Source organism: Streptomyces sp. LaPpAH-108 (genome assembly GCF_000373625.1).
Lineage (GTDB): Bacteria > Actinomycetota > Actinomycetes > Streptomycetales > Streptomycetaceae > Streptomyces.
The window spans coordinates 969,334-1,082,612 of record NZ_KB891988.1; the positions used below are offsets into that span (position 1 = coordinate 969,334).

Annotated in this window: 105 protein-coding genes, 2 pseudogenes and 1 riboswitch (2 of these 108 only partly in view); of the genes and pseudogenes, 50 read left to right on the plus strand and 57 right to left on the minus strand. The window is 72.1% G+C overall.

Annotation, left to right across the window (positions count from 1 at the left end):
• The 5 genes from B079_RS0110495 to B079_RS0110515 form a co-directional block, all read left to right on the plus strand.
• Positions 1–946, plus strand: partial view of an ABC transporter substrate-binding protein gene (locus B079_RS0110495; protein WP_026248554.1) — the 3' portion only. It extends 314 nt beyond the left edge of the window; only the last 946 of its 1,260 coding nucleotides appear in the window; its start codon lies off the left edge, out of view; its stop codon occupies positions 944–946.
• A gap of 146 nt (positions 947–1,092) precedes the next feature.
• Positions 1,093–2,706 carry a glycoside hydrolase family 13 protein gene (locus B079_RS0110500; protein WP_078495897.1) on the plus strand — a complete coding sequence of 538 codons (1,614 nt, stop codon included), beginning with the start codon at positions 1,093–1,095 and terminating at the stop codon, positions 2,704–2,706.
• Positions 2,707–2,745: 39 nt separating this feature from the next.
• Entirely contained in the window at positions 2,746–4,074 is a 1,329-nt protein-coding gene (locus tag B079_RS0110505; protein WP_018545757.1) for an ABC transporter substrate-binding protein, read from the plus strand.
• Between the two features lie 8 nt (positions 4,075–4,082).
• The gene (locus B079_RS0110510) at positions 4,083–5,444 is read left to right on the plus strand and encodes a carbohydrate ABC transporter permease (RefSeq protein WP_018545758.1); all 1,362 of its coding nucleotides are present in this window, start codon (positions 4,083–4,085) and stop codon (positions 5,442–5,444) included.
• Positions 5,441–6,280, plus strand: a complete 840-nt coding sequence (locus B079_RS0110515; protein ID WP_018545759.1) for a carbohydrate ABC transporter permease — start codon at positions 5,441–5,443, stop codon at positions 6,278–6,280. Before B079_RS0110510 ends, B079_RS0110515 begins: the two co-directional genes overlap by 4 nt.
• Positions 6,281–6,354: 74 nt before the next feature.
• Here B079_RS0110515 and pgl read toward each other — a convergent pair whose 3' ends face one another.
• Genes pgl through tkt form a run of 5 tightly spaced genes read right to left on the minus strand, consistent with a single transcriptional unit; the run spans position 6,355 to position 13,047 of the window.
• Entirely contained in the window at positions 6,355–7,137 is a 783-nt protein-coding gene (gene pgl / locus B079_RS0110520; protein ID WP_018545760.1) for a 6-phosphogluconolactonase, read from the minus strand.
• Positions 7,134–8,246 carry a glucose-6-phosphate dehydrogenase assembly protein OpcA gene (gene opcA, locus B079_RS0110525; RefSeq protein ID WP_018545761.1) on the minus strand — a complete coding sequence of 371 codons (1,113 nt, stop codon included), beginning with the start codon at positions 8,244–8,246 and terminating at the stop codon, positions 7,134–7,136. Before opcA ends, pgl begins: the two co-directional genes overlap by 4 nt.
• A complete protein-coding gene (gene zwf / locus B079_RS0110530; RefSeq protein ID WP_026248555.1) occupies positions 8,243–9,781 on the minus strand; it encodes a glucose-6-phosphate dehydrogenase in 1,539 nt (512 codons plus the stop codon). Before zwf ends, opcA begins: the two co-directional genes overlap by 4 nt.
• A gap of 1 nt (position 9,782) precedes the next feature.
• Positions 9,783–10,925 carry a transaldolase gene (gene tal / locus B079_RS0110535; protein ID WP_018545763.1) on the minus strand — a complete coding sequence of 381 codons (1,143 nt, stop codon included), beginning with the start codon at positions 10,923–10,925 and terminating at the stop codon, positions 9,783–9,785.
• A 34-nt stretch (positions 10,926–10,959) separates the two neighbouring features.
• On the minus strand, positions 10,960–13,047 hold the full coding sequence (gene tkt, locus B079_RS0110540) for a transketolase (RefSeq protein ID WP_018545764.1): 2,088 nt from the start codon (positions 13,045–13,047) through the stop codon (positions 10,960–10,962).
• 365 nt (positions 13,048–13,412) lie between these two features.
• On the opposite strand from tkt, the gene B079_RS0110545 reads away from it, so the two are divergent.
• From B079_RS0110545 to B079_RS0110555, 3 genes are all read left to right on the plus strand, one after another.
• Positions 13,413–14,366, plus strand: a complete 954-nt coding sequence (locus B079_RS0110545; protein WP_026248556.1) for a heme o synthase — start codon at positions 13,413–13,415, stop codon at positions 14,364–14,366.
• Positions 14,367–14,459: 93 nt separating this feature from the next.
• Complete coding sequence (locus B079_RS0110550; RefSeq protein WP_018545766.1) at positions 14,460–14,774, plus strand: hypothetical protein; 315 nt, start codon at positions 14,460–14,462, stop codon at positions 14,772–14,774.
• Between the two features lie 154 nt (positions 14,775–14,928).
• The gene (locus B079_RS0110555; protein WP_026248557.1) at positions 14,929–16,026 is read left to right on the plus strand and encodes an amidohydrolase family protein; all 1,098 of its coding nucleotides are present in this window, start codon (positions 14,929–14,931) and stop codon (positions 16,024–16,026) included.
• A 162-nt stretch (positions 16,027–16,188) separates the two neighbouring features.
• Here the strand turns inward: B079_RS0110555 and B079_RS0110560 are convergent, their stop codons facing one another.
• From B079_RS0110560 to B079_RS0110575, 4 genes are all read right to left on the minus strand, one after another.
• Entirely contained in the window at positions 16,189–17,202 is a 1,014-nt protein-coding gene (locus tag B079_RS0110560; protein ID WP_026248558.1) for a COX15/CtaA family protein, read from the minus strand.
• Between the two features lie 85 nt (positions 17,203–17,287).
• The gene (locus tag B079_RS0110565; protein ID WP_051095054.1) at positions 17,288–18,004 is read right to left on the minus strand and encodes an ABC transporter permease; all 717 of its coding nucleotides are present in this window, start codon (positions 18,002–18,004) and stop codon (positions 17,288–17,290) included.
• A gap of 98 nt (positions 18,005–18,102) precedes the next feature.
• Positions 18,103–19,026 (minus strand): ABC transporter ATP-binding protein, encoded by a 924-nt coding sequence (locus B079_RS0110570; RefSeq protein ID WP_078495898.1) that lies wholly within the window; start codon positions 19,024–19,026, stop codon positions 18,103–18,105.
• Between the two features lie 31 nt (positions 19,027–19,057).
• Positions 19,058–19,870, minus strand: coding sequence for an aminoglycoside N(3)-acetyltransferase (locus tag B079_RS0110575; RefSeq protein WP_018545771.1), 813 nt, complete (start codon positions 19,868–19,870; stop codon positions 19,058–19,060).
• Between the two features lie 183 nt (positions 19,871–20,053).
• On the opposite strand from B079_RS0110575, the gene B079_RS0110580 reads away from it, so the two are divergent.
• The 11 genes from B079_RS0110580 (at position 20,054) to B079_RS0110630 (ending at position 29,658) form a co-directional block, all read left to right on the plus strand.
• Positions 20,054–20,788: a helix-turn-helix transcriptional regulator gene (locus B079_RS0110580; protein WP_026248560.1), complete on the plus strand. Its 735-nt coding sequence runs from the start codon at positions 20,054–20,056 to the stop codon at positions 20,786–20,788.
• Positions 20,785–22,206 carry a Fe-S cluster assembly protein SufB gene (gene sufB / locus B079_RS0110585; RefSeq protein ID WP_018545773.1) on the plus strand — a complete coding sequence of 474 codons (1,422 nt, stop codon included), beginning with the start codon at positions 20,785–20,787 and terminating at the stop codon, positions 22,204–22,206. The genes B079_RS0110580 and sufB overlap by 4 nt, the downstream gene beginning before the upstream one ends.
• 57 nt (positions 22,207–22,263) lie before the next feature.
• Positions 22,264–23,451 (plus strand): Fe-S cluster assembly protein SufD, encoded by a 1,188-nt coding sequence (sufD, locus tag B079_RS0110590; RefSeq protein WP_018545774.1) that lies wholly within the window; start codon positions 22,264–22,266, stop codon positions 23,449–23,451.
• Positions 23,448–23,774, plus strand: a complete 327-nt coding sequence (locus tag B079_RS0110595; RefSeq protein WP_018545775.1) for a non-heme iron oxygenase ferredoxin subunit — start codon at positions 23,448–23,450, stop codon at positions 23,772–23,774. Before sufD ends, B079_RS0110595 begins: the two co-directional genes overlap by 4 nt.
• A gap of 7 nt (positions 23,775–23,781) precedes the next feature.
• On the plus strand, positions 23,782–24,546 hold the full coding sequence (gene sufC / locus B079_RS0110600; RefSeq protein ID WP_018545776.1) for a Fe-S cluster assembly ATPase SufC: 765 nt from the start codon (positions 23,782–23,784) through the stop codon (positions 24,544–24,546).
• On the plus strand, positions 24,543–25,799 hold the full coding sequence (locus B079_RS0110605) for a cysteine desulfurase (RefSeq protein ID WP_026248562.1): 1,257 nt from the start codon (positions 24,543–24,545) through the stop codon (positions 25,797–25,799). The genes sufC and B079_RS0110605 overlap by 4 nt, the downstream gene beginning before the upstream one ends.
• A 16-nt stretch (positions 25,800–25,815) precedes the next feature.
• Entirely contained in the window at positions 25,816–26,283 is a 468-nt protein-coding gene (sufU, locus tag B079_RS0110610; protein WP_018545778.1) for a Fe-S cluster assembly sulfur transfer protein SufU, read from the plus strand.
• Complete coding sequence (locus B079_RS0110615) at positions 26,280–26,612, plus strand: metal-sulfur cluster assembly factor (protein WP_018545779.1); 333 nt, start codon at positions 26,280–26,282, stop codon at positions 26,610–26,612. Before sufU ends, B079_RS0110615 begins: the two co-directional genes overlap by 4 nt.
• 121 nt (positions 26,613–26,733) lie before the next feature.
• Positions 26,734–27,720, plus strand: coding sequence for a 2,3,4,5-tetrahydropyridine-2,6-dicarboxylate N-succinyltransferase (dapD, locus tag B079_RS0110620; RefSeq protein ID WP_018545780.1), 987 nt, complete (start codon positions 26,734–26,736; stop codon positions 27,718–27,720).
• Positions 27,721–27,910: 190 nt separating this feature from the next.
• A complete protein-coding gene (locus B079_RS0110625; protein ID WP_018545781.1) occupies positions 27,911–28,471 on the plus strand; it encodes a SigE family RNA polymerase sigma factor in 561 nt (186 codons plus the stop codon).
• Positions 28,468–29,658 carry a hypothetical protein gene (locus tag B079_RS0110630; RefSeq protein WP_018545782.1) on the plus strand — a complete coding sequence of 397 codons (1,191 nt, stop codon included), beginning with the start codon at positions 28,468–28,470 and terminating at the stop codon, positions 29,656–29,658. Before B079_RS0110625 ends, B079_RS0110630 begins: the two co-directional genes overlap by 4 nt.
• Here B079_RS0110630 and dapA read toward each other — a convergent pair whose 3' ends face one another.
• Together dapA and B079_RS0110640 are read right to left on the minus strand one after the other, a co-directional pair.
• The gene (gene dapA / locus B079_RS0110635) at positions 29,659–30,555 is read right to left on the minus strand and encodes a 4-hydroxy-tetrahydrodipicolinate synthase (RefSeq protein WP_018545783.1); all 897 of its coding nucleotides are present in this window, start codon (positions 30,553–30,555) and stop codon (positions 29,659–29,661) included.
• 77 nt (positions 30,556–30,632) lie between these two features.
• Positions 30,633–32,453: an endonuclease/exonuclease/phosphatase family protein gene (locus B079_RS0110640; RefSeq protein ID WP_018545784.1), complete on the minus strand. Its 1,821-nt coding sequence runs from the start codon at positions 32,451–32,453 to the stop codon at positions 30,633–30,635.
• A gap of 267 nt (positions 32,454–32,720) precedes the next feature.
• On the opposite strand from B079_RS0110640, the gene B079_RS0110645 reads away from it, so the two are divergent.
• Together B079_RS0110645 and B079_RS0110650 are read left to right on the plus strand one after the other, a co-directional pair.
• On the plus strand, positions 32,721–34,145 hold the full coding sequence (locus B079_RS0110645; RefSeq protein WP_018545785.1) for a hypothetical protein: 1,425 nt from the start codon (positions 32,721–32,723) through the stop codon (positions 34,143–34,145).
• 62 nt (positions 34,146–34,207) lie between these two features.
• Positions 34,208–34,774, plus strand: coding sequence for a TetR/AcrR family transcriptional regulator (locus B079_RS0110650; RefSeq protein WP_026248563.1), 567 nt, complete (start codon positions 34,208–34,210; stop codon positions 34,772–34,774).
• 131 nt (positions 34,775–34,905) lie between these two features.
• Here the strand turns inward: B079_RS0110650 and B079_RS0110655 are convergent, their stop codons facing one another.
• The 7 genes from B079_RS0110655 to B079_RS0110685 all read right to left on the minus strand — a co-directional run bounded on the left by B079_RS0110655 (position 34,906) and on the right by B079_RS0110685 (position 42,409).
• On the minus strand, positions 34,906–36,087 hold the full coding sequence (locus tag B079_RS0110655; protein WP_018545787.1) for a TerD family protein: 1,182 nt from the start codon (positions 36,085–36,087) through the stop codon (positions 34,906–34,908).
• Between the two features lie 107 nt (positions 36,088–36,194).
• Positions 36,195–37,184 (minus strand): zinc-dependent alcohol dehydrogenase family protein, encoded by a 990-nt coding sequence (locus B079_RS0110660; protein WP_018545788.1) that lies wholly within the window; start codon positions 37,182–37,184, stop codon positions 36,195–36,197.
• Complete coding sequence (locus tag B079_RS0110665; protein WP_018545789.1) at positions 37,181–38,020, minus strand: carbohydrate ABC transporter permease; 840 nt, start codon at positions 38,018–38,020, stop codon at positions 37,181–37,183. Before B079_RS0110665 ends, B079_RS0110660 begins: the two co-directional genes overlap by 4 nt.
• Entirely contained in the window at positions 38,017–38,955 is a 939-nt protein-coding gene (locus B079_RS0110670; protein WP_018545790.1) for a carbohydrate ABC transporter permease, read from the minus strand. Before B079_RS0110670 ends, B079_RS0110665 begins: the two co-directional genes overlap by 4 nt.
• A 14-nt stretch (positions 38,956–38,969) precedes the next feature.
• A complete protein-coding gene (locus tag B079_RS0110675) occupies positions 38,970–40,343 on the minus strand; it encodes an ABC transporter substrate-binding protein (protein WP_018545791.1) in 1,374 nt (457 codons plus the stop codon).
• A 201-nt stretch (positions 40,344–40,544) separates the two neighbouring features.
• Entirely contained in the window at positions 40,545–41,315 is a 771-nt protein-coding gene (locus B079_RS0110680) for a DeoR/GlpR family DNA-binding transcription regulator (protein WP_018545792.1), read from the minus strand.
• Positions 41,316–41,587: 272 nt separating this feature from the next.
• Positions 41,588–42,409 carry an NAD-dependent epimerase/dehydratase family protein gene (locus B079_RS0110685; RefSeq protein ID WP_018545793.1) on the minus strand — a complete coding sequence of 274 codons (822 nt, stop codon included), beginning with the start codon at positions 42,407–42,409 and terminating at the stop codon, positions 41,588–41,590.
• A 248-nt stretch (positions 42,410–42,657) separates the two neighbouring features.
• Between B079_RS0110685 and B079_RS0110690 the strand changes: the two genes are divergently transcribed.
• Complete coding sequence (locus B079_RS0110690) at positions 42,658–43,824, plus strand: hypothetical protein (RefSeq protein ID WP_018545794.1); 1,167 nt, start codon at positions 42,658–42,660, stop codon at positions 43,822–43,824.
• Between the two features lie 149 nt (positions 43,825–43,973).
• On the plus strand, positions 43,974–44,576 hold the full coding sequence (locus B079_RS0110695; protein WP_018545795.1) for a TIGR03086 family metal-binding protein: 603 nt from the start codon (positions 43,974–43,976) through the stop codon (positions 44,574–44,576).
• A gap of 25 nt (positions 44,577–44,601) precedes the next feature.
• Here the strand turns inward: B079_RS0110695 and B079_RS0110700 are convergent, their stop codons facing one another.
• The gene (locus B079_RS0110700; RefSeq protein WP_018545796.1) at positions 44,602–45,786 is read right to left on the minus strand and encodes an MFS transporter; all 1,185 of its coding nucleotides are present in this window, start codon (positions 45,784–45,786) and stop codon (positions 44,602–44,604) included.
• Between the two features lie 56 nt (positions 45,787–45,842).
• Between B079_RS0110700 and B079_RS0110705 the strand changes: the two genes are divergently transcribed.
• The 3 genes from B079_RS0110705 to B079_RS0110715 all read left to right on the plus strand — a co-directional run bounded on the left by B079_RS0110705 (position 45,843) and on the right by B079_RS0110715 (position 48,722).
• Positions 45,843–46,238 carry a MerR family transcriptional regulator gene (locus B079_RS0110705; RefSeq protein ID WP_018545797.1) on the plus strand — a complete coding sequence of 132 codons (396 nt, stop codon included), beginning with the start codon at positions 45,843–45,845 and terminating at the stop codon, positions 46,236–46,238.
• A 56-nt stretch (positions 46,239–46,294) separates the two neighbouring features.
• The gene (locus tag B079_RS0110710) at positions 46,295–47,092 is read left to right on the plus strand and encodes an HAD family acid phosphatase (RefSeq protein ID WP_018545798.1); all 798 of its coding nucleotides are present in this window, start codon (positions 46,295–46,297) and stop codon (positions 47,090–47,092) included.
• A 175-nt stretch (positions 47,093–47,267) separates the two neighbouring features.
• On the plus strand, positions 47,268–48,722 hold the full coding sequence (locus B079_RS0110715) for an NCS2 family permease (RefSeq protein ID WP_018545799.1): 1,455 nt from the start codon (positions 47,268–47,270) through the stop codon (positions 48,720–48,722).
• A 64-nt stretch (positions 48,723–48,786) separates the two neighbouring features.
• On the opposite strand, the gene B079_RS0110720 is transcribed toward B079_RS0110715, so the two are convergent.
• Entirely contained in the window at positions 48,787–50,238 is a 1,452-nt protein-coding gene (locus B079_RS0110720; protein WP_018545800.1) for a peptidoglycan D,D-transpeptidase FtsI family protein, read from the minus strand.
• A 116-nt stretch (positions 50,239–50,354) separates the two neighbouring features.
• Entirely contained in the window at positions 50,355–51,128 is a 774-nt protein-coding gene (locus B079_RS0110725; protein ID WP_018545801.1) for an IclR family transcriptional regulator, read from the minus strand.
• A gap of 226 nt (positions 51,129–51,354) precedes the next feature.
• On the opposite strand from B079_RS0110725, the gene B079_RS0110730 reads away from it, so the two are divergent.
• A complete protein-coding gene (locus B079_RS0110730; RefSeq protein WP_078495899.1) occupies positions 51,355–52,911 on the plus strand; it encodes an aldehyde dehydrogenase (NADP(+)) in 1,557 nt (518 codons plus the stop codon).
• A 78-nt stretch (positions 52,912–52,989) separates the two neighbouring features.
• Positions 52,990–53,598 carry a DUF1349 domain-containing protein gene (locus B079_RS0110735; RefSeq protein WP_018545803.1) on the plus strand — a complete coding sequence of 203 codons (609 nt, stop codon included), beginning with the start codon at positions 52,990–52,992 and terminating at the stop codon, positions 53,596–53,598.
• On the opposite strand, the gene B079_RS0110740 is transcribed toward B079_RS0110735, so the two are convergent.
• Complete coding sequence (locus B079_RS0110740; RefSeq protein ID WP_018545804.1) at positions 53,558–54,943, minus strand: MFS transporter; 1,386 nt, start codon at positions 54,941–54,943, stop codon at positions 53,558–53,560. The two genes, B079_RS0110735 and B079_RS0110740, sit on opposite strands and share 41 nt — an antisense overlap.
• 70 nt (positions 54,944–55,013) lie before the next feature.
• Here B079_RS0110740 and B079_RS0110745 point away from each other — a divergent pair, with 70 nt between their 5' ends.
• The 4 genes from B079_RS0110745 to B079_RS0110760 all read left to right on the plus strand — a co-directional run bounded on the left by B079_RS0110745 (position 55,014) and on the right by B079_RS0110760 (position 58,445).
• Positions 55,014–55,991 carry a GlxA family transcriptional regulator gene (locus tag B079_RS0110745; RefSeq protein WP_018545805.1) on the plus strand — a complete coding sequence of 326 codons (978 nt, stop codon included), beginning with the start codon at positions 55,014–55,016 and terminating at the stop codon, positions 55,989–55,991.
• Positions 55,988–56,491: a GNAT family N-acetyltransferase gene (locus tag B079_RS0110750; protein WP_199779894.1), complete on the plus strand. Its 504-nt coding sequence runs from the start codon at positions 55,988–55,990 to the stop codon at positions 56,489–56,491. Before B079_RS0110745 ends, B079_RS0110750 begins: the two co-directional genes overlap by 4 nt.
• A gap of 78 nt (positions 56,492–56,569) precedes the next feature.
• Entirely contained in the window at positions 56,570–57,286 is a 717-nt protein-coding gene (locus tag B079_RS0110755; protein ID WP_018545807.1) for a DsbA family oxidoreductase, read from the plus strand.
• Positions 57,287–57,383: 97 nt separating this feature from the next.
• Positions 57,384–58,445 (plus strand): aminotransferase class V-fold PLP-dependent enzyme, encoded by a 1,062-nt coding sequence (locus B079_RS0110760; RefSeq protein ID WP_018545808.1) that lies wholly within the window; start codon positions 57,384–57,386, stop codon positions 58,443–58,445.
• A gap of 99 nt (positions 58,446–58,544) precedes the next feature.
• Here the strand turns inward: B079_RS0110760 and thpD are convergent, their stop codons facing one another.
• From thpD to B079_RS0110785, 5 genes are all read right to left on the minus strand, one after another.
• Positions 58,545–59,447, minus strand: coding sequence for an ectoine hydroxylase (gene thpD, locus B079_RS0110765; RefSeq protein ID WP_018545809.1), 903 nt, complete (start codon positions 59,445–59,447; stop codon positions 58,545–58,547).
• Between the two features lie 5 nt (positions 59,448–59,452).
• On the minus strand, positions 59,453–59,857 hold the full coding sequence (locus B079_RS0110770; RefSeq protein WP_018545810.1) for an ectoine synthase: 405 nt from the start codon (positions 59,855–59,857) through the stop codon (positions 59,453–59,455).
• 84 nt (positions 59,858–59,941) lie between these two features.
• Complete coding sequence (ectB, locus tag B079_RS0110775; protein WP_018545811.1) at positions 59,942–61,213, minus strand: diaminobutyrate--2-oxoglutarate transaminase; 1,272 nt, start codon at positions 61,211–61,213, stop codon at positions 59,942–59,944.
• A 24-nt stretch (positions 61,214–61,237) separates the two neighbouring features.
• Complete coding sequence (gene ectA / locus B079_RS0110780) at positions 61,238–61,756, minus strand: diaminobutyrate acetyltransferase (protein ID WP_018545812.1); 519 nt, start codon at positions 61,754–61,756, stop codon at positions 61,238–61,240.
• Positions 61,757–62,060: 304 nt separating this feature from the next.
• Positions 62,061–63,161, minus strand: a complete 1,101-nt coding sequence (locus B079_RS0110785; protein ID WP_018545813.1) for a pyridoxal-phosphate-dependent aminotransferase family protein — start codon at positions 63,159–63,161, stop codon at positions 62,061–62,063.
• Positions 63,162–63,357: 196 nt separating this feature from the next.
• Between B079_RS0110785 and B079_RS0110790 the strand changes: the two genes are divergently transcribed.
• From B079_RS0110790 to B079_RS0110800, 3 genes are read left to right on the plus strand one after another with little or no spacing between them, the layout of a single operon-like run.
• On the plus strand, positions 63,358–64,215 hold the full coding sequence (locus B079_RS0110790) for a transporter substrate-binding domain-containing protein (RefSeq protein ID WP_018545814.1): 858 nt from the start codon (positions 63,358–63,360) through the stop codon (positions 64,213–64,215).
• A gap of 13 nt (positions 64,216–64,228) precedes the next feature.
• Entirely contained in the window at positions 64,229–65,062 is an 834-nt protein-coding gene (locus tag B079_RS0110795; protein ID WP_018545815.1) for an amino acid ABC transporter permease, read from the plus strand.
• Entirely contained in the window at positions 65,059–65,859 is an 801-nt protein-coding gene (locus B079_RS0110800) for an amino acid ABC transporter ATP-binding protein (RefSeq protein ID WP_018545816.1), read from the plus strand. The genes B079_RS0110795 and B079_RS0110800 overlap by 4 nt, the downstream gene beginning before the upstream one ends.
• 143 nt (positions 65,860–66,002) lie before the next feature.
• Here the strand turns inward: B079_RS0110800 and B079_RS0110805 are convergent, their stop codons facing one another.
• Entirely contained in the window at positions 66,003–66,377 is a 375-nt protein-coding gene (locus B079_RS0110805) for a VOC family protein (RefSeq protein ID WP_018545817.1), read from the minus strand.
• 244 nt (positions 66,378–66,621) lie between these two features.
• On the opposite strand from B079_RS0110805, the gene B079_RS0110810 reads away from it, so the two are divergent.
• Both B079_RS0110810 and B079_RS0110815 read left to right on the plus strand, forming a co-directional pair.
• Positions 66,622–67,713, plus strand: coding sequence for an amidohydrolase family protein (locus B079_RS0110810; protein WP_018545818.1), 1,092 nt, complete (start codon positions 66,622–66,624; stop codon positions 67,711–67,713).
• Between the two features lie 156 nt (positions 67,714–67,869).
• A complete protein-coding gene (locus B079_RS0110815) occupies positions 67,870–68,946 on the plus strand; it encodes an SCO1860 family LAETG-anchored protein (protein ID WP_018545819.1) in 1,077 nt (358 codons plus the stop codon).
• A gap of 90 nt (positions 68,947–69,036) precedes the next feature.
• On the opposite strand, the gene cobC is transcribed toward B079_RS0110815, so the two are convergent.
• From cobC to cobM, 6 genes are read right to left on the minus strand one after another with little or no spacing between them, the layout of a single operon-like run.
• Complete coding sequence (gene cobC, locus B079_RS0110820; RefSeq protein ID WP_026248566.1) at positions 69,037–70,086, minus strand: Rv2231c family pyridoxal phosphate-dependent protein CobC; 1,050 nt, start codon at positions 70,084–70,086, stop codon at positions 69,037–69,039.
• Entirely contained in the window at positions 70,076–71,011 is a 936-nt protein-coding gene (locus B079_RS0110825; RefSeq protein WP_018545821.1) for a sirohydrochlorin chelatase, read from the minus strand. The genes cobC and B079_RS0110825 overlap by 11 nt, the downstream gene beginning before the upstream one ends.
• Positions 71,008–71,595: a precorrin-8X methylmutase gene (locus B079_RS0110830; RefSeq protein WP_018545822.1), complete on the minus strand. Its 588-nt coding sequence runs from the start codon at positions 71,593–71,595 to the stop codon at positions 71,008–71,010. The genes B079_RS0110825 and B079_RS0110830 overlap by 4 nt, the downstream gene beginning before the upstream one ends.
• Positions 71,592–73,286, minus strand: coding sequence for a precorrin-3B C(17)-methyltransferase (cobJ, locus tag B079_RS0110835; RefSeq protein WP_018545823.1), 1,695 nt, complete (start codon positions 73,284–73,286; stop codon positions 71,592–71,594). The genes B079_RS0110830 and cobJ overlap by 4 nt, the downstream gene beginning before the upstream one ends.
• Positions 73,283–74,521, minus strand: a complete 1,239-nt coding sequence (locus tag B079_RS0110840; protein ID WP_026248567.1) for a bifunctional cobalt-precorrin-7 (C(5))-methyltransferase/cobalt-precorrin-6B (C(15))-methyltransferase — start codon at positions 74,519–74,521, stop codon at positions 73,283–73,285. The genes cobJ and B079_RS0110840 overlap by 4 nt, the downstream gene beginning before the upstream one ends.
• A 23-nt stretch (positions 74,522–74,544) precedes the next feature.
• The gene (gene cobM, locus B079_RS0110845; protein WP_018545825.1) at positions 74,545–75,411 is read right to left on the minus strand and encodes a precorrin-4 C(11)-methyltransferase; all 867 of its coding nucleotides are present in this window, start codon (positions 75,409–75,411) and stop codon (positions 74,545–74,547) included.
• A gap of 110 nt (positions 75,412–75,521) precedes the next feature.
• Between cobM and B079_RS0110850 the strand changes: the two genes are divergently transcribed.
• Complete coding sequence (locus tag B079_RS0110850; RefSeq protein WP_018545826.1) at positions 75,522–76,256, plus strand: ZIP family metal transporter; 735 nt, start codon at positions 75,522–75,524, stop codon at positions 76,254–76,256.
• A 50-nt stretch (positions 76,257–76,306) separates the two neighbouring features.
• Here B079_RS0110850 and cobI read toward each other — a convergent pair whose 3' ends face one another.
• From cobI to B079_RS0110900, 11 genes and pseudogenes are all read right to left on the minus strand, one after another.
• Positions 76,307–77,038: a precorrin-2 C(20)-methyltransferase gene (cobI, locus tag B079_RS0110855; protein WP_086022359.1), complete on the minus strand. Its 732-nt coding sequence runs from the start codon at positions 77,036–77,038 to the stop codon at positions 76,307–76,309.
• Positions 77,035–77,637: pseudogene (locus B079_RS34900) on the minus strand (cobyrinate a,c-diamide synthase); the annotation flags it as partial. The gene cobI and the pseudogene B079_RS34900, both read right to left, overlap by 4 nt.
• A gap of 420 nt (positions 77,638–78,057) precedes the next feature.
• Positions 78,058–78,858, minus strand: a pseudogene (locus B079_RS34905) (cobyrinate a,c-diamide synthase); the annotation flags it as partial.
• Positions 78,858–79,457 (minus strand): cob(I)yrinic acid a,c-diamide adenosyltransferase, encoded by a 600-nt coding sequence (gene cobO, locus B079_RS0110865; RefSeq protein WP_018545829.1) that lies wholly within the window; start codon positions 79,455–79,457, stop codon positions 78,858–78,860. The pseudogene B079_RS34905 and the gene cobO, both read right to left, overlap by 1 nt.
• Positions 79,457–81,448, minus strand: coding sequence for a putative cobaltochelatase (locus B079_RS0110870; protein ID WP_018545830.1), 1,992 nt, complete (start codon positions 81,446–81,448; stop codon positions 79,457–79,459). Before B079_RS0110870 ends, cobO begins: the two co-directional genes overlap by 1 nt.
• Positions 81,445–85,092 carry a cobaltochelatase subunit CobN gene (gene cobN, locus B079_RS0110875; RefSeq protein ID WP_086022349.1) on the minus strand — a complete coding sequence of 1,216 codons (3,648 nt, stop codon included), beginning with the start codon at positions 85,090–85,092 and terminating at the stop codon, positions 81,445–81,447. The genes B079_RS0110870 and cobN overlap by 4 nt, the downstream gene beginning before the upstream one ends.
• The gene (locus B079_RS0110880; RefSeq protein ID WP_020573031.1) at positions 85,089–86,597 is read right to left on the minus strand and encodes a cobyric acid synthase; all 1,509 of its coding nucleotides are present in this window, start codon (positions 86,595–86,597) and stop codon (positions 85,089–85,091) included. Before B079_RS0110880 ends, cobN begins: the two co-directional genes overlap by 4 nt.
• On the minus strand, positions 86,594–87,535 hold the full coding sequence (locus B079_RS0110885; RefSeq protein WP_018545833.1) for a cobalamin biosynthesis protein: 942 nt from the start codon (positions 87,533–87,535) through the stop codon (positions 86,594–86,596). The genes B079_RS0110880 and B079_RS0110885 overlap by 4 nt, the downstream gene beginning before the upstream one ends.
• Before the next feature lie 100 nt (positions 87,536–87,635).
• Positions 87,636–87,767: riboswitch (cobalamin riboswitch) on the minus strand.
• Between the two features lie 222 nt (positions 87,768–87,989).
• Entirely contained in the window at positions 87,990–88,217 is a 228-nt protein-coding gene (locus B079_RS0110890) for a hypothetical protein (protein ID WP_018545834.1), read from the minus strand.
• Between the two features lie 24 nt (positions 88,218–88,241).
• The gene (locus B079_RS0110895; RefSeq protein ID WP_018545835.1) at positions 88,242–89,525 is read right to left on the minus strand and encodes an inorganic phosphate transporter; all 1,284 of its coding nucleotides are present in this window, start codon (positions 89,523–89,525) and stop codon (positions 88,242–88,244) included.
• 153 nt (positions 89,526–89,678) lie between these two features.
• On the minus strand, positions 89,679–90,452 hold the full coding sequence (locus tag B079_RS0110900) for a lysozyme (RefSeq protein ID WP_018545836.1): 774 nt from the start codon (positions 90,450–90,452) through the stop codon (positions 89,679–89,681).
• Between the two features lie 193 nt (positions 90,453–90,645).
• On the opposite strand from B079_RS0110900, the gene B079_RS0110905 reads away from it, so the two are divergent.
• The 3 genes from B079_RS0110905 to B079_RS0110915 all read left to right on the plus strand — a co-directional run bounded on the left by B079_RS0110905 (position 90,646) and on the right by B079_RS0110915 (position 94,859).
• Positions 90,646–91,329, plus strand: coding sequence for a class II aldolase/adducin family protein (locus B079_RS0110905; protein ID WP_018545837.1), 684 nt, complete (start codon positions 90,646–90,648; stop codon positions 91,327–91,329).
• A 57-nt stretch (positions 91,330–91,386) separates the two neighbouring features.
• On the plus strand, positions 91,387–92,520 hold the full coding sequence (locus B079_RS0110910; protein ID WP_026248569.1) for an alpha/beta hydrolase: 1,134 nt from the start codon (positions 91,387–91,389) through the stop codon (positions 92,518–92,520).
• Between the two features lie 932 nt (positions 92,521–93,452).
• A complete protein-coding gene (locus B079_RS0110915; RefSeq protein WP_199779895.1) occupies positions 93,453–94,859 on the plus strand; it encodes a hypothetical protein in 1,407 nt (468 codons plus the stop codon).
• A 27-nt stretch (positions 94,860–94,886) separates the two neighbouring features.
• Here B079_RS0110915 and B079_RS0110920 read toward each other — a convergent pair whose 3' ends face one another.
• Together B079_RS0110920 and B079_RS0110925 are read right to left on the minus strand one after the other, a co-directional pair.
• Positions 94,887–95,297: a VOC family protein gene (locus B079_RS0110920; protein ID WP_018545840.1), complete on the minus strand. Its 411-nt coding sequence runs from the start codon at positions 95,295–95,297 to the stop codon at positions 94,887–94,889.
• Between the two features lie 116 nt (positions 95,298–95,413).
• The gene (locus tag B079_RS0110925; protein ID WP_018545841.1) at positions 95,414–96,304 is read right to left on the minus strand and encodes a neutral zinc metallopeptidase; all 891 of its coding nucleotides are present in this window, start codon (positions 96,302–96,304) and stop codon (positions 95,414–95,416) included.
• Between the two features lie 590 nt (positions 96,305–96,894).
• Between B079_RS0110925 and abc-f the strand changes: the two genes are divergently transcribed.
• From abc-f to B079_RS0110940, 3 genes are all read left to right on the plus strand, one after another.
• Positions 96,895–98,493 carry a ribosomal protection-like ABC-F family protein gene (gene abc-f, locus B079_RS0110930; protein ID WP_018545842.1) on the plus strand — a complete coding sequence of 533 codons (1,599 nt, stop codon included), beginning with the start codon at positions 96,895–96,897 and terminating at the stop codon, positions 98,491–98,493.
• Positions 98,494–98,852: 359 nt separating this feature from the next.
• On the plus strand, positions 98,853–99,074 hold the full coding sequence (locus tag B079_RS0110935) for a helix-turn-helix domain-containing protein (RefSeq protein WP_004002281.1): 222 nt from the start codon (positions 98,853–98,855) through the stop codon (positions 99,072–99,074).
• Between the two features lie 128 nt (positions 99,075–99,202).
• Positions 99,203–100,006, plus strand: a complete 804-nt coding sequence (locus B079_RS0110940; protein ID WP_018545843.1) for an enoyl-CoA hydratase/isomerase family protein — start codon at positions 99,203–99,205, stop codon at positions 100,004–100,006.
• Positions 100,007–100,046: 40 nt separating this feature from the next.
• Here B079_RS0110940 and B079_RS31665 read toward each other — a convergent pair whose 3' ends face one another.
• The gene (locus B079_RS31665) at positions 100,047–100,799 is read right to left on the minus strand and encodes a hypothetical protein (RefSeq protein ID WP_018545844.1); all 753 of its coding nucleotides are present in this window, start codon (positions 100,797–100,799) and stop codon (positions 100,047–100,049) included.
• Between the two features lie 87 nt (positions 100,800–100,886).
• Here B079_RS31665 and B079_RS0110955 point away from each other — a divergent pair, with 87 nt between their 5' ends.
• The 5 genes from B079_RS0110955 (at position 100,887) to amaP (ending at position 103,241) form a co-directional block, all read left to right on the plus strand.
• Complete coding sequence (locus tag B079_RS0110955) at positions 100,887–101,363, plus strand: Asp23/Gls24 family envelope stress response protein (RefSeq protein ID WP_018545845.1); 477 nt, start codon at positions 100,887–100,889, stop codon at positions 101,361–101,363.
• Positions 101,364–101,432: 69 nt separating this feature from the next.
• Positions 101,433–101,627, plus strand: a complete 195-nt coding sequence (locus B079_RS0110960) for a hypothetical protein (RefSeq protein WP_018545846.1) — start codon at positions 101,433–101,435, stop codon at positions 101,625–101,627.
• Positions 101,628–101,632: 5 nt separating this feature from the next.
• Positions 101,633–102,043: a hypothetical protein gene (locus tag B079_RS0110965; protein WP_018545847.1), complete on the plus strand. Its 411-nt coding sequence runs from the start codon at positions 101,633–101,635 to the stop codon at positions 102,041–102,043.
• Positions 102,040–102,654: a DUF6286 domain-containing protein gene (locus tag B079_RS0110970; RefSeq protein WP_018545848.1), complete on the plus strand. Its 615-nt coding sequence runs from the start codon at positions 102,040–102,042 to the stop codon at positions 102,652–102,654. Before B079_RS0110965 ends, B079_RS0110970 begins: the two co-directional genes overlap by 4 nt.
• Before the next feature lie 5 nt (positions 102,655–102,659).
• The gene (gene amaP / locus B079_RS0110975) at positions 102,660–103,241 is read left to right on the plus strand and encodes an alkaline shock response membrane anchor protein AmaP (RefSeq protein ID WP_026248571.1); all 582 of its coding nucleotides are present in this window, start codon (positions 102,660–102,662) and stop codon (positions 103,239–103,241) included.
• A gap of 56 nt (positions 103,242–103,297) precedes the next feature.
• On the opposite strand, the gene B079_RS0110980 is transcribed toward amaP, so the two are convergent.
• The 5 genes from B079_RS0110980 to B079_RS0111000 all read right to left on the minus strand — a co-directional run bounded on the left by B079_RS0110980 (position 103,298) and on the right by B079_RS0111000 (position 108,186).
• Positions 103,298–104,053, minus strand: a complete 756-nt coding sequence (locus tag B079_RS0110980) for an SDR family oxidoreductase (protein ID WP_018545850.1) — start codon at positions 104,051–104,053, stop codon at positions 103,298–103,300.
• Between the two features lie 4 nt (positions 104,054–104,057).
• Positions 104,058–105,851: a glycoside hydrolase family 15 protein gene (locus B079_RS0110985; protein ID WP_018545851.1), complete on the minus strand. Its 1,794-nt coding sequence runs from the start codon at positions 105,849–105,851 to the stop codon at positions 104,058–104,060.
• Between the two features lie 93 nt (positions 105,852–105,944).
• Positions 105,945–106,799 (minus strand): SURF1 family protein, encoded by an 855-nt coding sequence (locus B079_RS0110990; protein ID WP_199779896.1) that lies wholly within the window; start codon positions 106,797–106,799, stop codon positions 105,945–105,947.
• 34 nt (positions 106,800–106,833) lie between these two features.
• Entirely contained in the window at positions 106,834–107,067 is a 234-nt protein-coding gene (locus B079_RS0110995; RefSeq protein ID WP_020939201.1) for a hypothetical protein, read from the minus strand.
• Between the two features lie 132 nt (positions 107,068–107,199).
• Positions 107,200–108,186, minus strand: a complete 987-nt coding sequence (locus B079_RS0111000) for a DEDDh family exonuclease (RefSeq protein ID WP_026248572.1) — start codon at positions 108,184–108,186, stop codon at positions 107,200–107,202.
• A 307-nt stretch (positions 108,187–108,493) separates the two neighbouring features.
• Between B079_RS0111000 and B079_RS0111005 the strand changes: the two genes are divergently transcribed.
• Complete coding sequence (locus B079_RS0111005; protein ID WP_018545855.1) at positions 108,494–109,540, plus strand: zinc-dependent alcohol dehydrogenase family protein; 1,047 nt, start codon at positions 108,494–108,496, stop codon at positions 109,538–109,540.
• Positions 109,541–109,583: 43 nt separating this feature from the next.
• Here the strand turns inward: B079_RS0111005 and B079_RS0111010 are convergent, their stop codons facing one another.
• From B079_RS0111010 to B079_RS0111025, 4 genes are all read right to left on the minus strand, one after another.
• Complete coding sequence (locus tag B079_RS0111010; RefSeq protein ID WP_037801372.1) at positions 109,584–110,573, minus strand: CopD family protein; 990 nt, start codon at positions 110,571–110,573, stop codon at positions 109,584–109,586.
• A 67-nt stretch (positions 110,574–110,640) separates the two neighbouring features.
• A complete protein-coding gene (locus B079_RS0111015; protein ID WP_018545857.1) occupies positions 110,641–112,011 on the minus strand; it encodes a CoA transferase in 1,371 nt (456 codons plus the stop codon).
• Between the two features lie 85 nt (positions 112,012–112,096).
• Positions 112,097–112,249, minus strand: coding sequence for a hypothetical protein (locus B079_RS35495; protein WP_018545858.1), 153 nt, complete (start codon positions 112,247–112,249; stop codon positions 112,097–112,099).
• Between the two features lie 370 nt (positions 112,250–112,619).
• Positions 112,620–113,279 carry the final stretch of a S8 family peptidase gene (locus tag B079_RS0111025; RefSeq protein ID WP_018545859.1) on the minus strand. 888 nt of this gene lie beyond the right edge of the window, so 660 of the gene's 1,548 nt are visible here — the last part of the coding sequence; the start codon falls outside the window, past its right edge; the stop codon is at positions 112,620–112,622.

Sequence of the window (113,279 nt, forward strand, 5' to 3'; positions counted from 1 at the left end):
GTTCGCCGCGGCGGGCTGGATCCGCCCGCTGCCCCCGAGCCGCTTCCCGCTGAAGACCTTCCTGCCCCCGGTCGTCGACACGGCCACCTACGAGGGACGGCTGTACGCGGTCCCGTACGTCACCAACGCCGGGCTGCTGCTCTACCGCAAGGACGTGCTCGACAAGGAGGGCGTACCGCCCCCGCGCACCTGGGCCGAACTGGAACACGATGCCCGGACCATCGCCCCGAAGTACGGACTCGACGGCTACGCGGGCCAGTTCCTGCCCTACGAGGGGCTGACCGTCAACGCGGCCGAGGCGGTGTACTCGGCCGGGGGCTCCATCCTCGGCGGCGAGGGCACCCGGGTCACCGTGAACTCCGACGCCGCCCGCGAGGGCATCGGCTTCCTGGCCCGGGGCGTGCGCGAGGGCTGGATACCGAGGGCGGCCCTCACCTACAAGGAGGAGGAGTCCAAGCAGGCGTTCCAGGACGGCCATGTGCTCTTCCTGCGCAACTGGCCCTACGCCGTCGCCTCCGCCAAGGGCTCCAAGGTGGCCGGGAAGATCGGCGCCGTGACGCTGCCCGGACCGCACGGCCCCGGCACCAGCGTGCTCGGCGGCTCCAACCTGGCCGTCAACAGCCATGCCCGGCACCCCGATTCGGCGGCCCGGCTGATCGCCTACCTCACCAGCGAGGCCGTCCAGCGCCAGGTCCTCACCCGGGGCGCACTGCCACCCGTGCGCGCCGCGCTCTACCAGGACCCGGACCTGATCCGGCGCTTCCCCTATCTGCCGACCCTGCGCACCGCCGTGCTCACGGCCGCCCCGCGCCCCAAGAGCCCGCGCTACGACCAGGTCAGCCTGGTCGTCCAGGCGGTCGTGCACGACGCGCTGACCGGCCGCCAGACCCCGGCCGCCGCCGTGCGCAGGCTGGCCCGGGAACTCGACGCCGTCGCCAGCCGCTAGCTCTCGGCTAGTTACTTGTTAAGTAACACGCTCATATCGAAGCGCTTCGCCCTGCCCGGGTAAGTCCCTTTTTGTGTGCTCTACTTGGCGACGCCGTGCGTTCTTCTCATTGACACCCCTGAGAAACAGCTACCTAACATGCATGCATGAAAAGGCACCACTGGTGGCGCGACGCGGTGATCTACCAGGTGTACGTCCGCAGCTTCCTGGACAGCACCGGTGACGGCGTCGGCGACCTCGCCGGAGTCCGCGCGGGACTGCCGTACCTGAAGAAGCTCGGTGTGGACGGCGTCTGGCTGAGCCCGTTCTACCCGTCGCCCCAGCACGACCACGGCTACGACGTGGCGAACTACCGTGACGTCGACCCGCTCTTCGGCGACCTCGCCGAGTTCGACCTGCTGATGGCCGACGCCCGGCGGCTCGGCCTGCGCATCCTGCTCGACATCGTCCCCAACCACTGCTCCAGCGAGCACCCCTGGTTCCGCGCCGCCCTGGCCGCCGGAGCGGGCAGCGAGGAGCGCGCCCGCTTCCACTTCGCCGACGGGCGCGGTCCGGACGGCGCCGAGCCGCCCAACAACTGGCACGCCATGTTCGGCGGCCCCGCCTGGACCCGGGCCGCCGACGGCCAGTGGTATCTGCACATGTTCACGCCCGAACAGCCCGACTGGAACTGGCGCCACCCCGAGATCCCCGCGGAGTTCGAGGACGTCCTGCGCTTCTGGCTCGACCGGGGCGTGGACGGCTTCCGCATCGACGTGGCCGCCGGACTCTTCAAGCACCCCGAGCTGCCCGACTCCGACGACCCGGAGGCCGACGCCCGCACCCGCGACTCGGTCAACCCGCTCGCCTGGAACCAGCCCGAGGTGCACGACGTGTGGCGCCGCTGGCGCGCGGTCTGCGAGGAGTACACCGCCCGCGACGGCCGCGAACGCCTCCTGGTCGGCGAGGTCTCCGTCCCCACCGCCCGCGAGCACGCCGCCTACGTCCGCCCCGACGAACTCCACCAGGCATTCTTCTTCGACCTGCTCGGCGCCCCCTGGGACGCCGACGCCTTCCGCAAGGTCATCTCCGAGGCCATGCGGGACATCGCGGGCACCGGCTCCACGCTCACCTGGGTCCTCAACAACCACGACCAGGTCCGCACCGTCACCCGCTACGGCGAAGCCGCCCCCGGCGGCAGCGGCCTCGGCGCCGCCCGCGCCCGCGCCGCCGCCCTGCTGATGCTCGCGCTGCCCGGCGCCGCGTACATCTACCAGGGCGAGGAACTGGGCCTGCCCGAGGTCGTCGACCTGCCCGACGACGTGCTCACCGACCCCGTCTTCCACCGCACCGGCAGCCGCGCCCGGGTCCGCGACGGCTGCCGGGTGCCGCTGCCCTGGTCCGGACAGGCATCCCCGTTCGGCTTCACCACCGGCGTCGAGGGCGTCAAGACCTGGCTGCCCCAGCCCGACTACTTCGCCGAGTACGCCACCGAGCGCGCCCTCGCCGACACCCGCTCCTTCTGGCACCTCTACCGCGACGGGCTCCAACTGCGCGCCTCGCTGCCCCAGTTGGGCGACGGCGACGGCACGCTGCGCTGGCTCGACACCGAGCCCGGCGTCCTCGCCTTCACGCGCGGCGACGGCCTGGTCTGCGCCGTCAACTTCTCCACCGCGCCCACGACCGCGCCCGTCCCGGGCACCCCGCTGCTCGCCAGCGGCCCCTGCCCGGCCGGGGAACTCCCCGGCTCCACCGCCGCCTGGTGGCTCGCCGCCCTCTGATCCGCCGTCAACTCCCACCTCCTCGAAGGGGCATCAACGATGATGCGACGACGTACCACCCTGCTCACCGGCTGCACCGCCCTCGTCCTCGCGCTCGGCGCGACCGCGTGCGGCGGCGACGAGCCCGTCTCCGCCGGGGGCGGCGACAAGGCGCTCACCGGCCAGACCGTCACCGTCGCCGGGGTGTGGTCCGGCAGCGAGCAGAAGAACTTCCAGAAGGTGCTCGACGCCTTCACCGCCAAGACCGGCGCCAAGACCCAGTTCACCTCCACCGGCGACAACGTCTCCACCGTCGTCGGCAGCAAGATCGAGGGCGGCAACGCCCCCGACGTGGTGATGGTCCCGCAGGTCGGCGTGCTCCAGCAGTTCGCCAAGAAGGGCTGGCTCAAGCCGCTGTCCGCCACCACCGAGAAGTCGGTCGACGCGGGCTTCGCCCCGGTCTGGAAGAACTACGGCAGCGTCGACGGCACCCTCTACGGCCTCTACTTCAAGGCCGCCCACAAGTCCACCGTCTGGTACAGCCCCGACGCCCTCGGTCAGGCCGGGGTCAAGCCCCCGAAGACGTACGCCGACATGCTGAAGGCCGGGCACACCGTCTCCGACTCCGGGCTCGCCGCCTTCGCCGTCGCCGGACAGGACGGCTGGACCCTCACCGACTGGTTCGAGAACATCTACCTCTCCCAGGCGGGCCCCGAGAAGTACGACGCCCTCGCCGCCCACCAGCTCAAGTGGACCGACGCCAGCGTGGTCAAGGCGCTCACCACCCTCGGCACGCTGTTCAAGGACAAGCAGCTGATCGCGGGCGGCAGCAAGGAGGCGCTGAACACCGACTTCCCCGGCTCGGTCGAGAAGGTCTTCGGCCCCAAGCCGCAGGCGGGCATGGTCTACGAGGGCGACTTCGTGGCCGGGGTCGCCCACGACCAGTTCCACCGCACCATCGGCAAGGACGCCGACTTCTTCCCCTTCCCGGCGGTCGACGGCGGCACCGCGCCGGTGGTCAGCGGCGGTGACGCGGCGGTCGTCCTCAAGGACGGCAAGAACGCCAAGGCCGGCATGAAGCTCCTGGAGTACCTGGCCACGCCCGAGGCCGCCGCCGTCTGGGCCAAGGCGGGCGGCTTCCTCTCCCCGAACAAGAACCTCGACCTCGCCGCCTACGGTGACGACGTCACCCGTGCCACCGCCAAGTCCCTTGTGGGCGCCGGGGATTCGGTCCGCTTCGACATGTCCGACCAGGCCCCGGCCGCGTTCGGCGGCACCAAGGGCGCCGGTGAGTGGAAGCTCCTCCAGGACTTCCTGCGCGACCCGTCCGACCCCAAGGGCACCGCGGCCAAGCTGGAGTCCGCGGCGGCCAAGGCCTACCAGGACTGAGTGACCCGATGACCGCCACCGTCCCCGTCAAGGAACAGGCGGCCCCGTCCACCGCCGGGTACGCGCGCTCGCGCCGTACCCGGCGGCGCGGCCGGGCGGTCGCCCTCCTCTTCGTCTTCCCCGCGCTGCTCCTGCTCGGCGCGCTCGTCGTCTACCCGGTGCTGTTCTCCGTCGGCCGCAGCTTCTTCGACGCCTCCGGCACCCGGTTCGTCGGCGGCGGCAACTACGCCGAGATGTTCCAGGACCCGGCCACCGTGAAGGCCATCCGGAACACCGCCATCTGGGTCGTCGTCGCCCCCGCCCTGCTCACCGGGCTCGGCCTGATCCTCGCCGTCCTGGTGGAGAAGGTCCGCTGGGCCACCGCCTTCAAGCTGCTGCTGTTCATGCCGATGGCGGTCTCCTTCCTCGCCGCCGGGATCATCTTCCGGCTCGCCTACGACGAGGACCCCGACAAGGGCGTCCTCAACGCGGCCGTCGTCTCCGTCCACGACGCCTTCGCCGGGACCTCCACCTACCCGACCGCCCGCGCCCGCGACGGCCACGGGCTCACCCCGGTATCCGGTGGCGCGTACACCACGGCCGCCGGGATCTCGCCGGGCGGCGCGCCCGCGGTCCTGCCGATGGTCGGCGTGCTGCCCAAGGACCTCCCGAAGGGCGCCGCACCCGCACGGCAGCCCTCGGGCGACGCCCCCTCCGGCGAGGTGCGCGGTGTCGTCTACCTCGACTTCACTCCCGGCGGGGGAGGCGAGCAGGGCCGAGTCGACGCCAAGGAGAGCGGGCTGCCCGGCATGAAGGTCGAGGCCGTGCGCGACGGGCACACCGCCGCCACCGCGACCACCGCCGCCGACGGCTCCTTCCGCTTCACCCACCTCGCCGCCGGTTCGTACGCGCTGCGGCTGCCCGGCGCCAACTTCGCCCCGCCCTACCAGGGCGTCTCCTGGCTCGGCCCGGCGCTGGTCACGCCCGCGATCATCGGCGCGTACCTGTGGATCTGGACCGGGTTCGCCATGGTGCTCATCGGCGCGGGCCTGTCCACGCTGCCCCGGGAGACCCTGGAGGCGGCCCGGGTGGACGGCGCGAACGAGTGGCAGATCTTCCGCCGCATCACCGTCCCGCTGCTCGCGCCCGTGCTCACGGTCGTCTTCGTGACCCTTGTGATCAACGTGATGAAGGTCTTCGACCTCGTCTACATCATCGCCCCGGGCCCGGTGCAGGAGGACGCCACCGTCCTGGCCACCCAGATGTGGCTGGTCTCCTTCGGCGGCGGCAACAACCAGGGCCTCGGCAGCGCCCTGGGCGTGCTCCTGCTGCTCCTGGTGATCCCCGCGATGGTCTTCAACGTCCGGCGTTTCCGAAGGAGTCAGCGATGAACGCGGTCCGGCGCGGCCTCGGCAACGGTCTGGTCCAGGCGTTCCTGGCGGTGATCGCCCTGGTCTGGCTGACCCCGCTCGCGGGGCTGTTCGTCTCCTCGATGCGCACCCCCGAGGACACCGCCAAGGGCGGCTGGTGGACGGCGCTCACCAGCCCGGGCCAGCTGTCCTTCGACAACTACACGGCCCTGCTGAAGAACTCCGGGATGACGCAGGCGTTCTGGAACACCGTGCTGATCTCGGTGCCGACCACCGCACTGGTCGTCGTCCTCGCGGCGCTCGCCGGATACGCCTTCGCCTGGCTGGAGTTCCCCCTCAGGGAGCCCCTTTTCCTGCTGGTGGTCGCCCTGTTGGTGGTGCCCGTGCAGATCGGACTGCTGCCCGTCGCCAAACTCTTCGGTCAGCTGGGCCTGTTCGGCACGATCCCGGGCGTGATCCTCTTCCATGTGGCCTACGGGCTGCCGTTCGCGGTGTTCCTGCTGCGCAACTACTTCGCGGAGATCCCGAAGGAGATGCTGGAGGCGGCCCGCATGGACGGCGGGGGCGAGTGGCGGATCTTCACCCAACTGGTGCTGCCCGTGGGGCGTCCCGCGCTCGCGAGCCTCGCCATCTTCCAGTTCCTGTGGGTGTGGAACGACATGCTGGTCGCCCTGCTCTTCGCGGACAGCTCCGCCCAGCCGCTCACCGTCCAACTCCAGTCACAGATCCGCCAGTTCGGCAGCAACATCGACGTGCTGGCACCGGGCGCCTTCCTCTCGCTGATCGTCCCGGTGGTCGTCTTCTTCGCCTTCCAACGGCATTTCGTACAGGGAGTGATGGCCGGGTCGGTCAAGTGACGGCTCGTCAACATGCGGAAGGGCGGCGCGAGTCGAAACTCGCGCCGCCCTTCCGCGTTCTCAGCCCGCCGTTCTCACGGCGAAGCCGGGGGATACAGCGAACGCGGCAGATCCTTCGCCGCCGCCGCGTCCAGCAGCCACAGCGTCCGGGCCCGGCCCTGGGCACCGGCCGCCGGGGCCTGTACCTCGCCCGCGCCGGACAGCGCGATGGCCACCGCCTCGGCCTTGTCCTCGCCCGCCGCGAGCAGCCACACCTCGCGCGCCGCGCGGATCGCGGGCAGCGTCAGCGAGACGCGGGTCGGCGGCGGCTTGGGCGCGCCGTGCACCCCCACCACCGTGCGCTCGGTCTCCCGGACGGCGGGCAACTCCGGGAACAGGGACGCCACATGGGTGTCCGGGCCGACGCCGAGCAGCAGCACGTCGAACTCCGGCACCTCGGCGTGGTCCTCGGGACCTGCCGCCTTGGCCAGCTCCGCCGCGTACGCCTCGGCCGCCGCGTCCACGTCCGCGCCGTACGGACCGTCCGAGGCGGGCATCGGGTGCACCCGCGCCGGGTCCAGCGGTACGGCGTCGAGCAGGGCCTCGCGGGCCTGCGTGTAGTTGCGGTCCGGATCGCCCTCGGGGAGGTAGCGCTCGTCGCCCCACCACAGGTCCAGACGGCTCCAGTCGACGGCGTCCCGCGCGGGCGCGGAAGCCAGCGCGGCCAGCAGACCGTTGCCGTTGCGACCACCCGTGAGGACCACGGAGGCGTGCCCGCGCGAAGCCTGCGCGTCCACGATCTTCGTGATCAGACGGGCCGCGGCGGCCTCGGCCATCAGCTCCTTGTCGCGGTGCACGACCAGTTGCGGAGTACTCACTTCGACGCCGCCTTCCTCGCGAGGGAGTTGGGAGTCGGCTTCTCGACCGCCGCTTCCCCGGCCGCCGCCTCCTCGGCCACGACCTCCGTCACCGCGTTCTCGGCTGCGGCCTGTTCGACCGCCGCCTCCTCCGCCGCGACGTCCTCGGCCACCACCTCGGCCAGGCCCGCCACCGCGTCCTCCGCCTTCGCCAGCCGCTCCACGCCGTAGCGCAGTGCCGCCGCGTAGGTGTCGTCCGGGTCGAGCCTGCGCAGTTCCTCCGCGATCAGCTCGGCGGTGTCCCGCCGCTTGAGCGCGACCGCGCGGGCCGGCTGGCCCGAGATGGACAGGGTGGCCAGCGAACCGTCCGCCCGGTCGAGCACGATCGGCCCGCACGTGGTGTCCATGCGGACGGCGGTGAGCCCCGGGCCCGCCGACAGCGTCCGCTTCACGGGCACCGCGAGCCGGTCCGCCAGCCACATCGCGAGGAGTTCGCAGCTCGGGTTGAACTCCTCGCCCTCCACCTCGACACCGGTGACCTCGCAGACCACCTGGTCCAGGGCCGCCGCCAGCATCGAGCGCCAGGGCGTGATCCGGGTCCAGGACAGGTCCGTGTCGCCGGGGGTGTACGTCTCCGCCCGCGCGGCCAGTTCCCGCACCGGCTGCTCGGCGGCGTAGGTGTCGGTGACCCGGCGCTGCGCGAGCGCGCCCAGCGGGTCCTTGGCCGGGTCCAGCGGCGCGGCCACCGGCCACCAGACGACCACGGGGGCGTCGGGCAGCAGCAGCGGCAGCACGACCGAGTCGGCGTGGTCGGAGACCTCGCCGTGCAGCCGCACCACCACGGTCTCCCCGGTGCCCGCGTCCGCGCCCACCCGCACCTCGGCATCCAGCCGGGAGGAGGTGCGGTCACGGAGGGTGCGGGCGTGCCGCTTGATGACGACCAGGGTGCGCGAGGGGTGCTCGCGCGAGGCGTCGTTGGCGGCGCGCAGCGCGTCGTAGGCGTTCTCCTCGTCGGTGACGATGACGAGGGTGAGCACCATGCCGACGGCGGGGGTGCCGATCGCCCGGCGGCCCTCCACCAGCGCCTTGTTGATCTCTCCGGCGGTGGTTCCGGTCAGGTCTATCTTCATGGCCGGCGCCAGCTCCGTCCGTCTCGTGCGAGCATCTCGTCCGCCTCGGCCGGACCCCACGTACCCGACTTGTACTGCGCGGGCCTGCCGTGGGTGTCCCAGTACTCCTCGACCGGGTCGAGGATCTCCCAGGACAGCTCGACCTCCTCCGTGCGCGGGAAGAGGTTGGCGTCACCGAGCAGCACGTCCAGGATCAGCCGCTCGTACGCCTCCGGGCTGGACTCCGTGAAGGACTCGCCGTACGCGAAGTCCATCGACACGTCCCGGATCTCCATGGAGGTGCCCGGCACCTTGGAGCCGAAGCGGACCGTGATGCCCTCGTCGGGCTGGACGCGGATGACGATCGCGTTCTCGCCCAGCTCCTCGGTCGCCGTGTGGTCGAACGGGGAGTGCGGGGCGCGCTGGAAGACCACCGCGATCTCGGTCACCCGGCGGCCAAGACGCTTGCCGGTACGCAGATAGAAGGGGACACCCGCCCAGCGGCGGTTGTCGATCTCCAGCTTCACGGCCGCGTACGTGTCGGTCTTCGACTCGGGGTCGATCCCGTCCTCTTCGAGGTAGCCGATGACCTTCTGGCCGCCCTGCCACCCGGCCGCGTACTGACCGCGCACCGTGTGCAGACCCAGCTCGTCCGGCAGCCGGACGGCGCCCAGCACCTTGGTCTTCTCCGCCGCCAGCGCGTCCGCGTCGAAGGAGGACGGCTCCTCCATCGCGGTCAGCGCGAGCAGCTGGAGCAGATGGTTCTGGATGACGTCGCGGGCGGCGCCGATGCCGTCGTAGTACCCGGCACGGCCGCCGATGCCGATGTCCTCCGCCATGGTGATCTGCACATGGTCCACGTAGGACCGGTTCCAGATCGGCTCGAACATGGTGTTGGCGAAGCGCAGCGCCAGCAGGTTCTGGACGGTCTCCTTGCCGAGGTAGTGGTCGATCCGGAACACCTGGTCCGGCTCGAACACCTCGTGCACGACCTTGTTCAGCTCCTCGGCCGACTTCAGGTCGTGGCCGAAGGGCTTCTCGATGACCGCGCGCCGCCAGGAGCCCCCGGTCTGGTCGGCCAGGCCGTGCTTCTTCAGCTGCTGGATGACCACGGGGAAGGCGCGCGGCGGCACCGACAGATAGAAGGCGAAGTTGCCGCTGGTGCCCTGCGCCTTGTCCAGCTCGTCGATGGTCGCGCGCAGCCGCTCGAACGCCTCGTCGTCGTCGAAGGTGCCCTGGACGAAGCGCATCCCCTGGAGGAGCTGCTGCCAGACCTCCTCGCGGAACGGCGTACGGGCGTGTTCCTTCACGGCGTCGTGCACGACCTGCGCGAAGTCCTCGTGCTCCCAGTCGCGGCGGGCGAAGCCCACCAGGGAGAAGCCCGGCGGCAGCAGACCGCGGTTGGCCAGGTCGTAGACCGCGGGCATCAGCTTCTTGCGGGACAGGTCGCCGGTGACACCGAAGATCACCAGGCCCGACGGCCCCGCGATGCGCGGGAGCCGCCGGTCTGCGGGATCACGAAGCGGGTTGGCTCCGGAACCGTTGAGGGGTGACAAATCAGCCCTCCGAAGGGGCGAGCTTCTTCAGCTCCGCCTCGGTCGACTTCAGCAGGTCGTTCCAGGACGCCTCGAACTTGTCGACGCCCTCGTCCTCCAGGACCTTGACGACGTCGTCGTACGAGATGCCCAGGGCCTCCAGCGCGTCGAGATCGGCGCGGGCCTGCTCATAGGTGCCGGACACCGTGTCCCCGGTGATCTGCCCGTGGTCCTCGGTGGCCTCGAGCGTGGCCTCCGGCATGGTGTTGACCGTGTTCGGCGCGACCAGCTCGGTGACGTACATCGTGTCCGAGTACGCCGGGTCCTTCACACCGGTCGACGCCCACAGCGGACGCTGCTTGTTGGCGCCCGCCTTCTCCAGCGCCTTCCAGCGGTCGGAGGGCGGCGTCGAATGGTCGGCGGAGCCGAACACCTCCTCGTACGCCTGGTAGGCGAGCCGGGCGTTGGCGATGGCGGCCTTGCCGCGCAGCGCCTTGGCCTCGTCGGTGCCGAGCGCCGCCAGCCGCTTGTCGATCTCGGAGTCCACGCGGGACACGAAGAAGGACGCCACGGAGTAGATCTGCGACAGGTCCAGGCCGCGCTCCTTGGCCTTCTCCAGGCCGGTCAGGTACGCGTCCATGACCTTGCGGTACCGGTCGAGCGAGAAGATCAGCGTGACGTTGACGCTGATGCCGTTGCCGATCGTCTCCGCGATCGCGGGCAGCCCCGCCTCGGTCGCCGGGATCTTGATCAGCGCGTTGGGCCGGTCCACCAGCCAGGCCAGCTGCTTGGCCTCGGCCACGGTCGCCCGGGTGTTGTGCGCCAGGCGCGGGTCGACCTCGATGGAGACCCGGCCGTCCTGGCCGTCGGTCGCGTCGAAGACCGGGCGCAGGATGTCGGCGGCGTCACGGACGTCCGCCGTCGTGATCATGCGGATGGCCTCTTCGACGGTGACCTCGCGGGCGGCCAGGTCGGCCAGCTGCTGGTCGTAACCGTGACCCTGCGAGATCGCCTTCTGGAAGATCGTCGGGTTGGTGGTGACGCCCACGACGTGCTGCTGGTCGATCAGCTCGGCCAGGTTGCCGGACGTGATCCGCTGGCGCGACAGGTCGTCCAGCCAGATCGCGACGCCTTCCTCGGAGAGGCGCTTGAGTGCGTCTGTCATGGAAATTGCATCTCCTACGTGTCGTTTACGGGCGTCAGCGCTGGGCGTCGGCGAGGGATTCCCGCGCCTTCGCGGCCACGTTCTCCGGAGTGAAGCCGTACTCGCGGAACAGGACCTTGCCGTCCGCGGACGCGCCGAAGTGCTCCAGGGAAACGATGCGACCGGCGTCGCCCACGTACTTGTGCCAGGTCAGACCGATACCGGCCTCCACGGCGACCCGGGCCCTGACCGACGGCGGCAGCACGGACTCCCGGTACCCCCGGTCCTGCTCCTCGAACCACTCCACCGACGGCATCGAGACCACGCGGGTCGGCACGCCCTCGGCCTGCAGCTGCTCACGCGCCTCGACGGCCACGTGCACCTCGGAACCGGTGGCGATCAGGATCACCTGCGGCTCGCCGCCCTCGGCCTCGAACAGGACGTAACCGCCCCGGGCGGCGTCGTCATTGGGCTCGTAGACCGGCACACCCTGGCGGGTGAGGACCAGACCGTGCGGGGCCCCCTTGCCGAACTCCTTCGTCCAGCGCTTCTGGATCTCGCGCCAGGCGATGGCCGTCTCGTTGGCGTCCGCCGGGCGGACCACGTTCAGACCGGGGATCGCACGCAGCGCGGCCAGGTGCTCGACCGGCTGGTGGGTCGGGCCGTCCTCGCCCAGACCGATGGAGTCGTGCGTCCACACGTACGTCACCGGCAGGTGCATCAGGGCCGACAGCCGCACGGCGTTGCGCATGTAGTCGGAGAAGACGAGGAACGTACCGCCGTAGACACGGGTGTTCCCGGCCAGGGTGATGCCGTTCATCTCGGCGGCCATCGCGAACTCACGGATGCCGAAGTGGATCGTCCGGCCGTACGGGTCCGCCTCGGGCAGCGGGTTGCCCTTCGGGAGGAAGGAGCTGTCCTTGTCGATGGTCGTGTTGTTCGACCCGGCGAGGTCGGCGGAGCCGCCCCACAGCTCGGGCAGGACCGCGCCGAGGTCCTGGAGGACCTTGCCGGAGGCGGCGCGGGTGGCGATGCTCTTGCCGGTCTCGAAGACCGGGATCTTCTCCGCCCAGCCGGCCGGCAGCTCGCCCGCGGCGATGCGGTCGAACTCGGCCGCGCGCTCGGCGTTGTTGTCCCGCCACTCCTGGAAGGACTTCTCCCACTCGGCCTTGGCCTCGCGACCGCGCTCCAGGGCGCCGCGCGTGTGGGTCAGCACCTCGTCGGCGACGGCGAAGGTCTGGGTGTCGTCGAAGCCGAGGACGCGCTTGGTGGCCGCGACCTCGTCGTCACCGAGGGCCGAGCCGTGCGCGGCCTCGGTGTCCTGGGCGTTCGGCGCGGGCCAGGCGATGATCGAACGCATCGCGATGAAGGACGGGCGGTCGGTGACGGCCTTGGCCGCCTCGATCGCCGCGTAGATCGCCTCGGGGTCCAGGTCGCCGTCGGCCTTGGGCTCCACGCGCTGGACGTGCCAGCCGTACGCCTCGTACCGCTTCATCGTGTCCTCGGACACGGCGGTCTCGGTGTCGCCCTCGATCGAGATGTGGTTGTCGTCCCACAGCAGGATCAGGTTGCCGAGCTTCTGGTGGCCCGCGAGCGAGGACGCCTCGGCGGAGATGCCCTCCTGGAGGCAGCCGTCACCGGCGATGCAGTAGATGTAGTGGTCGAAGGGGGAGGTGCCCTCCGGCGCGTCCGGGTCGAACAGGCCGCGCTCGAAGCGGGAGGCCATGGCCATGCCCACCGCGTTGGCCACACCCTGGCCCAGCGGCCCGGTGGTGGTCTCGACGCCCTTGGTGTGTCCGTACTCCGGGTGGCCCGGGGTCTTCGAGCCCCAGGTGCGGAAGGACTTCAGGTCGTCCAGCTCCAGGCCGAAGCCGGCCAGGTAGAGCTGCGTGTAGAGGGTCAGGGACGAGTGGCCGGCGGACAGCACGAAGCGGTCGCGCCCCACCCACTCCGGGTCGGCCGGGTCGTGCCGCATCACCTTCTGGAAGAGGGTGTAGGCGGCGGGGGCCAGGCTCATCGCCGTGCCGGGATGGCCGTTGCCGACCTTCTGTACGGCGTCGGCGGCCAGGACACGGGCGGTGTCCACGGCCCGCTGGTCCAGCTCGGTCCACTCAAGGTCTGTGGTGGTCGGCTTGGTGCTCACCCTGGGTCAGGGCTCCTCTCCACATGGTGTTCGCCGGTCGTCGGGACAGGGCCCGTCCGGCCGCCGGAGGACAGCGCGTCCACCGGCCGTTGTCGAGCCTACCCCCGAGGGGACGTGCGTTTTTTCGAGTCATTCCAGACTGCCGGGACTCGCTGCGATCCGCCTCCCGACCGGCCCGGAGGCGGCCTGGCACATGAATACGGAGCGGTCCGCCGTCCTGCTCAAAGGGGGCCCGGCGGGCACCGCGCCAACACGAGCCGACCCCGGCGAAAAACCAGATATGGGCAACGTCTAAAGTGGCGTGGTACGCGCGGGCCTTTACACCGGTTTCACACGGGTGGCCCGCTGGGATGTCTCTGTCAGGGGTGTGCGTGACGGCCGTCGAATCCCGTCCTGCTGGTGCGCTCGGTGTGAGCCGCAGCCCGGTCCACCGGCCGTTCGGCGCCCGGGTCAAGGGCTTCGTTGCGCTGACCAAGCCGCGGATCATCGAGCTGCTGCTCATCACCACGGTGCCGGTCATGTTCCTCGCCCAGCAGGGCGTGCCCGACCTCAAGCTGGTGCTGCTCACCTGCGTGGGCGGCTACCTGTCCGCGGGCGGCGCCAACGCGCTGAACATGTACATCGACCGGGACATCGACGCCCTGATGGACCGCACCTCGCAGCGGCCCCTGGTGACCGGCATGGTCAGCCCGCGCGAGTGCCTCGCCTTCGGCATCGGCCTGGCGGTCGTCTCCACCCTGCTCTTCGGATTCACCGTCAACTGGCTGTCCGCCTGGCTGTCGCTCGGAGCGCTCCTCTTCTACGTCGTCGTCTACACGATGATCCTCAAACGGCGTACGTCGCAGAACATCGTGTGGGGCGGCATCGCGGGCTGTCTCCCGGTGCTGATCGGCTGGTCCTCGGTCACCAACTCCATGTCGTGGGCGCCGGTCATCCTCTTCCTCGTCATGTTCTTCTGGACGCCGCCGCACTACTGGCCGCTCTCCATGAAGGTCAAGGACGACTACGCGCGCGTGGGCGTGCCCATGCTCCCGGTCATCGCCTCCAACAAGGTGGTCGCCCGGCAGATCGTGATCTACAGCTGGGTGATGGTCGCCGTCTCCCTGCTGCTCCAGCCGCTCGGCTACACCGGCTGGTTCTACACGGTGGTCGCGCTGGCCTCGGGCGGCTTCTGGCTGTGGGAGGCGCACGGGCTGCAGAACCGGGCGAAGGCCGAGGTGACGGGCGTCAAGCTCAAGGAGATGCGGCTGTTCCACTGGTCGATCACCTACGTGTCGATCCTCTTCGTGGCGGTCGCGGTGGACCCGTTCCTGAGGTAGTCCGCTTCTTGCTTCCGTAAGGGAGGGGCGCGTGGTCAAGGCCACGCGCCCCTCCCTTCGCCGTTGCGTCTACCCGTCGGTAGCATCCTGACCATGGCAGACACGGAGCAGGTTGACGCGAAGACCGAGCGCAAGGTGAAGCGCCTCGCCCACGAGATCGGCGCCTTCGCCAAGGCGCACGGCGGGGCCGGGGGCAACGTGGCGTACCTCGGTGAGCGGGGGGCGCGGATCGCCCTCGTCGGCGAGGACGGGGAGTGGGGGAACCTGGTCGCTCCCAGCGTGGAGGCCGGGCTGCGGGCGCTGGAGAGGGCGGGGGTCACCGTGCACGAGGAGTTCGACGGGGAGTTCGCGGCGAAGATTCGTACGAGTGCGTATGAGTGGAAGCGGATGGCTGGTATTCAGGTCTGAGTCCAGCTCGGGGGGTTCCTGTGCGTTGCAGGGTGCGGGTGCGTTGTGGCTTGTCGCGCAGTTCCCCGCGCCCCTTTTAGGTTGGACAGCGCCACCTGTGCTTCAGTCGCGCCGTTAGTGACGGGTAAGGCACTCCGTCCTACGGGAGCTCGGGATGATCGATACGGCGTCGCTCGTGGATCAGCACTGTCATGGGGTGTTGCGGACCGAGTTGGGGCTCGGGACGTTCGAGGCTCAGCTGGGGCGGATGGAGGGGCCGCCCGCGGCGGGGACCACGTTGTTCGACACGCAGACGGGGTTCGCCGTGCGGCGGTGGTGTCCGCCGCTGCTGGGGCTCGAACCGCACTGCGCGCCCGCGCGGTATCTGGCGCGGCGGCGGGAGCTGGGCGTCCTGGAGTCGGGGCGCAGACTGCTGCGGGGGAGCGGGATCACGACCTATCTGGTCGACACCGGGCTGCCCGGGGATCTCACCGGGCCCGACGAGATGGCCGCCGCAGGGGACGCCGAGGCGCGGGAGATCGTCCGCCTCGAGCCGCTGGCCGCGCAGGTCGCGGACACCTCGGGCAGCGTCGGGTCCTTCCTCGCCAACCTGGCCGAGTCGGTGCACGGGGCGGCGGGACACGCCGTCGCCTTCACGACCGGGGCCGGGCTCGCGGACGGTGCCGCGCTCTCGCCCGAGCCGCCCGGACCCGGTGAGGTGCGGGGCGCGGCCTCACGCTGGCTGGCGGTACGGCGGGTGGGGGAGGCGCCGACCGACCCGGTGCTGCTGCGCCAGCTGCTGTGGACCGCCGTAGCCTCCGGGCGCCCGCTCCAGCTGCACGCGGGGCTCGGTGCCCCGGGCGTCCCGGCCGACCCCGGCCCGCTGACCGGCTTCGTACGGGCCACGGCCGGCCTCGGCACGGACCTGGTCCTGCTGCACGGCTACCCGCACCACCGGTACGCGGCCCATCTGGCCGCCGCCCACCCGCACGTCTACGCCGACTCCGGCGCCGCGCTCGTGCGTACCGGCGCCCGCGCGGCCACCGTGCTCGCGGAGATCCTGGAACTGGCCCCCTTCGGCAAGATCCTCTTCTCCAGCGGGGCGCGCTCCCTGCCGGAACTCCACGTCGTCGCCGCCCAGCTCTTCCGCGAGTCCCTGAACCGGGTCCTCGGTACCTGGGTCACCGACGGCGCCTGGTCCCTGGCGGACGCGCGCAGGGTGGCCCGCATGGTGGCGTCGGAGAACGCGCTCAGGGTGTACGGGCTGAGCTGATCCTACGAGCCCCGGTGAATCCTGGGCGCGTGCGGTGACCGGGCGGCGAAAGACTCGTTGGCATCTACGACGTGCGCCGCCGCGGGGGTGTTCCGTACTGGACGTAGCCCACCACCCCATGGAGAAGCACTTTGTCCCCGCAGCGCGCGGCGCACGTCATGGTCAGCCCGACGCCGGTTCCAGCCTCTCGGCGGAGGAGGGCGCCGGGACAACGCATTCGGCGGCCGGGCGTTCCCGGAGCGACAGAAGCACGCGAAGCACCCAGATCCACATCACGGTGGAGCCCAGCATGTGCAGAGCGACCAGTGCTTCCGGGAGATGCGTGAAGTATTGGAGATAGCCCAGAGCTCCCTGGAGCAGCAGCACCACGAACAGCTCGCGGGTGCGGTGCAGCGGGCCCTTCGGGGCGTCGACCGCCTTGAGGACGAACCAGAGCGCGAAGGTCAGCGTGACCACGATCCAGGCGAGCACCGCGTGCAGCTTGGCGATCATCTCCCAGTCGAGCGGGATGCGCGCGACCTCGCTGGAGTCACCGGCGTGCGGACCCGCGCCGGTCACCACCGTGCCGACCGCGATCAGCAGCGCGGACGCGACGACCAGGAACCACACCAGCTGCCGTACCGCCCCGCCGACCAGCGGACGCGGTGCACCGTCGCCCTCCCGGACGCGCTGCCACATCACGGTCGCGACGGTGATCAGCGCGGTGGTGAGCAGGAAGTGCGCGGCGACGGTGTACGGGTTCAGACCGACCAGGACGACGATGCCGCCGAGGACCGCGTTGCCCATGACCACCCAGAACTGGGCCCAGCCGAGCCGCGTCAGGCTCCGCCGCCAGGGCTTGGCCGAACGCGCGGCGATGATCGCCCAGCCGATGGCGGCGCACAGCACGTACGTCAGCATCCGGTTGCCGAACTCGATCGCGCCGTGGAAGCCCATCGCGCGGGTCGTGGTCAGCGAGTCGGCGGTGCAGGTGGGCCAGGTCGGGCAGCCGAGGCCCGAGCTGGTCAGCCGCACCGCGCCGCCGGTGACCACGATGACCACCGCCATCACGAGTGCGGCGAGCGCGGCCCGGCGGACCGTACGGGGGTCCGGGGTCCAGCGCTCGGCGATGAAGGCGAGCGGGTTGCGCAGGGCCGCTGCGGTGTCGGCGGGGGTCAGCTTTGGCACGCGCGTAATAGTAGATGCCCGCTTGTGCACGCTTTCACTAGGGTCTCCGGTACGCCGGTTTCCCGAGGTCAGGCGCCTGGGGGAAGACAAGCCGCTACTCCCAGCGGAAGAACTTCCCCGCCGCCGCGAGCCCCACGACCGCCCACACCGCGAGGATCCCGAGGTCGCCCCAGGGCATTCCGGCGCCGTGCTGGAGGACGTCGCGCAGACCGTCGGAGAGCGCGGAGATCGGCAGCAGCCCGAGGACGTGCTCCCCGGCGGAGCCGAACTTCTCCAGCGGCACGATCACCCCGCCGCCGACGAGCAGCAGCAGGAAGACCAGGTTGGCGGCGGCGAGCGTGGCCTCCGCCTTGAGCGTGCCCGCCATCAGCAGGCCGAGCCCGGAGAAGGCGGCCGTGCCGAGGACCAGCAGGAGCAGGACCGCGGCCGGGTTGCCGTGCGGGGACCAGCCGAGCGCGAAGGCGATGACCGTCAGCAGGATCACCTGCAGCACCTCGGTGACCAGCACGGAGGCGGTCTTCGCGGTCATCAGGGCCCAGCGCGGCAGGGGCGAGGCGGCGAGCCGCTTCAGGACGCCGTAGCGGCGCTCGAAGCCGGTCGCGATGGCCTGGCCGGTGAACGCGGTGGACATGACGGCCAGGGCCAGGATGCCCGGGGCCAGGAAGTTCACGGCCTTGCCGGGGCCGGTGTCCGTGATGTCGACCGAGCTGAAGAGCACGAGCAGCAGGGTCGGGATGATGACGGTCAGCAGCAGCTGTTCGCCGTTGCGCAGCAGCATCCGCGTCTCCAGCGCGGCCTGCGCGGTGATCATGCGGGCCAGCGGCGCGGCTCCGGGCTTCGGGGCGTAGCGGCCCGGGGCGGTGGTGCCCGAGGCGGTGGTGCCCGGGGCGGTCGTGTCCGAGGGGATGGTCACGAGCGCAGCTCCTTGCCGGTCAGCTCCAGGAATACGTCCTCCAGGGTGTGCCGCTCGACCGAGATCCGGTCCGGCATCACACCGTGCTGCGCGCACCACGAGGTGACCGTGGCGAGCAGCTGGGGGTCTATCTTGCCGGTGACCCGGTAGGTGCCCGGGGTCAGCTCGGCGGCCGTGCAGTCGGCGGGCAGCGCCTTGAGCAGCGCGGCGAGGTCGAGCCCGGGACGGCCGGTGAAGCGCAGGGTGTTCTCGGCGCCGCCGCGGCACAGCTCCTCGGGGGAGCCCTGGGCGATGACCCGGCCGCCGTCGATGATCGCGACGTCGTCGGCCAGCTGCTCGGCCTCGTCCATGTGGTGCGTGGTGAGGACGACCGAGACGCCGTCGGTGCGCAGGTCGCGCACCAGGTCCCAGGTGGCGCGGCGGGCCTGCGGGTCGAGTCCGGCGGTGGGCTCGTCCAGGAACACCAGCTCGGGGCGGCCGACGACGGCCATGGCGAGCGCGAGCCGCTGCTGCTGGCCGCCGGACAGCCGCCGGTAGCTGGTCCGGCCGCAGGAGCCGAGCCCGAGGCGTTCGATCAGCGCGGCCACGTCCAGCGGGTGGGCGTGCAGCCTGGCGACATGGCGCAGCATCTCGTCGGCGCGGGCGCCGGAGTAGACGCCGCCGGACTGGAGCATCACCCCGATCCGGGGCCGCAGCTCGGCGGACTGCCGCACGGGGTCGAGCCCCAGGACGCGCACCGTGCCGGAGTCCGGCTTCCGGTATCCCTCGCAGGTCTCGACGGTGGTCGTCTTCCCGGCGCCGTTGGGACCGAGCACGGCGGTCACGCCCGCCCCGGCCTCCAGGTCGAGGCCGTTCACCGCGGTCTTCTGGCCGTACCGCTTCACCAGGGCCTGGACCTGGACCACGGGCTCACTTCGCATGACCCCAGAGTCTAGGGAGCCGCGCGGACACTCAGGCGCGGGGGTCGGAGAAGTCCTCCTCCCGGGGCCGGTGCACCGGCAGCCAGCGCTCGGCGTACGACACGGCGTCCGCCAGCGGGAACAGCCGGGCCTCGGCGGCGCCGACCCGGCCGCGTACGACAGGGCGGTCCCGCTCGAAGTCGTGGCCCAGCTCCTCGAACCCCTCGTCGGAGATCGACACCTCGGTCACCGTCTCCCAGCCCCCGGGCCCGGGGCGCCCCACCGGGACCAGCGGCGCGGGTACGCGGTATTCGGCCAGGTGGAACGCGGTGCAGGAGTCGTACCCGGCGCCGAGCAGCAGCACCCGCGCGCCCAGCTTCTCCAGCCGGGCCAGCGGGCTGCGCTCGCCGAGGCGGCAGTCGGGGGCGTGGTCCTCGGTGATCTCGGCGGCGCGGGGGCCGAGGGCGGTGAAGGAGGTGTGCGGGTGGGAGCTGCGCAGGGCGCCGGGCCAGGTACGGACGGTCTCCGGGATCACGCCGACCCCGCGCGAGGGCGTGGTCCGGGGGTCGTAGGCGGGCATGGTGGCCCGGACGCGCTCCCACCACTCCTCGGGCACCGGGGGATCGCGCCACAGGGCCGGGTCGGAGAGGTCGGCGGAGTGGGCCGGGACGGTCAGGGTGCCCGTCGGGCCGAGGGCGTCGAGGAGGCCCTGGACGACGGCGACGGCGCCGCCGTTCACCCAGCCGAGGGAACTCAGCGAGGAGTGGACGAGGAGGGTTTCGCCGGGTTCGACACCCAGTTCGCGCAGCCGTGCGGAGATCGTTTCGCGGGTGATCAGCGGGCCGTTCGGGAGGGGTTTCGGCATGCTCGGAGTGTGTCGGGCGGGGGTGCCGGGCGCCAGCGCTTTTACCTGGTGAGGGGGGTCGCCCAGGGTGATCCGGAGATCGTTTCCGCAGGTCAGGTTAGGTGTGCCTAAGTGACGCAGGGCACCGTCCACCCGGCGGGGCCCGGCTTGTCAGGCTCTGAAGAATTACGCAACAATGGCGTTGTGAAAAACGTCGGCGAGGCTCGGGAGGCCCCCATGGGTAGCCCGCAGGAGGAACTGGCGACCGGTGAGCGTTCGACGCGCAACCGGGTCGCGCGGTCCATCCTGGATCACGGCCCGTCCACCGTCGCCGAGCTGGCCGGACGGCTGGGACTGACCCAGGCCGCCGTCCGCAGGCACCTGGACGCGCTGGCCGCCGACGACGTCGTGGAGGCACGCGAGCAGCGGGTGTACGGCGCCCGTACGCGCGGCCGACCCGCCAAGGTGTTCGCCCTGACCCCCTGCGGCCGGGACGCCTTCGACCAGTCCTACGACCAGCTCGCTGTGGACGCCCTGCGCTGGATCGCCGAGCGCGAGGGCGGGGACGAGGCGGTCGCCGCCTTCGCCCGCGCCCGGATCGCCGCCCAGGCGGACGGCTACCGCAAGGCCGTCGAGGGGGTCGCCCCCGAGCACCGCGCCGAAGCGCTGGCCAAGGCCTTGACCGCGGACGGGTACGCTGCTACAGCGCGCAGCGCACCGGTCGGCGAGCAGCTGTGCCAGCACCACTGCCCGGTCGCCCACGTCGCCGAACAGTTCCCCCAGCTGTGCGAGGCGGAGACGGAGTTCTTCGCCGAGCTGCTGGGAACCCACGTCCAGCGACTGGCGACCATCGCGCACGGCGACGGCGTCTGCACGACGTTCATCCCCAAGACCATCACCGACGCACCTGCAAGCACGGCCGGGAGGAACCCCGCATGACTCTCCCCACGGAGACTGCCCACCCCGAACTCGAGGGTCTGGGCAAGTACGAATACGGCTGGGCCGACTCCGACGTGGCCGGTGCCGCAGCGAAGCGTGGCCTGAACGAGGCCGTCGTCCGTGACATCTCGGACAAGAAGTCCGAGCCGGAGTGGATGACGAAGCTGCGGCTCAAGGGCCTGAAGCTGTTCGAGAAGAAGCCCATGCCCAACTGGGGCTCGGACCTCTCGGGCATCGACTTCGACAACATCAAGTACTTCGTGCGCTCCACGGAGAAGCAGGCGGAGTCCTGGGAGGACCTGCCCGAGGACATCAAGAACACCTACGACAAGCTCGGCATCCCGGAGGCGGAGAAGCAGCGCCTGGTCGCCGGTGTCGCCGCGCAGTACGAGTCGGAGGTCGTCTACCACCAGATCCGCGAGGACCTGGAGGAGCAGGGCGTCATCTTCCTGGACACCGACACCGCGCTCCGTGAGCACCCCGAGCTGTTCAAGGAGTACTTCGGCACGGTCATCCCGGTGGGCGACAACAAGTTCGCCTCGCTGAACACGGCCGTGTGGTCCGGCGGCTCCTTCATCTACGTGCCGAAGGGCGTGCACGTGGAGATCCCGCTCCAGGCCTACTTCCGTATCAACACGGAGAACATGGGCCAGTTCGAGCGGACCCTGATCATCGTCGACGAGGGTGCCTACGTGCACTACGTCGAGGGCTGCACGGCCCCGATCTACAAGTCGGACTCGCTGCACAGCGCCGTCGTCGAGATCATCGTCAAGAAGAACGCCCGCTGCCGCTACACGACCATCCAGAACTGGTCGAACAACGTCTACAACCTGGTCACCAAGCGCGCCGTGGCGTACGAGGGCGCGACCATGGAGTGGATCGACGGCAACATCGGCTCCAAGGTGACGATGAAGTACCCGGCCGTCTACCTGATGGGCGAGCACGCCAAGGGCGAGACCCTCTCCATCGCCTTCGCGGGCGAGGGCCAGCACCAGGACGCGGGCGCCAAGATGGTCCACATGGCGCCGAACACGTCGTCCAACATCGTCTCCAAGTCGGTGGCGCGCGGCGGCGGCCGTACCTCCTACCGCGGTCTCATCGAGATCGGCGAGGGCGCGGCCGGATCGAAGTCGAACGTGCTGTGCGACGCGCTGCTGGTCGACACCATCTCCCGCTCGGACACCTACCCCTACGTGGACGTCCGCGAGGACGACGTGTCCATGGGCCACGAGGCCACCGTCTCCAAGGTCTCCGAGGACCAGCTCTTCTACCTGATGAGCCGCGGTCTCTCCGAGTTCGAGGCGATGGCGATGATCGTGCGCGGCTTCGTCGAGCCCATCGCCAAGGAGCTGCCGATGGAGTACGCGCTGGAGCTCAACCGGCTGATCGAGCTGCAGATGGAGGGCGCGGTCGGTTAAGACCGCCCCCACCCCAGGCAGCCGCCCCAACCCAGGAAAGAGAGCACTACGACAGCCATGGCAGCTGAGCCCCAGAACATCCCCGTGGGGTCGACCACCGCGGGCTCGATCGCGGTCGCCGCGGAGTCGACCGTCGTCTCGCGCATGAGCGCGGCCCCCTCCTTCGACGTGACGGACTTCCCCGTCCCGCACGGCCGCGAGGAGGAGTGGCGGTTCACCCCGCTGGAGCGCCTGCGCGGTCTGCACGACGGCACCGCCGTCGCCACCGGCGAGGGCGTGAAGGTCGCCGTCGAGGCGCCCGCGGGCGTCACGGTCGAGACCGTCGGCCGCGACGACGCCCGGATCGGCAAGGCGGGCACCCCCGTGGACCGCGTCGCCGCCCAGGCGTACTCCGCCTTCGAGCAGGCGTCGGTCGTCACCGTCGCGAAGGACACCGTCCTCACCGAGCCGATCCGCATCGCGGTGCACGGCGAGGGCGGCACCGCCTTCGGCCACCAGGTGATCGAGCTGGGTGCCTTCGCCGAGGCCGTCGTGGTCATCGACCACACCGGTGACACGGTGCTCGCCGCCAACGTGGACTTCGTCCTCGGTGACGGTGCCAAGCTGACCGTCGTCTCCGTCCAGGACTGGGACGACAAGGCCGTGCACGTCTCCCAGCACAACGCGCTGATCGGCCGGGACGCCTCCTTCAAGTCCGTGGTCGTCACCTTCGGCGGCGACGTGGTCCGCCTCCATCCGCGCGTCGAGTACGCGGGCCCCGGCGGCGAGGCCGAGCTGTTCGGCCTGTACTTCACCGACGCGGGCCAGCACCAGGAGCACCGCCTCCTGGTCACCCACAACACCCCGCACTGCAAGTCCAACGTCGTCTACAAGGGCGCGCTCCAGGGCGACAACGCGCACGCGGTGTGGATCGGTGACGTGCTCATCGAGGCCAAGGCCGAGGGCACCGACACCTACGAGATGAACCGCAACCTGGTCCTCACCGACGGCTCGCGCGTCGACTCGGTGCCGAACCTGGAGATCGAGACCGGCGAGATCGTCGGCGCCGGACACGCCTCCGCCACCGGCCGCTTCGACGACGAGCAGCTGTTCTACCTGATGGCCCGCGGCATCCCGGAGCACGAGGCCCGCCGTCTCGTGGTCCGCGGCTTCTTCGCCGAACTGGTCCAGCAGATCGGTGTCACCGACATCGAGGAGCGCCTGCTCGCCAAGATCGAGGAGGAGCTGGAGGCGTCGGTCGCATGACCACCAGCAGCTTCGTACGCGCCTGCGGGCTGAGCGAGCTGTCGGAGGACACCCCCAAGCGGGTGGAACTCGACGGCACGCCGGTCTCGGTCGTGAAGACCGAGGGCGAGGTGTACGCGATCTACGACATCTGCTCGCACGCGAACGTCTCCCTCTCGGAGGGCGAGGTGGAGGACGGCCAGATCGAGTGCTGGCTGCACGGCTCGTGCTTCGACCTCCGCACCGGCAAGCCGTCCGGCCCGCCCGCGACGCGCCCCGTCCCCGTATACCCCGTAAAGATCGAAGGGGACGACGTGCTCGTCTCCCTCTCCCAGGAGTCCTGAGGCACCCATGGCAACGCTTGAAATCCGAGACCTGCACGTCACCGTCGAGGCCGACAACGCCACGAAGGAGATCCTCAAGGGCGTCGACCTCACCGTGAAGCAGGGCGAGACGCACGCCATCATGGGCCCCAACGGCTCCGGCAAGTCGACCCTCGCCTACTCGCTCGCGGGTCACCCGAAGTACACGATCACCGGCGGCACCGTCACCCTCGACGGCGAGGACGTCCTCGAGATGTCCGTCGACGAGCGCGCCCGCGCCGGTCTCTTCCTCGCCATGCAGTACCCGGTCGAGGTCCCCGGCGTCTCCGTCTCCAACTTCCTGCGCACCTCCGCCACCGCCATCCGCGGCGAGGCCCCCAAGCTGCGCACCTGGGTGAAGGAGGTCAAGGAGACCATGGAGCGCCTTCACATGGACCCCTCCTTCGCCGAGCGCAACGTCAACGAGGGCTTCTCCGGCGGTGAGAAGAAGCGCCACGAGATCCTTCAGCTCGAACTGCTCAAGCCGCACATCGCGATCCTGGACGAGACCGACTCCGGCCTCGACGTGGACGCGCTGCGCATCGTCTCCGAGGGCGTCAACCGCGTCCGCGAGACCGGCGAGACCGGCACCCTGCTGATCACGCACTACACGCGCATCCTGCGGTACATCAAGCCCGACTTCGTCCACGTCTTCGCCGGTGGCCGCATCGTCGAGTCCGGCGGTCCAGAGCTGGCCGACAAGCTGGAGAACGAGGGCTACGAGGCTTACACGAAGGGTGGCGTAACCGCGTGATTCAGTTGCCGGGCCTCCTCGACACAGAGACGATCCGCAAGGACTTCCCCATCCTGGACCGCCAGGTCCACGACGGGAAGAAGCTCGTATACCTGGACAACGCGGCGACCTCGCAGAAGCCGCGCCAGGTGCTGGACGCCTTGAGCGAGTACTACGAGCGGTACAACGCCAACGTCCACCGCGGCGTGCACGTGCTCGCCGAGGAGGCCACGGCGCTGTACGAGGGCGCGCGGGACAAGGTCGCGTCGTTCATCAACGCGCCCAGCCGCGACGAGGTGATCTTCACCAAGAACGCCTCCGAATCCCTCAACCTCGTGGCCAACATGCTCGGCTGGGCCGACGAGCCCTACCGGGTGGACCACGAGACCGAGATCGTCATCACGGAGATGGAGCACCACTCCAACATCGTGCCGTGGCAGCTGCTCGCGCAGCGCACCGGCGCGAAGCTGAAGTGGTTCGGCCTCACCGACGACGGCCGGCTCGACCTGTCCAACATCGACGAGATCATCACCGAGAAGACGAAGATCGTCTCCTTCGTGCTGGTCTCCAACATCCTGGGCACGGTCAACCCGGTCGAGGCGATCGTGCGCCGCGCCCAGGAGGTCGGCGCGCTGGTCTGCATCGACGCCTCGCAGGCCGCGCCGCACATGCCGCTGGACGTCCAGGCGCTCGGCGCCGACTTCGTGGCCTTCACCGGCCACAAGATGTGCGGCCCGACCGGCATCGGCGTGCTCTGGGGCCGCCAGGAACTCCTGGAGGACCTGCCCCCGTTCCTCGGCGGCGGCGAGATGATCGAGACCGTCTCGATGCACTCCTCGACGTACGCCCCGGCGCCGCACAAGTTCGAGGCGGGCACCCCGCCGATCGCCCAGGCGGTCGGTCTCGGTGCCGCGATCGACTACCTCAACTCGATCGGCATGGACAAGGTCCTCGCCCACGAGCACGCGCTCACCGAGTACGCGGTGAAGCGGCTCGGCGAGGTCCCCGACCTGCGGATCATCGGCCCCTCCACGGCCGAGGACCGGGGCGCGGCGATCTCCTTCACGCTGGGCGACATCCACCCGCACGACGTGGGCCAGGTCCTCGACGAGCAGGGCATCGCCGTGCGCGTCGGCCACCACTGCGCGCGGCCGGTCTGCCTGCGGTACGGAATTCCGGCGACCACCCGGGCGTCGTTCTACCTGTACTCCACGCCCGCCGAGATCGACGCACTGGTCGAGGGGCTGGAGCACGTACGGAACTTCTTCGGCTGACGGGACGAGCGATCGCATGAAGCTGGACTCCATGTACCAGGAAGTCATCCTGGACCACTACAAGAATCCGCACGGGCGTGGCCTCAGGGACGGCGACGCCGAGGTGCACCATGTGAACCCGACCTGCGGCGACGAGATCACCCTCCGGGTGAAGTACGACGGCACCAAGATCGCCGACGTGTCGTACGAGGGGCAGGGCTGTTCCATCAGCCAGGCCTCCGCCTCCGTGCTCAACGAACTGCTGGTGGGCAAGGACCTGCCCGAGGCGCAGAAGATCCAGGAGACCTTCCTGGAGCTGATGCAGTCCAAGGGCCGGATCGAGCCCGACGACGCGATGGAGGAGGTGCTGGAGGACGCGGTCGCGTTCGCCGGTGTCTCCAAGTACCCGGCCCGCGTCAAGTGCGCCCTCCTGAGCTGGATGGCGTGGAAGGACGCGACGGCCCAGGCGCTGGGTGGCGCCGAAGCCGAAAGGAAGACGGCATGACCGACACCGCTGAGATGAAACCGGCCTCGGAGGACGAACTCCGCGAGGCCCTGTACGACGTCGTCGACCCCGAGCTGGGCATCGACGTCGTCAACCTCGGCCTGATCTACGGCATCCACATCGACGACTCCAACGTCGCGACGCTGGACATGACCCTGACCTCCGCGGCCTGCCCGCTCACGGACGTCATCGAGGAGCAGGCCAAGTCCGCCACGGACGGCCTGGTCAACGAGCTGCGCATCAACTGGGTCTGGATGCCGCCGTGGGGCCCCGACAAGATCACCGACGAGGGCCGCGAGCAGCTGCGGGCCCTCGGGTTCAACGTCTGAGGTCCCCTCGGATCCTGTTGTGAGCGAGGCGGCGGCGCCTTCGGGTGCCGCCGCCTTCGCACACCCGGCGCGAGCGCGCGCGGGTGCGTACCTGCCCCCACCCCACGTTAGGTTTGCACGTATGACCGACACCGCTTCCCGTACCACCGGCGCCGTCGCCGCCGGTCTCGCCACCATCGCCGCCGACGGCACCGTTCTCGACACCTGGTTCCCGGCTCCCGAGCTGGTCGCCGAGCCGGGCCCCTCCGGCACCGAGCGGCTGTCGGCCGACCGGGCCGCCGAGCTGCTCGGCGACAAGGTCGTCTCCGCGCTCGGCCCGGACGCCCGCCGGGGGGTCGACGTGGTCGCGGTGCGTACGGTCATCGGCTCGCTGGACGAGAAGCCGGTCGACGCGCACGACGCCTATCTGCGCCTCCACCTGCTCTCCCACCGCCTGGTCAAGCCGCACGGGGTGAGCCTGGACGGCATCTTCGGGCACCTCGCCAACGTCGCCTGGACCTCGCTCGGCCCGGTCGCCGTGGACGCCATCGAGACGGTGCGGCTGAACGCCCGCGCCGAGGGCCTGCACCTCCAGGTCACCTCGATCGACAAGTTCCCGCGCATGACGGACTACGTGGCCCCCAAGGGCGTGCGCATCGCCGACGCCGACCGCGTCCGCCTCGGCGCGCACCTGGCCGAGGGCACCACGGTCATGCACGAGGGCTTCGTCAACTTCAACGCGGGCACGCTGGGCACCTCCATGGTCGAGGGCCGCATCTCCGCGGGCGTCGTCGTGGGCGACGGCTCGGACATCGGCGGCGGCGCCTCCACCATGGGCACCCTCTCCGGCGGCGGCAACGTCATCATCACCATCGGCGAGCGCTGCCTGGTCGGCGCCGAGGCGGGCGTCGGCATCGCGCTGGGCGACGAGTGCGTCGTCGAAGCGGGCCTCTACGTCACCGCGGGCACCCGCGTCACCCTCCCCGACGGCCAGATCGTCAAAGCCCGCGAACTCTCCGGCGCCTCGAACATCCTCTTCCGCCGCAACTCGGTGACGGGAGCGGTGGAGGCCCGCCCGAACAACGCGGTCTGGGGCGGCTTGAACGAGGTGCTGCACAGCCACAACTGACCGGCTGCCGCAGCCTTTTCACCGAGCGCCCTCCCAACGGCCCCTTCCCGGGCCGGTCGGGAGGGCGCTCGGTGTGTCGTGGGGGAGATTTTTTTCTTCGTACTCACCGGCATAGCGGGGCGGGGCCGCGCGCGTCACAGGGGGTGCAGGGGCCGGGCACAGGGTCGGTCCGGGGAAAGAGAAGGTGACGATGGATGCCGAAGGCCAGGAGAGCTTCCGGGAGTTCGTGGCGAGCAGGTCGTCCGCCCTGCTGAGGACGGCCGTGCTGCTGACCGGCGGCGACCGGCACGCGGCCGAGGACCTGCTGCAGAACGCGCTGGTCAAGGCGGCCGGACACTGGCACCGGATCGACGAACCCGAGCCGTACGTACGGCAGATCCTGTACCGGCAGCAGATCAGCCGCTGGCGGCTGAAGTGGCGACGGCGCGAACTCAGCGTCGCCGAACCGCCCGAGAGCCACGCGGACCCGGACGACCCCTCGTCCGCCGCCGAACTGCGGCTCGTCCTGCGCGCCGCGCTCGCCAAGCTGACGGCACGTCAGCGCACCATGCTGGTGCTGCGGTACTACGAGGACCTGCAAGAGGCCGACGTGGCCCGGCTCCTCGGCTGCTCCGTCGGCACCGTACGGTCCACCACCCACCGCTCCCTGGCCCGACTGCGCGCCCTCGCGCCCGAGTTGGCCGCCCTGGGCCCGGCGGCGGCCGAGCAGCAGCCGTCCCGTGACTTCTCGCCCGTGGAGGTGCGTCCGTGAACGTCGACGAATTCGTGCGCGACACCCTGCACGAGCAGGCCGGTGAACAGCAGCCGCTGGCACCGGGGTTCGCGGATCGTGTGCTGGCCGTCCGCCGTCGCCGCCGTACCCGCAGGCTCGCGGGCGTCGCCGCCGCGGTGGCGATCGCGGTCGCGGTCCCGCTGGTGGACTCACGGTGGTCCGAGGTGCTGCCCGCGAGTGTGGTCGGGCCCGAGGGGGGCGGTGTCATGGCCCACCCGGACCAGTCGCCGCCCCGCGACATGATCGCCGCCGGACGGACGGCGCTGGCCGCTTACTACACCTTGAAGACCGTGAAGCACGGTGCCGACCGGGCCGTGGCTACGCGCACCTACTGGCTGCTCAACCCGAAGACGCGGACGTACGAGAGGACGACCAAGTGGTCCTGGGTCGCCGTCGCCCCCGGGCTGCGGACGGCCGCTGTCCTGGAACAGGGTCTGCCCGCCCGCCGGATCGGCCTGCTCGATCTCGCGTCCGGGCAGATCAAGCGGTGGATCTCCGTCGACCATCCGGTCGCGAGCCTCTCCTTCTCGCGGGACGGCACCAAGATCGTCGCGACGGCCTACGGGGGCAACCCCGACGAGCAGTACAAGATCGAAGGTGTCCCGGACTGGCAGCCAGACGCCCGGGCGGCGGACCGCAACGGCTTCCTCGTCATCGATGTGGCCTCGGGCAGCAGTTCCTGGGCCAAGGTCGGCGGGGACGGGACTGACCTCAACAGCCGCCAGGACTTCGCCTTCAGCCGTGACGACCGGTTCGTCTGGTCAGGTGCGGACACCCCGTCCGGCTATCAGTACTTCGACCGGCAGGGAAACGAGGTCGAAGCGCCGTTGGGCGAAGGGCAGGTGAACTGGTTCGTCGCTGCGGGCCTCTCGCCCGACGGCAAGCGCGCCGCCGGTGACTTCGCGGGCGAGCGGATGAAGACCTCGTCCTGGATCCTCGACCCCCGCACCGGTCAACACGTCACCGAGGTGCACGGTCAGCAACTGCTCGCCTGGGCCGACGACAACGCGCTGATCGCCTGGGACATGGGCGGCAAGGGCGGCGAGTTCCACAACCGCCTCGTGCTCGTCACGATCGGCAGCGACAAGGTCGTACCACTGAGCGGCTTCCGCGGAGGGAACGCCGCCGCGGCGGGCCGCTGGACCCCCGTCTTCGCCGACCGCTGATCACCCCGCCCCCGTGACCCGCTCGTACGCCGCGCGCAGCCCGTCGGCCGTCTTCCGGTCGGCGGGCAGCAGCGGTGCGTGTACCGGGCCTGCGGGGAGGCCGAGTTCGGTGAGGAGGGCCTTCGCCGTGACCGTGCCGGGCAGGCCCGCGTTCATCATCGCCTCGATGAACGGGGTGGCGCGGAGCTGGAGTTCGGTCGCAAGGGACGTATCGCCCGAGTCGAACGCGTCGAGAATGGCGGTGACTTGGCGCGGGACGACGTTCGCGACGGTGCTCACGCAGCCCGCCGCGCCCACGGCGTAGAGGGCGAGGATGTGTTCGTCACAGCCCGCGTAGTAGGCCAAGTCCGTTGCCGCGAGGACCTTTTGGGTGCCGAGGAAGTCGTAGGAGCAGTCCTTGACGGCCATGATGCGGGGATGGTCGGCGAGGCGGATCATCGTCTCCGGCTCGATGCGGGTGCCGGTGCGGCCGGGGATGTCGTAGAGCATCAGGGGGAGTCCGCTCGCGTCCGCGATCTGGCGGAAGTGGGCCTCCACGGACTCCTGCGGGGGCCTGCTGTAGTACGGCGTGACCACCAACGCGCCGTCGGCGCCCGCCTTTTCGGCCGCGTTGGTCAGTTCGATCGTGTGCCGGGTGTCCGCCGTGCCCACGCCCGCGACCAGGACGACCTCGGGGCCCACCGCCGCGCGGACCGCCGCGATCAGCTCGGCCTTCTCGGTGTCCGTGGTCGTGGGGGACTCGCCCGTGGTGCCGTTCAGGACCAGGCCGTCACAGCCCTCGGTCACCAGATGGGCGGCGAGGCGGGCCGCCCCGTCCACGTCGAGCGTGCCGGTCGGCGTGAACGGGGTGACCATCGCGCAGAGCGTACGGCCGAAGGGTGCGGTGCGAGGTGTCATGGACGTAGTCTCGGCACCCTCGACCGTACAGCTCCACTTAAATCTGCTGCGAGGTATCGCTAAGCAGCTCTGAAGGGTTACGGGCGGAAGCGCAGCACCTGCGGGTCGTGGTCGCTGATCTGGTCGTGGAACTCCGAGTTGATGTGCACGCTGTCGTAGTCGAAGGAACCGTTCCGCCTGATCTGCGGGCTGATCAGGATCTGGTCCAGGACCTGCGCGTTGCCCTGGTAGTCGTAGGTGTAACGCTCCTTCTGAGGCAGCGACTTGATCGCCGACCAGAGTTCGCCGCGCCCCTCCAGGATCTTGGTGGTGCCGGAGAACTCGAAGTCGTTCATGTCGCCGAGCGCGACGACGTTCGCGTCCTTCTGGACGGCCAGGATGTCCTTGACGAAGCCGTTCACCAGGGTCGCCTGCGCGTGCCGCTGGGTCTCCGAGCTGCGCGTCGGCGGCTGGTACTGCGCGGTCAGCGCCTGGTCGCCGCCCTTGGAGTTGAGGTGGTTGGCGATGACGAAGACCGTCTTGCCCCGGAAGACGAACTCGCCCGCCAGCGGCTTGCGGCTCGCGTTCCAGGCCGCGTCGGCCGGGGCGATCCGGCCGGGCGAGGCGGTGAGGCGCGCCTTGCCGTGGTCCTTGGTCACGCCGACGGCGGTCGTGGAGTCGCCGCCCGCGCGGTCCACGAAGGACACCCGCTCCGGGTTGAACAGGAACACCTGGCGGATGTTGCCGCCGGGCTCGCCGCCGTCCTGGTCGTTGACCGGGTCGATCGAGCGCCAGTCGTAGCGCGGGCCGCCCGCCGCCACGATCGCGTCGATCAGCTTGTTCACGGTCACGCCCGCCGACACCGTGCCGTCGTCGGTGGCGCCGTTGTCGTCCTGGATCTCTTCCAGGGACACGACGTCGGGCGACCGCAGGTTGTTCACGATCGCGGACGCGTGCTGCGCGAAGGTGTCGTCCGAGGGGTCCAGGTTCTCGACGTTGTACGTCGCCACCGCGAGCTGCCGCGCCGACTGCTTCCGCGTCGTCTCCCGCTCCAGGCCGCCGCTCTTCAGCGTGCCGAGGCTGCTCGCGACGAGCGTGTAGCCGCCGTACTGGTTGAAGTCCAGCGGGCCGGTCGTGGCGCCCTTGAGGGTGTCGCCGACGTTCGCCTGCGGGAAGTCGGCGGTCGCGCCGAGCGACTGGATCTGGAGACGGCCGGTGTTCTGGGAGTCGTACGAGCCGTAGAGCGTGCCGCCCCGGGGGGTGCGGTGCTCGCCGGGCTTCACGGTGACCCACAGCTCGGCGTAGGGGTCCGTGCCGGTGACCACGCGGGTGTCCGCGACCTGGACGTTCATGCCCTCCAGGGACTCGTAGTAGTCCAGGGCGTACGTCGAGGGGGCCAGCCGCACGCTGTTCACGGAGCCGTTCGCGTCCCCGGCGGGCGTGTAGCGGTCCGGCACCGCGTGCTTGCCGATGACGACCGGGGCCGGGACCGGGTTGCCGGTGGAGACCGTGGTGACGACCGGCTTGGTGATCTCGGTCAGCGACTGGTTGCCCGAGGCGGTGCCGCCCGGCACGTACTCGGAGACCGTGCCCGTCACCGTGACCGAGTCACCGACGGCGACCTTCGGCGCGGAGCTGGTGAAGACGAACACGCCCTCACTGGTGGCCGGGTCGGCGTCCGGCGTCGGGTCCTGGAGCCAGAAGCCCTTGGACGAGCCGTAGTCCCGCACGGCCGTGACGATGCCCGGCACGTCCGTGACCGTCTGACCGGCGTACGGCGAGATACGGGTGGTGCCCTGGATGTCGTGGATGCGCACCGCGTCCGCGTGCGCGGGCGAGGTGAGGACGACGACGGACGTCGCGCCGCACACGGCGGCGACGGTGAGCGCGGCGAGACGCGCGGAAGACCTGCTCGGCAAGGGATGCCTCCGGGGACGTACGAGAACGCCGGAACGAGGGTGGAAACGCGGTTGCGTGTCGGGCCGGTGGCCCTCAGTGACGTGCGCAGAGCCGGGTGAACAGTCGTTCCCCGACTTCTACGCGCGTCAATCTCCTGCCTGGCGACGGGAGTTGTCAAGGTTTCAGCCATGGACGGGTGATGACGCACAGATGAACCGGGGGTCATGACGGCAAACCCGTCTAGGCTGAGCGGTCGAGCCCGTTCACGGTCCGAGGAGAACCAGCCGATGTCAGACAGCGCCCCCCTGCCGCCCGTGCGGCTGCGCCCCGAAGCGGAGCTGGCGCACGCCGCGCTGTCCACCCCGCTGCTCTCCCGCGCCGCCCGCCTGGCCCGCTGGGCCGGGGACGGGACGCGCGTGGACTCGGGCGGCAGCCTGGTCGAGGAACAGCTTCCGGCCGCCGCCGCGCTGCTCGGGCTCGACGGGGCGGACGCCGCCGCCGACGCCGCCGAGGCGTGGCGGGTCGCGGTGGACGCCGGGCTGGTCGAGATCACCGACGAGGAGGCCGGGACCGTGGCGCCCGGCGACGGCCTCGCCCTGCTCACCGGCTCCCCGCAGGACGTGCTGGGGGTGTGGCTGGCCGCCCTGGAGACGGTCCTGGCGGACGCGAGCGTGCCCGACCTGGACGGTCTGGTCGACGCCCTGGAGGAGGGCGGCGAGATCGATTTCACGTCGCTCGACTGGGATCCCGAGGCCGAGGCGGAGTTCCTGGACAACGTCCTCGGCAACCTCTATCTGCTGTCCGCCAGCGAGGACGGCCCCGGCGAGAGCCCGGTGCCGCTGCCCGCCCTCGCCGCCTCCGTGATCGTGCCCGGCGACATGGACGAGCCCAGCGACGCCGTCCTGGAGCAGGTCTCCGACGCGATGATGCGCCTTGACGACCAGTTCCGGCTGCTCGCGCCGGTCGGCGCGGTGGAGTACGAGCCGGTGGACGAGGCGCTGATGGGCGACGCGGAGACCGAGCCCGCCGTGCCCGTGGACGAGGACGACATCGCCCGCTACGGCATGGTCCGCCTCACCCCGCTCGGGGTGTACGGCATGCGCGCCCGGCTGCTTGAGGCCGGGTTCGAGGCCCCGGCCGTCGGCGACTTCGCGGACAAGGGCGCCGACGTGCTGCTCGACGGCACCGCCGCCTTCGGGCCGCAGGCCGCGCGGGCCGAGACCGAGCGGTGGCTCGCCGAGCGCGAACCCCTCGCCGCAGCACGGGAGTTGCTGGCCGCGGCCCGGGGCGCCGACGCGGGGGCCCCGCTGCGGCGGCTGCACTGCCAGCAGGCACTGTCCCTGGTCGGCCCGGAAGCCGAGCCCGCGCTGCGCGAGGTGCTGGACGACGCCGAGCTGGGCGGCCTCGCCCGGGTGTGGCTCAGCGAGCGCGGCGCGGCCGATGTGCCGCCGCCCACCCAGGACCTGGTGTTCTGGCTGACCGTCGACACCATCGCCGCGCAGCTCCAGGCGGAGGGGAACTCCGAGGAACTGCAGGCGCTGGTCGAGGGGTTGGCCGCCCAGCACAGCGGGTTCTTCGCGGCGGCCTGGCGGGTGGACCACCCGGCGACCCCCGAGGTGCTGGAGGCGATGGGGCGGCTCCACCCGGACAAGCGGGTGGCGAAGGAGGCGCGCAAGGCGGCGTTCAAGGCGCGGTCGCAGCAAGGGCTTTGAGGCGTGCGGCGGGTGCTCGTGGTCTCCGTGGGTGCCGCCCCGGATGGGCGAGGAGTCAGGTGATGGCGCGGGTCAGACCCATGCGGGCGGACGCCCGGCGGAACTACGAGCGGCTGCTGGAGGTGGCGGCCGAGGCGTTCGCCGAGCACGGCGAGAACGCGTCCCTCGACGACATCGCCAAGCGCGCCGGGGTCGGCTCCGGCACCCTCTACCGGCACTTCCCGACCCGCCAGGCACTCCTGGAGGCGGCGTACGTGGAGCGGATCGAGGCGCTGGGCGCCCGCGCCGACGCCCTCGCCGAACGCCTGCCGCCGGGCGAGGCCCTGGCCGAATGGCTCTACGAACTCTGCGTCGCCTCGATCCAGGTCCGCGGCATGAAGTCCCTGCTGGGCAAGGCCGTCACCGACGGCACCTCGGTCCCACCCACCACCTGCGGCGCGGTGGTGCAGGGCGCGGTCACCCGCCTGGTCTTTGCCGCCCGGACCGAGGGCACCCTCCGCCAGGACCTCTCCCCGGTGGACCTCCTCCGCCTGGCCCACGGAGTCGCCACCGCCTCGGAACTGGCGAACGGCGAGGGGCACGAGATCCGCCGGTACCTGACGTTCCTGACGGAGGGGCTGCGGCCGTAGCGCGGGTGCCTCGGGGCGAACGCCGGTGCCTGAGACCGAGGTGCCCTACGGCAGCCCCACCGGTCCTTCCGCTGCCCCCTGGAGGGGAGGCGGAAGGACCGGCGGCCGAGGTGTGCCGAGCGCGCGGGCCGTCAGAGCGCCTTTGCCCCCGGGCCCATCATGTTCTTCACCGTGCGGGCCTTCACGAAGTCGCCGAGGGCTGTCATGTCCCATTCGCCGGAGTACTGGCGGACGAATTTGGCCATGAGGACGCCGGTCTGGGGTTCGGCGGAGGTGAGGTCGAAGCGGACCAGTTCTTCGCCGGTCACCGGGTCGATCAGGCGGCAGTACGCCTTGGCGACCTCGGTGAACTTCTGGCCGGAGAAGGAGTTGACGGTGAAGACCAGGCCGGTGACCTCCTGGGGGACGCGGCCGAGGTCGACCGTGATCACCTCGTCGTCACCGCCGCCCTCGCCGGTGAGGTTGTCGCCGGAGTGCTTGATCGCGCCGTTCAGGATGGACAGCTTGCCGAAGTAGCAGGCGTCGACCGCGTTGCGCTGCGGGCCGTAGGCGATGACCGAGGCGTCCAGGTCGATGTCCTTGCCCCGGTAGGCGGGCTCCCAGCCGAGGCCCATCTGGACCCGGGAGAGCAGCGGGGCACCGCCCTTGACCAGGGACACCGTCTCGTTCTTGCGGAGGCTGACCCGGCCCTTGTCCAGGTTGACCTTGCCCGCGCCGGGAGCGGGCGGAGCGGGCTGGGCCGGGGGAGCGGACGGCATCGGGGGAGCGGCGGACGGCTGGGAGACCGGCTGCTGGGGAGCGGGGGCCGCGGCGGGCTGCGCCGGTTCCTCCACCGTCACACCGAAGTCCGTGGCGATGCCCGCCAGGCCGTTCGCATAGCCCTGGCCGACCGCGCGGGCCTTCCACTGGCCGTTGCGCCGGTAGATCTCCACGACCACCAGCGCGGTCTCGCTGCCCAGGCTGGGCGGGGTGAAGGTGGCCAGGACCGCGCCGCCGTCCGCGTCGCGGATCGTGGCCGTCGGCTCGATGCCCTGGAAGGTCTGGCCCGCCGCGTCCGGGCTCGCGGTCACCACGATCTTCTCGATGTCCGGCGGCACGGCGGCGGTGTCCACCGTGATCGCGTCCGGCGCGCCGCCGCCGGAGCGGTAGGCCACGCCCGGGCCGGACGGCTGGTTGTAGAAGATGAAGTCGGCGTCGGAGCGCACCTTGCCGTCGGCGGTGAGCAGCAGGCCCGACACGTCCAGCCGCACGGGCGCGGCGACGTCCACGGAGACACGGGCGGCCGGCAGCGGCACGTTCGAACCAGGGGTCATAGCGGTCATGCCGGGTGAACGAACGACATGACTTTGCCGTTCCCTTACCCGGTGCGGTGACCCCCGTTCGGGTCACCGCACCGGGTAAAACCCTGGGTCAAGCAGGGTCAGGGCACCACGACGATCTTGCGCCCGACGCCCGCCGCGAACTGCTCCAGCGCCTGCGGGTAGTTGTCCAGCGCGATCCGGTCGCTGATGAACACCTCCGGGTTCAGCACACCGTTCGCGAACAGCTCCGCCGCCCGCTCGTAGCTGTGCAGCACGGCCATGGAGCCCGTGATGGTGATCTCCTGGTTGTAGATGCGGTACGGGTCGATGGTGACCCGCGTCGCGTAGTCGGCCACGCCGAACTGCAGGAACGTACCCGCCTTCGCGACCCGGCCCAGACCGTCCTGGATCGCCGCCGCGTTGCCGGTCGCGTCGATCACGACCTCCCAGCCCTGCGGCCGGTCCAGCTCGTCCGCGCTGGCCGCCGCGCCCGAGACACCGAGCAGCTTGGCGGTCTCCAGGCGGGCCGGGTTGATGTCCACGATGTCCACGCTGGAGGCGCCGGTGCGCTTGGCCAGCTCCATCATCATCAGGCCCATGGTGCCCGAGCCGTAGATCAGGACGTGGGCGCCGAGACGGGAGTTGAGGATGTCGTAGCCGCGCACCGCGCAGGACAGCGGCTCGATCAGGGCCGCGTCCTCGGTGCGTACGTGCTCGGGCAGCTTCACGCAGTTGGCCACCGGGGCCACCGCGAACTGGGCCGCGCCGCCCGCCGTGGTCACGCCGATCGCGGCCCAGCGCTCGCACATGTTGTTGTGGCCGTCGCGGCAGAACCGGCACTCGTAGCAGTAGAGGGAGGGGTCGACGGCCACCCGGTCGCCGACCGCGACCTCGGTGACCTGGCTGCCGATCCCGACGACCTCGCCCGCGAACTCGTGGCCCGGGATGATCGGCAGCTTGGGCGCGAACTCGCCCTGGAGGATGTGCAGATCGGTGCCGCACAGGCCGCAGGCCGCGACCTCGACGACGACCTCGCGGGGTCCGGGCGTCGGGTCGGGGACCTCCATGACGACGGCGCGGCCCACGGACTCGATGACGGCGGCCTTCATTTCACGGCTCCAAGCGACAGGCCCTGGACCAGCTTGTCCTGGGCGGCGAACCCCGCGGCGAGCACCGGCAGGGAGATGACGAGCGAGGCGGCGCACACCTTGGCCAGGAACAGGCCCTGACTGGTGATGAAGCTCGTCAGGAACACGGGGGCGGTCTGCGCGACCACACCCGTCAGGACCCGGGCGAACAGCAGCTCGTTCCAGCTGAAGATGAAGCAGATCAGGGACGTCGCCGCGATGCCCGGAAGGGCGATCGGGGCCACCACGCGGGCCAGGATCATCGGCAGCGGCGCCCCGTCCACCCGCGCCGCCTCGATGATGGCGACCGGCACCTCGGCGAGGAACGACTGCATCATCCACACCGCGATCGGCAGGTTCATCGAGGTGTAGAGGATGACCAGGAGCCAGATGTTGTCCAGCATCCCGGTGTTCTTCGCGAACAGGTACAGCGGCAGCAGACCCGCCACGGCCGGCAGCATCTTGGTCGACAGGAAGAAGAACAGGACGTCCGTCCACTTCTTCACCGGCCGGATCGACAGCGCGTACGCCGCCGGAAGGGCCAGCAGCAGCACGAAGACGGTCGAGAGCACCGACGCCATCGCCGAGTTGATCAGCGCGGGCCAGGGGCTCGCCCCGCCGTTCGCGCCGAAGAAGTCGCGGTAGCCGTCCAGGGTGAGGGCGGCGGCGAAGGACGGCGGGTTGGTCGCCGCGTCCGCCTCGGAGTGGAAGGACGTCAGCGCCATCCAGGCGATGGGCAGGAAGAAGACGATGCCGGCCAGCCAGGCCACCAGGCCGAGCCCGATGCCGCCGCGCCGCTTCGCGGTCAGGGCGCTCATCCGCGCGACACCTCCTCGCGGAACAGGGACGACACCACGCGCAGGGCGAAGGTCGCGATGATGATGGAGCCGATGACGACGAGCACGCCCGCGGCCGAGGCCAGGCCGTTCTCGTGCGCCTGGTAGAAGGTCTGGTACACGGTGTAGGGCAGGTTGGCGGTGCCGAGACCGCCGGAGGTCAGCGTGAACACCGCGTCGAAGTTCTGCACGATGTAGATGGAACCCAGCAGGGCGCCCAGTTCCAGGTAACGGCGCAGATGCGGCAGGGTGAGATGGCGGAAGATCTGCCAGTCGCTCGCCCCGTCCACCCGGGCGGCCTCGATCTGCTGCTGGTCCCGGCTCTGCAGCCCGGCCAGCAGGATCAGCATCATGAACGGTGTCCACTGCCACACCAGCGAGGCTTCGACCGCGAGCAGCGGGGTGTTCGAGATCCAGTCGGGCTGTGGGCCGCCCACATAGTGCAGCAACCCATTGAACAGACCGTACTCCGGGTTGTAGAGCACATGTTTCCAGAGCAGGGCGGCGGCCGTGGGCACCACCAGGAAGGGCGCGATGAGCAGGGTGCGCACCGCGCCCCGGCCCGGGAACTTCCGGTCGAGCAGCAGCGCCAGACCCAGCCCGATGATCAGGCTGGCCAGCACCACGGCGACGGTGAGCAGCACGGTCACCCACACCGACTGGCGCAGGTCCGCGTCGGTCAGCACTTGGCGGTAGTTGTCGATCCCGGTGAACCGGCGCGCCTTCGGGTAGAGGGCGTTCCAGTCGAAGAACGAGATCACCAGCGTGGCCACGAAGGGCAGCTGGGTCACCGCGATCATGAAGACCAGGGCGGGCAGCAGCGGGGCACGGGTCGCCCACGCGCGGATGCGGTCCGAGGGCCGGGCCGCCGGCCGCGCGGTGGCGGCGGCGACCGGGGCCGATGTCGTCACGGTCATGATCCTCGTACTTCTTACTTCCGGTACTTCTTGCCGACGGTCTCGGCGTACGCCTGGGACTTCTTCAGCGCGCTGTCCACGGACTGACGTCCGGCGATCGCGGAGCTGATCTCCTGGGCGACCTTGGTGCCCAGGTCGGTGAACTCGGGGATGCCGACGAACTGGATGCCGGGCGCGGGCCGGGGCTGCACGCCCGGGTTCTTCGGCTCGGCGCTCGCGATGGCGTCCTTGGTGACGTCCGCGAAGGCGCCCGCCTCCTTGGTGTACTGCGGGATGTCGTAGGTCGAGGCGCGCTTGCCCGCGGGCACGTTGGACCAGCCGGCCTTCTGCCCGACCAGGTTCTCGTAGCCCTTGCCGGAGGCCCACGAGATGAACTTCCAGGCGTCGTCGGGGTGCTGGGACGCCTTCTGGATGCCCCACGCCCAGGTGTAGAGCCAGCCGGAGCTCTTGGTCTTCTCGACCGGGGCCGCCACGTAGCCGATCTTGCCCTTGACCGGGGAGCCGGACGCCTCCAGCGAACCGGCGCCCGCCGTGGCGTCGTACCACATGGCCGTCTTGCCCTGCGTCATGTTGTTCAGGCACTCGGCGTAGCCGGACTGCGCGGCGCCCGACTCGCCGTGCTTGCGCACCAGGTCGACGTAGAACTGCGTGGCCTTCTTGAACTCGGGGGAGTTCACGCGGGCGTTCCAGTCCTTGTCGAACCAGGTGCCGCCGAAGGTGTTGACCACCGTGGTCAGCGGGGCGATGACCTCGCCCCAGCCGGGCAGGCCGCGCAGGCAGATGCCCTTCATACCGGGCTCGGCGCCGTCCGTCTTCGCGGCGATGTCGGCCACCTGCTTCCAGGTGGGGTGGGCCGGCATCGTCAGCTTCTTCTTGGCCAGGACGTCCTTGCGGTACATCAGGAAGGAGGACTCGCCGTAGAAGGGCTCGCCGTAGAGCTTGCCGTCCGCGCCGGTCAGCGCCTGCGTCATCGGGGTGAGGATGTCCTGCTGGTCGAAGCCCTTGTCGCTCTTGACGTAGCTGTCGACCGAGTGCAGCCAGCCGTTCTTGGCGTAGATCGGTATCTCGTAGTTGCTGAGGGTGGCGACGTCGTACTGGCCCGCCTGGTTGGCGAAGTCCTGGCTGATCTTGTCTCTGACATCGTTTTCCGGCAGCACGGTGAAGTTGACCTTGATGCCGGTCTTCTTGGTGAAGTTCGCGGCGGTGAGCTTCTGCAGCTCCACCATCTGCGGGTTGTTCACCATCAGGACGTTGATGGAGTGGGCGGTGGACCCGCCGCCTCCCGCACCGCCCGCGCCCGCGCAGCCGGTGAGCAGGGGCGAGACGAGCGTTCCCGCGGCAGCGGCGGCGAGGAGGACGCGAGGCGTACGTCGGCTCTGGGTTGGCATGGCTGGGGTGCTCCTGATCGCTTGTCGGTCCCGTAAGCGGAAGGTGGGTGGTGCGGGTGTTTCTTGTGGTGCTCGTGGTGCTCGGGTGGTGCTCGGGGTGTGGCGGGACCGGCCGTGCGGCTCGCCGGGGGTACGGCGGACGGCCGGGTGGTGCGGGTACGTGGGTGCGGTACGGGCGGGGAGGCGGCTCGGGGTCCGCGGTCAGACCCTGATGACCTGGGGCCCGAGGAGGGAGTAGCGGTGGGCCTCGGCGGCCGGGAGCTGGGTGCTCGTGACGATCGCGTCCACCGAGCCCACATCGGCGAACCGGCAGAAGCTGGCCGCCCCGAACTTGGTGTGCACGCCCGCGAACACCGTGCGCCGCGAGGCCCGCACGGCCTGCGCCTTGACCTCGCTCACGGCGGGATCGGGCGTGGTCAGACCGTGTTCGCGGGAGATGCCGTTGGCGCCGACGAAGGCGAGGTCCAGGACGAACCCGGCCAGCATCTTGGTCGTCCAGTGGTCGACCGTGGCGAGCGTTCCGGCTCTGACCCGGCCGCCGAGCAGCAGGACCGAGACGTTCTCGGCCTCCGCGAGGGCGCCCGCGACCGGCAGGGAGGCGGTGACCACGGTCAGCTGCCGGTCGGTCGGCAGGGCCTCGGCGATGAGCTGCGGGGTGAAGCCCTCGTCGACGAAGACCGACTCCGCGTCTCCGAGCAGCTCGGCCGCGGCAGCCGCGATCCTGCGTTTCTCGGGGACGTGGCTGGTGGCACGGAAGGCGAGCGTCGTCTCGAAGCCGGCGCTCTCGACCGGGTAGGCGCCTCCGTGCGTACGGCGGACCAGGCCGTGGTCCTCCAGCGCGCGCAGATCGCGCCGGATGGTCTCCTTGGCCACGCCCAGCTCGACGGCAAGAGCGGTGACGTCCACGGCGCCGGTCTCACGTGCCGCGCGCACGATCGCGCGCTGGCGCTCCTCGGCCGTGTTGGTGCCCATGTAGTCACCCGCTCTCGTCATTGAGATGCCCGTTCGGGCCCTGGGGAGAGTTCTACAGCGGTCGCGCGGCGCTGACCAGGTCTGTTGGGTGTCCGATCCTGCCCGTGTGTGCCCGTTCACACAGCGCCATGCCCGCCCCGGACCTGCGCGGCTGCCCGAACGGAGATCGAAGCGGGCGTGGCGGGTGCCCGAAACGGCGGCGGGCGGGCCCGTTTGGCGCCCGCCCGCCGCCGCGAGGGATCGTTTTCGGCCGCACCGGGGTGCGGCGGGGCTCAGTACGGCCAGATCGGCGGGTCGACGAGGAAGGGACCGCCCAGGTGGTGATGGGCCGGGTTCGCCGGGTCCAGCTCGCCCTCCTTGGCGATCAGGTCCGCCGCGTACGGCTCGGAGTCGTCCCGCGGCTCGTAGCCGAGCGCCCGCGCGCCGCTCAGGTCCATCCACGCGCGCGTGTTGGCCGAGCCGCCGTAGACGACCGTGTGGCCGACGCCTTCGGCGGTCAGCGCCGCGTGGAAGAGGCGGGCGGCGTCGGCGGGACTCAGCCAGATCGACAGCATCCGCACGCTGGTGGGCTCCGGGAAGCAGGAGCCGATGCGCACGGAGACGGTCTCCAGACCGTGCTTGTCCCAGTAGAGCTGGGCCAGGTCCTCGCCGAAGCACTTGGACAGACCGTAGAAGGTGTCCGGGCGGTGCGGGGTGTCGGCGGGAATCGGGCTGCCGCCGTCCAGGGGCGCGGGGGTGTAGCCGACGGCATGGTTGGAGGAGGCGAAGACCACGCGCGAGACCCCTTCGAGGCGGGCGGCTTCGTAGAGGTGGTAGGTGCCCTCGATGTTGGCGCGGAGGATTTTCTCGAACGGCGCCTCCAGGGAGATGCCCGCGAGGTGGAGGATCCCGTCCACCCCGCGCACCGCCTCGCGCAGGGTCTCCCGGTCCGCGAGGTCGGCGGTGATCGCGTCCGGTTCGCCCTCGACGGGGCGGGCGTCCAGCAGGCGCAGTGTGTAGCCGTACCGGGGCAGCAGGGAGCGCATCAGGGTGCCGACTCCGCCGGAGGCGCCGGTGAGCAGGAGGGTGCGGGCCGCTGGGTGGGGGGCGGACATGTGGTCTCCTTGCCGCTGGGCTGCCGGTCGTATGCGCGAACGTGATTCACATACATGGGCAAGCTAAGGAGCGCCGCCGGGACCGGTCAAGGGGACATCCCGGGATGGAACACCCGTGTGCGGGTGGCTTGTTGGATGCCTTGACCCGCCCGAGAGCGGGACCGTAGCGTGCCGCTGTTCATGGACTTGGACGCCGGTCAGGGATACACCCCGTACGCTGCTCCGGCCGTGCCGCCGGAGGTGGAGACGTGAAGGCGTCGGCGTTCGTCTACCCCTGGGACGTGGTCGGCGATCCCGCCGCGCCCGACCGGATCGCCGGGCTCGGCGTGGAACAGGCGACGCTGGCCGCCGCCTACCACTCCACCCGCGCCCTCACCCCGCGCCATCCCCGCCACCGGATCGTCACCGCCGAGCACGCGGCGGTGCTCTATCCGCCGGGGGAGCGGTGGGCGGGTCGTGTGCTCCGCCCCTATGTGGCGGGCGACTGGGCGCCCGGTGACGCCTGGGGCGAGGCCGCCGGGGCACTGGCGGCGGCGGGCCTGGAGGTGCACACCTGGGTGGTGCTCGCCCACAACTCCCGCCTGGGCGCGGAGCATCCGCACACCTCGGTCGTCAACGCCTACGGCGACCGCTATCCCTGGGCGCCCTGCATCGCCCAGCCCGCCGTCCGCGCCTACCTGGTGGACCTGGCCGCCGAGGCCGCCGTACGCCCCGGCGCGCAGGGCACCGAGCTGGAATCCCTCGGCTGGTACGGGCTGCGGCATCTGCACGCCCACGACAAGACGGGCGGGGTCGCGCTGGGGGAGGCGGGCGAGTATCTGATGTCGCTGTGCTTCTGCCCCGACTGCCGGGAGGGGTACGGCGAACACGGCCTGGACGCCGACAAGTTGGCGGCCGTCGTACGGGGCGCTCTGGAGCCGGTGTGGCGCGGGGCGGCGGACGACGGCGAGGGGTGGTCGGACGTGGAGCGGCTGCTCGGCGCGGACGCGGCGGCGGCCACGCTGACCTGGCGCGAGCACACCGCCCGCACCCTCCAGGAGGACGCCGTCACGGCCGTACGCGCCGCCGCGCCCGAGGGCTTCCAGGTGCTCTTGCACGCGGACCCGGTGTCGTACCACTGCGGTGCCAACGCCGGAGTAGACCCCGCCCACATACTCTCCCGGGCGGACGGTGTGGTGGTCCCCTGTATGGGCGGTACGGCGCCGCTGGCCCCCTTCGCCGCACGGGCCGGCCTCGACACGGTCCTGGCCGCCAACCTCACCATCGTCTCCGGCCTGGGCGGCAGCCCGGCCACCCTCGCCGTCGACGCGGCCCGCGCACAGGACGCCGGGGCGACCGAACTGCGCCTGTATCACGCCGGATTGGCATCGGACGACGACCTCGCGGCGGTACGGGAGGCCCTGTCGGGACACTGAGCGAGGCGGGCCGCCGTGAGGAGCGGGGGGAGGGCGTAGAGCGGGAGCAGCAGTTTGTGATGCGGGGCCGCCGATGAGTTCCCACCCCCGGCCAGGTCATATCCCATACACGGACGCCCGCCGTACCCCCCGTATGCAAGGAGCCCGCCATGGCCGCCCCGACCGATCCGCTGCCCGACCTCGGCCCTCAGGCCCGGATCGTGGCCCAGCTCGCCGACCATGTGTCCGACGACCAGCTGACGGCCTCCACCCCATGCCCGGACTACACGGTCGGGGACCTGCTGGCCCATCTGCACTCCCTGTCCGTTGCCTTCCGGTCGGCGGCCCTCAAGGACTTCGGCCCGAGGACCGACACCGCCCCCACCACCGCCAGGCTCGTCCTCGCCCCGGACTGGCGCACGGAGCTGCCCAAGGCCCTGGACGCCCTGGCCGACGCCTGGCGCGACCCCTCCGCCTGGACCGGCGACACCCGCGCCGGCGGCGTCGCCCTCCCCGGCGCGGTCGCGGGCGCCGTGGCCGCCGACGAACTGGTCCTCCACGCCTGGGACCTCGCCCGCGCCCTGGACCTCCCCTACACCCCCGACCCCGAAGCCCTGTCCTCCGCCCACACCTTCCTCCAAGCAGCCGCCGAACTCCCCGACCGCCCCGCGGGCCTCTTCGGCCCGATCGTCCCGGTCCCGGCGGACGCGTCCCCGCTGGACCGAGCGCTCGGGCTCAGCGGACGCGACCCGGGCTGGGCCGCTCCCGCGTGACGGAGGAGGCGCCGCGACGGGTGGTTCAGACGGCCGTCGGGGTACGGGTGCCGGACGGGTCGTTTGCCCCGGACCTCCGGGGGAGCGCGTAGACCGAGAGGGCCAGGCCCAGCGCGCTCAGCACCGCTCCGGCCGCGCCGGTCCAGCGCAGCGCGCCTGCCGCGACGACCGCCCCGCCGATCGCGGAGCCCATGGCGGTGGCCAGCTGGAAGGCGCCGACGTTGACGGAGACCGCGAGGGTGGGCGCCTCCTGGGCGTGCCGCAGGATCAGGCCCTGGAGCGGGGCGATGGTGGCGGTGGCGAGCAGGCCGAGCAGCAGCACTGCCAGGGCGGCGGTCGGCTGCCAGGTCGCCGCGAAGGGTGTGCAGGCCAGCAGTACGGTCAGGGCCGCGAAGACACCGCGCAGGGTGGCGGCCGGGGCCAGATCGGTCAGCCGCCCCGCGACGATGTTGCCGAGGAAACTCCCGGCCCCGTAGGCGAGGAGCAGGGCCGAGACGACGGACGCGGGGAATCCGGTGACGTGCGTGAGCAGCGGGGCCAGGTAGGTGAAGACCGTGGCGACGCCCGCGAAGCCGACGGCGGTGGTCGCGAGGGCGAGCAGCACGGGCCGTCGTGCCATGACCCTGATCTCGGCGCGCGCTCCCGCCGGTCCGGCCGATTGGCGGGGCAGCACGACGGCGAGCAGCGCGGTGCCGAGCAGGGCGAGACCGGTGAGCACGGTGAACGGCGTTCGCCAGCCGGTCCGTTCGCCCAGCAGCGCCCCCAGCGGAACGCCGAGGAGGGTCGCCGCGGTCAGTCCGGAGACCACGGCCGCCGTCGCCCGTCCCACCTGTTCCGCGGGGACGATCCGGCCCGCGACCACCAGGCAGAGGGCGAAGAACGTCGCGTGCCCGAGCGAGGACAACACCCGTCCCGCCAGGAGAACTTCGTAGGACGGCGCGCACGCGCTGACGGCGCTGCCGGTCGCGAACAGCAGCATCAGCGCCACCGCGAGGAGCTTGCGCGGCACCCGGGCGGTGGCCAGGGTCACCACGGGGCCGCCGACGACCACCCCGAGGCCGTACGCGGTGACGGTCTGCCCGGCGGCGCCCACCGACACCCCTAGATCCGCGGCGACTTGGGGCAGCAGACCGGCGACCAGGTATTCCGACGTGCCCACCACGCACACGGACACGCACAGGGCCGCGAGAATCACGGAACTCTTCTTCATGGCGCGACGCTAAAGTCTGACATCCATGTGAGAGTCAAGCCCGGGAGGGTGGGCCCGTGCGCATCGGGGAGATGGTCCGGCGGACCGGCGTCAGCGAGCGGCTGCTGCGCTACTACGAGGAGCAGGGGCTGCTGGCGCCGAGCCGTCTGCCCAGCGGCTACCGCGTCTACCGCGCGGAGGACGTGGACACCGTCCGCCGCGTACGGACCCTGCTCACCGCCGGACTGACCACGGAGACGATCGCCCGCGTGCTGCCGTGTCTGCGTGAGCAGGACGACCGCCGACTGGTGCCGATCTGCTCGGACTTGGTCACGGAGCTGCGCACGGAGCGCGAGCGGATCACCCGGGCGATCCAGGAACTCCAGGCGTCGCGCGGCATGCTGGACGCCGTGATCGAGGCGGGCCCCACGACGGACCCCGCCGACGTGGCCCCCGGGACGGCCATGGCTTGATATCGATCGTGCAACGGCCGCCCCGCCGCCGCGATGACGCGCGTAGAAAACGTGTCATGCATAAATCACTGCGGATCGCGGCGGCCACCGCCGCCTGTGCGCTCGCCGGGGGGCTGCTGTACGGCGCCGGTGCGGCCACCGCCGGGCAGTCGACGGCGAACTCCACGCATGAGCCCTACAACATCGGGGTTCTGGTCAAGGACATCGACACCTACTACGGCACCACCGCCGACAGCGACGGGGTGTACCAGGCGTCGCCGAGCAGCCCGTACGCCAAGGACCTGGCGCGGATCGACGCCGATGCCAAGCGCTGGATCGACCAGGCGGCGCGCAAGACGCACCACCGGGGGCACAAGCCGGCCGTCGTGTTCGACATCGACGACACGCTGCTGCTGAGCCTCGACTACGAGAAGCGCTACAACTACACGTACGACGCGAACACATGGAACGATTACGTCAATCGTGCCGACCGCCCCGAGGTCTTCGGCAGCCCCGCCCTCGTGCGGTACGCCGAGTCCAAGGGTGTCGCCGTCTTCTACAACTCCGGGCTCAGCGAGGCGCAGCGCGCCGGTGCCGTGGAGAACCTGAAGAAGGTCGGGGCCGACGTGAACCTGGACCCGGGCCACATGTTCCTCAAGGACAAGGCCAACCCGCCCGCCTACCTGTCGAGTTGCGCCACGCCGGGCACTTGGACCTGCACGACCGTGCAGTACAAGGCCGGTACCCGCAAGCACATCGAGAAGGACCTCGGGTACGACATCATCGCCAACTTCGGCGACCAGTACTCCGACCTGGACGGCGGCTACGCCGACCGCACCTACAAGCTGCCCAACCCGACGTACTTCGTCAGCTGAGCCGACAGCGGTTGTGAGCAGGGCAGTTGTCGTCCGGCCCCGGCCTTCCGCCGGGGCCGGACCCATGTCCGATTCCGTTACACGGGGAAAACCTGAAACAGGCGGAACAGGGGAACAATCCAGCCAGCATCCGCACACTCACACCCGCCACGGCGGCGCGACGAGGAGTACGCCCATGTCCGAGACGCAGAAGGTGGATTCACGGCCCGGCGGAGCCGCGCCCCCCGCCGGGAACGGCGTCGACCGGTACTTCCGGATATCCGAGCGGGGATCGAGCTTCGGCCGGGAGATACGCGGCGGTGTCGCCACGTTCTTCACCATGGCCTACATCCTCGTGCTCAACCCGATCATCCTGGGGAGCGCCAAGGACAAGTTCGGGCACACCCTCGACACGGGCCAACTCGCCACCGCCACCGCCCTGGTGGCGTGCGTGATGACGATCGTCATGGGGGTCGGCGGCAACCTCCCGCTCGCCATCGCCGCGGGCCTCGGCCTCAACGCCGTCGTCGCCTTCCAGCTCGCCCCGCTGATGAGCTGGTCCGAGGCGATGGGCCTGGTCGTCATCGAGGGCGTCGTGATCTGTGTGCTGGTCCTCACCGGACTGCGCGAGGCGATCATGAACGCCATCCCGCAGCAGCTCAAACAGGCGATCGGCGTCGGCATCGGCCTGTTCATCGCCTTCATCGGGCTCGTGGACTCGGGCTTCGTCAGCCGCATCCCGGACGCCGCCCACACCACCGTGCCCGTGCAGCTCGGCGCCACCGGCCGCCTCACCGGCTGGCCCGTCCTCGTCTTCTGCGTCGGCGTCCTGCTCACCATCGCGCTGCTCGCCCGCAAGGTGAGGGGCGCGATCCTCATCAGCATCGTCACGATGACCGTCGTTGCGATCGTCGTCAACGCGCTGGCCGACGTGAAGAGTTGGGGCCTGACCACCCCGAAGGTCCCCGACAGCGTCGTCGCCGCGCCGGACTTCGGGCTCGTCGGCCACTTCGACCTGTTCGGCGGCTTCGCCCAGGCGGGCGTACTGACCGCCGTCCTGCTGGTGTTCACCCTCGTCCTGTCCGACTTCTTCGACGCCATGGGCACCATCGTCGGCATCAGCGCCGAGGCCGGACTCCTGGACGAGCGGGGCAAGGTGCCCGGCATCGGGCGGGTGCTGTTCATCGACGGCGCCGCGGCCGTCGCGGGCGGCGTCGGGTCCGCCTCCTCCAACACCGCCTACATCGAGTCCGCCGCCGGGGTCGGCGAGGGCGCCCGCACCGGCTTCGCCAACGTGATCACCGGCGGCCTCTTCGGCCTCGCGCTCTTCCTCACCCCGCTGCTCACCATCGTCCCGCTCCAGGCGGCGGCGCCCGCGCTGATCGCGGTGGGCTTCCTGATGATGACCCACGTCAAGCACATCGACTGGGACAACTACGAGATCGCCGTCCCGGCCTTCCTCACCATCGCCGCGATGCCCTTCACCTACTCCATCACCGACGGCATCGGCGCGGGCTTTCTCGCCTACGTCCTCATCAAGGCGGTCGTGGGCAAGGCCAAGGAGGTCAACTGGCTGCTGTGGGCCGTCTCGGCACTGTTCCTGGTGTACTTCGCGATCGACCCGGTGGAGCAGCTTCTCGGGGTGAAGTGAGCCGGACGCGCGAGGGGCGGCCGGTGTACACGACACCGGCCGCCCCCCATGAGCCTGCGGGCGCCTACTTCAGCGCCGCCGCCATCATCGCCCGCGCCACCGGAGCCGCGAGCCCGTTGCCGCTGACCTCACCCCGCGCCGCGTCCGACTGCTCGACCATCACCGCGACGGCCACCTCCTTGCCGGTGGCGTCCGACGTGCCGTACGAGGTGAACCAGGCGTACGGCGTACCGCTGTTGTTCTCGCCGTGCTGCGCGGTGCCCGTCTTGCCGCCGACCGTCACGCCGTCGATGAGCGCGTTGCGACCGGTGCCGTCGCGGACGACCGTCTCCATCGCGGAGCGCAGCTGCTCGGCCGAGCGGGCGCTGAGGATCCGCTTGGACCCGGCGTCCCCGTCGTAGTCCTTCAGCACATCGCCGTCGCCGTTGGTGAGCTGGGACACCATATGGGGGTCCACCAGCTTGCCGCCGTTGGCTATGGCGGCCGACACCATGGCCATCTGGAGCGGGGTCGCGGTCACGTCGAACTGGCCGATACCGGAGAGCGCGGTCTGCGCCTTGTCCATCTTCGACGGGTACACGCTGGTGTACGCCCGCGCCGGTACGTCCAGCTTCTCGTCGTCGAAGCCGAACTTCTCGGCCATCGCCCGCACCTTGTCCTGCCCGAGGTCCACGGCCAGCTTGCCGAAGACGTTGTTGCAGGAGTACTGGAGTGCGACCCGGAGCGAGGCGTTCTCGCACGGCGCCGAAGCGCTCTCGTTCGGCAGCGGGCGGCTGGTGCCCGGCATGATGTACGGCTCCGGGCTGTCGGTGCGCTGGTCCACGTCCGCGTACAGCCCGTCCTCCAGCGCGGCGGAGGCCACGACCAGCTTGAAGGTCGAGCCCGGCGGCAGCGGCTGGCGCATCGCGCGGTTGGTCAGCGGCTTCTCCGGGTCCTTGGTCAGCCGCGTCCAGGCCGAGCCCGCGGTGTTCGCGTCGGTCAGCTCCCCCGGGTCGTAGGACGGGGTGGAGACCATCGCGAGGATCTTCCCGGTCTTCGGGTCGATCGCGACGGCGCCGCCCTTCTTGCCGCCGAGCGCCGCGTACCCCGCCTTCTGCACCGCCGGATCGATGGTCGTGACCACGTCACCGGGGTCGGGCCGACGGCCGGTGACGGTGTCCATCATCGTGCTCAGCCGGGTGTCGGTGCCGTTGAGCAGGTCGGCGAAGACGCCCTCCAGCTGGGTGGGGGCGTAGGCCTGCGAGGCGTAGCCCGTCACCGCGGCGTACAGCTCGCCGTCCTTGTAGGAGCGCTTGTAGGCGAGGTCGCCCTTGGTGCGCGCCGAACCTGTGACCGCCTTACCGGCCACGACGATGTCGCCGAGCGGGCGCGAGTACGTCGCGATCGCGTTGCGGCGGTTGTCGTTGTCGTCCGCGAGCGCCTGGCCTTCGTAGAACTGCACCCAGGTCGCCCGGAGCAGCAGCCCCAGGACGAGCAGCAGTGCGAAGACGGACGCGTGTCTGATCGTCTTGTTCATCCCGACCGGACAGACGTACGCCCGGAGCGGAACGTTCCCCTCCGTATGTGTTTCTCACGCAACACTCAGTCGGCCTGTGGGGCGCGGTCAAGCGCCGATACTCCTGTGAACCCCGTTCACAGCCGCCGCGTCGCCAGCGTCAACCGCTCCCGCGCGTCGAACAGCGCGTCCTTGATCGTCTGTTCGTGGGCGTCCGTCAGTCGTGCCACCGGCACCGAGCAGCTCACGGCGTCCCGCGCCGGGGTGCGGTACGGGATCGCGACCCCGAAGCAGCGCAGCCCGAGCGTGTTCTCCTCGCGGTCCACGGCGAGGCCGCCCTCGCGGATGCGGTGCAGCTCCTCGATCAGCTTCTCGCGGTCGGTGACCGTGTGCTCGGTGAGCGCGGGCAGCTCCTTCGGCAGCAGCGCCCGCACCTGGTCGTCGGTGTGCGTGGCGAGCAGCGCCTTGCCGAGCGAGGTCGCGTGCGCGGGCAGCCGGCGCCCGACCCGGGTGAACGGGCGCAGATAGTGCTGCGACTGACGGGTGGCGAGGTAGACCACGTCGGTGCCGTCGAGCCGCGCCAGATGGATGGTCTCCGTGGTGTCGTCCGCGAGCCGGTCCAGGGTGGGCCGGGCGGCGGCCACCACCTCGTCGCCGTCGATGTACGCGGTGCCGACCAGCAGCGCGCGCACCCCGATGCCGTACCGGGTGCCGGTCGCGTCCGTCTCCACCCAGCCCAGCTCCACCAGCGTGCGCAGCAGCATGTACAGGCTGGACTTGGGGTAGCCGACCGACTCCTGGACGTCCGCGAGGGAGTGCATCCCGGGCCGCCCGGCGAAGTACTCGAGCAGTTCCACGGTCCGCACCGCGGACTTCACCTGCGCCCCGCCGCCCGCCTCCGCTGCCGACATCGCCCCCGGCTCCTTCGCTCGGCCGCGCCCGGTCCCGCGCGGTTGCCCCGCGCCCGGTTCGGCGTCGTTCGATCTCGTTCGACTTCGTTCGACGGCGACCTGGAAGTACGAGGACCCGGCGCCCTAGACTCCGGACTGCCGGTTCACCATCGAAGACGGCGTTCAATATAGCGAACACGGCTGATGAGCGACCTCGACCGTACGGCGTTGTCTGGAGGTACCCGCGGTGGCAGCAGCACCAGTGTGGAGCGTCGACCCGCGCACCGGGAAGCGGCGGGAGCAAGTGGCGGTGGAGGCAACGGCCGAGGAGGTCGACGCGACCGTCCGGGCCGCACACGCCGCGCGCGGCGCCCTCGCCGACCGCACGGTCCGCGCCGCGTTCCTGCGCACGGCGGCAGACGGCCTGGAGGCGGTACGGGACCTGCTGATCGAGGTCGCCGACGCCGAGAGCGCCCTCGGACCGGTCCGGCTCACCGGTGAACTCGCGCGCACCGCCTACCAGTTGCGGTCCTTCGCGGGCATCGTGGACGAAGGCGCCTTCCTGGACGTGGTGATCGACCATCCCGACCCGGCCGCCGTCCCGCCCGTCCCGGATCTGCGCCGCATGAAGATCCCGCTCGGGGTCGTGGCCGTCTACGCGGCCTCCAACTTCCCCTTCGCCTTCTCCGTCGCGGGCGGCGACACCGCGAGCGCGCTGGCGGCGGGCTGCCCGGTCGTCGTCAAGGCCCACCCCGACCATCCGGCCCTGTCCGAGCTGGTGGCCAAGGTGCTGCGCCGGGCCGCCGCCGCGCACGGCGTCCCGGAGGCGGTCGTCGGCCTGGTGCACGGCTTCGACGCGGGCGTGGAGCTGATCCGGCATCCGCTGCTGGCCGCCGCCGGGTTCACCGGCTCGGTGCGCGGCGGCCGGGCCCTGTTCGACGCGGCTGCCGCCCGGCCCGTGCCGATCCCCTTCCACGGCGAACTCGGCTCGCTGAACCCGGTCGTGGTGACCGAGGCCGCCGCGGCCGAGCGCGGTGACGAGATCGGGCGGGGTCTGGCCGGGTCCATGACGCTCGGCGTCGGCCAGTTCTGCGTCAAGCCCGGCCTGGTGCTGGTGCCTTCGGGCGCGTCCGGCGACGGCCTGGTCAAGGCGCTCGTGGACGCGGTGAGCGACACCGAGTCCGGGGTGATGCTCGACCCCCGGATGCGGGACGCGTTCGTCGCGGGCGTCGCCGAACGCGCGGCCCTGCCCGGCGTCGAGTCCCCGGTCACCCCCGGTGCGGGCGGCCCGCACACGGTCAGCGCGGGCTTCCTCACCGTACCGGCGGCCGAACTGGCCGACCCTGCCTACGACTTGCTCTTGGAGGAGTGCTTCGGCCCGGTCACCGTGGTGGCGCGCTACGACGACATGGACCAACTGACCGCCCTCCTCGCCCGGTTGCCCGGCAGCCTCACCGCGACCGTGCAGCTGTCCTCGGACGAGGCAGCGGGCGACGAGGCGGCGGGCGACGGGGGCGCGGGCGATGGCGGCGCGGCGGATCTCCTCGCCCGACTCGCCCCGCTCGCAGGCAGGTTGGTGGTCGACAGCTGGCCCACCGGCGTCGCCGTCGCCCCCGCCCAGCACCACGGCGGCCCCTACCCGGCGACCACCTCCACCTCGACCTCGGTCGGCGGCACCGCGATCGAGCGCTGGCTGCGCCCGGTGGCGTACCAGAACACCCCCGAGCCGCTGCTGCCGTCGGAGCTGCGGGACGACAACCCCCTGCGGCTGCCCCGCCGTTGTGACGGGGTGCTGGAGAGCTGAACGGCCGACCGGGTACCCGCCCCTGTGAACGGGGCGGAACACCCCGGTCCGCGCCCCGCCCCCTGCGAGAATCCCCGGATGGACATAGCCCTTCCCGAACTCCCCTTCCCCTTGCGGACCTACGGACCCGACGGCCACTGGTCCCACGAGGACGGCGTGCTCTCCGGCTGGGCCGGACCCCGCCAGGACCGGTTCGTCACCCCGACCGGGGAGGCCCTGGACCCCGCCTCCGACGCGCCCCGGCTGCTCGGGGCGCCCGAGGGCGACTTCCAGCTGATCGCCCGGGTCACCGTCGGCTTCAACGCCTCCTTCGACGCCGGGGCGCTCTACGTCCACGTCGGCGAACGGGCCTGGGCCAAGCTCTGCCTGGAGTACTCCCCGGACGTGGCCACCGTCTGCACGGTCGTCACCCGGGGCCACTCCGACGACGCCAACTCCTTCACCGTCAGCGGCAGTTCGGTCTGGCTCCGGCTGAGCCGCACCGGCCGCGCCCTCGCCTTCCACGCCTCCCGCGACGGCGAACGCTGGACCTTCGTCCGCCTGTTCACCCTGGGCGACGAGAAGGAGACCGCGAACGCCCTGGTCGGCTTCATGACCCAGTCGCCGCTCGGCGCGGGCTGCGTGGTCACCTACGACCACCTGGAGTTCAGGCCCCAGTGGCCGGACGACCTGCGAGACGGAAGCTGAGCGCGAGGGCCACGAGCAGCGCGGCCACGCAGACGGCCAGACCCGTGCGCAGCCCGGTCACGAAGCCGCCCGCCAGCAGCGCCCCGAACACCGCGATCCCGAGCCCGCCGGACACCTGCCGAGCCGCGTTCAGCACCCCCGCCGCGAGTCCGGCCCGCCCGGCGGGCACCGCGTCCAGCATCACGGCGGTCAGCGCCGGGATGGCCAGCGCGCAGCCGAGCGCCAGCGGCACCAGCAGCAGCGCGGCCCCGACGGTCGGCGTCGCCGTGCCGACCCCGAGCAGCCCCAGCAGGCCCACCACGGACAGCGCGAGGCCCGCGATCAGCGGGACGCGTGGGCCGTAGCGCCCGGTCAGCTTCCCCGAGACCAGGTTCGTCACCGCGATCACGCCGGTCATCGGCAGGAACATCAGCCCGGCGTACAGCGCCGAACGGCCCTGCACCTGCTGGAAGAAGAGGGAGAAGACGAACAGGACGCCGTAGAACGCCACGCTGCACGCCGCCCCCGCCGCGACCGCCGCGCGCACCGCCCGGTCCCGGAACATCCCCAGCGGGACCACCGGATCCGCCCGCCGCGTCTCCACCCGGACGAACAGCACCGCCGCGACCACCGCCACCGCGAGGGCCACCAGACCGGTCGTACCGCCCTCGATCACCGCGAAGGTCACCCCCGTCAGGGCGAGCGCCGCCGCGGCCTGCCCCGGCAGGTCCAGGGGTGCGGGCCGCCGCTCGGACCGCGCCACCCGGAGCAGCAGGACCAGCGCCACCGCGCCCACCGGCAGGTTGACGAAGAAGATGCCCCGCCACCCCCAGGCCGTGGTCAGCGCGCCGCCCGCCACCGGGCCCAGGGCCAGCGCGGTCGAGCCCCCGGCCGCCCACACGGCCACCGCCCGGGCCCGGCGCGCCGCGTCCGCGTACGCCTCGCGCACCAGGGACAGCGACGCGGGCAGCACCACGGCCGCCGCCGCGCCCTGCGCCACCCGGGCGGCGGTCAGGACCGCGAGGTTCGGCGCGAACCCGCAGGCCGCCGACGCCAGGGTGAACACCGCGATGCCGATGCCGTACGCCCGGCTCGCCCCGGCCCGGTCGGCGAAGGCGCCGGTGGAGAGCATCAGGGCCGCGAAGGGCAGGGTGTAGGCGTCCACCACCCACTGCAGTCCGCGCAGTCCGCCGCCGAGCCCGGAGCCGATGGCGGGGAGGGCGACGTTCACGATCGAGGCGTCCAGGGTGATCAGCGCGGAGCCGAGGAGGGCGGCGGCCAGCGCGAGGGCGGGCGCCGTCTTCTGCTCCAACGGACCTGTGGAGAGCACGGGTTGGGAAGGACTGAGGGTCTTGTTCAGGGACATGGCTCCAGCTTGCGGAGCACACGGCGCGTACAGTAGTGGCCTGATTGCCATACCTCCGGAGGTTCTGGCCATGATCCGAGTCGTCGTCATCGCCGCCCCGCCCGTGTCGATGTTCAACCTGGCCATCCCGGACCTGCTCTTCGGCAAGGTCGAGGTGGCGGGCGAGCGCGGGTACGAGGTCGTCGTCTGCGCGCCGGAGCCGGGCCCGGTGGCCACCACCGGCGGGCTCGAACTCACCGTGCCGCACGGCCTGGAGGCACTGCGCGAGGCGCACACCGTGCTCGTCGCGGGCACCGGCGAGGCATACGAACCCGACCTCCGCGTGGTCGCCGCGCTGCGCGAGGCCGCCGCCGCGGGCACCCGTATCGCCTCCATCTGCACCGGCGCCTTCTCCCTCGCCAAGGCCGGGCTCCTCGACGGCCGCCGGGCCACCACCTACTGGGCGCACGCCGACGAGATGCGCCGCCGCCACCCCGCCATCGCCTTCGAGGGCGACGTCCTCTACACCGAGGACGGCCAGTTCCTCACCTCCAGCGGATACGCCGCCGGGATCGACCTGTGCCTGCACCTCGTCCGCACCGACTACGGCGCCGCCGTCGCCAACGAGGTCGCCCGCCTCGCCCTGGTCGCCCCCGTACGCCCCGGCGGCCAGACCCAGTTCACCCACACCCCGCTTCCGCCCGAGCGCGGCACCGCCTGCGCCGACGTACGCGGCTGGGCCATGCGCCACCTCGACAAGCCGCTCACCCTCACCGACCTCGCCCGCCACGCCGGGGTCAGCGTGCGCACCCTCACCCGCCGCTTCCACGCCGAGAGCGGCGTCAGCCCCCTGCAGTGGCTGCTGCACCAGCGCGTCGAACGCGCCAGGGAACTCCTGGAGACCACCACCCTGCCGATGGACCAGGTCGCCACCGCCTGCGGCCTCGGCACCGCCGACTCACTGCGCGCCCACGTCGTGCGCCGCACCGGACTGACCCCGAGCGCCTACCGCGCCCAGTTCCGCCGGTACGCAACCGCGCCCGCCGGGGCCACGTCCTCACCGGCATGATCAGTGAACGAGCGAACAGCGCCCTGGTGATCCGCCCGGCCGAGCCCGCCGAGGCCGAGGCGATCGCCGCGCTGCACGAGCGCGCCCGCTCCACCTACTACCCCGGCGGCCTGCCGCCCGCCGACTTCGACTGGACCGACTCCTGGCGGGCCTCCATCGAGCGGCCCGACGGCCAGGTCCTGTGCGGCGTCCAGGACGGCCGGATCGTCGCCATCGCCTCCTTCCGCACCCCCGAGGGCGCGCCCCCGGAGAAGGTCAAGCTGTTCCAGTTCCACGTCGACCCCGACCACTGGCGCGCGGGCCTCGGCACCGCCCTGCACGCCGCCTGCGTGGAGCGCTGGTTGGCCGACGGCAAGCGGGTCGCCGTACTCGACGTGCACGTGGACAACCGGCGCGCCCAGGACTTCTACGCCCGCCAGGGCTGGCTGCCCGACCCCGGGAACCCGCCCGCCGAGGGCGACCACCACCTCTTCCTGCGCTGGAGCGCGCCCGGGGAATGAACCCCGCTGCTTGAACGTTCACGTACCGGGTGGGGAGAGCCCCCGCCCGCTACGAACGAGCCGAAGAGAGCCCGAAGAATGCGCGTCGAGATCTGGAGCGACATCGCCTGCCCGTGGTGCTACGTAGGAAAGGCACGCTTCGAGAAGGCGCTCGCGGCCTTCCCGCACCGCGACGACGTCGAGGTCGTGCACCGCTCCTTCGAGCTGGACCCCGGCCGCGCCAAGGGCGACGTCCAGCCCGTGCTCACCATGCTCACCAAGAAGTACGGCATGAGCGAGGCCCAGGCCGAGGCGGGCGAGGACAACCTCGGCGCCCAGGCCGAAGCCGAGGGCCTGCCCTACCGCACCCGGGGCCGCGACCACGGCAACACCTTCGACATGCACCGCCTGCTGCACTTCGCCAAGGAGCACGGCAGGCAGGACGAGCTGATCGGGCTGCTGTACCGGGCCAACTTCGCCGAGGAGCGCTCCGTCTTCACCGAGGGCGACGAGCGGCTGGTGGAGCTGGCCGAGCGGGCGGGCCTGGACCCCGAGGCCGCCCGCACGGTCCTCGCCGACCCCACCGCCTACGCCGACGAGGTCCGCGCCGACGAGCGCGAGGCCGCCCAGCTCGGCGCCAACGGCGTCCCCTTCTTCGTCCTCGACCGCGCCTACGGCGTCTCCGGCGCCCAGCCCGCCGAGGTCTTCACCCGGGCGCTCACCCAGGCGTGGGACGCCCGCTCCCCGCTCACCGTGCTCGGCCAGGACGACGCCGACACCTGCGGCCCGGACGGGTGCGCGGTGCCGCAGAAGTAGGAAACCGCAGGTGGGAGGCGATCTATAAGGATCGCTGAGCGACACCGGGTAAAAATCCGCGATGGACGGTGACTCCATGGGGACGCACAGTGGACCCATGGAGACCACGGAGACGTTCGACAGCCTCGTTCGCGCCGAGTTCACCCCCGTAGGCACCTATCTCAACACGGCCAGCAACTCCCTGCTGCCCGTCCGCACCGTCACCGCCCTGCACGAGGCGGCGCTGCTGCGGGCCCAGGGCCGCCCGCTGACCTCGCTCTTCGAGGACGTGGAGGCGAGCCGGGCCGCCTACGCCCGGCTCGCCCAGGTCCCCGTCGAACGCGTCGCGACGGGCGTCTCGGTCGCCGCGCACACCGGTCTCATCGCCGCCTCCCTGCCGCCGGGCGCCGAAGTCCTCACCGCCGAGGACGACTTCACCTCCGTGCTCAACCCGTTCCACGTCCGAGGCGACCTCAAGGTACGGGCGGTGCCCGTGGAGCGGATCGCCCGGTCCGTCCGCCCTGAGACCGACCTCGTCGCGGTCAGCGCCGTGCAGTCCGCCGACGGGCGCATCGCCGACCTGCCCGCGCTGCGCGAGGCCGCCCGAGAGCACGGCGCCCGCACCTACGTCGACTTCTCCCAGGCCGCGGGCTGGCTCCCGATGGACGCGGGGGAGTGGGACTTCAGCGCCTCCGTCACCTACAAGTGGCTGCTCGGCCCGCACGGCATCGCCTTCCTCGTCCTGCCCGAGGACTTCGGCGGCCTCACCCCGCTGCTCGCCGGCTGGGTCGCGGGCGAACGGCCCTGGGACAGCTGCTACGGACCGGTCACCGAACTCGCCCACTCCGCACGGCGGTTCGACCTCACCCACGCCCTGTTCGGCTACGCGGGACTGCGCCACTCCCTCGAACTCATCGAGGAACTGGGCGTGTCCGCGATCCACGCCCACGACACCGCCCTGGCCGACCGCTACCGCGCGGGACTCGCCGCCCTCGGCCACGAGCCGCTGCCCTCGCCCGGCTCCGCGATCGTCTCGGTGCCCGGACTCGGCGCCCGGCAGCCGGAGTTGAGCCGCGCGGGTATCGAGGTCTCCGACCGGGCGGGCAATCTGCGCGCCGCCTTCCATCTGTACAACACCGAGGCGGACGTGGACCGGCTGCTGGACGCGCTGTCCGGCTGAGCGGCCAAGTCCCCGGCCGGCCCAGTACGGGACATGACCGGGCCGGAGCCCCCCGTCCCACAACAAGGAGGCCCCGGCCCGGGGTTCGGTGAGCGCGCGCTACCGCACCGGAGTGAAGTCCCGCGCCCCGATGTACTCCGGCCTGCGCACCGGCGCCGCGAACGGCTCCACCGCCGTGTTCTCCACGCTGTTGAACACGATGAAGACGTTGCTGCGCGGGAACGGCGTGATGTTGTCGCCGGAGCCGTGCATGCAGTTGCAGTCGAACCAGGTCGCCGAGCCGGGCTTGCCGGTGAAGAGGCGGATGCCGTGCTCGCCCGCCATCCGGGTCAGCGCCTCGTCGGAGGGGGTGCCCGCGTCCTGCATCTGGAGCGACTTCTTGTAGTTGTCCTCGGGCGTCGCACCCGCACAGCCCAGGAACGTCCGGTGCGAGCCCGGCATGATCATCAGGCCGCCGTTGGTGTCGTGGTTCTCCGTCAGCGCGATCGAGACCGACACCGTGCGCATCCGGGGCAGCCCGTCCTCGGCGTGCCAGGTCTCGAAGTCCGAGTGCCAGTAGAAGCCGCTCGCGCCGAACCCGGGCTTGACGTTGATCCGGGACTGGTGGACGTACACGTCCGAGCCGAGGATCTGCCGGGCCCGGCCGACCACGCGCTCGTCGCTCACCAGGTTGGCGAACAGCTCGCTGAGCCGGTGGACCTCGAAGACCGAGCGGATCTCCTGCGAGCGGGGCTCCACGATCGCCCGGTCGTCGGCCCGGATCACCGGGTCGGCGACCAGCCGCTCCAGCTCACGCCGGTACACCTCGACCTCGGCCGGGGTGATCAGCTGGTCCACACTGAGGAAGCCGTCGCGCTCGTACCCCTCCAGATCGGCCGTGGGGATCGGGCCGTAGGCGCCGGGGGCGCTCCAGACGACCGGGTCCTTGCGCGGGACGGCCACCTCGGCGGTGCCGCGGCTCGGGTAGAGATCGGTGACGGGGGCGGTGGGGGCCTGGGTCATGGGGATCACACCTCCTCGGGTTCGGTGAGCAGGGGGTAGACGCCGTTCTCGTCGTGGTCCTCCCGTCCGGTCACCGGCGGGTTGAACACGCAGAGGCAGCGGAAGTCCTCCTTGACGCGCAGCGTGTGCCGCTCGTGCCCGTCGAGGAGGTACATCGTGCCGGGGGTGACCGTGTACGTCTCCCCGGTCTCGTGGTCGGTCAGTTCGGCCTCGCCCTCGGTGCAGACGACGGCCTCGATGTGGTTCGCGTACCACATCGACGTCTCGGTCCCGGCGTACAGGACGGTCTCGTGCAGGGAGAAGCCGACGCGCTCCTTGGCGAGCACGATGCGCTTGCTCTCCCAGGTGCCGGACTTCGCCCGGACGTGGCGGTCGGTGTCCTCGATGTCCTTGAACGATCGGACGATCACGGGTGGGTGCCTCCTGTTGTTGCGTATCGGCGGCGGTCAGGGCGCCAGGGCGCCTGGGCGTCAGCGCGCCTGGGCCTCAGGCCGTCACGCGGTCTCGCGGACCGCCCGGGCGACGATGCTCATGCCCTCGTCCAGCTCCTCCGGGGTGATCGTGAGCGCGGGCAGCAGCTTGACGACCTCGCTCTCGGGGCCCGACGTCTCGATGAGCAGCCCGAGTTCGAAGGCACGGGCGGCGACCCGGCCGGCCCGCGCCTTGTCGTGGAACTCCAGGCCCCAGACAAGACCGCGACCCCGGTGGTCCTTCACGGCGTCGGGGTTCTCCTCGGCGATGGAGACCAGCTCCCGCTCGATGCGCTCGCCCCGGGCGCGGGTCTGCTTCTCCATGGCGGCGCCGTCCGCCCAGTACGTCTCCAGCGCGGCGGTCGCGGTGACGAACGCCGGGTTGTTGCCGCGGAAGGTGCCGTTGTGCTCGCCCGGCTCCCAGATGTCCAGCTCCGGCCTGAACAGGCACAGCGACATCGGCAGCCCGTAACCGCTGATGGACTTGGACACGGTGACGATGTCGGGGACGATGCCCGCCTCCTCGAAGGAGAAGAACGCGCCCGTGCGCCCGCAGCCCATCTGGATGTCGTCGACGATCAGCAGCATGTCCTGCCGCTCGCACAACTCCTTGAGCGCGCGCAGCCATGCGGGCCGGGCGACGTTGATGCCGCCCTCGCCCTGCACGGTCTCCACGATCACGGCGGCGGGCTTGTTCAGCCCCGACCCCTGGTCCTCGAGCAGCCGCTCGAACCACAGGAAGTCCGGGACCTGCCCGTCGAAGTAGTTGTCGAACGGCATGGGCGTGCCGTGCACCAGTGGAATGCCCGCCCCGGCCCGCTTGAACGCGTTTCCGGTGACCGCGAGCGAACCCAGCGACATGCCGTGGAAGGCGTTGGTGAACGACACGATCGCCTCGCGCCCCTTCACCTTCCGGGCCAGCTTCAGCGCCGACTCCACCGCGTTGGTGCCGGTCGGGCCCGGGAACATGACCTTGTACGGCAACTCGCGCGGGCCCAGGACCAGTTCCTGGAAGGTGCGCAGGAACGACCGCTTGGCCGTGGTCGACATGTCCAGGCCGTGGGTCACGCCGTCCCGGGCCAGATAGTCGATCAACGCCCGTTTGAGGACGGGGTTGTTGTGGCCGTAGTTGAGCGATCCGGCCCCGGCGAAGAAGTCGAGCCATGCGCGGCCGTCCTCGTCGTACATCCGGCTGCCCCGCGCGGTGTCGAACACGGTGGGCCACCCGCGGCAGTAGCTGCGCACCTCGGACTCGACGGTCTCGAACACGCTCAGGTCGGGCTGGGTGATGGTCACGGTGATTCGCTCCTCGGTGCGGCGTCAGTGGGCCGGGGTGGGCGTCAACGGGCCTATGCGATACAGGACTTCGGGGTCGTGCGGACCGTCCGGGAACAGGTCCGCGGGGAACAGCACCTCGCGCTCCGGCTCGATGCCGTGCCGGGCGGCGAACGAGGTGAACAGCCGCTCCGAGGCGGTGTTCCCGGGGGTGATCGTGGTCTCCAGGCCGGTGATGCCCCGCTCGGCGGCCAGCCGGGCGGTCAGCCCGTCCAGCAGCGCGGCGGCGATCCCGCGCCCCCGGTGGGCGTCGTCGACGGCCACCTGCCAGACGAGCAGGGTGTGCGGACGGTCGGGCCGTACATAACCGGTCACGAAGCCGACCGGCTCGCCGTCCGCGCCCCGCGCCACCGCCGAGGTACCGGCGAAGTCCCGGCACCACAGCAGATAGCTGTACGAGGAGTTCAGGTCGAGGGTTTTCGATTCCTTGGCGAGACGCCAGAGAGCGGCGCCGTCGGTCACCGCCGGTCTGTCGACGATCAGGTCTGCGGGTGCTGCGGTCATGCGGCACGAATTTAGCGAGGCGAATGCGTGAATGCACGGGCGCGCCGCCGGTTGTGTACGACTTGGGCGACGCTATGTCGGGTTTGACCTGGGAAAAACAGGGACAAAAAGGGGTCGGCTGTGGGGTGTGTCACAGCGTGAAAAGCCGCCCGTGTTTCAGGTTGTTTAGCCTCGCGAAAAGCGGGCAGACGAAAAGGCGGAGTATGCCTCATGCAATTCAGGGGGAATGGGCGACAATTGGGTGGTCATGAAAAAGGCGGCCTGCGTGAATTCGCGCAGGCCGCCGCAGGAAAGGGAGTGCCGGTCAGTGCCAGGCTTCGCCCGCCGCCCGCAGGGCGCCCTCCGGGTCCACCGCGAGCCCCTGTCCGGCAAGGGCCGCGCCCAGCGCCGTCAGCGAGCGGCGCACCGCGTCCAGCGTCGCGTCGGGCCCGTAGTGGTTGACCCGGACCATCTCCTTGGCCAGCGCCCCGCCCCCGGCGGCCAGCGGCAGCCCCGGGTCCGTGCGCAGCGCCTCGGCCACCAGCTCGGCGGCCACCACCTGCTCCGGCACCCGCAGCGTCGTCGCCACCGGCGCCGCGTCCCGCGCCTCGTGGACATACGGCTCCAGACCGCCGCGCAGCGCGCTCGCGCCCGCCCGGGTGGCCCGCGCTGCCGCCCGGTGCCGGGCCATCACAGCCTCCGCGCCGTCCGCCTCGATGCGCTCGAGGCACGCCTCCAGGGCCAGCATCTCCAGCTGCGCCGGGGCGTGCGGCAGCACCGCGCGGCCCGCGTCGAGCCAGCGGTCCTTCCAGTCCAGCAGGGACAGATAGGAGCGGCGCGGGGCGTGCGGGTTGGCGGCCATCCGGGCCCAGGCGCGCTCGCTCACCGAGATCGCGGACACCCCGGCCGGGCCGCCCATCGCCTTCTGCGCCCCGATCACACACAGGTCCACGCCCCACGCGTCAGGGAGCACGGGCTCCGCGCCGACCGAGGCGACCGCGTCCAGGTAGAAGAGGGCGCCGTGCGCGCGTACGACCTCGCCGATCTCCGCGACCGGGTTGGTGTTGCCGGTCGCTGCCTCGGCGTGCACCAAAGACACGAAGTCGATCTCCGGGTGCTCGGCGAACGCCTCCCGGATCTGCTCGGCGGTGACGGCCGCGTGGAAGGGGACCGCGAGGTCGTGCACGGTGGCGCCGCTGTCGCGCAGCCAGTTGCCGAAGGTCTGGCCGTAGGGCCCCGTGATCACGTTCAGGGCGACGGTGCCGGGGCCCGCCGCGGAGCGGATCGCGCCCTCAAGCGGCAGCAGCGCCTCGCCCTGGGTGATCAGCACGTCCTGCCGGGTCTCCAGGAGCGCGGCCACCTGGTCCTCGATGGCGGCGAACCGCGCGGCGGTCAGCGGGGGCAGGTCGAGGAAGGGGTGGGTCACGGGGTGCTCTCTTCGCTCGCACGGGTACACGGAACCGGCCGGAGGCCGACGGTGACGAGGGTAACTCGCGGCCTCTACGCCGCTTTGACCGGCGAGTTCTCAGGCCGGACGGCCTCCAGGCCATCGGTTTGATTTGAGAGACCCAAACCTCTCCTTATAATCGGAACCCACCGTTCCCCCCACAGGGAGATCCCCCATGAAAACGCTCCTCGGGCGCCGGACCCGTCTTCTGGCAGCCGCCACCGTGGCGGGCGCCGTCGCGCTCGTCGCGGGCTGTTCCTCGTCGGACGGCGGCGGGAGCGGCAAGACCACCGTCAAGGGGGTCCACCTCGCCAAGGCCGGTCAGCTGACCGTCTGCACCCATCTGCCCTACCCGCCGTTCCAGTCGGTGATCGACGGCAAGGTGCAGGGCTTCGACGTCTCCCTGATCGACCTGGTCGCCAAGGACCTGGGCGTCAAGCAGCAGATCCTGGACACGCCGTTCGAGAACTTCAAGACCGGCGCGTTCCTGAACTCCGGCCAGTGCGACCTGGCCGCGGCGGGCATGACGATCACCGACGAGCGCAAGAAGAACGTCGACTTCTCCGACCCGTACTTCGAGGCCACCCAGGCCGTCCTGGTCGGCAAGAACAGCGGTCTGAAGTCCTTCCAGGACATCAAGGCGCAGCACAAGGCGCTCGGCGCCCAGGCGCAGACCACCGGTGAGGACTACGCGAAGAGCAAGGGTCTCGACCCGGTCTCCTTCCACTCCTCCGACGCGCTCCTCAACGGCCTGCGCACGGGCCAGGTCCAGGCGGTCATCGTCGACTACCCGGTGGTCCAGAGCTGGCTGAAGAACAAGGCCAACGCCGACGCCTTCAAGGTCGTCGGCAACCTCAAGACCGGCGAGCAGTACGGCTTCACGGTGAAGAAGGGCAACGCGGCCCTGCTCACCGCGATCAACGAGCAGCTCGCCAAGGCCAAGTCCGACGGCACCTACCAGAAGATCTACGAGAAGTGGATCGGCCCGTACGACGCCTCGGCCGCCTCCCCGGCCGCGACGCCCTCCTCCTGAATCCGCTGACTCCATGACCGACACGGACACCCGTAGCCAACCGAAGAAGCAGGGCCTGACCCGCCGCCAGCGCCGGCGGGTCTCGCGCGGCGCGCAGTACGCCGTCTTCGTCGCCGCCGTCCTCGCCTTCGCGTTCTCGGCGGACTGGGGGCGGCTGCAGAACCAGTTCCTGCAACTGCCCATCGCCGAGCAGATGTTCCCGGACGTCATCACCCTGGCGCTGAAGAACACCGTGCTCTACACCCTGTCCGGCTTCGTCGTCGGACTCGGCCTCGGCATCGTCATCGCCCTGATGCGGCTGTCCTCGGTGGCGCCCTACCGCTGGGTCGCCGGGATCTACATCGAGATCTTCCGCGGCCTGCCCGCCCTGCTGATCTTCATCTTCGTCGGCGTCGGCGTGCCGCTGGCCTTCCCGGACGTGCAGTACCCGGGCGGTACTTACGGCAAGGTCGCCGTCGCGCTCGGACTCGTCTCGGCCGCCTACATGGCCGAGACGATCCGCGCGGGCATCCAGGCGGTGCCCAAGGGGCAGATGGAGGCGGCCCGTTCGCTCGGCTTCTCGCCCGCGCGGGCCATGATCTCGATCATCATCCCGCAGGCGTTCCGCATCATCCTGCCGCCGCTGACCAACGAACTCGTCCTGCTCTTCAAGGACTCCTCGCTGGTGCTGTTCCTCGGCGTCACCCTGGAGGAGCGCGAACTGTCCAAGTTCGGCAACGACTTGGCCAGCACCACCGCCAACTCCACGCCGATCCTGGTGGCCGGCCTGTGCTATCTGCTGGTCACCGTCCCGCTCGGCTTCGTCGTGCGGCGCATGGAGTCCAGGTCCCAGGAGGCGATCCGGTGAGCACCCCCGAGATCCGTATCGAGCACCTGCACAAGTCCTTCGGCGACAATCACGTCCTGCGCGGCGTCGACCTGGAGATCGGCCAGGGCGAGGTGGTCTGTGTCATCGGCCCCTCCGGCTCCGGCAAGTCCACCCTGCTGCGCTGCGTCAACCTGCTCGAAGAGCCCAGCGAGGGCAAGGTGTTCGTCGGCGGCACCGAGCTGACCGACCCGGACGTTGACCTCGATGCCGTACGCCGCCGGATCGGCATGGTCTTCCAGCAGTTCAACCTCTTCCCGCATCTGAGCGTCACCGAGAACCTCACGCTGCCCCAGCGGCGGGTCCTCGGCCGGGACAAGGCGACGGCCGCGCGGATCGCCGCCGAGAACCTGGCCCGCGTGGGCCTCGCGGAGAAGGCGGATGCCCACCCGGCCGCCCTCTCCGGCGGGCAGCAGCAGCGCGTGGCCATCGCCCGCGCGCTCGCCATGGGCCCCGAGGTGATGCTCTTCGACGAGCCGACCTCCGCGCTCGACCCCGAGCTGGTCGGCGACGTGCTCGCGGTCATGCGCGGGCTCGCCCAGGACGGCATGACCATGATGGTCGTCACCCATGAGATGACCTTCGCCCGCGAGGTCGCCGACCGCGTCGTCTTCATGGACGGCGGTGTCATCGTCGAGGACGGCACCCCCGAGCAGGTCATCGGCAACCCCCGCAACGAGCGCACCCGCCACTTCCTCTCCCGCGTCCTCGACCCGGCGATGGCCGAGGTGGAGGAGACGGACGGGCCGGTGGGGGCGGGGCCGGAGAAGACCTCCTGACGGCTGCGAGGTCCCGTGAGACGCCGCGCGGCGCCGTGATGTGACACCGGCCCGGCCGGGCACCCCTGTGCGGGTGCCCGGCCGTTCCCTGTCCGCCCGCGCCATACGGGGCCCGGGCAGGGTGTGCTCGCCGAAGGTGTCGCCTACAGATACGGGCGCGTGATCAGCTCGATCGCGTGCCCGGCGGGGTCCTTGAAGTACACCCCGCGCCCGCCGTGCTCGTGGTTGATCTCGCCGGGGCGCCGCATCTGCGGATCGGCCCAGTGCGTGACGCCCCGCTCGCACAGGCGCTGGTACGCCCGGTCGAACAGCTCGTCGTCGACCAGGAACGCGTAGTGCTGCATCTGGATCTCCACCGGCGGCTCCGCGAACTGGAGCAGCACCCCGTCGGTGAGCTGGATGTTGCGGAACAGCCCCCAGGACGGAGCCGCGGCAAGCTCCAGCAGCTCCCGGAAGAACCGCGCGGACTCGTCCTTGTCCTTGGCGGCGATGATGGTGTGGTTGAACGTGACTGTCATACGGCTGACCTCGCTGTGGTCCGGCACGGAGAAAAGGGATGCTCGGTGCTCGGGCGCGGGGAGGTCCGCGGGACGGGTGGCGGGGACGCCTGGCGAGGGCGCGTGTGGGGCGCACCCATGGGGCGATCAGCTACCCACCGGGTCGCCTGTCCGTGAGTGGCCCGCGAGGGCCGGTCCGGTGTTCACGTCGGAGGACGTTACCGGACCTGCCGCGCCGCCGGGAAGGCGGTCTAAGGTGCCGTACATGAGCGATCAGGCGGTGCTGCACGTCAAGGGGCGGGTGCTCGTCGGGCCCGAGGACGTCCGGGACGAGCTGTGGGTGGTCGGGGGACGGGTCACGTACGACCGTCCCGCGGGCGCCGGGGACGTACGGACCGTGTCGGGGTGGGCGCTGCCCGGCCTGGTCGACGCGCACTGCCATGTGGGGCTCGGCGCGGAGGGGCCCGTGGACGCGGAGACCGCCGAGAAGCAGGCGCTGACCGACCGGGAGACCGGGACGCTGCTGATCCGGGACGCCGGTTCGCCCTCGGACACCCGCTGGATCGACGAGCGCGACGACCTGCCGAAGATCATCCGTGCCGGGCGGCACATCGCCCGTACCCGCCGCTACATCCGGGGCTACGCCCACGAGATCGAGCCCGACGACCTCGTCGCCTACGTCCGCCAGGAGGCCCGGCGCGGGGACGGCTGGGTCAAGCTGGTCGGCGACTGGATCGACCGCGACCTCGGTGACCTGGCCCCCTGCTGGCCGCGCGAGGCGGTCGCGGCGGGCATCGCGGAGGCGCACCGGCAGGGTGCCCGGGTCACCGCGCACTGTTTCGCGGAGAGTTCGCTGCGGGACCTGGTGGAGTCCGGCATCGACTGCGTCGAGCACGCCACGGGTCTGACCCCTGACCTGATTCCGCTCTTCGTGGAGCACGGGGTGGCGATCGTCCCCACCCTGGTCAACATCGCGACCTTCCCGCGCCTGGCGGCGGGCGGCGACACCAAGTTCCCCCGGTGGTCCGCACATATGCGGCGCCTCCATGAACGCCGCTACGACACTGTGCGCGACGCCTATGACGCCGGGATCGCGGTGTACGTCGGCACCGACGCGGGTGGCTCGCTGCCCCATGGCCTGGTCGCGGCGGAGGTCGAGGAGCTGGTCGCCGCGGGCATTCCGGCCCTGGACGCGCTTTCGGCGACCAGCTGGGGTGCCCGCGCCTGGCTCGGACGCCCCGGGCTGGAGGAGAGCGCGCCCGCCGATCTCGTCGTGTACGAGTCCGACCCCCGCGCCGATGTACGAGTCCTGGCCGCCCCGCGTCGCGTGGTGCTCAACGGGCGAGTCATGCAGTGACCTGCCGGGGCGTGGGAGAACTCCTGTGCCACGGGAATCGAAGAGGTGTGCGGTATCTCCACGATGGAGTGAAGTAACCCAGGATCGCTGACCGTTCACCCACAGTGCGTAAAAGTTGACGCGTCCCAAGCAAGTTCCTTCTCGGGAGCCCACGCCTTGAACTGCCTCAACTTCCGCATGCCCGCACGCCGTCTGGCCGCCGTCGCGACCGTCACCGCCCTCACCGCAGGTCCCGCGGTCCTGGGCGCGGGCACCGCGCACGCCACCGGTCGTCACGGCCACGCCTCCGCCGTCGTCCTGAGCACCGGGCTCGATGTGTCCCTGCTCCACAAGACCGTGGACGTCCCCCTCGAGGTCACCCTCAACGAGGTCCAGGCGCCCGGCGATGCCGACCGCACGGCCCTGACCGCCCGGCTGGACGGGGTGAACGACGGCCGGCCCTTCTCCGTGCTCGGCGCCGAGGTGGCCAGAGCGCGCGCCACCGCCGACGCCGAGCGCGCCGAGGGCTCCGTACGGCTGGTCCACGCCCGCGTGCACGTCCCCGGGCTGCCGCTGCTCTCCCTCATCGAGGTCGGCACGGTCACCGCCCGCGCCACCTGCGAGGCGGGGGAGCGGCCGGAGGCCGTGGCCAACGTCCTCGGCGGCGTCACGATCCTCGGCAAGCACGTGAACGTCACGGCGGGCGGTCCCTCCGTGGTCAAGGTCCCCGGCGTCGGCGAGGTCCGCCTGGACCTCTCCCAGCGCCGCACCACCTCCCGCACGGCCGCCGCCACCGCCCTCGAACTCAAGGTCTCCGTCAACCCGTTGCGGCTGAACGTCGCCGAGGTCGAGGGCACCGTGACGCTGGCGAAGGCCACCTGCGAGACGCCTCGCGGAGGCGGCCACGGAGGCGGCGGCCACGACGGCGGCACCGGCGGCGGTACTGGCGGCCACCAGCCCCCGCCCCCGCCCCAGACCGACGAGCCGGGCGACGACGACGCCCCGGAGCCGACCGACAGCACGCCCCCGAGCGACGGCGGCACGGCCCCGAGCACCAAGCCCACCCCGTCCTCCGACCCGGACTCCTCCACCCCCGCCAAGCCCGCCACCGAGGTGAAGGCCCAGGGCGGCACCAAGAACGACCTCGCGGAAACCGGCGCCAGCTCCTCCACCCCGTACCTCGCGGGCGGCGCACTCGCCCTCCTCCTGCTCGGCGGCGGAGCAGCGGCACTGGCCCGACGCCGCCGCGGCTGACGAACAGCCGGACCACCTGACGGAGTCGGCCCGGGACCACCGAACGAATCGGCGGCCCCGGGCCGCTTGTCGGTTCCGCCCTGTGCCTGCTCAGCTCATCGCGGTGTCAAGTGCCGTCAGGAATCCCGTCGTTGTGTCCGCGTCGCGTACCGCGACCCGGATCCACTCCGGCCCGAGGCCGGGGAAGGTGTCGCCTCGGCGGACCGCGTAGCCCAAGGCGCGTAGGCGTGGGCGTACTTCGGGCGCGCCGGGGATGCGGGCGAGGACGAACGGGGCCTCTGCGGGGCCGGTCACCTCTGCGTTCCGTTCCGTCAGTCCCTTGACCAGGAACTCGCGGTCCACGGCGATCTGACGGGCAGCCGCTTCCGCCTCCGTGAGGGCCTGTGGTGTGATGCAGGCCCGTGCTGCCGCCAGTGCTGGTGTGGAGACCGCCCATAGGGGCTGAGCCCGTTCGAGGCGTGTGATGACCTCCGGTTCCGCGAGGACGTAGCCGATGCGGAGGCCCGCGAGGCCCCAGGTCTTGGTGAGGCTGCGGAGGACCACGAGCCCCGGCACGTCGCACCGTCCGGCCAGGGATTCCCGTTCGCCCGGGACCGCGTCCATGAAGGCTTCGTCCACGACCAGCGTGCGCCCCGGGCGGGCGAGCCGTAGCAGCTCGGACGCCGGGTGCAGGACGGACGTCGGGTTGGTGGGGTTGCCGACCACCACCAGGTCCGCGTCCTTGGGGACGAGTCCGGGGTCCAGCCGGAAGCCGTCCTGCTGCCGGAGCACCACCCGGTCCACCGTGTGGCCCGCGTCCCGCAGCGCCGCCTCCGGCTCCGTGAACTGGGGGTGGATGACCACCGGGCGCCGTACCTTCAGCGCCCGCGCCAGCAGGACGAACGCCTCGGCGGCCCCGGCGGTCAGCAGTACCCGCTCCACCGGCACCCCGTGCCGCGCCGCCACCGCCGCCCGCGCGGCCCGCCCGTCCGGGTAGGCCGCGAGGGAGGACAGGGACGCGGCGATCTCCTCGCGGAGCCACAGCGGAGGCGTCCCCGTGCGGACGTTGACCGCGAGGTCGATCAGGGCGGCCCCGTCGTCGCGGACCTCGGCGTCGCCGTGATGCCGCAGATCAGGCCCGCTGTAGCCCTCAGTGCGCATGGCTGTGTGCGTGGCCGCCATGGTGGTGGTGCCCATGGCCGTGCCCGTGCCCATGTGCGTCGGACCCATCGTCGTCCGGGTGGAAGTGCGGCTGCTGCGGGAGCCCCACCTTGTCCTCGAAGCCCGGCAGCGCGATGCGGTAGACGCACGAGTCGCAGTTCATCCGGAGATCCCCCCGCACCGCCTCCTCGTACCGCTCAAGGACCAGATCCAGCAGCTCCGGCTCCGGACCGATGACCTCGGCCGAGCGCACCTCGGTCTCCGGGTGCGCGGCGGACCACTCCTCGGTCTGACGCCGGACCCGGTCCGGGAGGATGCCGGTGAACAGGAAGTACGGCAGGACGACGATCCGCCGCGCCCCCAGCCGAGCGCACCGGTCCAGCCCGCTCGGCACGTCCGGCGCCGCGAGGGAGACGAACGCCGTCTCGACGGCGGCGTAGCCGCGCCCCTCCCACAGCAGCCGGGCCGCCTTGCACACCTCGGCGTTGGCGTCCGGGTCGGTGGAGCCGCGCCCCACGAGGAGGACGGTGACATCAGCGCGGTCGGTGCCCGCCAGGGCCTCGTCCAGGCGCCGCTCAAGGACCCGCAGCAGGGCGGGGTGCGGGCCGAGGGGGCGGCCGTAGGTGTACGTCAGACCCGGGTGCCGTTCCTTCTCGCGGGCCAGCGCGGCGGGTATGTCGCCCTTGGCGTGCCCGGCGGAGACCAGCATCAGCGGTACGGCCGCGAACGTCCGCACGCCCCGCTCGACCAGCTCGGCGACGGCCTCACCGAGCGGGGGCGGCGACAGCTCGATGAAGCCGCCCGCAACGGGCAGTTCGGGGCGACGACGGCCCAACTCCCGTACGAAAGCACGGAAAGCCTCGGCTCCGGCCTCGTCCCGGGTGCCGTGTCCGGCGACGAGCAGGGCGGGCGGCTGGGTGGTCACTGTTTCTCCTCGGGGTAAAACGGTTGGTACAGCAGGGCGTTGAGCGCGGCGGCGGCCACCGCCGAACCGCCCTTCTCGGAGACGTTGCTCACCGCGGGCAGCCCGCTCGCGCGCAGCGCCTCCTTGGACTCGGCCGCGCCGACGAAGCCGACGGGCAGGCCGATGACGAGCGCCGGATCGGCGTCCAGGGTCAGCAGCTCCTCCAGGGCGGTCGGCGCACAGCCGATCACCCACAGGGCGCCGGGCCCGACCTCCTCGTACGCGAGCCGCACGGCATGCGCCGAACGGGTCATTCCAGGACCGGACTTGGCGTCCTTCAGACGGCAGACCGTCTCGCGCCGGGTGATTCCCGCCGCGACCATCTCCACGTCCACCACGACGGGCGCCCCCGCGTGCAGCGCGGCATGCCCGCGCACGAGGTCCGCCTCGGCCAGGACCAGATCGCTCGCGTAGTCGAGATCGGCGGCCGAGTGGATCACCCGCTCCACCACCGCCCTGGTCAGCAAGGGGAGTTCGGAGGTGTCCAGGCGGGCGCGCAGCCGCCGGAAGGACTCCTGCTCGATGGGATGGACCACACGGTTCACCGGGCACCCTCCTCGGCGCTCGCCTGCCAGCGGTAGCCGCGCGGGGTCACCATGCGCCCGGCGATCTCCCGGGTCGCGGTGTTGCCCACGGTCACCACGGTCATCATGTCCACGGACGCCGGATCGAGCGCGGCCAGCGTGGTCACCCGGCTGGACTCGTCGGGCCGCGAGGCGTTGCGCACCACCCCGACCGGGGTGGAAGGCGCCCGGTGCTCCGCCAACGCCGCGAGCGCCTTGGGGAGTTGCCAGTCCCGGCCGCGCGAGCGCGGGTTGTAGAACGTCACCACGAGGTCGGACTCGGCCGCCGCGCGCACCCGCCGCTCGATGACCTCCCACGGTGTGTGCAGGTCGGACAGGCTGATCGACACATGGTCGTGGCCCAGCGGCGCGCCGAGCAGCGCCCCGGCCGCAAGCGCCGCCGTCACCCCCGGCACGCCCACCACATCGATGTCGTCGGACGCCTCCGCGAGCGCCGGGGACGCCATCGCGTACACCCCCGCGTCCCCGCTCCCGATCAACGCCACCGCGTGCCCCGCGCGCGCTTCCGCGACCGCCGTACGCGCCCGCTCCTCCTCCGCGCCCAGCCCCGACTCCAGCACCCGCGTGCCCGGACGCAGCAGATCCCGGATCTGGTCCACGTACTGGTCGAGCCCCACCAGCACGGAGGCGCGCCGCAGTTCGGCCACCGCGCGCGGCGTGACCAGGTCCCGGGCGCCGGGCCCGAGCCCCACCACCGCGAGCCGCCCACGCGCCGGACGCCGTACGACCGCACAGGTCGCCATCGCCGGACTCCCCGCCGACTTCCGCTTGGGCACGAGGAGTTCACCCCCGCCGAGCAGCGCCGCCGCCTCCGCCACGGACGGCGTACCGACCGCCACGAGGGGCGCGTCGGACGGGTTCGGTACGACGACGGCCGCCAACTCCGAGGCCGGGTACGCGACCAGCGGCACGCCCAGCCGCTCGGCGGCGCCCACCAGGCCCGGCTCCTCCGACTTGGCGTCCACCGTGGCGAGTTGAGCCACCGACCGCACCGAGAGCCCCGCCCCCGCCAGCGCCGACCCGATCAGCTCCAGCACCTCGTCCACCGGCGCACCCCGCGAGGCACCCACCCCGACCACCAGCGACGGCGGACGCAACAGCACCTCGCGCGGCCCCGGTTCGACGGCGCGGTCGGTGAGCCGTACCGTGTACGCCCCGTGTTCCGCCACCGGCAGCGGAGGCAGCGGCCACGCCAACTCGGCCTCAAGGGCCACCGGTTCACCGTCCAGCAGCGCCCGTGACACCGCCGCGACCGCACCCTCGTACGGCAGGCCGAGCGTGTCGAGCCCGGCCACGCCCACCGCGTCCGTAGCGGTCGTCACCACCGGCTCCGCACCCAGCAACTCACCCACCTCACGGGCGAGTTCATTGGCACCCCCCGCGTGCCCGCCGAGCAGCGACACCGCGAACCGGCCGCCCTCGTCCACGCACACCACACCCGGATCGGCCGCCTTGTCCCCGAGCAGCGGCGCCACCAGACGGACCACCGCACCCGTCGCCAGGAAACACACCAGCTGCCCGCACTCCGCGAACGCGGCCCGGACCGCGTCCCCCACCGGGCCCTCGTACACCCGGGTACGGTCCGGCCACGCCGCCGCAAGGCGGTCCCGCGCCGCAGCCCCCGCGGAGGTGGCGGAAATCAGGCCGATCACTCAACTGCTCCTTCGTTCGGCCGGGAGGCACGCTCGCCCCACAGCAGGAAAACGGGGTTGGTGGCCGCGAGCCGGGTCACGTCACCGGGCAGCGGCGCCAGCCGCGAGGACTGCAACAGCACGCCGTCGCAGCCGAATCCGGCCCGCGCCAGGGCCGCGCGCGCCTCGGGCACCCGGTCCAGCGCGGCCATCGCGACCACCACCGTGCGCCGCGCCCGCCGCGCGCACGCCTCGACCACCGCGCCCAGCTCACGGCCCCCGCCCCCGACGAACACCGCGTCGGGATCGTCGTCCAGAGCGGCCAGCGCCTCCGGAGCCGTACCGTGCACCACGGACACGTCCACGTCATGGGCGCGCGCGTTGGCCCGTACCCGCGCGCAGCCGTCCCCGGTCTTCTCCACCGCGACCACGGCCGCGCCGAGCCGCGCGCACTCCACCGCCACCGAGCCCGACCCCGCGCCCACGTCCCACACCAGGTCGCCGGGGCGCGGCCCGAGCCGGGCCAGCGCCAGCGCCCGTACCTCGAACTTGGTGATCATCGAGTCCCGGTGCGCGAACGCGTCCTCCTCCAGGGCCCAGCGCCCGGGCCCCACGGCCGGGCCCGCCATCGTGCGCGGACCCCGGGGCGCCCGGGACTCGTCCAGGCACAGCACCACGTTCACCGCCGTGCCCCAGTTCCGCCGGGCGGCCTCGGCGGGCGTCACCCGCTCCACCCGCTCGTCCTCCGGCTCACCGAGGTCGCTCACCACGACCAGCGTCCGGTCGCTGCCGGTCAGCCGGGCACCCAGCTCGGCAGGACCCGACCCCGGCCCGGTCAGCACGGCCACCTTCGGATACGCCCGGCACAGCTGCACCGCCGTCCGCGGATCACGCCCGTGCGCGCTCACCACCACCGCGTCGTCCCAGGTCAGCCCCAGCCGCGCGAACGCCCCGGCCACCGAGGACACCCCGGGCCGTACCTCAAGGCGCGCCGCGCCGAACCGCTCCGCCAGCACCCGCACGATCCCGAAGAACCCGGGGTCGCCCGAGGCCAGCACGACCACCGGGAGATCCTTGGCCAGGGTCTCGGCGATCGCGTCCAGGGCGGGGGAGAGGGGGCCGAGGGCGATGCGCTGGACGTCCTCGGGTAGGTCGGCGGCGTCCAGGTGGCGTTGGCCGCCGACGACCAGGGCGGCCTTGGCGAGCACGTCGGCGGAGAGGGGAGCGCCCGTGCCGGTGCCGACGACGGTGATCAGCGGCACGTCCGTGTGCGACGCCGTCACCTGCTCGCCCCCCGCTCCCGCAGCGCCCGCCGCGCCTGAGGGTCCGCCTTGCGGAAGCCGTGGAAGTGGCCGGGGTGGTAGAGGTGCGAGCGGGTGCCGTGGGCGTCCAGGGCCGGGCCGATCAGGAAGAGGGTGTGCTTCCACAACCGGTGCTCCTTGACCGTCTCCTCCAGCGTGCCGATCGTGCAGCGCACCACCAGCTCCTCCGGCCAGGTCACCTGATGGGCGACCACCACCGGAGTGCTCGTCGGATAACCGCCCTCCAGCAGTTCCCGCACCAGCTGACCGCTGCGCGCCGCCGACAGGAACACCGCCATGGTCGTACCGTGCCGGGCGAACTCCCGTACCTCCTCGCCCGGCGGCATCGGCGTCTTGCCGCCGCCGAGCCGGGTCAGGATCACCGACTGCGCCACCTCGGGGATCGTCAGCTCGCGCCCCGCGAGCGCGGCCACTGCCGAGAACGACGACACCCCCGGCACGATCTCCGTCGCGATCCCGATCTCCGCGCACCGGTCCAGCTGCTCCTGGGTGCCGCCCCACAGCGACGGGTCGCCCGAGTGGACGCGGGCCACCTTCAGCCCGTCGGCCAGGGCGCGCCGGTAGACGGCCACCACGTCCTCCAGGGACAGCGCGGCCGAGTCCAGGACCTCCGCGTCCGCGCGCGCGTGCTCCAGGACCTCCGCCCGGACCAGGCTCGCCGCCCAGATCACCACGTCCGCCTCGGCGATCGCCCGGGCCGCGCGGAAGGTCAGCAGATCGGCGGCGCCGGGACCGGCACCGACGAAGGTCACCTTGCCGGTGGGGGCGGTGGCGGGGGGCCCGGCCACGTCAGCGGCCTGCGGCGCGGCCTGGGGCTCGGCCATGGGGAAAGGTCCTCTCGTACGAAAAGAAGTGAGGGAAATGTCAGGGTCTGCGGAGGTTTCACAGGCGTCGGATGTGCGCGGAGGGCCCTTCATCGGATACCAAGGTCGTTATGGCGGTCCTCGTCGCGCTCGGCGCGTTTGTGATGACGCTGGCCGGCGGCTGGACGGCACAGCGTGTGACCGACCGTCGCCACCTGGTCCTGGGCCTGGCGGGCGGCCTGATGCTGGGCGTGGTCGGCCTCGATCTGCTGCCGGAGGCGCTGCGCGCGGCCGGTCGCGAGGTCTTCGGCGTACCCGCCGCCCTGCTGCTCTTCGTCGGCGGATTCCTGCTGGCCCATCTGGTGGAACGTCTCCTCGCCGGACGCCAGGCCGCGCACGGCGGGGAGGAGCACGACCACCACCGGGCCCCCGAGGTCGGCCTCACGGCCGCCGCCGCGATGGTCGGGCACAGCGCCATGGACGGCGTCGCGATCGGCGCGGCCTTCCAGGTCGGCGGCGGCATGGGCCTCTCCGTCGCTCTCGCCGTCATCGCCCACGACTTCGCCGACGGCTTCAACACCTTCACCATCACGAGCCTCTACGGCAACGCCCGCCGCCGCGCCGTCGCCATGCTCGTGGCCGACGCCTGCGCCCCGGTCCTCGGCGCCCTCTCCACGGTCTTCATCCACATCCCCGAGCCCCTGCTCGGCGGCTACCTCGGCCTCTTCAGCGGCGCCCTGCTCTACCTCGCCGCCGCGGAGATCCTGCCGGAGGCCCACCACGACCACCCGGCGCGCTCGACGCTGCTGTGCACGGTCGCGGGGGCGGCGTTCATCTGGCTGGTGGTCGCGGTGTCCGGCGGCTGACACCGCCCGACCCGTGGCCCCTGTGGCCGCGGAGGCCGCGCAGGGCCCCCTCACAGTTTTCCGCCCCTGCCGCCGTCCCGGCGCGGCGGCGCGATCAGCGTCGACAGGTACGGCAGCGTCGCGCCGTCCAGCTCGGCGGCCGGGCGGATCGACTCGTCCGGCAGACCGAGGGCGGAACCCCACACCGCGTCGTCGAGCCGCCCGGCCTCACGCAACGCCTCGGCGACCTCGGCGGCCCGGCGCCCGAACTTGTACGCCACCACCGTGCCGGGCCCGGCCAGCGCCTCCTTCAGCGCGGACTCGCCCGCCGTCACCGGTACGAGGGTCAGCGGCTCGGTGCCCTCCGTCAGTACGGCACCCGACCGCGCCGCCAGATCCTGCATCGCGGTGATCCCGGGCACCGTCTCCACCACGACCCCCGGCACCAGCTCGGCGACGGTCTGCGCGAGGTAGGTGAACGTCGAGTACACGTTGGGGTCGCCGATGGTCGCGAACGCGACGCACCCGTGCTCCCGGAGCAGCCCGGCGACCCGCGCGCCCGCCGCGTCCCACGCGGCCTCCCGGCGCGCCCGGTCGGTCCGCTCGTTCAGCGCGAACACCACCCGGACCACCTTCGCCGCGTCCACGTAGTGCAGCACCGTCGCCTCGGCCCGCCCCCGCTCCCCGGTGTCCATCACCGGTACGACGACCACATCGGCGGCCCGCAGCGCGCCGACCCCCTTCACCGTCACCAGTTCCGGGTCGCCAGGACCCACCCCGACCCCGATCAGCCTGCTGCTCATGACGTACGGCACCTCTCCGTGAACCGACGGGCCACCGACGGCTCGGCCGCCCAGTGGGTGTGCAGATAACTCGCGTGCACCCCCTGCTGTACGAAGCCCTCCACCCGCCGCGCGGGCGAGAGCACCCCCCAGGCGGGCGCCGCCCCGGCACCGGGCTCCACGACGGTCCGGTGGAACTCGTGCCCCCGCATCCGCGTCCCGGCGGCGGCCAGCACACTGTCCCCGACGGCCACCGCGTCCCGATACCCCAGCGTCAACCGCCCGCTCATCCGCGCCGACGCGTCCAGCACCCCGCACATCGGCGCCCCGTCCAACTCCCGGCACAGATACAGCAGTCCGGCACACTCGGCGGCAATCGGCGCCCCCCGCTCCGCGAGTTCCGCCACGGCCTTCCGCAGCCTCTCGTTCGCCGACAACTCCGCCGCATACACCTCGGGAAACCCACCCCCGATCACCAACCCCGCACACCCATCGGGCAGTTCCTCGTCCCACAGGGGATCGAACGTGACGACCTCCGCCCCGGCGGCGCTCAACAACTCGGTGTGCTCGGCATAGGAGAAGCTGAACGCGGCCCCACCAGCGACGGCGACACGGGGCCGAGCCTTGCCGACCACCTGCTTGCCAACCGCCCGAGCGAACCCACCCGGCCCTTGGCCACCCGCGCGAGACGATCCGCCCGTGCCGTGTTCGGCCAGCCGAGAGGATCTGTCCGCGTCCTGTTCGGCCTGCCGAGAGGACCGGTCCGCGCCCTGCTCAGCCGCGGGAGACGATCCGACCGTGCCTTGTTCAGCCAGCCGAGAGGGCCTGTTCGCGTCTTGGTCAGTCTGCCGAGAGGGCCTGTCCGCGTCCTGTTCGGCCAGCCGAGAGGACCTGTCCGCGTCCTGTTCGGCCAGCCGAGAGGACCTGTCCGCGTCCTGTTCGGCCAGCCGAGAGGACCCGTCCGCGCTCTGTTCAGCCAACCGAGACGATCCGTCCGCGCCCCGCTCAGCCGCCCGAGTCGCACCCGCCGCGCTGTTCTCAGCCAACCGATCCGGACCGCACGTCCCCTTTTCAGCCAACCGAGACGGGTGGTCGTGGGTGGGCAATTCTGTGACCTCAGCCGCACACCAAGCCGCACCCGACAACGCCCCCGCCCCCCGAGCCAACGCGAGCAGCGCATCAAGGTCGCACCCATTGGCAACCAAAGCGCCCATGGCCGCGACCGCCGACACCGCGGCAGCACCCCGCTCGGCGACCGGCACCAACCCCAGATGCCGCGACGGTGTTTCCACAGACGCCCCCCGCCGCAACACCCCCAGCACCGGAACCCCCACAGACTCCAGCGCCTCCCGCAACAACTCCTCATGCCGCGCCGACCCGACCTTGTTGAGGATCACCCCCCCGATCCGCACCCCCGTGTCCCAGGAAACGAACCCATGCACCAACGCAGCGACGGACCGAGACTGAGACGACGCATCGACCACCAACACCACCGGCGCCCGCAGCAACTTCGCCACCTGCGCGGTAGACGCCAGCTCCCCCTGCCCCACCGCCCCGTCGAAAAGCCCCATCACCCCCTCGACCACGGCAAGATCACACCCCCGCGAGCCATGCAGAAACAGCGGAGCCACCAACTCCGCCCCACACAGATACGCATCGAGATTCCGCCCCACCCGCCCGGTGGCCAACGCGTGATACCCGGGATCGATGTAGTCCGGCCCCACCTTGTGCGGAGACACCGCAAGCCCGCGCGCGACGAACGCGGCCATCAGCCCCGTGGCAACAGTCGTCTTCCCGCTGCCGGAAGACGGCGCCGCGATGACCAGCCGAGGTACGGACATCACCACTCGATGCCCCTCTGCCCCTTCTGCCCCGCGTCCATCGGATGCTTGACCTTGGACATGTCGGTCACCAGATCCGCGAACTCCACCAGCGGAGCAGGCGCGTTACGACCCGTGATCACCACATGCTGGTTACCAGGCCGCGCCCGCAGCACGGCGACCACTTCCTCCGTGTCCACCCACCCCCAGTGCATCGGGTAAGCGAACTCGTCCAGCACGTAAAGGCGGTACGTCTCGGCCGCCAGGTCCCGCTTGACCTGCGCCCACCCCTCCCGCGCCTTCTCCTCGTTGTCCAGCTGCGCGTCCCGCTGCACCCAGGACCAGCCCTCGCCCATCTTGTGCCAGTCCACCGACCCGCCCTGCCCCGAGGCACCGAGCACCCGCAGCGCGTTCTCCTCGCCGACCTTCCACTTCGCCGACTTGACGAACTGGAACACCCCGATCGGCCACCCCTGATTCCAGGCCCGCAACGCCAGCCCGAAGGCGGCAGTCGACTTGCCCTTCCCGATCCCGGTGTGCACCACCACCAGCGGCCGGTTGCGCCGCTGACGTGTCGTCAGCCCGTCGTCCGGTACGACACTCGGCTGTCCCTGCGGCATTACGCGGCCCTCCTCGACGTACCCCGTACATCCCTCACGAGCCCGGCGATGGAATCCGCCCGCAGCTCGTCCAACGTCACCGCCGTACCGCCCAGTTCACCCGCGAGCCGCCCGGCGAGCCCCAGCCGTACCGGACCCGACTCGCAGTCCACGACCACCGACGCGACCCCCTCGGCCGCGAACAGCCGCGCCGCCCGCCCGGCCAGGGCCACCGGCTCCGGACCACCCGTCGCCCGCCCGTCCGTCACCACCACGACCAGCGCCCGCCGCGAGGGATCGCGCAACCGCTCCACCCGCAACACCTCGTGCGCCCGCAGCAGTCCGGCCGCGAGCGGCGTACGCCCACCGGTCGGCAGCGACTCCAGCCGCGCGGCGGCGGCATCCACGGACGAGGTCGGCGGCAGCGCGACCTCGGCGCCCGAACCCCGGAAGGTCACAAGGCCCACCTTGTCCCGCCGCTGATACGCGTCGAGCAGCAACGACAGCACGGCACCCTTCACCGCGCTCATCCGCTGCCGAGCCGCCATCGACCCCGAGGCGTCCACCACGAACAGCACGAGATTGGACTCCCGCCCCTCCCGCACCGCCTGCCGCAGATCGTCCCGCCGCAGCACAAGCCCCGGCCCGGAACGCCCCCGCACTCGCTGATGCGGCGCCGCCGCCTGCACGGTCGCCGCCAAGTGCAGCTTGGTCAGGGCCCCTTGGGGACGCCGCGCCCCCGTGGTCCGGCCATGCTCGGTCCGCGCCCGCGAACGCCGCCCGGCCGCGCCCTCCCCGATCCCGGGCACGTTCAACGCCTTGGTACGAAACGGCTCGGCAGCCCGCGCCGGAGCCTGCTCACCCGCACCGGCACCGGCGCCCTCCGCCTCCCCGCCCTCGGAAGCGGCGGCACCTCCATCACCGTCCTGCGGCCCCGCATCGGGGGACGGCTGCCCACCACCACCGGGCCCGTCGGGATCGGGATCGTCGTCCCCGGAAGACTCCGAGGACTCCTCCAGAGTCTGATCGAGCTTGTCCTCGTCAAGTCCCGGCGCGTCGAAAGGATTTCGACGCCGACGGTGCGGCAACGCCAGCAGTGCCGCCTGCCGCACATCCTCCGCGAGCACGTCCGTACGCCCCGCCCACGCGGCCAACGCGGTCGCGGTACGCGCCATCACGATGTCGGCCCGCATCCCGTCCACCTCGAACGCGGCACACGTCGCCGCGATCTGCCGCAGCGCCCCGTCCCCGAGCCGCACCTTGGGCAACAACTCCCGCGCGGCGATGACCCGTTGCCGTACGGCGGCCTCCTCGTCGCCCCACCGCGCCGCGAACCCGGCCGGATCGTCGTCGTACGCCAGCCTGCGCCGTACGACCTCCACCCGCTGATCCGTCTCCCGCGAGGCCGCGACCTCCACGGTCAGCCCGAACCGGTCGAGCAGTTGGGGCCGCAATTCGCCCTCTTCCGGATTCATGGTCCCGACGAGCAGGAACCGCGCCGCATGCCGTACGGAGACGCCCTCGCGCTCGACGTATGAGGCACCCATGGCGGCAGCGTCCAACAGCAGGTCCACCAAGTGGTCGTGGAGGAGATTGACCTCGTCCACGTAGAGGATCCCCCGGTGCGCGGCGGCGAGCAGCCCCGGCTCGAACGCCTTCACGCCCTCCGCGAGCGCCCGCTCGATGTCCAGCGCACCGACGAGCCGGTCCTCGGAGGCCCCGACCGGCAGCTCGACCATCCGGGCGGCCCGCGCCTCGGCCGCACCGGCCCCGTGCGGGCCGTCCGGGCAGGACGGGTCGGGGGAGGCGGGGTCACAGGAGAACCGGCACCCCGGGACGACCTCCACCGGTGGCAGCAGAGCGGAGAGCGCACGCACGGCGGTGCTCTTCGCGGTGCCTTTCTCGCCCCGTACGAGCACTCCGCCGATGTTCGGCGCCACCGCGTTGAGCAGCAGGGCCAGTTGCAGGTCCTCCTGCCCGACCACGGCGGTGAACGGGAAATGCGTGCTCACTCGTCTCCCTCCAGTTCCCCTTCGAGTTCCAGATACGTGGCCCGCAGCCGCTCCAGCGTCTCCTGGTCCGGCTCGGCCCACAGCCCCCGGTCCGCCGCCTCAAGCAGGCGCTCGGTGATGCCCCGCAGGGCCCAGGGGTTGGACTTCCTCATGAAGTCCTGGTTCTCCGGCGAGAAGACGTACTCCGCGCTGAGCTTCTCGTACATCCAGTCGTCCACCACACCGGCCGTGGCGTCGTACCCGAACAGGTAGTCCACGGTCGCCGCCATCTCGAAGGCACCCTTGTACCCGTGCCTGCGCATGGCCGCCATCCAGCGGGGGTTGACCACGCGGGCCCGGAAGACCCGGTGCGTCTCCTCGCCCAGCGTGCGCGTCTTCACCTGGTCCGGCACCGCCGAATCACCCACGTACGCCTCGGGGTTGTCGCCCGTGAGGTGCCGCACCATGGCGACCATGCCGCCGTGGTACTGGAAGTAGTCGTCCGCGTCGACGAGATCGTGCTCGCGGGTGTCGACGTTCTTCGCCGCCACCGCGATCCGCCGGAACGCCGTCTCCATGTCCCCGCGCGCCGCCCGCCCGTCGAGCCCGCGCCCGTAGGCGTAACCGCCCCACACCGCGTACACCTCGGCCAGATCCGCGTCCGAGCGCCAGTTGCGCGCGTCGATCAGCGGCAGCAGACCCGCGCCGTACGCGCCCGGCTTGGAGCCGAAGATGCGGGCCGTCGCGCGCCGCCGGTCACCGTGTTCGGCGGCGTCCTCCTCCACGTGCGCCCGCACGTAGTTGGCATCGGCGGGTTCCTCCAGCTCGGCCACCGCCCGCACCGCGTCGTCGATCAGGCCGACCACGTGCGGGAACGCGTCGCGGAAGAAGCCGGAGATGCGGACCGTGACGTCGATGCGGGGACGGCCCAGCTCCGGGAGCGGGACGATCTCGAAGCCGGTGACCCGGCGCGAGGCGTCGTCCCACACCGGGCGGCAGCCGAGCAGCGCCAGGATCTCCGCGATGTCGTCGCCCTGGGTGCGCATGGCGGAGGTGCCCCAGACCGTGAGACCGACGGACTTCGGGTAGCTCCCGGTGTCGGTGAGATACCGCTGCACCAGCGAGTCCGCCAGCGACTGCCCGACCTCCCAACTCAGCCGGGAGGGAATCGCCTTGGGGTCGACGGAGTAGAAGTTCCGGCCCGTCGGAAGGACGTTGACCAGACCGCGGGTCGGGGAGCCCGAGGGGCCCGCCGGGACGTAACCGCCGTCCAGCGCACGGAGGATGTGCCCGATCTCGTCGGTCGTGCGCGCCAGCCGGGGCACGACCTCCGTGCACGCGAACTCCAACACGGCGGCGGCCTCGGTCAGTTCGAAGCCCAGCACCTCCTCCAGGACCGTCGGCACCGCCGCCCCGTCCCAGGCCCGCGCCTCCATCCCCTCCGCGATCCGGCGGCACAACTGCTCCAGCAGGTCGATCGCGTCGGCACCGGTCCGCGCCGGACCGTCCACCAGGGCCGTCAGCTCCACCGGAACCTTCACCGCCGCACCCGGCTCCGCCAGCAACTCCTTCTCCACCAGCCCGAAATGAGCCGCCAGCGAGGCCCGAAGGCCGGGCAGCGCGTTCGCCTGGCCGCCCCACACCTGGGACGCGCGCAGCACCGCCAGCACCAGGTTCACGCGCGGCTCGCCGAGCGGCCCGCCGCCGAGGATGTGCAGTCCGTCGCGGATCTGCACGTCCTTGATCTCGCACAGATAGCCGTCGATGTGCATGACGAACGCGTCGAAGTCGCCGTCCTCCGGCTGCTCGGCCACGTGCAGGTCGTGATGCAGCTCGGCCGCCTTGACCAGGGTCCAGATCTGGGCGCGCACGGCCGGGGCCTTCGTCGGGTCCAGGTCGGACACCAGGGCGTACTCGTCGAGCAGTTGCTCCAGCTTGGCGAGGTCGCCGTAGGTGTCCGCGCGGGCCATCGGCGGGACCAGATGGTCGACCACCGTGGCGTGCCCGCGCCGCTTGGCCTGGGTGCCCTCGCCGGGGTCGTTGACGATGAACGGGTAGACCAGCGGGAGTTCACCGAGCACCGCGTCCGGAGCGCAGCCCCCGGAGAGCCCGAGTCCCTTGCCCGGCAGCCATTCCAGCGTGCCGTGCTTGCCCATGTGGACGACCGCGTCCGCGCCGAAGCTGTTCTCCAGCCAGCGGTAGGCGGCCAGATAGTGGTGCGAGGGCGGCATGTCGGGGTCGTGGTAGATCGCGATCGGGTTCTCCCCGAAGCCGCGCGGCGGCTGGATCATCACGACGACGTTCCCGAACCGCAGGGAGGCGAGCACGATGTCGTCGCCGTCCACGTACAGATTCCCCGGCGGCTCGCCCCACGCCTCCACCATGGCCTCGCGCAGTGCCGGGTCCAGCGTGGCGAACCACGCCCGGTAGTCCGCGAGCGGCACCCGCGCGGGCGCGGCGGCGAGCTGGTCCTCGGTCAGCCACTCCACGTCGTGGCCGCCCGCTTGGATGAGCCGGTGGATCAACTCGTCGCCCCCGGACGGGTATCCGCTCACCCCGTACCCGGCGTCCCGCAGCGCGTCCAGGACCCGGACCGCGGAGGCGGGGGTGTCCAGACCGACCGCGTTGCCGACGCGGGAGTGCTTGGTCGGGTAGGCGGTGAAGACGAGCGCGATCCGCTTCTCGGCGTTCGGCTTGTGGCCAAGTACCGCGTGCCGTACGGCGATTCCGGCCACGCGTGCGGCCCGCTCGGGGTCGGCCACGTAGACCGGGACCTCGTCGGGGCCCTGTTCCTTGAAGGAGAACGGCACGGTGATCAGACGGCCGTCGAACTCGGGGATGGCGACCTGCATGGCCGCGTCCATGGGGGAGAGGGCGGCATCGGACGCGTCCCACGCGGCGCGCGAGGAGGTGAGGCAAAGCCCTTGCAGCACCGGGATGTTGAGATCGGCCAGGGCGCCGATGTCCCAGGACTCGTCGCCGCCCGCCGACGCGGACGAGGCGTGGGTGCCTCCCGCCGCGAGGACGGTGGCGATCAGGGCGTCCGCCCGTCCCAGCAGCTCGTACAGCCCCGCATCCGCGCCGCGCAGAGAACCGCAGTACACCGGAAGGGCGTTGGCGCCCGGCGCCTCGATCGCCTCGCACAGGGTGTCCACGAAGCCGGTGTTGCCGCTGAGTTCATGGGCCCGGTAGAAGAGCACGCCCACCGTCGGGCGGCCCTCCCGCAGCTCGTAGGCGCCGTGCACCCCGAACTCCGGCATGGAGCGCGGGAGTTCGAAGCCCTCGCCGGTCAGCAGCACGGTGTCGGAGAGGAACCGGGACAGTTCCAGCAGGTTCTCCGGGCCGCCCTCCACCAGGTAGCGCAGCGCCTCCGCCACGACTCCGGCGGGCACCGACGACTCGGCCATCAGCTCGGCGTCCGGCACGCTCTCGCCGCCGAGGAGCACGGTCGGCACCCCGGACGCCTTCAGCGCGGCGAGCCCGTCCTCCCAGGCGCGCTTGCCGCCCAGGAGCCGGACGACCGCGAGGTCGGCGCCCGCGAGGAGGCCCGGCAGTTCGCCGGTGACGTCCACGCGGACGGGGTTGCCGATGCGGTAGTCGGCCCCGCTGGCCCGCGCGGCCAGCAGATCCGTGTCGGCGGTCGACAACAACAACACTGTGCTCATGCGGGCGCTCCCGGGGGGATGAAGGGCAGTCCTCGTGGCGCGCCCGACTCGATGAGCCGCCAGAGCGCGTCCGTGTCCGCGTGCTGTTCGATGAGGTCGCCGAGCCGGTCGAGCTGCTGCTCGCGCAGCGCGGCGAAGGAGGTGTCGGGGGCCGGGGTGAAACGGCGCCCGGTGGCGGCGGCCACCTCGCGCAGGAAGGCCCGCCGGAAGCCGTCCGACTCCAGCGAGCCGTGCCAGTGGGTGCCCCAGACCTGGCCGGTCCGGCAGCCGTCCAGGAAGGCTTCCCCGCCCAGGACCTCGGCGACACCGTGATGGATCTCGTACCCCTCGACCGGTTCGCCCAGGGCCTGCCCGGTCGGCCGGGTGAGGGTCTTGTCGCGGGCGAAGCGCACCCGTACCGGCAGCAGGCCGAGCCCGTCGACCGTCCCGGCGCGCGACTCCACCTCGTCCTCGATGCGCTCGCCGAGCACCTGGAAGCCGCCGCAGATGCCCAGGACCGGGCGCCCCTCGGCGGCCCGGCGGACCAGCGCGTCCGCGAGACCCCGCTCGCGCAGCCAGGCCAGCGCCCGTACGGTCCCGCGGGTGCCCGGCACCACCACCAGGTCGGCGTCGGCCAGTTCCTCCGGGCGGTCCACGAACCGCACGATCACGCCGGGTTCGGCCGCCAGCGCGTCCACGTCGGTGAAGTTGGACATCAGCGGCACCGCGCACACCGCGACCCGCAGCACGTCCTCGCCGACCGGCGGGGCGACCGTGGACTCGCGGACGGTGCCCCGCAGCGAGACCCGGAGTCCGTCCTCCTCGTCGATGCCGAGGCCGTGCCGGAAGGGCAGCACGCCGTAGGTGTCGCGTCCGGTGAGGCCGCGCAGCATGTCCAGCCCCGGTTCCAGCAGCGAGACATCGCCCCGGAACTTGTTCACCAGGAACCCGGCGACCAGCTCCTGGTCCTCGGGGGAGAGCAGGGCGAGCGTGCCGTAGAAGGAGGCGAAGACGCCGCCCCGGTCGATGTCGCCGACGACGAGGACGGGCAGCCGCGCGCCGCGCGCGATCCCCATGTTCACGATGTCGGTGCGCCGCAGATTGATCTCGGCGGGCGAACCGGCCCCCTCACAGATCACCGCGTCATACGTGCCCCGCAACTCGGCAAGACAGTCCAACACCGTGCCGAGCAGCCGCTGTTGATGCCCGCCGTGATAGCCGCGCGCGCTCATCTCGCCCACCGGCTTTCCCAGCAGCACCACTTGACTGCTCTGCTCGCCACCGGGCTTGAGCAGCACGGGATTCATCAGCGCGGTCGGCTCGACCCGGCACGCCTGGGCCTGCATAGCCTGCGCGCGCCCGATCTCGGCGCCCTCGCGCGTGACGAAGGAGTTGAGGGACATGTTCTGCGCCTTGAAGGGCGCCACCTTCACGCCCTGGCGGACCAGCCAGCGGCAGATCCCGGCCGTCACGACGCTCTTGCCCGCGTCGGAGGTCGTACCCGCGACGAGGAGACCACCGTTCACTTCGCGCGCCCCTTCAGGATCAGGCTCGCCCCGGCGCTCACGCCGAGCGCGAGCAGACCGACGCGGCGGGAGAGCCGTACCGCCCGGTCGATGTCGGCGACCCGGACCGGCCGCCCGGAGCCGTTGAGCACGGGCCGGTGCTCGATCCGGCCGCCGTAGGACAGCGTGCCGCCGAGGCGCACGCCGAGGGCGCCCGCGAACGACGCCTCCACCGGACCGGCGTTGGGGCTCGGATGCCGGTGGGCGTCGGCCCGCCAGGCGCGGACGGCACCGCGCGGATCGGGTCCGGCCAGCGTCGCCAGCACAGCGGTCAGGCGTGCCCCGGGCCACCCGGCCACGTCGTCCAGGCGGGCGGCGGCCCAGCCGAAGCGGCGCAGCCGGGGCGACTTGTGGCCCACCATGGCGTCCAGCGTGTTGACGGCCCGGAAGCCGAGCAGCCCGGGCACCCCGGCCACCGCGCCCCACACCAGGGCGCCCACGACGGCGTCGGAGGTGTTCTCGGCGACCGACTCGACCACGGCGCGGGCGATCCCGTCGGCGTCCAGCGCCTGCGGGTCGCGTCCGCACAAGTGCGGGAGGCGGGCGCGGGCGGCGGTGAGGTCCCCGTCGGCCAGGGCGCGGCCGACGGCGCGGGCCTCCCGGGCCAGCGAGGTGCCGCCGACGACGGCCCAGGTGGCGGCGGCGGTCAGCGCGAGGGTCGCGGCGGGGGAGCGGCGTACGGCGCGCTCGGCCAGCGCGCCCGTCGCGACGGCGCCCCCGGCGCACACCAGCGTGTGCAGGGCGCCCCAGCCACGGTGGTCGTGCCACAGCGCGCGCTCGGCGGCCCCGGCGGCGCGTCCGAACGCGGCCACGGGATGGCGGCGGCGGGGATCACCGAGGAGCAGGTCGCCCAGGAGGCCGGCGGCGGCGCCGTACGCGTAGGAGCGATCGGCACCCATCGGCTCAGCCGGCCGTGGGCGCGGGAGCGGTCCTGGGAGGCGTACTCAACGGGCAGCCGAGCATGGCGGTAGGTCCTCACTCAGGGTGTCCACGCCCTGGTTCGACGAGACCGGCGGCGAGAGTTCCTGGCTCCCGGGGATCACTCCCCGGTGACAGTGGCGGGACCGCGCCGGATTCGCACCGGCTTCCTCTTCTGCCGCCGTACATGGCCTCGGCAGTCCACCACGGTCCCCGAAGGGCCGTCAACCTGCCCTTGACCTGCGGGAGGAGAGTGTGGGCGGGCCCACATCGGGGCCTACAGCAGGCGCGTGCCGGGCGTACGCCGGGGGCCCGGGAATCGGCGAGCAGCCTCCCCGGGAATCGGTGAGGGGCCCTCCCCGGGAAACGGCGAGGCCCCTCCCGGAAGGTGCCGGGAGGGGCCTCACCCACGTACTGCTCGGAAGGGGCTCCGGCTCAGGCCTTCGCCACGATCAGATAGAACCCGTACGCCACCGCCGCCGCACACGCGGCGAAGCAGACGTACGCGCCGGTCACCGCGAGGGCGGCCGACTCGCCGCGCTCGGCGGCCTTCTCCCGGCGGGCCAGTCCGTTGACGCCCAGGGTGAACAGGACCACCAGGGCCACGGTCGCCACGAGGCTGACGCCGAAGACGGAACCGATGGCCGCCCAGTCGATGTGCATGGGATTGCTCCTTCGGATGCCGGGTCAGGCCGCGGAGGCGGGCGGGGCGACGGGAGTCGCGGTGGCGGTGGCCGGTTCGACGGCGGCCGGGGCCGGGATGGTGGCCGTCAGGCCCTCGGTGCCCAGGCCGTCGGCGACGGTGCCCGTGGGGGGCGGGGTCACCGCGGCCATGGCGGTGGTGACCACACCGGCAGGCTCCTCGTGCGCACCAGCCGGGGCGACGTGGGTGTGGTCGATGACCTCGCGGCGGGAGATCTTCCAGATCGCGGCGCTCGCGGCGACCAGGAAGACGGCGACGGCGGCGGTGCCCCAGTCGCCCAGGTCGGTCACGGACTCGGCGCCCGCGCCCACCAGGGCGGCGGCCGGGAGGGTCAGCGCCCAGGCGACGAACATCCGGGTCGCGGTGGACCAGCGGACCACACCGCCCTTGCGGCCCAGGCCCGCGCCCATCACCGCGCCGGAGACGACGTGGGTGGTGGAGAGGGAGAAGCCGAGGTGCGAGGAGGCCAGGATGGCGGTCGCGGCGCTGGTCTGGGCGGCGAAGCCCTGGCGCGGCTCCAGGTCGGTGAGGCCGGTGCCCATGGTGCGGATGATGCGCCAGCCGCCGATGTACGTACCGGCCGCGATGGCCACGCCCGCGGAGAGGATGACCCAGACCGGCGGGTTGGAGCCGGGGGCGATGGCACCGCCCGCGATCAGCGCGAGGGTGATGATGCCCATCGTCTTCTGCGCGTCGTTGGTGCCGTGGGCCAGGGAGACCAGTCCGGCCGAGGCGATCTGACCGGTGCGGTAGCCCTTGCGGGTGGCCTCGCCGCCGGAGTTCGGGGAGACGCCGTACGACAGGCGGGTGGCGAGCATCGTGGCCAGACCGGCCACCACGGGGGCGGCGACGGCCGGGAGCAGCACCTTGGTGACCAGCACGTCGCCGTGGACGGCGCCGAGGCCCGCCGACGCGACGGTGGCGCCGATCAGGCCGCCCATCAGGGCGTGCGAGGAGCTGGAGGGCAGGCCGACCAGCCAGGTGAGGAGGTTCCAGAGGATCGCGCCGGTCAGTGCGGCGAAGATGACCTCGGGACGGATGCCGGTCTCGTCGACGAGACCCTTGGAGATCGTGTTGGCGACCTCCACCGAGAGAAAAGCGCCCACCAGGTTGAGGGCGGCCGACATGGCCACCGCGACCTTGGGCTTGAGCGCACCGGTCGAGATGGTCGTGGCCATCGCGTTGGCGGTGTCGTGGAAACCGTTCGTGAAATCGAACGCGAGTGCGGTTACCACCACAATCGCGAGGATCAGCGAGAAGCTTTCCATTTACCCAGGCAATCGTTCGAGGTCATTGGCTGGATGAACGTAGGCAACCTGAGTGAACGGAAGGTGAACTCGGCCGGGCATCACGGTGTCGGAAGCGGGTGCCCCGGTTCCGTCCGGAATCAATGATTCCGCACAGCCCGGACGCCCCTTGGGTCAGTAGCCGCGCGCGAAGGTCTTCAGGCGGGTCACGGAGCCGTTGAAGAGATCCTGGTCACCCGGCAGCCGGCCCTTGACGGCGTACTGCCAGAACGTCCAGTAGTGCCAGCCCGCGGGGAGTGTTCCGGGGCGGGAGGTGCCGTGTCCGGCGACCCACAGCGCGTGGGTCGCGGCGAAGGCGCGGCTGCGCCCTGTGCAGGTGTTCCACCAGTTGGCGGTCGTGTAGATGACCGGGCGGCGGCCCGTCTGACGGCGGACCTCGTCGCTGAACGACCAGATCCACTGGACCATCTTCTGGTGGCTCAGGCCGTAGCACTTGTGGTGCTTGTCGTACGGGTTGTACTCGATGTCGAGCGCGGGCGGCAGCGTGCGGCCGTCGGCCCGCCAGCCGCCGCCGTGCTTCACGAAGTACGCGGCCTGGCGGGCGCCGGAGGAGCGGTCCGGGCGGGCGAAGTGGTAGGCGCCCCGGATCAGGCCCGCGCGGCGGGCGCCGTCGTACTGCCCGCTGAAGTACGGGTTGCGGTAGTTCGTCGACTCGGTCGCCTTGACGTACGCGAACCGGGCGCCCCTGGCGCGGGCCCGCTGGAAGTCCACGCGCTTCTGGTGCGAGGAGACGTCGTGACCCCGGGGGAGTGCCGGGAGGGTGATGCGGGGGGCTTCGGCGGCGGTGGTGTGCAGCGGTCCGGCGGCGGTGGTGTGGGTGCCCGTCAGAGCGAGCGCCGCGGTGGCCGTCGCGAGGACTCCGGCGCGGCGGTGGGCAGAGAAGGCCATGCGTCCCCCCGGGGTGGCGGTGAAACGTCGTCCGGTCGGTCGGCGGAGGCCCAATTCAAGGGGCGGGGCGGGGTGTGGGGGGTGATTTGTGGTGCTGTGTCATGGTTTTCGTTCGATCGGACGTACGGGGCGGCCGGGGCCGAAGTGGCGGGAGTACGGCCCGTCGTCGGCGCCCGGCTGGCAGGATCGGCGCATGGACCGGCAGCGGGGTGAGGGCGACACGGGGCGGACCGGCGCGGCGGAGGCCGAGGCGTGGGCGGAGGTGGTCGCCACCGCGCGGCGGACGGCCGCCGAGGGCCTGGTCGTCGGCACCTCGGGAAACGTCTCCGCGCGCGTCGGCGACACCGTGCTGGTCACCCCCACCGGCGTGCCGTACGACCGGCTCGGCCCGGACGACATCACCGGCGTCGACCTGACCGGCCGCCAGGTGCTCGGCACGCTGAAGCCGACCAGCGAACTCCCCCTGCACCTCGCGGTCTACGGCGCCACCGACGCCCGCGCCGTCGTCCACACCCACGCCGTGCACGCCACCGCGGTCTCCACGCTGGTCCCCGAGCTGCCCCCGGTCCACTACATGACCTGCGCCCTCGGCGGCCCCGTACGGGTCGCCCCCTACGCCGCCTACGGCACCCCCGAACTCGCCGCCCACGCGGTCACCGCCCTCACCGGCCGCACCGGCTGCCTCCTGCGCAACCACGGCACCCTCACCTACGGCAGCACCCTCGCCCAGGCCTACGACCGCACCGCCCAGCTGGAGTGGCTGTGCCACCTGTGGCTCACCGCGTCCTCCGTCCCGGGCCACACCCCGTCCCTGCTGACGGAGGCGGAACTGGCCGAGGTGACCGACCGCCTGAAGGGGTACGGCCAGCGGGGCTGACCAGCCAGGACCCCGTTTCCACTGGCCGCCCCCGCCCCGCCCCCCGACACTGGAGCCGTGCGTACAGTCAAAGTGTCCGCTGCTGTCGTCGGTGCCGTCGTCGCGGCGGGGGCCGTGTCCCTGGCCGTGGGGCGGTATGCGAGCGGGGCCGCGCTCAAGGCGCCCGCGGGGCGGCCGTTGCCGACCGAGCCGCGGCTCACCGTGCACGCCACGCAGGCCGGGCGGATCACGCTCACCCGGGATCTGGCCTCGCTGCGGCGGGGGACGTACGGGATCACGGGCCACGGCACGCACGCGGTCGTCGGACCCGTCCTCGACGCGGCCGAGCACACCGCCGACACGGTCGTACGGCGCCTCGAACGCGTCACCCACGGCACCCTCACCCCCGGCGAGGCGGTGCGGCTGACCCCCAACGTCCACGTCGGAGACCCGCGGACCGCGCTCGGGCTGGACTTCGCCGACGTCGAGGTGCCCAGCGAGAACGGCCTGCTGCCCGCCTGGTTCGTGCCCGGGCAGCGGGACACCTGGGTGATCGCCGTGCACGGGCTCGGCGCCACCCGCGAGCAGTCGCTGAACGTGCTGCGCGCCCTGCACGCGCTGCGCCTACCGGTGCTCGCGCTGTCCTACCGGGGCGACGCCGGAGCCCCGGCCCCGCCCGACGGCATCAACCATCTCGGTGAGACCGAGTGGCGCGATGTGGACGCCGCGATCCGCTGGGCGGTCGGCCACGGCGCCCGCCGGGTCGTCCTGCTCGGCTGGTCCACCGGCGCCACGATGGCCCTGCGCGCCGCCCAGCACTCCCCGCTGGCCGACCACGTCGCCGGGCTCATCCTCGACTCGCCCGTCCTCGACTGGGAGGCCACGCTGCGCGCCCTCGCCCACGCCCGCCACCTCCCGCGCCCCCTGCTGCCGCTCGCCGTGCGCGCCGCACAGGGCAGGGCCGGACTGCGCCCCGGCCGCGCCGCCGGAGCCGCCGGTTCCGGGCCGCCCGAGGTCCCCGCGCCCACCCTGATCATCCACGGCCCCGGCGACACCGTCGCCCCCTGGCAGTACTCCCGCCGCCTGGCCGACCGCAGACCCGACCTGGTCACCCTCCACACCGTCCCCGGCGCCCCGCACGCCGCGATGTGGAACGCCGACCCGGAGGAGTACGAGGAACGCCTGCGCCGATTCCTGGTCCCCCTGATGTAAACCCAGCGACCCCGCCGCGCGGCGCCGCCCGAGCGGTACACGCCTTGTACGTCCGCTGCCGCGAGCCCCCGCGTCCCGCCGCCGCGCGCCCTGCCTCCCGCCACCGCACGCGGCCCTCCCGCCGAGGCGAGTCCCGAGCCCCGCCGCCGTGGGCCCTCCGCCCCGTCGTCCCACTCCCGAGGCTCCCGCGTCCTGCAGACGCGGGCCCCCGGCTCCCGCTGAGGTGAACCCGGCCCTCCCGCTGTGGCGGCGCCCTGACTCCTGCCGCCGCACGCGGCTCTTCCACCGAGGCGAGTCCCGCGTTCCGCCGGCGTGGGCCCTTCGCCCCGCTGCGGCGGCTCCCGCGTCCCGCTGCCGCGCGCGGCTTTCCCGCCGAGGCGAGTCCCGCGTCCCGCCGCCGTGCGCCCTGACTCCTGCCGCCGCGCGCGGCTTTCCCGCCGGGGCGAGTCCGCGTCCTGCCGACGTAGGCCCTTTGCCCCGCTGCTGCGGCTCTCGCGGTCCGGGCGGTGCAAGCCTTGTGCGTCCGCTGCTGCGAGCCCCCGGCCTCCCGCTGCCGCGCGCCCTGACTCCCGCCGCCGCACGCGGCATGTCCGCCGAGGCGAGTCCCGCGTCCCGCCGACGTGGGCCCTTCGCCCGGCCGTCCCGCTGCTGCGGCTCCCGCGTCCCGCCGACGCGAGCCCCCGGCTCCCGCTGAGGTGAGCCCGTACCCCCTGATGCGAGCCCCGTATTCCGCCCGTGCTCCCGTCGGCCGGACTCCCCCAGCCAGCCGGAATCCCCGGTTCCGAACCGCTTCGTCCTCCGCCGGAGGCCCCCGTGCGCATGGCCTGATCTTGACTCCGTGACCCTCCTCCGACCTGGTGCGTTGGCCTTCTCCGTTGCCGCCCGTGACATCCCGTTTGGGTTTTCGGACCGTCAACCGGAAGACTGCACCCGTGACGTCCCGTATCCCGCGCGACTCCAGGCTCCGACTCGTCCGACCGCGACCCCTGGCCGCCGCCCCCAGAGCTGTGAACCAGCGGCGCCCGCGCCGCGCCGCACCCCGGCCCCCGGAGGGCACCCCGGCCCCCGCCGAACTGGCCAGAATGGCACGCACCGGCCTGGCCGGCGCGGTCCGCGTCGCGCGCTGGGCCGACGCCGCCCTCGGCCCCGGCAGCGACGCCGCCACCGCCGACGGCAAGGCCACCCTCTCCGACGCGACCGCCGCCCGCGCCGCCGCCGACCTCGGCCTCACCACCCGTCAGATCCGCGCCGACTGGGACACCGCCCGCCTCGCCGGACTCGTCGAGGTGCACGGCGACAGCGCCCGCCCCGGCTGGCGCCTGCGCGCCTGGGACCGCGACGACAGCGCCGTACTGCGCGGCTGGGTCGCCCTCTTCGACGCCTGGTCGCTCGCCTGCCCCGAACCGGCGGGCCATGAACCGGCCGCCGTCGCCGAGGTCGTCTCGGCCATGCCCCAGGTGCTCTCCTTCCTCCAGCTCTCCGCGGGCCCCGTGCCCGTCGAGCAGCTGCTCGACCTCCTGGAGCAGCGCGTCACCGAACTGCGCACCGAGCGCTGCGAGGTCTCCTACGCCCCCGGCGTCCCCGCCCCCCTCGCCGCCCCGGACGACGGCCCCGCCGACGCCCCCCTCGCCCCCCTCCTCGACTGGGCCGTGCGGGCGCTGGCCTCCGTCGGCGCCCTCACCCACGGCGACGGCCACGCGACCCTCACCCCGCTCGGCAGCTGGGCCGTCTGGGTCAAGCTGGAGCAGATCTGCGTGGCCGCGCAGAGCCCCGCCGGGAACATCGAGCAGTCCGCCGAGGACATGCTGCGCGGCTGCGCCCAGCTCCGCCCCAACGCGGCCCGCGCCGAGTACCGCGCCTGGCTCGCCGCCCGCCCCGTCGGCGGCGCTGTCGGCCAGCTCATCGAGGCCGCCCGGGGCGAGGACGCCCTGCTGCGCGGGCTCGCCTTCGAGGCGCTGCGCGTCGTCGGCGCCCCCGCCGAGCCCGATGTCCGCTCGGTCGTCGAGGAGCCCGCGCTGCGGCCGTACGCCCTGCTGTGGCTGGCCGAGCACGACGGCGTGGACCCCGAGGACGCGCACGAGGTGCTCACCCGCGAGGAGGCCACCTGGCTCTGGGTCGACACCGCCGCGGCCGTCGCCGACCACGGCGAGACGGAGATGCTGGTACGGCACCTGGAGGCGGCCGTGCAGCCGACCGTCCCCGCCCTCCTGGAGGAGGTCCGCGCCGTCGGCCACCCCCGCACCGTGCAGGTCCTGGTCGCGCTCGCCGCGGCCCACCCCGACCCCGCGCTCGCCAAGGCCGTGCGCCGGGCCGCCTTCCAGGTGCACACGGGCGGCTGACCGCAGACCCCCGCGAGGATCAGGAACTCACAGCGCGATCGCCGGGGCGTACGTCCCGAAGCTCCAGACGTTGCCCTCGGCGTCCCGCGCCATGTAGTCCCGCGAGCCGTAGTCCTGGTCCGTCGGGGGCATCAGGATCTCCACGCCGTGTTCCACGGCCCGCTGGTGGTGGGCGTCCACGTCGTCCACGACGATGTACACCCCCGCGGGCCCGGCGTCTTTCATCACCGCGTCGAAGACGCCGCCGCGCCCCTTGGAGCCGAGCATCACCGCGCCGTTGCCCTGGGCCAGCTCGGCGTGGAGCACCGTGCCGTCCTCCGACTCGTACACCGTCAGCTCGGTGAAGCCCAGTGCCTCCGTCAGCTGCCCGATCGCGGCCTTCGCGTCCGCGTAGAGCACCGTCGGGTAGATGCTCGGCCGTCCGTCCGCTGCCGCCATGGCGATCACTCCCTTGTGCGCCGGGTACCTCCGGACGTCCTGTCCGGATCTGTGGTGACTCGCCGCTCAGTGTGACACCCGCCACTGACAACGCCCCGGGTCTTTCGGCGCACCCGTCAGCCGAAGGTGTTGCACCGGCCCGGGTCGCCCGTGCGGTAGCCCTGGTCGAACCACTGCTGGCGCTGGAGCGAGGAGCCGTGCGTCCAGCTCTCCGGGGTGACCCGGCCCTGGAACTCCTGCTGGATGCGGTCGTCGCCCACGGCCGCCGCCGCGTTCAGACCGTCCTTGATGTCCGCGGGCGTCAGGCTGGTGATCAGAGGCCGCCCGGTCGACTCGTCCGGCGTCGTCGTCGCGTGGTGGGCCCACACCCCGGCGTAGCAGTCGGCCTGGAGTTCCGTGCGCACCGAGTTGCTGTTCTCGCCGGTCAGGCCGTCCTGGGTGCGGCCCAGCGTGCCCTCCAGGTCCTGCACGTGGTGGCCGTACTCGTGCGCGATGACGTACGCCTGCGCGAACGGGCCCCCGCTCGCCCCGAACTTCGTCCGCAGCTCGTCGAAGAAGCCCAGGTCCAGATAGACCTTGCCGTCACCGGGGCAGTAGAACGGCCCCACCGCCGCGGTCGCCGCCCCGCACGCCGTGCGGATCTGGCCGCTGAAGAGCACGGTCTGCGCCGGGGCGTACGTCTGTCCCCGGCTGCGGAACTCCTGCGACCAGTAGTCCTGCACGCTGTTGACCACCGCCACCATCCGGCAGTCGGTCCGCGTGTTCGCGTCCTTGCCGGTACGACAGGACTCCTGCACCTCGTCCAGCGACGACGGCTCCGACGCCGCCTGGTCACCCCCGGACGACAGCCCCAGCTGATCCGGCCCCACCCCCAGGAACAAGGCCAGCAGCAGCGCGATCAGCCCCCCGATCCCGCCCCCGACGGTCGCCCGTCCCCCGGGAATCCGGCTCCTCCGCACATCCTGCACCTCGGACGTGTCGAGATTCGCGTCATCGTCGAACTGCACGAGCCCACACCTTCCGTCCCGACGCCACCCTCACACCCAGCGCCCTGCCGCCATCCTTACCCGCCGACTTGTCCCCCACCACCGCGGGCTCCCGCCCACCCCTGCCGCGGGCCCGCTGCCGGGACGTGGGGTGGTCGTACGGGGGAAGCGGCTGCGCGGCGATCACGGGACGCCCGAGCCGCGGTCCCGCGATGGCCGTCCCGTGGAGCGAGTGGAGGCCATGCGGGTCCGACGCCCCTGCGGCGGAGGCCGTCGCGCAGAGGCGCCCCGCCCTGCGGCGGCAACGCGGCAACGCGGCAACGCGGCAGCGAGGACGGCGGACCGATACCCCCGCGGGGCCGAGCGTCGGGCTCTCGCGGGGCGAGCGGTGGCCCTGCGAGGCCGAGCAGCCCCGGGGGCACCCCTCACCCCGCACAGCCACCCCCGCCCCCGAAGCCCCCGCGAGCCCCCGGAGGGCCCCGCATCCGGAAAACCCCTTGCCCGCCCCCGTTAGAATTGCCCGCATGGCCTTTCTCCTCGCGCATTAGACGGCGGGAACGCCCTCAGCAGACCGTCCGACGATCCCGTCCCGTACGCCCAGGAGCCTGTCCGTGATCTCCGCCTCCGGTATCGAGCTGCGCGCCGGTGCCCGCATCCTCATCGAGAACGCCAGCTTCCGTGTCGCCAAGGGCGACCGCATCGGTCTGGTCGGCCGCAACGGCGCCGGCAAGACCACCCTCACCAAGTGCCTGGCCGGGGAGGGCATCCCCGCCGCCGGTCAGATCACCCGCTCCGGCGAGGTGGGCTATCTGCCGCAGGACCCCCGCACCGGCGACCTCGACGTGCTCGCCCGTGACCGCATCCTGTCCGCGCGCGGCCTGGACACCCTGATCCGCAAGATGCGCGAGAACGAGCAGCGCATCGCCAACGGCTCGGGCGCCACCCGCGAGAAGGCGCTCAAGCAGTACGAGCGCCAGGAGACCGAGTTCCTCACCAAGGGCGGGTACGCCGCCGAGGCCGAGGCCGCCACCATCGCCGCCGCGCTCAACCTGCCCGACCGGGTGCTCGGCCAGCCCCTGCACACCCTCTCCGGCGGTCAGCGCCGCCGCGTCGAGCTGGCCCGCATCCTCTTCTCGGACGCCGACACCCTGCTGCTCGACGAGCCCACCAACCACCTCGACGCCGACTCGATCGCCTGGCTGCGCGACTACCTCAAGACCTACCGCGGCGGCTTCATCGTGATCTCCCACGACGTCGACCTGGTCGAGACCGTCGTCAACAAGGTGTTCTACCTGGACGCCAACCGCGCCCAGATCGACGTCTACAACATGGGCTGGAAGCTCTACCAGCAGCAGCGCGAGGCCGACGAGAAGCGCCGCAAGCGCGAGCGGCAGAACGCCGAGAAGAAGGCCGCCGCCCTGCACTCGCAGGCCGACAAGATGCGCGCCAAGGCCACCAAGACGGTCGCCGCGCAGAACATGGCCAAGCGCGCCGACAAGCTGCTCTCCGGCCTGGAGGCGGTCCGCCAGTCCGACAAGGTCGCCAAGCTCCGCTTCCCCGAGCCCGCCCCCTGCGGCAAGACCCCGCTGATGGCGGAGGGCCTGTCGAAGTCGTACGGCTCGCTGGAGATCTTCACCGACGTCGACCTGGCCATCGACAAGGGCTCCCGCGTCGTCATCCTCGGCCTCAACGGCGCGGGCAAGACCACCCTGCTGCGCCTGCTCGGCGGCGCCGAGGAGCCCGACACCGGCTCGGTCGTCCCCGGCCACGGCCTCAAGCTCGGCTACTACGCCCAGGAGCACGAGACCCTGGACCCCGAGCGCTCGGTCCTGGAGAACATGCGCTCCGCCGCCCCGGACCTGGACCTGGTCGAGGTCCGCAAGGTGCTCGGCTCGTTCCTGTTCTCCGGCGACGACGTCGACAAGCCCGCCGGGGTCCTCTCCGGCGGCGAGAAGACCCGCCTCGCCCTCGCCACCCTGGTCGTCTCCTCGGCCAACGTGCTGCTGCTCGACGAGCCCACCAACAACCTCGACCCCGCCAGCCGCGAGGAGATCCTCGGCGCCCTGCGCACCTACAAGGGCGCCGTCGTCCTGGTCACCCACGACGAGGGCGCCGTCGAGGCGCTGCAGCCGGAGCGGATCATCCTGCTCCCGGACGGCGTCGAGGACCTGTGGGGCTCCGACTACGCGGACCTCGTCGCCCTGGCGTGACCGGGACGACGTCCACCCGGCGCGATCGAATGCGTGATCCACGTGTATGGATCATTCGGCCGATCCGTGATCCCTCATCTGTGTGAGATCTCCTCGTACCGAGGTGTGTCGTACACGGATTTCGCGGCCGGTCCCTCCACGACGGAGGGACCGGCCGCTCCGCGTCCGTGACCTGGTGATTCACCGGAAGTCCGCACGAAAAGCCCGCGCGCCCGGCCGTGGAATCCATGATTCCGCATGTGGGGATGTGCTCCTGTCGTCACAACCTTGTCTCACGGACCTTGCCGAATGGGTGGCCATCCCGCCCCGGAGGGGTGATCATGAGAAGACCAGAGCGCACTTCCCATGAGGAGGCACGGGTGGCCGAGACTCTGAAGAAGGGCAGCCGGGTGACCGGCGCCGCGCGCGACAAGCTCGCGGCAGACCTGAAGAAGAAGTACGACTCCGGTGCGAGCATCCGGGCGCTGGCCGAAGAGACCGGCCGCTCGTATGGCTTCGTACACCGGATGCTCAGCGAGTCGGGCGTCACGCTGCGTGGGCGTGGCGGAGCGACCCGGGGCAAGAAGGCCGCATCGTCCTGACTCCGGGCGGCCCATCGGCTTCGATGGTGGCCACCCGGTCGGTCGTGTGATCGCCCGGGTGGTTACTGTGCAGTCACTTCGCGTGCCGTACGGCACCGCGTGATGACCGCACCCATCGGAGGCGCCCCATGGCTTCGCCCGACCAGGACCTCGCTCCTGTACTCGACAAGGACGGCGTACGGCTCACCGTCGACGACGCGCTCGCGACGGTGACGCTGACCAACCCGGCCAAGCGCAACGCGCAGAGCCCCGCCATGTGGCGGGCGCTGGCCGAGGCGGGGAAGCTGCTGCCGGGCACCGTGCGTGTCGTCGTGCTGCGCGGCGAGGGCCAGTCCTTCTCCGCCGGTCTGGACCGACGTATGTTCACGCCGGAGGGGATCGAGGGCGAGCCGACCTTCGTCGATCTCGCGCGCCGTGACGACGCCGGGATCGACGCGACCATCGCCGAGTACCAGGAGGCTTTCACCTGGTGGCGACGGAACGACCTCGTGTCCATCGCCGCTGTCCAGGGCCATGCGATCGGGGCCGGTTTCCAGCTCGCGCTCGCCTGCGACCTGCGGATCGTCGCGGACGACGTGCAGTTCGCCATGCGTGAGACGAGCCTGGGCCTGGTGCCCGACCTGACGGGCACCCACCCGCTGGTCGGCCTGGTCGGATACGCCCGCGCCCTGGAGATCTGCGCGACGGGCCGCTTCGTGCACGCCGAGGAGGCCGTCGTCTCCGGTCTGGCCAACGCGGCGGTCCCGGCCGCCGAACTCGACGCGGCGACCACCGATCTGGCCGCCGCGCTCCTGGCCGCGCCCCGCGACGCCGTCGTGGAGACCAAGGCCCTGCTGCGCGGCGCCCCCGGGCGCACCTACGACGAGCAGCGCACGGCCGAGCGCGCCGCCCAGGCCCGCCGCCTGCGCGACCTGGCGGGCATCGGCGACTGAGCGCGCCCGGCCCGCAGCGCACCGGCTCAGAGTGCCCGGCCTACATGACAGGCCCGGCCTCCGCCTCCGGTTCCTCCACCGCCGTCACCAGCACCGCCACCGTCGGGTGGTCCTCCAGCGCGTCCCGCACCGCCGTACGGACCGCGCGGGCCACGTCGACGGTGCGGTGGGCCGGGTCGGCGGCCAGCTCCACGCACACATGGCGCCGGGGGAGCGAGGCGGGCACCGCGGGCCGTTCCGTACGCACCACCCCGCACCGGTCCCCGAGCACGGACGTCAGCCGGGTCACCCCGGCCACCGCCCGCGCGGCGGTGGCCACCAGATAGCCGTCGGGGTCCTTGGCCTCGGCGGCCGACGGCGGTCCGGGCGCACGGCGCGGCTCGGGCTCCGGCTCCGCCGGGCCCAGCAGGTCCGTCACCCGCAGGTCCACCTCGGTGACCGCGAGCCCGAGCCGCCGGGCCGCCGCGTCCGCGAGCACCGTCCGCAGCCGCTCCGCCGTCTCCGGCAGCGGCCGTTCCGCGGTCGCCGCGAAGTCCGCCGTCACCCGCAGGGCACCCGGCGGCAGCGCGCTCGGCGGCGGCGGTACGACCGGCTCCCGGGCCTCCGCCGGATCGGCGAGCCCGATCCTGAGCGTGCCGAGGCGTACCCCCGGCACTTCGTCGGTGGCCGCGCTCCCCAGCACCGCCCCGGCCGCCTGCTCGGAGATCCACGCGCCGTCGCGGCTGCCGCCGAGCGGCAGCAGCCTGCCCACGCCCAGCCGCTGACGTACCGCCTGTGTCCACTCAGCCGTCATTCCTCCAGCCTGCCGTATACCTGGGGCGCATTCGCGCCGCCGTGCTTACCGTGGTCGGGGAACCACGACCGAAAGGGACCTACGGCGATGACCGAGACGACGACGAGCCCCGGCGGAGACAGCGAGTCGCAGGTGTCCACCCGCAAGACCACCCGGCGCGGCGGCGGTGATCCGGCGGCCCGGGGCCGGACCACCATCGCGGACGGCGTGGTGGAGAAGATCGCCGGAATGGCCGCACGCGACGTGGAGGGCGTGCACGCCATGGGCAGCGGGTTCGCCCGCACCTTCGGCGCCGTGCGCGACCGGGTGCCCGGCGGCTCCAAGGCCGTGACCCGGGGCGTGAAGGCCGAGGTCGGTGAGGTGCAGACCGCGCTCGACCTGGAGATCGTCGTGGAGTACGGCTACTCCATCGGCGATGTCGCCCGCGCGGTGCGGGAGAACGTGGTCGCCGCCGTGGAGCGCATGACCTCGCTGGAGGTCGTGGAGGTCAACATCGCCGTCAGCGACGTCAAGCTCCCCGACGAGGAGGACGAGGAGGAACCGGCCCAGCCGCGTATTCAGTGAGACGCGCGCGTATTCAGTGCGCCGTAGGGGGAATCCGGCATACAGGGGCCTGACGAACTGAGGAGCGCTATGAGCATGGCCGTGGCCGGTATGATCGCCGGCTTGGCGCTGGGATTCGCCGGGTACTTCGGCGGATTCGGGGCATTCCTGCTGGTGGCGGCGCTCGGAGCCGTCGGGTTCGTCGTCGGCCGCTTCCTGGACGGCGATCTGGAACCGGGCGACTTCTTCCGTGCCCGCGACGGCCGGCGCGACCGGCGGCGGTGAGCGCCGTGAGCGCGACGGCGGCAGGCCGTCCGGCCACGGAGCCCACCCCGGCGGGCGAGCGGGGCGCCACGAAGATCGCGGACAAGGTCGTCGCGAAGATCGCCGCACAGGCGGCCCGCGAAGCCCTCGCCCCGCTCCCGCCGGGCGTCGGCCGCCCGTACGCCACGGTCGCCGTGCGCCCCCACGGCTCCGGCGCCGCGCGCGGTAAGGACGGCCCGGTCGGCACCGCCCGCGTGCGGATCTCGCTCGAACTCGCCTACCCGGCCGACATCGGTGCCCGCTGCGCCGCCGTACGCCGCCGGGTCACCGAGCGGGTGAGCGCACTGGTGAACATGACGGTGCCCGAGGTGGTCGTCCAGGTCGAGCGGCTGCATCCGGTGGCCGTGCCCGGTGACCCGAACGGGAGGACGACATGAGCGAGAACACCACCCACCGCCTGCCCGTCCTCGACCCCGAGGAGCAGCCCGCACCTCCGCCCGAGAAGGGCAGTGGCCGCTTCTGGTCCCCGCGCCGCGTCCCGGCCGCCTTCGCCGCCCTGTGTCTGCTGGGCGGCGCGGGCCTGCTGCTGTACGACGTGGCCGCCGTGCGCGCCGGGCGCCCCGCGATGTACTGGCGCCGCGAACTGGCCCGCCAGCTCGCCGAGCAACGGGTCGACGCCATCCCGGTACTGGCGGGCGCGGCCTTCGTCGCCGCCGTCGGACTCTGGCTGCTCCTCCTCGCGTTCACGCCCGGACTGCGCCGCCTGCTCCCCATGAGCCGCCCGCACCCCGACGTGCGCGCCGCGCTGCACCGGAATGCCGCCGCCGTGCTGCTGCGCGACCGCGCCATGGACATCTCCGGGGTCCGCGAGGCCCGCGTCCGGGTCGGCCGCGGAAAGGCGGACGTGCGGGTGGTCGCGCACTTCCGTGAACCGGACGAGGTCCGCGCCGACCTGGACTCCACGCTCGACGGCGCGGTCCGCGAACTGGGGCTGAGCCACCCGCCGAAGCTGTCGGTCCGGGTCCGCCGGCCGGGGAAGAAGGGGTGAGCGCGATGCGCACCGGCATCGTCAACCGGGTCCTGCTCGCTCTCGCGGGCCTGCTGCTGCTCGCGCTCGGCGGGGTGGTCCTCGCCGCCGGGCTGGGGGCGCCCTTCCCGCGCTGGTGGGTCCACTCCGGCACGCACGACGTGCTGCTCAGCCGGGCGGAGCGCACCAGCTTCCGGGACACCGGCTGGTGGTGGCCCGCCCTCATCGCGGGCCTGGCGATCCTGTTCCTGATCGGCGTGTGGCGGCTGGTGTCGGTGCTGCGCCGCCACCGGGTCTCCGAGGTCCGGGTCGACACCGGCGACGGCGGCACCGCCCGGCTGCGCGGCTCGGCCCTGGAGAACGCGCTCGCCCAGGACGCGGCGGGCCAGGAGGGCATCGCCCAGAGCGACGTCCTGCTGACCGGCCGCCGCAGCGCCCCGGCCGTACGGGCGTGGTTCCGGCTGGAGCCGGACATGCCCCCCGGCGCCGCGCTCGCGGAGTTCACCTCAGGACCCCTGGCCCGCGCCCGGGACTCGGCGGGTCTCACGGCGCTGCCCGCCGAGGTCCGGCTGCGGGTGATCAGGCACCGCGCCGAACGCGTCACCTGACCGCCGTGCAGTGACCGCCCTGAAGTCGAGCCCCCGCACCGCGAGTTGACGGAACGTCAGAACCCGCGCCGCATCCCCCCGTCCACCGGCGCCATCACGCCCGTCAGATAGGACGCCGCCGGGGACAGCAGGAAGGCGGCGACCCGGCCGAACTCCTCCGGGGTGCCGTAACGGCGCAGCGGGATGCGGGACTCGGCGGCCGTGCGGGTCGCCTCGGGGTCGGCGGACAGGCTGTCCAGCTCGCGCACCCGGTCGGTGTCGATACGGCCCGGCAGCAGCCCGAGGACCCGGATGCCGCGCGGACCCAGCTCGTCCGCGAGGGACTTGGCGAACCCGGCGAGCCCGGGGCGCAGCCCGTTGGAGACGGTCAGCCCCGGGATCGGCTCGTGCACCGAGCCGGACAGCACGAAGCCGATGACCCCGCCCGGCTCCAGCTCGGCCGCTGCCGCGCGGGCCAGCCGCACCGCGCCGAGGAACACCGACTCGAAGGCGTCCCGCCACTGCTCGTCGGTCACGTCCGCCACGAAGCCGGGCGGCGGGCCGCCCACGCTGACGAGGATGCCGTCGAAGCCCCCGAAGTGCTCACGGGCCGCCGCGATCAGCCGCTCGGGCGCCGCCGGATCGGCGTTGCCGACGGCCACGCCCACCGCGTCCGGGCCCAGTTCGGCGGCGGCGTCGGCCACCCGCTGCTCGTCCCGGCCGGTGACGACCACCTTCGCCCCGTCGGCGACCAGCTGCCGCGCGGCGGCGTTGCCGAGCCCCCGCGAGGCCCCGGTCACGATGTACACCCGGTCCTTCAGTCCAAGATCCATGGCCCTATCCTGCCCCCTCGCCCCCGAAGAGTGTGCGGGCGGTGTTCACCAGGGCGATGTGGCTGAACGCCTGCGGGTAGTTGCCCAGCTGGCGGTCGGCCACCGGGTCGTACTCCTCGGCCAGCAGCCCCACGTCGTTGGACAGGTCGACCAGCCGGGCGAAGAGATCCCGCGCCTCCTCGGTGCGGCCCGTCAGGTGCAGGGCGTCGGCCAGCCAGAACGAGCAGGCCAGGAAGGCGCCCTCGCCCTCGGGCAGCCCGTCCACCACCGGGCCCCCGGCGTCCTCCGTGTCGTAGCGGCGCACGAAGCCGTCCTGGCCGAGGCCCGCGCGGATCGCGTCCACCGTGCCGATCACCCGGGGGTCGTCCGGCGGCAGGAAGCCGACGCGCGGGATCAGCAGCAGGGCGGCGTCCAGGGTGCGCGAGCCGTAGTACTGGGTGAAGGTGTTGCGCTCCGGGTCGTACCCCTTCGCGCACACCTCCCGGTGGATGTCGTCCCGCAGCTCCCGCCAGCCCGTGAGGTCGCCCTCCAGGCCGGGGTGCTCCTCCAGGGTGCGCACGGCGCGGTCGACGGCCACCCACACCATCACCTTGGAGTGCGTGAACTGCCTGCGGCCCCCGCGCACCTCCCACAGCCCCTCGTCGGGCTGCCGCCACGCGGAGCGCAGGAAGTCGATCAGCGCGCACTGCAGGGACCACATGTGCGGCCGGGGCGACAGGCCCGACTGCCGTGCCAGCCACAGGGAGTCCATCACCTCGCCGTACACGTCCAGCTGGAGCTGGTCCACCGCGCTGTTGCCGATCCGGACCGGCGCCGAGCGCGCGAACCCGGAGAGCCAGGGCAGCTCGCTCTCCGGCAGCCGCCGCTCGCCCGCGACCCCGTACATGATCTGAAGGTCCTCGGGGCTGCCCGCGACCGCCCGCAGCAGCCAGTCGCGCCACGCCTCGGCCTCCTCGTGGTAGCCCGCCGCGAGCAGCGCGCCGAGGGTCAGGGTGGAGTCGCGCAGCCAGCAGTAGCGGTAGTCCCAGTTGCGCACCCCGCCCAGCTTCTCGGGGAGCGAGGTGGTCGCGGCGGCCACGATCCCGCCGGTCGGGCGGTAGGTGAGCGCCTTGAGGGTGATCAGCGAGCGGACCACGGCGTCTCGGTACGGCCCCTCGTACCGGCACCGCGCGGCCCAGCTCCGCCAGTCGCGCACGCTGGACTCCAGCGCCTCGTACGGGTCGATCAGCCGGGGGCGCGGCTCGTGCGAGGGGTGCCAGGTGAGCACGAACGCGACCCGCTCGCCCTCGTCGACGGTGAACTCCGCGTGGGTGCCGAAGTCCTCGCCCCAGGTCCGCACCGGCGGCACGGTGCGCAGCCAGGTCGAGTCGGGGCCCGCCACGGCCACCCGGTGCCCGTCCGAGCGCCGCATCCACGGCACGATCGAGCCGTGGTCGAAGCGCAGCCGCAGCGTGCTGCGCACGAGGACCCGTCCGCTGACGCCCTCCACGATCCGTACGACGTCGGGCACCCGGGCGCGCTGTGGCATCAGGTCGGTGACGCGTACCGTCCCGTCGGGGGTGTCCCACTCGGTGTCCAGGACCAGGGTGTCGGGCCGGTAGGCGCGCCGGGTGCAGGTGTGCGCGTTCTTGGGGGCGATCCGCCAGTGGCCGTTGTCCTCGTCCCCGAGGAGCCGGGCGAAGCAGGCGCCGGAGTCGAAGCGGGGAAGACACAGCCAGTCGATCGAGCCGTCCCGCCCGACCAGGGCCGCGGTCTGCTCGTCGCCGATGAGGGCGTAGTCCTCGATGCGCGCGTTCACGGGAAGCGGGTTCCCGGCGGGTCTGAGGGGCAATCAGGTGGTGCGGCCGGGGGAGTGACGGGGGTGGGGCAGGGGTTCCGTACAGCGCGGGCGCTATACGGCGGCGGCAGGCTCGGCCTCCGAGGAGCTGCCCTCCGTGTCGTCCCCGGCCGCCGCCGCCTCCGCCTCCGCCCGGTCCCGGATCTCGCGGCGGACCAGGAACCACCAGCCCACCGGGACCGCGGCGGCGAACAGCCACCACTGGATCATGTACGCGTAGTTCAGCGGAGCGTCCTCGCTGCCCGGGCTGGAGATCTGCTCCGGGGTGCCCCCCTTGGGTGCGGGCGCGGTCTGCTCGACGTAGCCGCCGAGGACCTTCGCGCCGAGGCGCCGGGCCTCCTCCGCACTGTTGATCAGCATGATCTGCCGGTCGGGGAGGCCCTTGACGTTCTTGATGCCGCTGGCCGCCGTCGTCTCGTCGGCCATGAGCCGCCCGGTGACGGTGGTCCTCCCGGCCGGGGGCGCCGGGATCTTCGGGAAGGCCGTCTGCACGCCGTTCGCGGGGATCCAGCCCCGGTTGACCAGCACGACCGCGCCGTTCGTCAGCCGCAGCGGGGTCAGCACGTGGAAGCCGACCGCGCCGTCGGAGTTGGTGCGGCGCCGGACGACCACTTCGTGGGCGGTGTCGAAGGTGCCGGTCGCGGTGACGGTGCGGTACTTGTCCAGGCGCGTCACGGCGTGGCCGGGGGAGGTGAGCCGTTCGACCGGGACGGGGTCGGCGTGCAGCGCCCGCGAGACCAGGTCGTTGCGGGCGGTGCGCTCCTCGTACCGGTGGTGCTGCCAGAAACCCAGCTCGATCATCGTCGGGATCAGCGCGATCGCGACGAGGGTGAGGATCACCCACTGGGGGGTCAGCAGGAAGCGGTAGCGGTGCACCCCACGACGGTACCCCCGGCCCGTGGGGCGCATTCGGGCGGGTACCGGGTCACACCCGGGCACCAGGTCACACCCGGTCGACCACCCCCGTCCTGCCCTCGGCCCGCGCGCAGTGGGCGCCGCAGTACCAGTGGCCCTCCACCTCCACGCCCTGTCCGATGATCTGCACCCGGCAGTGCTCGCAGATCGGGGCCATGCGGTGGATGGCACAGGAGAAGCAGTCGAAGACGTGCACCGCGCCCTGCGCGTGGACCTCGAAGGTCATTCCGTAGTCATTGCCGCATACTTCGCATCTCGCCATGCGGCTCAGGGTGAGCCGTCCCGGGGTGCCGGGCGAGCGGGGGCGGGGGCGAGTCGCGGCGAATCACCCGTCCGCCCGGTCGCCTGGCCTGCCCACCGGTCCGCACACCCGCACCGGTGCTGTCCGTGCCCGCTACGACTGCCCGTCGGCGGGCTCCACGTCCCGCAGCAGCTGCCCGAACGCCGCCTCGTCCACCACCGGCGTGCCGAACTGGCGGGCCTTGGCCGTCTTGGAGGTGCCCGAGTCGGGGTCGTTGGTGACCAGCAGGCTGGTCAGCCGGGACAGGCTCGTCGCCACGTGCAGCCCGGCCTCGGTCGCCCGGTCCTCCAGCAGGTCGCGCTCGGTGGAGGTGTCGCCGGAGAACGCCACCCGCATGCCCTGCTTGAGGCGTTTACCCGGTTCGTACCGTCCGGGGTTGGGGTACGGGCACGCGGGCCGCTTGCGCGCGGGACGCCAGCTCGCCGAGCCGCCGTAACCGCCCCCGCCCTGACGGCCGATGCGGGGCGCGTCCGACCACTCGGTGAGCGGACGGCACTCCAGCAGCGGCAGCCGTACGTTCCCCGCCGCCGCCGCGCGCAGGCTCGGCTGGAACGCTTCGGCCAGCACCCGCGCGTCGTCCAGGGCGTGGTGCGCGCGCTGCTGCACGACGCCGAAGTGCGCCGCAAGGGACTCCAGCTTGAAGTTGGGCAGCGGCAGGCCCAGCTCCTTGGAGAGCGCGATGGTGCACAGCCGCTGCCGCACCGGGGGCTCCCGGCGGGCGCGCGCGTACTCCCGCGCGATCATCTGCCAGTCGAAGACCGCGTTGTGCGCGACCAGCACCCGGTCCGCGAGCCGCGCCGCGAACTCCTCCGCCACCTCCGCGAAGAGCGGGGCCCCTTCGAGGACGTCGCTCGTCAGCCCGTGTATCCACACCGGGCCCGGATCGCGCTCGGGGTTGACCAGCGTGTACCAGTGGTCCTCGACCTCGCCGCGCGCGTCCAGGCGGTAGACGGCGGCCGAGATGATGCGGTCGTCGCGGGCCAGGCCGGTGGTCTCCACGTCGACGACCGCGTATCCCTTCGGATACACGGCCGGCCACGGGGTGGAGGAGGACACAGCGGTCGCACGGTCTTCGAGCATGGTCACTGAGGATACGGGCCACCACCGACACCGAGGGCCCCCAGGGGCGAAGACCACGCCCCGCCGGGTCGGCCGTCGTATGCCTGTACGGCCCTGGCCCGTATGCCTGTACGGCCCCGGGCGAGCGCCTGTTCGCGCCGTGGGCCGGGGCGCCTCCCGAACCCCGCCCAGCGGGTACGGAGTTCCGGCCGCCCCGCTCTTTCCCCTGGTCCGGCGCTCCCTGAGCGCGCGGCACGCCCCCGGCACGGCGTACCGTGAGACGCGCTCGACCACCGCCGAGCCCCCTCGCACCAGAAAGACCCGCACCATGCGCGCCACCACCATCCACGCCCCCTTCGACATGCGCGTGGAGGACGTGCCCGAGCCGGTGGTGCAGCTGCCCACCGACGCCGTCGTACGGGTGCTGCGCGCCTGCATCTGCGGCAGCGACCTGTGGGCTTATCGCGGCGAGGCCGCCCGGCAGCCCGGCCAGCGCATCGGGCACGAGTTCCTGGGCGTCGTCGAGGAGACCGGCTCCGAGGTGGGCACGCTGCGGCGCGGGGACCTCGTGGTCGCCCCGTTCATGTGGTCCGACGGCACCTGCGAGTACTGCCGCGAGGGCCTGACCACCTCCTGTGTGCACGGCGGCTTCTGGGGCTCCGTCGGCTACGACGGCGGCCAGGGCGAGGCCGTGCGCGTGCCGTTCGCCGACGGCACCCTCGTCAAGCTGCCCCAGGAGGCGGCGGCCGACGACCACCTGCTGACCTCCCTGCTCACCCTGTCCGACGTCCTCGGCACCGGCCACCACGCCGCCCTCGGCGCGGGCGTGCGCCCCGGCTCCACGGTCGCCGTCGTCGGTGACGGCGCGGTCGGCCTGTGCGCCGTGCTCGCCGCCAAGCGGCTCGGCGCCGAGCGGATCATCGCGCTCGGGCGGCACGAGGTCCGCACGGAGATCGCCCGCCGCTTCGGCGCCACCGACGTGGTCGCCGCGCGCGGCGAGGAGGCCGTCGCCGCCGTCCGCGAGCTGACCCGGGGCCAGGGCGCGCACTGCGTGATCGAGGCCGTCGGCACCGAGCAGTCCATGAGCACGGCCGTCCACATCACCCGCGACGGCGGCTCCATCGGCTACGTCGGCGTGCCCCACGGCAGCGGCACCGGGCTCGACCTCAGCGTCATGTTCGACCGGAACATCGCCCTGCGCGGCGGTGTCGCCCCGGTCCGCGCCTACCTCCCCGACCTGCTGCCCGACGTGCTCGACGGCACGATCGACCCCTCCCCGGTCTTCGACATGACCGTGGACATCGAGGGCGTCCCGGACGGCTACAAGGCGATGGACGAGCGCACGGCCCTGAAGGTGCTCGTCACCAACGGCTGAACCGGCGGCTGAACTCCCGTGCGGGCGCGGCCGGTCGGGACGGTCAGGACCAGCGGATCGGCAGCGGCAGCGCCGTGAGCAGCCCCGAGACCGCCACCACCGCGCCCAGCACGGCCACCTCGGCCCACGCGGGCACGGCGGCGGCGAGCGGGTCACCGCTCCGGCCCAGCCGCACCCGCGCCCACAGCGCGAGCACGGCGACGACGGCGACGAGCAGCACCTTGGCGAGCAGGGTGCGGCCGTACGCCGTCGTCGTCAGCTGGTCCAGGACCGTGCCCGGCGGCATCCGGCGCAGGGTGCTCCACACGCCGGTCGCGGTGAGGACGGCGAGCAGCACGGCGGCCCCGCGCGCGTACCGCCCGAGCAGCGCGGCGCCCTCCGCACAGCCCCGCCAGACCCGCAACGTCCGCAGGGTGTACGGCAGTCCGCCCGCCCACAGTGCCGCACAGGTCAGATGCGTGAGCGTCAGCAGTGATCCGGTGAGCGGCCCGTGCTCGGCGGCCGGGTGCGCGCGCAGCGCCTCCGCGACCAACACCGATGTAAGCGGCCACAGTTGGAGCCCGGGACGCCGTGAACGGGCGCAGAACGCGGCCAGCAGAAAGGCGTTGACCTCCAGCAGGGCCAGCCTGCCGTCGCGGGAGGCGTAGAGACCGCCGAGGTCGATCTGGCCGAGGCCGCGCGGGACGAGGTTGCCGGTGGCGACGACGGAGGCGAGGGCCAGCGCGGCGAGACACCCCACCGTGTTGGCCAACGGCGCCCAGGAGCGCGGACGTTCACCGGGCAGCCCGGCCGCCAGCCGCCCCGCGAACAGCTCACCCAGCGACACGCTCAGCGCGACGAACAGCACCCCGCGCAGCAGCGCCGTACCCCCCGCACCGGGCGCCGCAGCTTCTCCGGTGCCGTGCAGCGCGGCACTCGGGCCCAGCAGCGGGATGAGCGCGGCGAGCAGAGCCAGGACCAGCACCGCCACGCCCCGCCGGACACCGGACCGTACGTCCGGAGAGCTGACGGAGGCGGCACGCGGAGAACTCACGCGACGATACTGGCCAATAGGGCGTTCGCCGGACAAGTGCGCCTATGCGAAGGCCGGTTGAGGGGCCCTAGCTCCAAGTGGCCGCGCTCGACCCCCACGGAACCGGCGGAGCGGCCCAGTCGGTCGGGCCGCCCGTGAACGACACGGCGGGTCGTGCGTACCTCAACCGCCCGAGGGGACTGTCCCGTTCGGCCAGCCAGGCGTCCTGGTCGTACTTCGGGCCGCCCGGGGACGGGTCGGGTCCGGCCTCGTGGGTCAGCCAGTGGGCGGTGCGGGCGAGGGCGAGGCGCACCAGGCGCCCCTGGCCGTCGCGGGAGCGTTCGCCGAGGGCGCGCAGGATGCCCGCCGCCATCAGATAGCCGGAGCCGTGGTCCAGCGCCTGTGCGGGCAGCGCGCCGGGCTCCATGGTCGAGCCCTCGGTGGCCGCGATGCCGGTCGTCACCTGGACGAGGCTGTCGAAGCCGCGCCGCTCGCCCCAGGGCCCGTACGCGCCCCACGCCGAGATCTGCGCGACGATCAGGCCGGGGTGGCGCTCGGCCAGCGCCTCGGGGGAGAGACCGAAGCGGTCCAGGGCGCCGGGGCGGTAGCCGGTGACGACCACGTCGGCCGAGGCCAGCAGCTCCTCCAACACCGTGGTGTCGGCGGTGAGTTCCAGAGTGGTCGACCGCTTCCCGAACCCCGTGTCCGCGTGCTGGTCGGGCAGTTCGGGCAGCTCGGGCCCGTCCACGCGCAGCACGTCGGCGCCGAGCAGCGCGAGGGTACGGGTCGCGACAGGCCCGGCGAGGACCCGGGTGAGGTCCAGGACGCGCAGTCCGGCGGCGGGCAGCAGCGGCGTCGACTCGCCGTCCAGGGGCGGGAGTTCACGCGCCGAGGCCGCGCCGATCGGGGCGCGCTCCACCAGCGGGCGCAGCGCCACCTCGGCGCCCTGCGGATGCGCCGCCCACTGCCCCGGGGTGCGCAGCGCCACCGCGAGACCCCCGGCGGCGTACACCGCCTCCTCGATCTCCAGGGCGGAACGCTCCAGCATCAGCGGCTCGATGTCCTCGGGTCCGGCCCCGTCGGGCAGGCCGAGCGCCCCGAGGAGCCGGAGCCGGTGATGCGGATAGTTGGCATGGGTGCGCACCCAGCCGTACCCCGCCCGCCACCAGCGCGACAACGGCGCGAAGGTGACCGGCGCCCGCCCGTCGATCCGCAGCACCCGCTCACTGTGGAACGCGGTCACGACCGCCCCGTCGTCCACCACGGCACGCGGCACCGCCCCGAGCCCGGCCCGCACCGCCCCCAGCTCGGCGGCGGCCAGTGCGCACACCCCCACACAGGCACGTGCCAGCCGCTGCACCGGAAGCCGGGAGATCAGCGCCGCCGGGCGCTCGACGGAGACCAGCCGCGCGGGCAGTTCGGCATCGCCACCCAGCGCGGCCCAAGCAGACTTGATCATCGGATCGGTCACCGCTGCACTATGCATCAGCCACCCCACCCCGACAAGGAGGCGCCCACCTGTCGCGCCGAGCGGGTCGGGCGGCTCAGCCGGTACGCCCGGCCCGGTGGCGGCGGCAGAAGAGGACCAGCCCCGTCACCAGGCAGACCGCCAGGACGACCGCGCAGGTGAGGACGAGCGGAGTGATCCAGCCGCTCACGAAGTCCTGCTGCGCCCCGTCGTCCCAGTGACAGGTCACCCGGGGCGGCAGGAAGCCGCTGTCGTAGCGGACGAGATGGACCGGCGGGCGCAGTTCGAGCTGGTCGGGGCAGGCGTGGGCCGGGACGGTCAGGACGACCTGGAGGCAGCCGAGCAGATAGCAGGCGAGCCCCGTGACGGCGGATGCCTTGACGAGGGCGACGAGCCACCGTCCCGCCCGGAACCGGACGACGGCGTGGGTGTTCCGGCTCTCAGACGTGGCGAAGTCCCCCCGTGCGCGGCCCTGTTAGGCCCTTCGGCGGAGATCACCATAGACCGGCCCGGCGGAGCGGCGCGGCCTGGCGGGCGCACCGGCGTGCTCGCCGTCGCCCACCAGGCCGCGTTCGGTCTCGCTGTCGAAGCGGCAGCGCCTAGCGCGTCACAGCCTTCAGCGCGTCCGCGATGCCGTGGCCGTAGAACCCGTTCCGGTTCTTCGTGCCCTCGCAGACCGCGTCCACCTTGCCGTCGCCGTCGATGTCGTACGGGTCGGTGCAGGCGGTGGGCGTGGCCTGGGCGTAGAGGAGGGCCTTGACCTGGGCCGGGGTGGCGTGCGGGTGGGTCGACTTGATCAGGGCGGCGACGCCGACGACGTGCGGGGTCGCCATCGAGGTACCGGCCATGTAGCCCCAGGTGTTGCCGGGCAGCGGGCCGAGGATGAGGCCGCTGGTGGCCGGGGGAGCGGGGGTCTGGTAGGCGGTGGAGTCGCCGCCGGGCGCGGCGATGTCGATGACGCCGAGACCGTAGTTGGAGAAGGACGACTTCAGGCCCTTGGCGCCGGTGGAGGCGACGGTGACCACGCCCGGGAGCTGGGTCGGGATGTCGAAGCACTTGCGCGGGTCGATCGTCCGGTCCGAGGCGGTGCCGTCGTTCGGGGAGACCGGGTCGGTGATCGAGTCGGCGGCGAGGTCGTAGCTCTCGTTGCCCGCCGCCGCGACGTTGACCGTGCCCTTGCGCTCGGCGTACCGCGAGGCCCGCTCGACGGCGGTGACCAGGGCCTTCTGGTCGGGGTCGTTGGCGCAGTTGAAGTACCA

What these genes read in the sequence shown, in the direction of transcription:
- B079_RS0110500 (WP_078495897.1), top strand. Translation starts at nt 1,093, where the DNA reads ATGAAAAGGCACCACTGGTGGCGCGACGCGGTGATCTACCAGGTGTAC.
- B079_RS0110505 (WP_018545757.1), top strand. Translation starts at nt 2,746, where the DNA reads ATGATGCGACGACGTACCACCCTGCTCACCGGCTGCACCGCCCTCGTC.
- B079_RS0110510 (WP_018545758.1), top strand. Translation starts at nt 4,083, where the DNA reads ATGACCGCCACCGTCCCCGTCAAGGAACAGGCGGCCCCGTCCACCGCC.
- B079_RS0110515 (WP_018545759.1), top strand. Translation starts at nt 5,441, where the DNA reads ATGAACGCGGTCCGGCGCGGCCTCGGCAACGGTCTGGTCCAGGCGTTC.
- opcA (WP_018545761.1), bottom strand. Translation starts at nt 8,246, where the DNA reads ATGAAGATAGACCTGACCGGAACCACCGCCGGAGAGATCAACAAGGCG.
- tal (WP_018545763.1), bottom strand. Translation starts at nt 10,925, where the DNA reads ATGACAGACGCACTCAAGCGCCTCTCCGAGGAAGGCGTCGCGATCTGG.
- B079_RS0110550 (WP_018545766.1), top strand. Translation starts at nt 14,460, where the DNA reads ATGGCAGACACGGAGCAGGTTGACGCGAAGACCGAGCGCAAGGTGAAG.
- B079_RS0110555 (WP_026248557.1), top strand. Translation starts at nt 14,929, where the DNA reads ATGATCGATACGGCGTCGCTCGTGGATCAGCACTGTCATGGGGTGTTG.
- B079_RS0110565 (WP_051095054.1), bottom strand. Translation starts at nt 18,004, where the DNA reads ATGATCACCGCGCAGGCCGCGCTGGAGACGCGGATGCTGCTGCGCAAC.
- B079_RS0110570 (WP_078495898.1), bottom strand. Translation starts at nt 19,026, where the DNA reads ATGCGAAGTGAGCCCGTGGTCCAGGTCCAGGCCCTGGTGAAGCGGTAC.
- B079_RS0110575 (WP_018545771.1), bottom strand. Translation starts at nt 19,870, where the DNA reads ATGCCGAAACCCCTCCCGAACGGCCCGCTGATCACCCGCGAAACGATC.
- sufB (WP_018545773.1), top strand. Translation starts at nt 20,785, where the DNA reads ATGACTCTCCCCACGGAGACTGCCCACCCCGAACTCGAGGGTCTGGGC.
- sufD (WP_018545774.1), top strand. Translation starts at nt 22,264, where the DNA reads ATGGCAGCTGAGCCCCAGAACATCCCCGTGGGGTCGACCACCGCGGGC.
- B079_RS0110595 (WP_018545775.1), top strand. Translation starts at nt 23,448, where the DNA reads ATGACCACCAGCAGCTTCGTACGCGCCTGCGGGCTGAGCGAGCTGTCG.
- sufC (WP_018545776.1), top strand. Translation starts at nt 23,782, where the DNA reads ATGGCAACGCTTGAAATCCGAGACCTGCACGTCACCGTCGAGGCCGAC.
- sufU (WP_018545778.1), top strand. Translation starts at nt 25,816, where the DNA reads ATGAAGCTGGACTCCATGTACCAGGAAGTCATCCTGGACCACTACAAG.
- B079_RS0110615 (WP_018545779.1), top strand. Translation starts at nt 26,280, where the DNA reads ATGACCGACACCGCTGAGATGAAACCGGCCTCGGAGGACGAACTCCGC.
- dapD (WP_018545780.1), top strand. Translation starts at nt 26,734, where the DNA reads ATGACCGACACCGCTTCCCGTACCACCGGCGCCGTCGCCGCCGGTCTC.
- B079_RS0110625 (WP_018545781.1), top strand. Translation starts at nt 27,911, where the DNA reads ATGGATGCCGAAGGCCAGGAGAGCTTCCGGGAGTTCGTGGCGAGCAGG.
- dapA (WP_018545783.1), bottom strand. Translation starts at nt 30,555, where the DNA reads ATGACACCTCGCACCGCACCCTTCGGCCGTACGCTCTGCGCGATGGTC.
- B079_RS0110645 (WP_018545785.1), top strand. Translation starts at nt 32,721, where the DNA reads ATGTCAGACAGCGCCCCCCTGCCGCCCGTGCGGCTGCGCCCCGAAGCG.
- B079_RS0110650 (WP_026248563.1), top strand. Translation starts at nt 34,208, where the DNA reads ATGGCGCGGGTCAGACCCATGCGGGCGGACGCCCGGCGGAACTACGAG.
- B079_RS0110655 (WP_018545787.1), bottom strand. Translation starts at nt 36,087, where the DNA reads ATGACCCCTGGTTCGAACGTGCCGCTGCCGGCCGCCCGTGTCTCCGTG.
- B079_RS0110660 (WP_018545788.1), bottom strand. Translation starts at nt 37,184, where the DNA reads ATGAAGGCCGCCGTCATCGAGTCCGTGGGCCGCGCCGTCGTCATGGAG.
- B079_RS0110665 (WP_018545789.1), bottom strand. Translation starts at nt 38,020, where the DNA reads ATGAGCGCCCTGACCGCGAAGCGGCGCGGCGGCATCGGGCTCGGCCTG.
- B079_RS0110670 (WP_018545790.1), bottom strand. Translation starts at nt 38,955, where the DNA reads ATGACCGTGACGACATCGGCCCCGGTCGCCGCCGCCACCGCGCGGCCG.
- B079_RS0110675 (WP_018545791.1), bottom strand. Translation starts at nt 40,343, where the DNA reads ATGCCAACCCAGAGCCGACGTACGCCTCGCGTCCTCCTCGCCGCCGCT.
- B079_RS0110680 (WP_018545792.1), bottom strand. Translation starts at nt 41,315, where the DNA reads ATGGGCACCAACACGGCCGAGGAGCGCCAGCGCGCGATCGTGCGCGCG.
- B079_RS0110685 (WP_018545793.1), bottom strand. Translation starts at nt 42,409, where the DNA reads ATGTCCGCCCCCCACCCAGCGGCCCGCACCCTCCTGCTCACCGGCGCC.
- B079_RS0110695 (WP_018545795.1), top strand. Translation starts at nt 43,974, where the DNA reads ATGGCCGCCCCGACCGATCCGCTGCCCGACCTCGGCCCTCAGGCCCGG.
- B079_RS0110700 (WP_018545796.1), bottom strand. Translation starts at nt 45,786, where the DNA reads ATGAAGAAGAGTTCCGTGATTCTCGCGGCCCTGTGCGTGTCCGTGTGC.
- B079_RS0110710 (WP_018545798.1), top strand. Translation starts at nt 46,295, where the DNA reads ATGCATAAATCACTGCGGATCGCGGCGGCCACCGCCGCCTGTGCGCTC.
- B079_RS0110715 (WP_018545799.1), top strand. Translation starts at nt 47,268, where the DNA reads ATGTCCGAGACGCAGAAGGTGGATTCACGGCCCGGCGGAGCCGCGCCC.
- B079_RS0110720 (WP_018545800.1), bottom strand. Translation starts at nt 50,238, where the DNA reads ATGAACAAGACGATCAGACACGCGTCCGTCTTCGCACTGCTGCTCGTC.
- B079_RS0110725 (WP_018545801.1), bottom strand. Translation starts at nt 51,128, where the DNA reads ATGTCGGCAGCGGAGGCGGGCGGCGGGGCGCAGGTGAAGTCCGCGGTG.
- B079_RS0110735 (WP_018545803.1), top strand. Translation starts at nt 52,990, where the DNA reads ATGGACATAGCCCTTCCCGAACTCCCCTTCCCCTTGCGGACCTACGGA.
- B079_RS0110740 (WP_018545804.1), bottom strand. Translation starts at nt 54,943, where the DNA reads ATGTCCCTGAACAAGACCCTCAGTCCTTCCCAACCCGTGCTCTCCACA.
- B079_RS0110745 (WP_018545805.1), top strand. Translation starts at nt 55,014, where the DNA reads ATGATCCGAGTCGTCGTCATCGCCGCCCCGCCCGTGTCGATGTTCAAC.
- B079_RS0110750 (WP_199779894.1), top strand. Translation starts at nt 55,988, where the DNA reads ATGATCAGTGAACGAGCGAACAGCGCCCTGGTGATCCGCCCGGCCGAG.
- B079_RS0110755 (WP_018545807.1), top strand. Translation starts at nt 56,570, where the DNA reads ATGCGCGTCGAGATCTGGAGCGACATCGCCTGCCCGTGGTGCTACGTA.
- B079_RS0110760 (WP_018545808.1), top strand. Translation starts at nt 57,384, where the DNA reads ATGGAGACCACGGAGACGTTCGACAGCCTCGTTCGCGCCGAGTTCACC.
- thpD (WP_018545809.1), bottom strand. Translation starts at nt 59,447, where the DNA reads ATGACCCAGGCCCCCACCGCCCCCGTCACCGATCTCTACCCGAGCCGC.
- ectA (WP_018545812.1), bottom strand. Translation starts at nt 61,756, where the DNA reads ATGACCGCAGCACCCGCAGACCTGATCGTCGACAGACCGGCGGTGACC.
- B079_RS0110790 (WP_018545814.1), top strand. Translation starts at nt 63,358, where the DNA reads ATGAAAACGCTCCTCGGGCGCCGGACCCGTCTTCTGGCAGCCGCCACC.
- B079_RS0110795 (WP_018545815.1), top strand. Translation starts at nt 64,229, where the DNA reads ATGACCGACACGGACACCCGTAGCCAACCGAAGAAGCAGGGCCTGACC.
- B079_RS0110805 (WP_018545817.1), bottom strand. Translation starts at nt 66,377, where the DNA reads ATGACAGTCACGTTCAACCACACCATCATCGCCGCCAAGGACAAGGAC.
- B079_RS0110810 (WP_018545818.1), top strand. Translation starts at nt 66,622, where the DNA reads ATGAGCGATCAGGCGGTGCTGCACGTCAAGGGGCGGGTGCTCGTCGGG.
- cobC (WP_026248566.1), bottom strand. Translation starts at nt 70,086, where the DNA reads ATGCGCACTGAGGGCTACAGCGGGCCTGATCTGCGGCATCACGGCGAC.
- cobM (WP_018545825.1), bottom strand. Translation starts at nt 75,411, where the DNA reads ATGGCCGAGCCCCAGGCCGCGCCGCAGGCCGCTGACGTGGCCGGGCCC.
- B079_RS0110850 (WP_018545826.1), top strand. Translation starts at nt 75,522, where the DNA reads ATGGCGGTCCTCGTCGCGCTCGGCGCGTTTGTGATGACGCTGGCCGGC.
- cobI (WP_086022359.1), bottom strand. Translation starts at nt 77,038, where the DNA reads ATGAGCAGCAGGCTGATCGGGGTCGGGGTGGGTCCTGGCGACCCGGAA.
- cobO (WP_018545829.1), bottom strand. Translation starts at nt 79,457, where the DNA reads ATGCCGCAGGGACAGCCGAGTGTCGTACCGGACGACGGGCTGACGACA.
- cobN (WP_086022349.1), bottom strand. Translation starts at nt 85,092, where the DNA reads ATGAGCACAGTGTTGTTGTTGTCGACCGCCGACACGGATCTGCTGGCC.
- B079_RS0110885 (WP_018545833.1), bottom strand. Translation starts at nt 87,535, where the DNA reads ATGGGTGCCGATCGCTCCTACGCGTACGGCGCCGCCGCCGGCCTCCTG.
- B079_RS0110890 (WP_018545834.1), bottom strand. Translation starts at nt 88,217, where the DNA reads ATGCACATCGACTGGGCGGCCATCGGTTCCGTCTTCGGCGTCAGCCTC.
- B079_RS0110895 (WP_018545835.1), bottom strand. Translation starts at nt 89,525, where the DNA reads ATGGAAAGCTTCTCGCTGATCCTCGCGATTGTGGTGGTAACCGCACTC.
- B079_RS0110900 (WP_018545836.1), bottom strand. Translation starts at nt 90,452, where the DNA reads ATGGCCTTCTCTGCCCACCGCCGCGCCGGAGTCCTCGCGACGGCCACC.
- B079_RS0110905 (WP_018545837.1), top strand. Translation starts at nt 90,646, where the DNA reads ATGGACCGGCAGCGGGGTGAGGGCGACACGGGGCGGACCGGCGCGGCG.
- B079_RS0110920 (WP_018545840.1), bottom strand. Translation starts at nt 95,297, where the DNA reads ATGGCGGCAGCGGACGGACGGCCGAGCATCTACCCGACGGTGCTCTAC.
- B079_RS0110940 (WP_018545843.1), top strand. Translation starts at nt 99,203, where the DNA reads ATGGCTTCGCCCGACCAGGACCTCGCTCCTGTACTCGACAAGGACGGC.
- B079_RS31665 (WP_018545844.1), bottom strand. Translation starts at nt 100,799, where the DNA reads ATGACGGCTGAGTGGACACAGGCGGTACGTCAGCGGCTGGGCGTGGGC.
- B079_RS0110955 (WP_018545845.1), top strand. Translation starts at nt 100,887, where the DNA reads ATGACCGAGACGACGACGAGCCCCGGCGGAGACAGCGAGTCGCAGGTG.
- B079_RS0110960 (WP_018545846.1), top strand. Translation starts at nt 101,433, where the DNA reads ATGAGCATGGCCGTGGCCGGTATGATCGCCGGCTTGGCGCTGGGATTC.
- B079_RS0110970 (WP_018545848.1), top strand. Translation starts at nt 102,040, where the DNA reads ATGAGCGAGAACACCACCCACCGCCTGCCCGTCCTCGACCCCGAGGAG.
- amaP (WP_026248571.1), top strand. Translation starts at nt 102,660, where the DNA reads ATGCGCACCGGCATCGTCAACCGGGTCCTGCTCGCTCTCGCGGGCCTG.
- B079_RS0110980 (WP_018545850.1), bottom strand. Translation starts at nt 104,053, where the DNA reads ATGGATCTTGGACTGAAGGACCGGGTGTACATCGTGACCGGGGCCTCG.
- B079_RS0110990 (WP_199779896.1), bottom strand. Translation starts at nt 106,799, where the DNA reads ATGCGCCCCACGGGCCGGGGGTACCGTCGTGGGGTGCACCGCTACCGC.
- B079_RS0110995 (WP_020939201.1), bottom strand. Translation starts at nt 107,067, where the DNA reads ATGGCGAGATGCGAAGTATGCGGCAATGACTACGGAATGACCTTCGAG.
- B079_RS0111000 (WP_026248572.1), bottom strand. Translation starts at nt 108,186, where the DNA reads ATGCTCGAAGACCGTGCGACCGCTGTGTCCTCCTCCACCCCGTGGCCG.
- B079_RS0111005 (WP_018545855.1), top strand. Translation starts at nt 108,494, where the DNA reads ATGCGCGCCACCACCATCCACGCCCCCTTCGACATGCGCGTGGAGGAC.
- B079_RS0111015 (WP_018545857.1), bottom strand. Translation starts at nt 112,011, where the DNA reads ATGATCAAGTCTGCTTGGGCCGCGCTGGGTGGCGATGCCGAACTGCCC.